Here is a 113,311-nt window from a genome sequence, read left to right as displayed (position 1 = left end):
GTTCCGCAGCCGCGGCATCGGCCGCATGTTGATGGAGCGGGCCCTGAAAGAAGCGAAGGACAAGGGCCATCGCATCGTGCTGCTGGTCGGCGACGAGCCCTATTACAGCCGCGTCGGCTTCAAGCTGGTCCCCAAGGGCCGTGTCACCATGCCGGGCCCGGTCGATGCCGCGCGGATCCTGGTGTTCGAGCTCGTCGACGGCGCCTTCGAGGGCGTCTCGGGCGCGGTTGCTCCGGACTGGAGCAAGGCGCGAGGGTAGCGCATCCGCTCGGAGCTCACATCTTCCGCGCCACCACCGAGACATTGCAGGCCTATCTCGATTTCGATCCCGCGCGAAGCGCGATCTGACCGGGTTGCACAGGGCTGACTGCCAGTACGCCGATGTCACTCCAGAGCTTTGAATGCGAAAGTCTGACCCGCTATACCGTCGGCGCGGTTTGTGCCAAAACGGCAGGCGAAGCTGACGAAGGATTGATGAAGTTTGGCCGCATCGAAGAAGGGCGCCTCGCCCGCGGAACGCCAGAACGGGATTGATCGGACCATCGATCTGCTCGAAGCGCTGCTGCATTTGCGCGCGCCCTCCAAGCTCAGCGACCTCGCCAAGCAGATGGGCGCGCCGCGATCGACGGTCTATGCCATCGCCAACCGCCTGATCGAGGCGGACCTGCTCGAGAGCGTCGGCGACGGCGGTCAGGTCTATTTCGGCAAGGCGGTGCATCTCTACGGGCGGGCCTATGCGGAGGCCAATCCGCTGCATCGCCGCTGCCGCGAGGCGCTCGATCGTCTCGCAACCCAGCACAGCGCCACCGCGCAACTCTGCGCGCTGCGCGGCCGCAAATATGTGGTGGTCGATACCCGCGACGGATCGGGCCTGTTCCGCATCACCACCGACGTCGGCATCGAGGTGCCGCTGCCCTGGACGGCATCGGGCCGGTTGCTGCTCGATCACATGAGCCCGGCGGAGATTCGCGCGTTCGTTCCGAAGGAGGATTTCCGCCTTCCTGATGGCCGCGTGCTCGACGTCGATGATTTCATCAAGGACGTCGCACGGGCGCGGCGCGACGGCAAATGCGTGACCACGGCGCTGTCCGATCGCTTCACGTCGTGCCTTGCCGCGCCGATCCGCGACAAGAAGGGTGTCGCGGTCGCGACGCTTTGCTTCGTCGTTCCCGCTGATTCGGTGAAGGAGCGCAGGACCGCGCTGCTCGACGATCTCGTCGCCACCGCAACGGAACTCTCGGATCGTTCCTGAACCGAACCGACCGTCAACGTCGCTGACCGATGTTCCCGCATCGTTGTGCGTTATCGCGGCACGATGTTCGCGCAGAACGCGACGCGCGCGAACGCGCGTCGCGGCCGGAATGTCCGCTCTTGACATCACGACGCTGTCATCTCTAACGTGTCGCTATAAGATAATATTGTCCACTATAAGAGACAATGCAGTTGCGGGCGCGATGAGGTTCTCCCGGTCCCATGTCGGGATTGGAGACGCGATCCTGCGTGTCCAAGCGAGGATTCAACATGACGAAGGCAACCCAACAGGTACCCGGACGACGCTGGCTGATCGGTTGTCTCCTCGGCGTTGGAATTCTCATCAACTACATCGATCGCGTCGGCCTCTCGGCCGCGACGCCGGAGCTCACCAGGGAGCTCGGCCTCACCGCCACCGACATCGGCCTGCTTGGCAGCGCATTCTTCTGGACCTATTCGCTGCTGCAAGTCCCCGGCGGCATGGTGCTCGACCGCTTCGGCGTCACCACGGTCGGCCGCGTCTCGAGCTTCCTCTGGGCGGTCGCCGCCACCATCACCGCGCTTGCCAGCGGTCTCTGGGGCATCGCCGGCGCGCGTCTGTTGCTCGGTGTCGCGGAAGCGCCGGCGTTTCCGGCCAGCCAGAAGGCGACCGGCCACTGGTTCCCGCTCGACGAACGCGCGCGCTCGACCGCGATCTTCGATTCCGCCGCAAAATTCTCCAACGTGATCGGCGTGCCGCTGGTCGCCTATGTGATCTTTCTCTACGGCTGGCGCTGGGGCTTTGGCGTCACCGCGCTGCTCAGCTTTGCCTATTTCATCGCCTACTACCTGATCTATCGAAATCCGAGCGAGGATCCGAAGCTCTCCAAGGCGGAGCATGACTACATCATCGCCGGCGGCGGTACGCCGGAAGGCCCGGCCGCAACGGGGCAGAGCCGCATGCTCGGCTACCTCCTGCGCAACCGCAAGGTCTGGGGCCTGACCATCGGCTTCTCCGCCTATGGCTACACCTTCTATCTCTTCCTCACCTGGCTGCCGGGCTATCTCGCCCAGACCATGCACATGAACCTGATGTCGGCCGCAGGCTATTCGACCATCCCGTGGATCTTCGCGACACTGTCGGACCTGTTGATCGGCGGCTTTCTGGTCGATCATCTGATCGCGCGCGGCTACGACTCGACGCGGGTGCGCCAGTCGGTGATCATCGTCGGCATGCTGATGGGGCTCGCCGTGATCGGCGCCGCCTTCACCGTGAAACCGGGTTGGGCGCTGCTGTGGTTGTCGATCGCGATCTCGGGCCTGTCGGCCGCCGCACCCGTCGGTTCCTCGATCGTGTCGCTGATCGCGCCCAAGGGTGGCGCGGGCACGGTCGGCGGCATCCTGAATTTCACCAACAACATGATGGGCGTGCTCGCGCCGATCGTGACAGGCATCGTGGTCGACTGGACCCAATCCTTTGCCGGTGCTTTCATGATCGCCGGTGTGGCGCTGCTGATCGGCATCTTCTTTTATGTCGTGGTGCTCGGCCGGATCGAATCGATCCCCGACTACGAAGAGGTCGCACCATCAGGCGCCGTGGCTGTTCATTGAGGAGAGGGGCATGCCCCAGACCACCAGCGGCAAGGACACGCTGATCCGCAACGCCAGGCTGATCGACGGCACCGGCGCGCCGTGGTTCGAGGCGGACTTGCGCATCAACGGCAGCCGCATCGCGGCGATCGGTGCCGCGCTGCCGGCGGAGGGTGCCGACATCATCGACGCGCGCGGATGCTATCTCGCGCCGGGATTCATCGACGCCCATTGCCATGACGATCTGATCTGCCTGCGCGAGCCCGACCGGCCCGAAAAGGTGTTGCAGGGTGTGACCACGCTCGTGGTCGGCAATTGCTGCTTCTCGCTCTATCCCGCGACCGCAGGCTCCGCCGAGATGCTGCGGCTGCATTTCTCGGGGCTCGCCGGCGAAACCCGACCCGACGAAGTCTTCGACAGCTTCGACGGCTACAAGCAGGCCCTGGAAGGGCCGGGCGTCGCGCTCAACCTCGTCTCCCTGGTCGGGCACGCCGCGATCAGGCTGGCCGTGCTCGGTTACGAGCGCCGTGCGGCGAGCCGCGAAGAGATCGCGGCGATGCAGGCGCTGCTGGCGCAGCAACTCACGCAAGGAGCTGCCGGCCTGTCGCTCGGCCTCGTCTATCCCCCGAGCGCCTATGCCGACACCAGCGAGCTCAACGCGCTGGCAGAGACCGTCAGAGCGCATGGCAAGCTGCTCACCGCGCATGTCCGCAGCTATGAAGCGGGCCTCCTGCCCTCCATCGACGAGTTCATCGCGATCCTGCGCGCCTCCGGTGCGGCCGGGTTGCTGTCGCATCTGCAATCGGCTGGCAAGCCGAACTGGGGCGCGATCCCGAAGGCGCTCGACCGGCTCGAGGCGGCGCGCGCGGAGGGCATCGACATCTCCTTCGACATGTATCCCTATCCCGCCGGCAGCTCCTACATGCTGCAATTGCTGCCGCCGGCAGCCCTCGAAGGCGGCATCGACGGGTTGCTGGCGCGGCTGCGCGATCCCGGCCAGCGAGAAGCGCTGCGCGTGCTGGTCGAGGAGGGCGATCCCGATCCGCATGCCGCACAGTCCAAGATCGTGCTGATCGGCTGGCACAATGTGCGCATCTCCGCCACCGCCAACCCCGCGCTGAAGCCGCTCGAGGGCAAATCGATGGTCGATGCCGCGCGCGAGCTCGGCATCTCCCCGTTCGATCTCATGGTCCGCTGCATCGAGGAAGACCAGGGCCAGACCGGCATCATCATGTTCCAGCTCGATGAGGCCGATTTGCGCGCCGCCTTCACCCATCGCCTGCACATGGTCGGCTCCGACGGCATTCCGCGCCCGGGCACCAAGCCGCATCCGCGCGCCTATGGCAGTTTCCCGCGCGTCGCCGGCCGCCTGACGCGCGAGCAAGGCTGGCTGACTCTGGAAGACGCCGTGCGGCGGATGACCGCGATGCCCGCGCAGCGCTTCGGACTGTCCGACCGCGGCATCCTGCGGCCCGGCATGATCGCCGATCTCACCCTGTTCGACGAGACCATCAAGGACAGAGCGACGTTCGAGACGCCGACGGAAATGCCCGCAGGCATTCGTGCAGTGTTCGTCGCCGGCGAGGCCGTGGTCGCGGACGGACGCAGCACTTTCGCGCGGCCGGGCCGGGCCCTGACTTGAACCATCACACCCAGGACATGATGCAATGACGCTGAAACGATACGGCGCGGCCGGCGGCACCGGCACCGGCGGCCAGCACCTTCCGTTCGCCCGCGCGGTGGAGGCCGACGGCTGGCTCTACGTCTCCGGCCAGACGCCGATGGAGAACGGCGAGGTGATCGAGGGCGGCATCATTCCGCAGTCTCACAAGGCGATCCGCAACATGCTCGCGATCCTGGCTGAGGCCGGCTATGAGCCCAAGGACGTCGTCCGCTGCGGCGTCTGGCTCGACGATGCCAGGGACTTCCCAAGCTTCAACAAGGTCTTCGCCGAATATTTCGGCGCCAATCCACCGGCCCGGGCCTGCGTCGTCTCGAGCATGGTGGTGGACTGCAAGGTGGAAATCGACTGCGTCGCCTATCGCAGGTGAGGCGACGATTGCGCGCACGCCTCGTCCTTCGAGACGACCGCTTCCAGCGGTCTCCTCAGGATGAGGCAAAGTGCCATCGGCGCTCGCTGCAAATCCCGCCACGCACACCGTCCTCATCCTGAGGGCCCGCCGAAGGCGGGCGTCTCGAAGGATGCGCCACAAGGAAACGGCTCAGCTAGAACCGCTGCGACATGCCGACATAGAACCCGCGCCGCGGGCCGTATTGCGGGGCGAACACGCCGATGCCGGAGCCGTCGCGGATCTGGTAGATCGTGTCGAACACATTGACCACGTCGAACCGCACGGTCGTCGGCTTGTTCGGCGCGACGATATTGAAATCATGCGACAGGCCGAGATTCACCTGCGTGTAGCCGGGCAGGTGATCGGTGTTGGCAAAGCCGGACCGAAGTCCGCTGCCATAGATCATGGACACGCTGTAGCGCGTGCCCTCCCAGAGATAGGATGCGCCCGCCGACGCCGACAGCATCTGCGCGTGGTCGGTGTAGATGTAATGGCCGTCGATATAGGCGAGCTCGTCCGCGCCGAACAGATACTGGTTCGAGACCACATTGGTCGCGATCTGCTTGGCCCAGGCGAGGTTGGCATAGGCGCTGAAATTGCCGCTTCTGTAGGTCGATTTCAGCTCGACGCCGACATTCTCGCCGCGATCATAGTTGAAGCCGCTCAGCACATAGGCCGCGCCGAACTGGCCGTCGTCGAGCAAATCACGCGCCTTCTTGTAATAGGCATCGACGCCGACCTCGAGGCCGGGGATTGCATAGATCTTCTGCGTCACGCCGACGTCGAACACGTGCGAGCGCTCGGGCAGCACCGGGCTGTTCAGCCCGACCTCCGGCGTCTGGGTGTTGGCGGGCGCGCCGGGCGGGGTCACCAGCGCGAGATTGACGGGCGACGCGATCACCTGCGAGGGCGGGGTGAAGTTGCGCGCATAGCCGGCATGGAACGTCGTGCCGTCGAACGGCTTCCAGGTCAGGCTGACGCGCGGGCTGAGCTGGTTGGCATCGACAAATTGATACATCTGGTCGAAGCGCAGGCCGGCGTTCAGCGTCAGCTTGTCGGTGATCTTCCACTCGTCCTGGACGTAGGTTCCGATCAGCCAGCCGGTCTTGGCGTTGGAATCGAACACCGAGAACGGCGCGTCGATCGTGCCTGCGTTCGGGTCGGTGGGATCGGCCAGCGGCAGCACCGTGGTCCCGCTGTTGACCAGCGTTCGCTCGGCGCTCACCGACAGGCCGAACCGCAGCGTGTGCGCGTAACCGATGCGCCAGGCGGTGTCCTGCTGGATGCCGTTGACCACGCTCTGGCGGTAGACGTCCGAGGACACGCCCTTGAAGGCGAGATCGCCGATCGGATCAGGATAGAAGTGCAGCAGGCTGGTGCGGTTGAAGTAGGAGGTCTGGGTGTCGAACGCGCCGTTCGAGGTCTGGTAGGACACGACGTTGAACTGGTTGAACTCGTTCTGGTGCTCGTTGAGCCGTGACGAGTCGAAATTCGAAACGCCGAATGCCGTGTTCGCAGGCGTCTGGCCGGGATTGTTCGGAATCTGGAACGTCGCGTTCGACACGCCGCTCATGAAGGTGAGGCGGCTCGTTGGGTCGATCATCGTCGAGAGATAGAGAAATCCCTTCTCCTGGTTGGTGCGGTCGTGGATCGCGTTGACCGACGGTGTCGGGTTCTCGATGCCGAGATTGTTCTGCAAGAAACGTCCCGACAGGAAATACTGCGTCTGCCCGGCCGTCCCGCCATGTTCGATGTTGGTCGAGATCGTGCCATTGCTGCCGCCATAGACGCCGACGACGCCCGAATTGTTGAAGGCGTCAGCCTTGGTCTGGATGTCGAGCACACCGGCCGTGCGCTGGCCGTATTGCGCGGGCAGCGCGCCGGTGAGCAGGCTGAGGCTGCCGACGATGCCGGTGTCGAGGATCTGCCCGAACGCGCCGACGCCGTCGGGAAGCATCACGCCGTTGATGCGGTATTGCAGATTGGCGTGCTCGTTGCGGACATGCAGGTCGCCGCTCGCCGCCGAATCCTGGGTGACGCCGGGGAATTGCAGCAGCACCTTGTCGAGCGAGGCGTTGCTGCCCTGTGGCAGCGCCTCGATCGCCTGGCGCGTGAGCGTGTGGGTCGTAGCGCCGCCCGGTGGAAGCACCGATTGGCGCGCCGCGTCCAGCCGTTCGCTCTGGCCCTCGACGGTGGCCGGCGCCTCGGTCTGCGGCCGCGCCTGCGACGTTGAACGTCGCCTGTCGACCGCGACGCGAACCTTTGGCCGGCGCGGTGCCTGCATCTGCTTCGGCGCCTCGACTTCGACGGTGGGCAGCGTCGTCATGGGGGCCGTCGTCTGCGCCATGGCTCTGCCGGTGGGATAAGAAAGCGTGAGTGCGGCGAGGCTCGCGCCCGCCAATATTGCTCTTGAAGACACCATAGTCCTGATTTCCGATCGCGCACCACTGCGGCTCTTCAGAGCACCTGCAGGCAGCGCGCGCCGTCGACATGCGACGGATCATCCTCGATGGCCCAGCGCAATCGGCGCGCATGCGCGGCCGATGCCGAAGGCAGCTCAATCGATTGACATCAGGAGGCGGGAGGGGCGCGCGGCTGGAACGCGTGGCGTGCCGATTCGAGATGGTTGAACTCGGCATCCGTGGTGCGGTAGAGCAGCTCGACCGCCTGCGGCAAATGCAGCAGAGGCGGCGTCGCTGATAGGACCGTGCCGGCCATTGCGACGAGCGCGCAGATCGCGCAATTGTCCTCGCCCGGCTGTTCGCGATCGGGATTTGCAGGCGACTGCTTCTGGACCGCAGCGCCGTCGGTCGGCGTGATGGTCTTGGTGCTGTCAGTGAGCCGCGACTGCGCGAGCGGCGCGGCCTGCGCGAACCAGTGGCTATGGCCGAAGGTCAGCGCGAACTGCACCAGCATCGCGAATATCGCGAGCCGGGCACCGTGCCTGATATTTGACCGGAACCACTTCATCTGGAAACGCCATCCCACATCGCGAGGCACCGACCTGATGTCACGATGTTATATTGTAACATCGCAAGAAGCTGGATCGAATGTCAATCGGACGCAGACCGGCACACGCAAGCGGCCGATGCGTTGTGTCGTTCAGGCAACTAGGCAGCTTGCCCGTGGCCCATCCTTCGAGACGCCCGCCTACGGCGGGCCCTCAGTCTATCTCACCGCCCCTCACGCACCCAGGTCGCGGCGAACGCGCCGAGCAGCAGCAGGAGCCCGATCAGGCCGGCGAAGATCGGCAGCACGCCGACGCCCTTGACGACGCTGGCATCGCGCATCCGCACGCCCATCCAGCCGTCACCGGCAAAGACGCTCGCTGAGCGCACCGGGACGATGCGCGGCAGCTCGACGCTGCCGCCATCGGCGATTCGCAACGAGTTGCCACCGGTCGCCTGCGTCAGCGGCTTCAGGGTCTCGGTGGTAGAGGTGACTTCCGAGAATTCCTTCGGATTGGTCGGGCCGACATTGATCAGCGCCTTCAGCGTGCCGTCGGTTGCCTGCCACAGGCCGAGCTCGTTCGCGGGCAGGCTGGCGCGCCACTCGCCGGGATCGCCGGCGCTGAGCGTCAGATCATGCGAGACGCCGGAGGGCGAGGTCACGCTCACCGGCTGCACGCTATCAGCCATGGTCTGGCGCACCACGACGAGATCCTTGCCCTGCACCTGCAAGCGCAGCGCTTCCTCGTCGAGATCAGGCTGCTTCATCAGCCAATGCGACATCCGCCTGAGCAGATCGAGGTGCGGGCCACCACCCTCATAGCCGCGCGCCCACAGCCAGATGTGGTCGGACAGCAAGAGCGCAACGCGGCCTTCGCCGAAGCGCGACAGGAACAGCAGCGGCTTGCCGTCCGCGCCCGTCATCACCGGCGGGTTGACCGCATTGCGGGTCTCGACCGTGCGGAAGAAGCGGCTCCAATGCGGCGGTTCGAACGCCGAGCCCTCGAGCCCGCGCGTCACGGGATGGCGTTTGCCGATGTCGGAGAGATGCGCATAAAACGGCTTCTCCGTGACGCCAACCGGCTCGGCCGGCAGCACCGTGTCCAGCGGTGTGCGCCAGATGCTGCTGGTCGAGGCATAGTCGGGGCCTGCCGAGACCAGCACGGCGCCGCCCGCGCGCACATAGCGTGCCATGTTCTCGAAATAGGGGATCGGCAGCACGCCCTGGCGGGCGTAGCGGTCGAAGATGATCAGTTGGAATTCGTTGATGTGCTGCTGGAACAGCTCGCGGGTCGGAAACGCGATCAGCGACAATTCGTTGATCGGCGTGCCGTCCTGCTTCTCCGGCGGACGCAGAATGGTGAAATGCACGAGGTCGACGCTGGCGTCGGACTTCAAGAGGTTGCGCCAGGTGCGCTCGCCGGAATGCGGCTCGCCCGAGACCAGCAGCACGCGCAGCTTGTCGCGCACCCCGTCGATGGCGACGACGGCGCGGTTGTTGACCGGGGTCAATTCTCTTTCGAGCGGCGAGGCCTCGATCTCGACGATATTGGGGCCGGCATGCTTGATCTCGACATCGACGCTCGCGCTCTGGCCGCTCGAAAGCGTGCGCTCGTTGACGACCTCGCCGTCGCGGCGCACCGTGACCTTGGCGCGCTCGCCGGTGACGCCCTGGTCGTCGAGTTTATAGGAGATCGTCTGGTTCTGGCCGACGATGCCGAAGCGCGGCGCCGCGGTGATCGCGATGCGGCGATCACGCTCGTCCTTCTGTCCGGTGATGAGGGCCTGCACCGGCGCCTGGAAGCCGAGCGCGGCGGCGCTCGCCGGGATGTCGTGGACGCGGCCGTCGGTGATCAGGAAGGCGCCGGCGACGCGGTCGACCGGAACGTCCGACAGGGCGGAGGCCAGCGCGCCGAACAGCTTGGTGCCGTCGGTCTCGCCGTCGGCCTGGCCGGCCTCGACGACGCGCACCTCCAGCCCCTTGATCTTCTTCAGGCTGTCGACCAGCGCCTCCTGCGCCTTGGCGGCTTCCTGGTTGCGCTTGCCGAAATTCTGGCTCGGGCTCTTGTCGACGACGACCGCGGCGACCGAGGTGAGGGGATCGCGGTCCTCGCGCGTGAAGGAGGGATTGGAGAGCGCCAGCAGGAACAGCGCCAGCGCCGCCACGCGCACCGCCGCGCCGCGCGCCCGCGCCAGCAGCAGCACGATGGCGATGAGGACGATCGCAGCCAGCGCGATCCAGAGGACGATCGCTGGGACAAGCGGCGTGAACGCGATGCCGTAGTTCATATTGATCCTATTGCCCCAGCCGTTCGATCAGGGCCGGCGCGTGCACCTGGTCGGCCTTGTAGTTGCCGGTCAGCGTGTACATCACGATGTTGACGCCGGCGCGGTAGGCGAATTCGCGCTGGCGCGGCTCGCCCGGCGTCAGCGGCAGCATCGGCTGGCCGTCGGGCCGGAGCGCCCAGGCGCCGGCGAGGTCGTTGGAGGTGATGATGATCGGCGAGACGCCGTCGCCGCCGCGGGCGGGCCGCTGCGCGCTCTCGTCGTCATCCTCGCGCGGCAGCGTCTCGACCCAGGTCTGGCCTGAATTGAAGCGGCCGGGGAAGTCGCGCAACAGATAAAACGTCTTGGTCAGCACGTGCTCGCGCGGCACCGGCTCGAGCTCGGGCACGTCGAGCGAGGACAGGATCTCGCGCAGGGCCTGCATGCCCGGCGTCTGCGCGGCGCCGTTATCGCCGGGCGGCGCTTCGACCGCATCGCGGGTGTCGAAGATCACGGTGCCGCCCTGCTTCATATAGGCCTCGATCTTGTTGATGGCGTCCTGCGGCGGCTTCGGCTGGCCCGGCACGATCGGCCAGTAGATCAGCGGGAAGAAGGCGAGCTCGTCGCGCGCGGGATCGACGCCGACGGGATCGCCGGCCTCGAGCGCGGTGCGCTGGGCCAGGAACAGCGTCAGGCCGGACATGCCGGCCTTGACGATGGAATCGACGTCGGCATTGCCGGTGACCACATAAGCAAGGCGGGTCTGCGACGTCGACTTCATCGCGAACTCGTCCGAGACGCCGTCGGCGCGCGAGGGCGTCGGCGACAGCACCGCGACACCTGCGAGCAAGACGCCAAGCAGGATCATGGCGGGCGCGGCGCGGCGGCGCAGCAGCGCGGCAAGGCCGCCACCGAGCAGCGCGACGATGAGGGCGTCGATCAGGAACAGCGCCAGCGAAGTCGACAGCAGCCAGCCGCGCAGGTCGCGCGGCTCGGCATTGGTGTAGGTGGCGCGCCTTGCGTGCAGCGGCGCGGTGTTGAGGGCTGCGATGCGATCGGCGGCGGCGAGCGTGTTCACGGCGAGCGGTCCTTCTGCCGGACCGTAGTAGCCGGGCGGATGGTCCGGCGTGGCGCGGTCGCGATAATCAGCCGTCAGCGGCTTGGCGGTGGCGGGCGGCGGGCCGAAGGCGCCGAAGCCGTCGAGCATGTGCAGCGGCGCCAGCGTCTCGGCGGTCGCTTCAGTGGCGACGCCGGGGCCGGGCTTGGCGGTGTAGCCGGACATGTCGACGACCCGCCGGAGCATTTCGACGAAGGTGCCGGACATCGGCAGATCCGACCAGCGCATGTCGGCGCTGACGTGGAACAGGCTGACGATGCCCTTGCCGCGATGCTCGCCTGTGACGAGCGGCGTGCCGTCCTCGAGCGAGGCCCAGCTCTTGGTGGCGAGCACGGCGTCTGGCTCAGCCAGCACCTGCCGGCTGACGGTGACGTCCTTGGGGACGGCGACGCCGGCAAACGGGCCGTCAGGGGTGAAGCTGGCGAGATGCTGCGGCTTCTCCCAGGTCAGGCTGCCGCCGAGCGTGCGGCCGCCCTTGCGCAGCTTGACCGGCACGAGATCGTCTTCGGCCTGCGCCAGGCGGGGCCCGGCAAACCGCACCAGCACGCCGCCCTGGGCGATCCAGGCGTTGAGGCGCTCGCGCAAGTCAGGCGCGACGGTGCCGACATCGGCGAGGATGATCATCGGCAGCTTCTGGTCCAAAAACTGGGTGATGCCCTGCTGTGGGGCGCCCTTGTCGGCGAGCCGCACGTCGGCGAACGGCGCCAGCGCGCGCGTCAGGTAGAAGGTCGGCGCGAGCAGCGGCTGCGAGGTCTCGCTGGTCGAGCCCGAGACGATGCCGATGGCGCGGCGGCGCCAGCGCTTGTCGAGCAGCTGCACCGCGCCCGCCGAACGCTCGCCGGAGATCTCGAGCCTGGAGATGTCGTTGCGCAGCTCGACCGGCAGGTCGAACGCGGCATCGACCTCCTTGTCCTGTGGTCCGAAGGTGAAGCGCGCCTCGCCGATCGGCGAGGCTTTCTGGTCCAGCGCCCGCACGGTGCCGGCGAGAATGCCGCTGTCGGTGCGCAGCACCTTCACCGTCATCTTCGCCGCCGCGTTTTCCGCCGCGACCAGCGCCAGCGGGGAAGAGGTGCCGCCTTCGAACAGCGTCAAGCTGCGATCCCCTATGGTCCTGCCGAGCCCGGCCACGAACTCTTCGCCGCGGCCGGTGTCGACGCCGTCGGACAGCCAGGCGATCTCGCAATCGCCGGTTGCTTTCAGGAAACGATCGATTGCGGTGAGGGTTTCAACGCGCTCGATCGAATAGGGCTTTGGCACGAACTGCCGCAGCGCAACGCGCGCCGCGCCCGCCGGCATCAGCGTGATGTCGCGGTTCGGCTCCGACAGCGGCACCAGCGCAATGCCGCGGCGGTCGTTCTCGGCATTCGCGATCAGCTCGTCGGCGGCCCGGATCCTGGTGTCCCAGTTCGAGGCGGCGCTCCAGCCGTCGTCCAGCATGATCATCAGCGGCGCCTTGCTGGCGGCAAGGCCCACTTGCGGATTCCAGATCGGGCCGGCGGCGGCGAAGATCACCAGCGCGGCGGCCAGCAGCCGCAGCGCCGTCAGCCACCATGGCGTCCGCGAAGGCGTCTCCTCGCGCGGTGCGATGTCGAACAAGAGACGGGTCGGCGGAAATTCGATGCGGCGCGGCCGCGGCGGCATCACGCGGAGCAGCCACCACAACACCGGGAGGCTGACGAGGCCGATCAGGAGCAGCGGTTCGGTGAAGGCGAGCGGCAATCCCATCATGCGGCCGGCCCCGCCTTGATCGAGGTGACGCGGGCGCCCGACTTGCTCACCTGCATGCCGGCATGCAGGAACAGCAGCAATTCGGCGGCCGAGCGGTCGGTCGCGTGCGTCGTGAACAGCCAGTCGAGCTTGGCCGTCTCGGCGCGGATCTGGTCGCGGTGCAGCGCCAGCCGCGTGGTGTAATCCTCCGCCCAGCTCTCGGCGCGGCCGGCGGTGATGACGCCAAAGCCCTCGGGCTCGACGAACTCGACGCGGCCGGAATAGGGGAAGCTCTCTTCGGCGGGATCGACGATCTGCACCAGGGTGCCATGCGCGCCGGAGCCGGACAGTCCTGCGAGCGTCGTCCTGATCTCTGATATCGGCGACCAGAAATCCGACAGCACGATGGTTTCGGCCAGCGCCGCGGGCACGAAGGAGGGCGGCAGGCTCAGCCTGATGGCATCGTCATGCAGCATCGCCTGCGCCATCTTGTCGATGACGCTGCGGCTTGCGGTCGGCGCCATCAATCCGGGAATGCCGACGCGCTCGCCGCCCGCGACCAGCAGCTCGGCCAGCGCAAAGGCGACGATCAGGGTGCGCTCCAGCTTGGACTCGCGCGCGGTCCTCGAGGCGAACGCCATCGAGGGCGAGCGATCAGGCCAGATCCACACCGTGTGCGAGGCCTCCCATTCGAGCTCGCGGACATAGAGATGGTCGTCACGCGCCGATCTGCGCCAGTCGACATTCTGCGACGGCTCGCCGGAGACGAAGCGGCGATATTGCCAGAAATTTTCGCCGGAGCCGGCGCGGCGCCTGCCGTGCAAGCCGTGGATGACGTTGGCGGCGATGCGGCGGGCCTCGAGCACCAGGCGTGGCAAGGAAGCTGCAAGCGTGCGGCTTTCGCCATCGGCACGTCGGATTGCGATGATCTCCTTCGCCGTGTGCCCGGTCTCTGCAGCCATCAACCGATCCGTGTCTTCAATTGCCGGATCACGTCCGGAATCGTGCGTCCTTCAGCGCGCGCCTGGAACGTCAGCGCCATGCGGTGCTTCAGCACCGGCTCGGCGAGGTCGAGCACGTCGTCGATCGAGGGCGCCAGGCGCCCGTCGATCAGCGCGCGCGCACGCACCGCGAGCATCAAGGATTGACTGGCGCGCGGGCCGGGGCCCCAGGCGATGAACTTGCCGGCCTCGCCGCTGTCAGGACCCGGACGCGCCGAGCGCACCAGCGAGAGGATGGCCTCCACCACGGAATCGCCGACCGGCAGGCGGCGCACCAGCCGCTGCGCCGTGATCAGCGCATCCGCATTCATCGATCCCTTCGCCAGCGTCTCCTCGGCGCCTGTGGTTTCGAACAGGATGCGGCGCTCGGCGTCGCGATCGGGATAGTCGACGTCGATCTCCATCAGGAAGCGGTCGAGTTGCGCCTCGGGCAGTGGATAGGTGCCCTCCTGCTCCAGCGGGTTTTGCGTGGCCAGCACGTGGAACGGCTTCGGCAGATCATGGCGCGCGCCGGCAACGGTGATGTGCTGCTCCTGCATCGCCTGCAGCAGCGCCGATTGCGTGCGCGGTGAGGCGCGGTTGATCTCGTCGGCCATCAACAGCTGCGCGAACACAGGCCCGGAGATGAAGCGGAACGAGCGCTTGCCCGCGGTGCTCTCGTCCAGCACTTCGGCGCCGAGAATGTCCGAGGGCATCAGGTCGGGCGTGAACTGGATGCGCTTGGCATCGAGACCGAGCGTGACGCCGAGCGTCTCGACCAGTTTTGTCTTGGCAAGGCCGGGAACGCCGATCAGAAGCGCGTGGCCCCCGGAGAGGATGGTGACCAGCGTGTTCTCGACCACGCGATCCTGGCCGAAGATCACCGACCCGATCGCATCCTTCGCTGCGCGAATCTGTGCAGACACCTGCTCGGCCGAACGAACGATGCCGTCTTCGAGCTTCTCGACACTCTCTGCCATCCGTTAGCTCCTCAAGCCTGCCACGCGGCTCTGCTGCGTCGTCGAATTTATCGTCGTCGAATTTATCGCATCAATCTGCGTCATGGCCCCTATGCTAGACTTGCAGGAACGCCATGTATTCGTTGAATTAACCTATCCCCACCTTATCGGCTTCGGGGTATGTACGGCATCACGAAGTGGAGACCTCCACACCGGGGGAAACCGGGGTGGAACCGTAGACTTACGTACAACGTAGACTTCTAAGTCAGGCCTGCACCAATCGTGCCAACGGACAAAGTCAGGGCAAACCATGGCGAACCAAGGGCAGAGCGGCGATCGCGGTCTTGAGGGGCTGACTGCCGCCGCCAAAAGTGCTGCCAATGCCGAAGGTGCCAAAAAGGGCCTGCCTCCGGTGCATCTGTGGAATCCGCCGTTTTGCGGCGATCTCGATATCCGAATCGCTTCCGATGGTACTTGGTTCTACATGGGCACGCCAATCGGCCGTCACGCGCTGGTCCGCCTGTTCTCCACCATCCTCAAGCGCGAGGGCGACAAGCATTTCCTCGTCACGCCGGTGGAGAAGGTCGGCATCGTCGTCGATGACGCGCCGTTCATGGCGGTGGAGATGCTGAAGCGCGACGAGGACAACCATCCCGTGCTGAGCTTCCGCACCAATGTCGACGACTGGGTCACCTGCGATGCCGCGCACCGGCTGCGCTTCGAGCAGGCGGCCGATGGCGGCCTGACGCCCTACCTGCATGTCCGCGCCGATCTCTGGGCCAAGGTCACGCGCGCGCTCTATTACGATCTGGTTGACATGGGCGAGGAGCGGATGGTCGATGGCCAGCCGATGTTTGGCGTCGAGTCGGCCGGCGAGTTCTTCGCCATGGCCGACGCGGAGCAGGTGAGGGCCGCGCTTTGAACAAGCCTATCTCCAAGAGCGATTCCAAGTACGCGATGGGAGCCGCGGATTTCTTCGCCCGCTCCAAGGCGAGGCTCAGCTTCGACGTGCCGGCCGGACTTTTTGATCCGAACATCATCCCCGCCTCCGGCGATCCCGGCACCGACAAGATGCTGGAGATCGTCGCGCGCGAGCAGCCGGTGCGCCCTGCGGCGGTGCTGATCGCGGTGGTCGACCATCCCGAGCCGACCATCCTGCTGACGCAGCGCTCGGCGCATCTCAACGACCACGCCGGCCAGATCGCCTTTCCCGGCGGCAAGATCGACGCGATCGATTCCTCGCCGCTCGACGCCGCGCTGCGCGAGGCCGAGGAGGAGGTCGGATTATCCCGGGATTTCATCGAGCCGATCGGCTATCTCGATCTCTACGGCACCGCGTTCGGCTTCCGCATCCTGCCCACGGTCGCCCGTGTCAGGCCCGGTTTTCAGCTCAACATCAACCATTCCGAGGTTGATGACGCATTCGAAGTACCGCTATCCTTCCTGATGAATCCGGCCAATCACCAGGTCCACAGCAAGGAATTCCGCGGCATGGAGCGGTTTTACTATGCGATGCCGTTCGCGGAGCGCTACATCTGGGGCGCCACGGCCGGAATGCTGCGTGTGCTGTATGAGCGGATCTATTCATCATGATCCGGCCGGTTCTGACCGAGATCGGAATCTTCCTCATCCCCTTTGCCGTCTATGCGCTGTTCCTGGCCGCCACGCGGTCCGGCCTGTTCGTGCAATCGTCCTGGCCTGTTACCATCGTCGCGCGCCTCATCCTGGTGGCGCTCGTGCTCGTCATTGCCGGGCTGGTCGGCCTTGCGCATTTCTCCGGCGCTGCGCCGAACTCGACCTACGTTCCCGCCCATATCGAGAACGGCAGGCTCGTGCCGGGCACCGAAAGATAAGGGCCGGACGATGAGCGCGGAGCCGATCCTTGCGGGTGCGCCCTGGCTGACTGCAGGCGGGACCGCGCGCGTCCTGCAACTGCTGGGCGCGGGCGGCGAGCAGGCGCGCGTGGTCGGCGGCACCGTCCGCAACGCGCTGCTCGGCCTGCCGCCGGGCGATATGGATATCGCCACCACGGCGCTGCCGGAGGAGGTGGTGCGGCGCGCGAAGGCCGCCGGCATCAAGTGCGTGCCGACCGGCATCGACCACGGCACCGTCACGCTGGTCATCGACGGCGCGCCCTATGAGGTCACGACGCTGCGCGAGGACACCGAGACCTTCGGCCGCAAGGCCAAGGTTGCCTTCGGCCGCGACTGGGTGAAGGACGCCGAGCGGCGCGACTTCACCATGAACGGCCTGTCGGTCGACGCTAGCGGCGTCGTCTACGACTATGTCGGCGGCATCGCCGATGCCAAGGCGCGCCGCGTGCGATTCATCGGCGATCCCGATCAGCGCATCGCGGAAGATTACTTGCGCATCCTGCGCTTCTTCCGCATCCACGCCGCCTTCGGCGCCGGCGAGCCCGACCGCGAGGCCACTCTCGCCTGCATCCGCGGCCGCGCCGGCCTTGCCACGCTCTCGGCCGAGCGGCTGCGCATGGAGATGCTCAAATTGCTGGTGGCGCAAGGCGCATCCGCCGCCGCGCTGGCCATGGTCGATGCCGGCCTGCTGCAGGCCATGATCGGCGGCGTCGCCTATGCCGGGCCGCTGACGGCGATGATCGCGATCGAGCGCACGCTGGGCCTGACAGCCAGCCCCACGCGCCGTCTCGCGGCGCTGACTGTTGCGGTCACCGAAGACGCCAAGCGTGTTGCGACGCGCCTTCGGCTCTCCAACGCCGAAGCCAAGGCGCTGGATTCGATGGGCCATCGCTGGTGGCGCTTTGCCGCCATGGACGAGGCGCGTGCGCGGCGGCTGCTCTATCGGCTCGGGCCCGAGCGCTATCACGATCGCGTGTTGCTGGCCTGGGCACGCAGCGGCAGCGATGCCAATTCGTCGCGCTGGCGCGAGCTCGCCGAGCTGCCGCAGCGCTGGACCGCGCCGAAATTCCCGCTGAAGGCTGCCGACTTCATCGCTCGCGGCATGGCGGAAGGACCTGCGCTCGGACATGTGTTGACACTCGCCGAGGACGCTTGGCTTGCAGCCGATTTTCCACTAGAGCAAGCCGCACTCGCTGCCATCGCCGATCAAGCCGCAGCACGCGTCACTCGCGAGAAACATTGACCATCGTCGCAGGCTTCGCCGACATCTCGATTTTCCAGCTGCTGCTGGTTGCAATGATGGCGTTGTTTGCTTCCATCATCGGTGGTCTCGCCGGCTACGGCACCGGCGCCTTGATGCCCCTTGTGCTGGTACCTCTGGTCGGCGCCGAGCCTGTGGTGCCGATCATCGCGATCTCGGCGCTCTTCACCAATTCCAGCCGCACTATGGCTTATCTCCGCTACGTCGACCGACGCCGCGCGGCGATCGTGCTCGCCTGCGCCGCGCTGACCACCGCGCTCGGCGCCTACGGCTACACCCGCCTCACCAACGCCGGCGCCGCGATCGTGATCGGCACCATGCTGATCCTGAGCGTGCCGCTGCGCCGCGCGCTCCGTCGCCGCGAGGTCAGGATCGGCGACACGGGATTGGCCGCGGGCTCGGTCGGTTACGGCGTCCTCGTCGGCGGCACGTCAGGCTCCGGCGTGATCCTGCTCTCGCTGCTGATGGCCGCCGGCCTCGAAGGCGCCGCCGTGATCGCAACCGACGCGATGATCTCGCTCGGCACCGGCCTCATCAAGATCTCGGTGTTCGGCCTCGCCGGCGCCGTCACCGCGCAAGTGCTCGCCTTCGCGCTTTTGATCGGCGGCATCGCCATCCCCGGCGCGTTCCTGGCCAAAGCCTTCGTCGAGCGGATGCCGGTGCACATCCACACCGCGATCCTGGATGTTGCCGTGATCGCCGGTGGCCTTGTGATGATCTCGGCGGCGGCGAAGCAGTTGATCGGTTAGAGCATGATCCGGAAAAGTGTGCAGCGGTTTTCCGAAAAGATCATGCTCAAACAAAGAGCTAAAGCGCGATGACAAACAATCCTGATCGCATCGCGCTTGAGACGGCCTTGCTCAGCGCGCGGTCGCAGCGGGCGCGGCGTTCAGCGGCGCTCCTCCGACCGAGATCGGACCCGTCGGGGTCGCTGCGCGCGGCGGCTTCTTCGGCCGTGGGACGACGCGTGCTGCCGGAGCAGGTGCGACGGCAGGCGCAGAAGCCGGCGGCGTCGACGTAACGGCCCCAGGCGACGGAGACGGTGCGGCCGGTGGCTGCGGGCCGGGGCCCTTCAGTGCGTCGATTTTCGAACTGAGGTTGGCAAGCTGACCCATGATCGCCTTCAGCTGCTCTTGCTGATCGGCCACCGTCCTTTCGACCGCGGCCACATCGTCAGCCGTCTTCTGCTGCGCGGCAAGCAGGTCCGTCATGAAAGCCTTGTCATTGGCATTGGGTTCGGCATCCGCAGCCTCGCGCCCCGCCGTTTGAACGAGCAATCCGGGATTCAGCCAGACATAACAGGCCCCTGCGCCTGCGAGCGCGAGGACAACGCCGGTGACGAGTGCAAGCGGCCACCGGCGGCGGGGCGCGGGAAGGAAAGGCGGTGGCTCCACGACTGGCCAACTAGGGGACGATTCGGAATTCATCCGAATTTCCTAGTCAGCCTTGTCGCTCGGCGCAATCGGCCTTACGCGGCGGCGGCCAGCACGCGCAGGCGATGACCGTCGGGATCGAGCGCAACGAAGGTAAGTCCGAACGGCATTGCGGTCGGAGGCTGCGCAATCCGCACCCCGCGGCTCGTCCATGTTTCAAAGGTCGCGCGCACGGCTTCCTCGTTCGCGGCCGCCCATGAGATCTCGCTGCTACCGGCCTCCGCAACAGACGGCGGCACGACGGCATCCCGCTGCCACAGGCCCAGCATGACGCCGCTCCCGAGCGGAAGCACCACGAATTTGGGGGATGATTGCGCGACGGGGCACCCCAGCAGGGTCTGATAGAAAGTGGAGCTCGCTTGCGCATCGTTGACATAGAGCACCACGAGGTTGAAGTCGGCCATTTGCATCTCCTGTTCAGCTGGCGATGGCCGACGCTTAACTGAAGGTACTGCCAGTTTCTGTCAGCATGGTCAGTGCTCACCAATGCATTCCCGCTGCCGCCATTCCCGCAGCAAATCGGTGCGGCGGCGTGGATAGCGGCGCTCTGTCAGCGTGATCGACACGATCCGGTCGGTGCGAAAATGGCGGTAGTCGCTGCGGCTCTCGCACCAGGCCGCCACCATGCGGACCCGGTCGAAGAACCCGAGCGCGATCGGCCAGATGGTGCGATTGGTGCGGTTGTCCCGTTCGTCGCTGTAGACGATGCGCAATTTGCGCTCGTTGCGGATGGCGGCCCGGATGACCGGCAATTCGGCGTCGCCTGCCGCCGGATCGCGGCGCGCGACCATCAGGCCCGAGGTTTCCAGGCTCCGCTGCAGATCGTCCGGCAGCACGGCGGCGATCTTCGCAAGCACGTTCTTGGCCGCCTTGCCGAGCGGCTCATCCGGCTGTGCCGCAACCCACCGGCCGCCCAGCACCAAGGCTTCGATCTCCTCTTCCGAGAACATCAGCGGCGGCAACATGAACCCCGGCCGCAGCACATAGCCGATGCCGGCCTCGCCATCGATGTGGGCCCCCTGGCCCTTCAGCGTCTCGATGTCCCGATAGATCGTCCGCAGCGAGACACCCAGCTCCTCGGCCAGCCGGCCTGCCGCGACCGGCCGGCGGTGACTGCGCAAGAGCTGGATCACATCAAGAAGGCGTTGAGCGCGCGACATGCCGGCTGATATCACGCGCTGCTGCCAGATCCTGTCAGCATCGAACACCCAAGGCGTCATCCGAGATGTCGCCGAGGGCTGCGGCAGCTAACGGGATGCGGCGGGGTAAACAGGAAGCGACCGCCCGGCATTCCGGACGGCGCTCCTGACGGCGGCGTGGACTAGCGGCGGCTTTCGGCGACCTGCCTTTCGCCGGCCAGCTTGCCTCCGGCCAGCAGGCTGGTGCAAAGCCACCTGGTCTCTCGGGGCGATGCGCCGAGGAAGGCCTTGGTTTCGACGCACTGGGCGTAGGTATTGTAGGTCAGCGTGTCTCGGCACGTTGCCGAGAAATGACTGGTGTAAGGCTCAGAGCCGCCACTCAAGCTGCATCCGACCCAGGGCGCGTTGCCGACTCGATAGCTGGTTTCGCAGCCACCGTTGCAGCTGCTGGCGGATCGCTCCAGCTTGGCAAGCCTCGCCAATGGTGTGCCCGGCGCGAACGCCGGATCTTGGGCGGATGATGAGCCGCTGGCGCGGTGGTGAGAGGTCACGGTCGCTGGCCCCTGCCGTGGCGCAACAGTCGGTCTGGGCTTCGGCGCTTCGACCGAAACGGCGGGCAGCAAGGAGTTTGGTGTGGGTTGCGACAGTGCCGTGCCTGATGTGCTGCACAGCAAGACAGCTGACAAAGTAAGGACGACGGACGGCACGGCGAAGCCAAACGACGATCGCATGGGTACCTCCAGAAAATAGTCGGAAATGCTTTCCCGACAGCCAGGGGTTGTATCACAATATTCCGGTACCAGCTATTCGCGCGGTGCAGAACCGCATGTCGATGCGTCGAATCGATCCGGCGGCCAGGGTGAGGCCGGCGGCAACCGCGGCAAAGATTGCAGAGTCTAATAGAGGGTCGGCTGGAGAGCGGCGGAGGTGCAATGAACGTCTACAGAATTCGAGCGGCCAGGCTGGACGAGCAGCGTGAGCTCACGCGCCTCTGCGTCCGCGCGACGATGCATGCAGGGCACGACGAAGCGTTCATCGATCGTGTGATGCCAGCGCTGACGATCACGGTGCCGCTCATCAATTCGGGACATGTTCGAGTCGCGGAAGATTCCGGCGATGCCGTTGGCGTCGTCTGGGCACTGCCGGCGCTTCAGGGAATTGCGCTGCTTCACGGCCTGTATGTCGATCCACCGTGTTGGAAACGCGGAATCGGTCGGGCTCTGTTCGAGGCAGCCGTAACGAGCACGCTCGGGATGAAAGCCGGCGCCCTGATGATCAACGCCGAACCTTCCGCGGAAGGGTTTTACACGCGCATGGGGGCCATCAGGATCGGCGAAGGGCCGTTCTACTTCTCGCCGGAAACCATTCTGCCGCAGCTCCTGTACATCATTCCTCGCGACCGCGAGCCCGCCTCTCCGGCGACGGGCCAGTAGCGGCAGGGGAATGTTCACTTTGGAACGTGGAAGAAGGGGTAAGATGACAGGGCAAATGACCGTCGAACTCTACGGCTACCAGTACAGCGTATATTCCTGGATCGCTCGGTTGGCTCTCCATGAAAAGGGCGTGGTCTACAATTGGCTCGAAGTCGATCCGTTCTCCGAAAATGTGCCGGCAAGCTATCTTGCCATCCATCCGTTCAAGCGCGTGCCCGCGCTGGTTCACGACGGCTTCGCTGTTTACGAGACGGGCGCCATCACGCGATACGTCGATGAGGCCTTTGAAGGTCCGAAGCTCCAGCCAACCGAGCCAAGAGAACGCGCGCGCTGCAGTCAGATCATGTCGATCGTGGACAGCTACGCTTATTGGCCCCTGGTGAGACAGGTCTTTTCGCACAGGGTTTTCAGGCCCGCCTTGGGGCGACCGGTTGACGAGAGCGAGGTTAAACGGGGCCTCGAAGCAGCGCCGAAGGTACTTGCGGCTCTGGAGACAATGGCTGGCCAGGGCCAATACCTCACGGGCAAGGATTTGTCGTTAGCCGACATCCACCTCGCGCCGATGATCGGCTACTTTGTGTTGACCCCCGAGGGGCTGGCACTCTTGCAGAAGCACACCAGGCTCAGTCGCTGGTGGTCGGCGCTCTCCCGGAGAACCGGGCTCCTGGCCGCGATGCCGCGATTGCCCCAAGCACCACAATAACGACGGCGGCCCGCGAAGTGCGCGCCGGGTCGAAAATTGCCCACGATGGCATCATACGCCTGTTTTGCCCGACGGGGCAACGAATTTTCGCAAAATCCGTAATCGCGTTGCCTCTCTTGCGGCAAGCTGCTGATTCTGCAGCAGCCGCCTACTGTGCATGGGGTTGTTTTCGAAGATCTAGCCCGGCACCAGCTCGGTCAGCGAGCGGATGATGCGGTCGGGCTTGACGGTCGAGCCCTCGGGCAGGCCCTCGCCATGCGCGTCGAGCCAGACCGCATAGATGCCGAGGCGCTGCGGCGTCACCACTTCCCATTCCAGATTGTCGCCGATCATCCAGGTGTCCTCGGCGGTGACGCCGAGCGCTTCCATCGCATGCAGATAGGCGCGCTCCTCGGGCTTGCCGAAACCATGCTCGCCCTCGATCTGGATGTGATCGAAGCGATGGGTCAGCTCGAAGCGCTCAACCTTGGCGCGCTGCATGTCGGCGGCGCCATTGGTGACCAGCGCGAGCTTGACGCCGTGGGCCTTGAAGGCGTCGATCGCATCATGCGCGCCGGGGAAGACGAAGATCGCCTCCTCGCGATAGGTTGTGAAGCGGTCGGCGAGGCGATCGGCGAGATCGTCCGAGAGCGCCCGATGGCCGCTCGCGGCGAGCGCGGCAAAACCGCCGCGCACCGTCAGCCGGCGGGCCTCGCCGAGCTTCATGCGCCACTCCGCTCCCGCGGTCGACCAGAACTGCCGGGCAGAGGCCAGCACGGCGGTGGCGACCTGCGGCGGCGGCAGCGGCGCGAGCTCTTCGGCGAATTCCTCCGCGATCGTGTTCCAGGCAATCTCGGGCCGGCCATAGGCCGACAGGATGGTGTCGTCCATGTCGATCAGCATGGCGCGGGGCAGCGGCTTGATCACGCTGTTTGTCGTGGTCATGGCCATTTCACCTCCGGCGGCAGCGACGACAGGATCGACTCCACATTGCCGCCGGTCTTGAGCCCGAAGATGGTGCCGCGGTCGTAGAGCAGGTTGAACTCGACATAGCGCCCGCGCCGGATCAACTGCTCCTCGCGGTCTTCAGCGGTCCAGCTTGTCGCGAAATTGCGCCTGACGATGTCAGGGTAGATCTTGAGAAAGGCGCGGCCGACATCCTGCGTGAACGCGAGGTCGGCGTCCCAATCGCCGCTGTCGTGCCAGTCGTAGAAGATGCCGCCGACGCCGCGCGCCTCTTTCCGGTGCGGCAGATAGAAATACTCGTCGCACCATTTCTTGTACTTGTCGTAATCGGCAACGCCGCCCGGCTGGTCGCAGGCCTGCTTCATCGCGGCGTGGAAGGCGAGGGTATCAGCATCCTCCTGCGTGCGCCTGCGATCCAGCACCGGTGTGAGATCGGCGCCGCCGCCGAACCACGCCTTGGTGGTGACGACGAAGCGCGTGTTCATGTGCACGGCCGGCACGTGCGGATTGCGCATATGCGCGATCAGCGAAATGCCGGAGGCCCAGAACCGCGGATCTTCCGCCGCGCCCGGAATCTGCGCACGAAACTCGGGTGCGAACTCGCCATGCACGGTCGAGCAGTGCACGCCGACCTTCTCGAACAGCCGGCCATGCATCATCGACATCACGCCGCCGCCACCCTTGGCCCCGCTGTGGTCAGTGCGCTGCCAGGGCGTACGATTGAAGCGGCCGGCCGCGCCGGGATAGAGGCTGTGCGGCGCGTCGTCCTCGAGCCGCTCGAAGCTGTCGCAGATGTCGTCGCGCAAGCGCTCGAACCAGGCGCGGGCGCGGGCCTTGCGGTCTTCGATTATCGAAACGTCCATCTCCATTCCACCGCTCTCGTAGCGTGGGCAAAGGCGCCCTTGCGCCGTGCCCACCATCTCTCACCCTCGTCTCGATTGGTGGGCATGCTCCGCTTTGCCCGCCCTGCGAGATATCACGTCTGCGGACCGTAATAGGTGCAGCTTTCGTTGCAACTGTCGCGGTGGATGCTGACGCGGGTCAGCTTGCCGATATGCGCCAGCCGCTCCCAGACGAAGCGCGAGAGGTTTTCCAGCGTCGGTGTGCCGAGCGCCTCGATCTTGTTGAGGAACTTGTGGTCGAGCATCAAGCGCACCTCTTCGATCGCGCGCTGGAGCAGGCCGAGATCGACCACCATGCCGGTCGCAGGATCCGGCGTGCCGCGCACGGTCACCTCGGCGCGGAAGGAGTGGCCGTGGATCTCTTCGCTCGCTTCACCAAAGGTCGTCCCCTTCAGCGTATGCGCCGCCTCGAAGCGGAACTGTTTCGTCAATTCCCACATCTGTCCGTTCAGTCCTATCTGATGCCGAGCGATTTATGCGTCTGCACGCTCAGCCGCCATTGCGGATGGCGCAGGCAATAATCGATCGCGCGCGCGGTGTTCTCGGCGACCTCGGGCCCGTCCATCGGCTGCAGCGAGAAGCGCTCGAAGGCGAGGCCCTCGAATGCTTCGGGCGCGGCGAGGGCCTGCGGATAGACCAGCTTCAACTCATGGCCGCGCTTTAGCACGAGTTCGCTGCCACCCTTGGGGCTGACGCAAATCCAGTCGAGGCCTGCGGGGGCTTCGACCGTGCCGTTGGTCTCGACACCGATCTCGAAGCCTTTGGCATGGAGCGCCGCGACCAGGGCGTCGTCGACCTGAAGCAGCGGCTCGCCGCCGGTCAGCACCACATAGCGGTTGGTGGCCGGGCCGGTCCATTGCCCGGCGATGATATCGGCGAGTTCCGCGGCCGTGGCGTAGCGGCCGCCGAGCGTGCCGTCGGTGCCGACGAAATCGGTGTCGCAGAACTGGCATGTAGCCTGGCTGCGGTCCGCCTCGCGGCCGCTCCAGAGGTTGCAGCCGGCAAAACGGCAGAACACCGACGCGCGGCCGGCGTGGGCGCCTTCGCCTTGCAGGGTCAGGAAGATTTCCTTGACCGCGTAACTCAACTCGCTCTCCTCGTCATATCAAATCGTGCGGGTTCCGGACCTGCCGGAGCGCTTCGCCTGCGGCCATCGCCGCGGTCATGGCGACATTGAGCGATCGCAACCCTTCGGTGATCGGGATCACCAGCCGCGCATCCGCGGCCTCGACCACCGCGTCGGTGACGCCGGCGCTCTCGCGCCCGAATAGCAGGATGTCCGACGTGTGGTAACGGAAATCGCGGTAGTCGGTGGCGCCTTTGGTGGTGAACAGCAGCAGGCGGTAGCTTTGTGCCATCCGCCATTCCTCGAATTTGGTCCAGGAGTCATGCCTGGTGATGCTGACATGGTCGAGGTAATCCATTCCCGCTCGGCGGAAATGCCGGTCGGAGACCGGGAAGCCGGCCGGTTCGATGATATGGGCGGCGATGCCGAGGCAGGCGCACAGGCGGAGAATCGTGCCAGTGTTCTGGGGAATGTCGGGCTGGAAAAGTGCGATCTGCATGGGCGTTACAGGGCTTCGGGCGGGGCGGAATTGTCTCAATAAAACATCGCTAGCGCGGGAATTCGTGCATTGCACGCTCCCGCGCCGTTAGCGGGCTTGCGCTCGCCTTGCAAGGGTGCCAATAGAACGATTCTGGACTGCTGTTTTCGCCTTGTTTTGGCGAGGACAAGCCAAGTTCTGCCGCCGCGGGGGGTCGCGGGCGCCGGCAGCGCTGTTCCGGGGACCTTGGGGGCTCCTGGAGCGGTTCCACCGGCAGCATAAGAAGAAAGGGTTGGAATCGTGACGACAGCGTCTTCGGCGGACCATCCGACACGCCGTGATTTCTTATTCGTTGCAACGGGGGCAGCTGCCGCAGTAGGGGGCGCGGCCGCGCTCTGGCCCTTTATTTCCCAGATGAATCCGGACGCCTCGACCATCGCCGCGGGTGCGCCGATCGAGGTCGATCTGAGCCCGGTTGCCGAGGGGCAGGACATCAAGGTGTTCTGGCGCGGCAAGCCGATCTACATCAGCCATCGTACCAAGAAGCAGATCGACGAGGCGCGCGCCGTCAACGTGGCGAGCCTGCCCGATCCGCAGTCCGACGAGGCCCGGGTCAAGTCCGGCCATGATCAGTGGCTGGTCGTGATCGGCATCTGCACCCATCTCGGCTGCATCCCGATCGCCCATGAAGGCAATTACGACGGGTTCTTCTGCCCCTGCCATGGTTCGCAGTACGATTCGTCCGGCCGCATCCGCCAGGGGCCCGCGCCCGCGAACCTGGCCGTGCCGCCGTACACTTTCGTTTCCGACACCAAAATCCAGATCGGCTGAGCTTCGGACCTGCGTCCGAAGCCTCGAACCGTCACGTCGTAATATTTCCTCAGGATCGCATCATGAGCGGACCATCCGACTACCAGCCGAGCAATCCGGCCCTGCAATGGATCGAGCGGCGCCTGCCGATCTTGGGTCTCGTCCATTCCTCCTTCGTCGTCTATCCCACCCCGCGCAACCTGAACTACTGGTGGACCTTCGGCGCCATCCTCTCCTTCATGCTGGGGATGCAGATCCTGACCGGCGTGATCCTGGCGATGCACTATACGCCGCATGCCGATCTCGCCTTCAAGTCGGTCGAGCTGATCGTTCGTGACGTCAACTACGGCTGGCTGCTGCGCAATATGCATGCCTGCGGCGCGTCGATGTTCTTCTTCGCGGTCTATGTCCACATGCTGCGCGGCCTCTATTACGGTTCCTACAAGGAGCCGCGCGAGGTGCTCTGGATTCTCGGCGTCATCATTTACCTCTTGATGATGGCAACGGGCTTCATGGGCTACGTGCTTCCCTGGGGCCAGATGAGCTTCTGGGGCGCCACGGTCATCACCAATTTGTTCTCCGCCATCCCCTATTTCGGCGAGAGCATCGTGACGCTGCTGTGGGGCGGCTATTCGGTCGGCAACCCGACGCTGAACCGCTTCTTCTCGTTGCACTATCTGCTGCCGTTCCTGATCGCGGGCGTCGTCGTGCTCCACGTCTGGGCACTGCATGTCGCCGGCCAGAACAATCCTGATGGCGTCGAGCCGAAGACCGAAAAGGACACGGTGCCGTTCACGCCGCATGCGACCATCAAGGATGGCTTCGGCGTCGCCTGCTTCCTGCTGCTCTACGCCTGGTTCATCTTCTACATGCCGAACTATCTCGGCGATGCCGACAACTACATCCCGGCGAACCCGGGCGTGACGCCGCCGCACATCGTGCCGGAATGGTACTACCTGCCGTTCTACGCGATCCTGCGCTCGATCCCGAACAAGCTCGCGGGCGTCATCGCGATGTTCTCGGCGATCATCATCCTGTGCTTCCTGCCCTGGCTTGACAGCGCCAGGACGCGTTCGTCGAAGTACCGCCCGCTGGCCAAGCAGTTCTTCTGGATCTTCGTCGCGGTCTGCATCCTGCTCGGCTATCTCGGCGCGCAGCCGCCGGAAGGCATCTACGTGATCGCCGGCCGGGTTCTGACGGTCTGCTACTTCGCCTACTTCCTGATCGTGCTGCCGCTGTTGTCAAAAATCGAGAAGCCGCGGCCGGTGCCGAACTCGATCTCGGAAGCGATCCTCGCCAAGACCGGCGGCAAGTCGACGCCAATGGTCTCGACCGCGATCGTGCTCGCCCTGTCAGGCGCGCTGTTCGCCGCGTCGGCCGACAAGGCCCGCGCCGAGGAAGGCGGCACCAAGCCGCCGGGCAACAGCTGGTCGTTCGCCGGCCCTTTCGGCAAGTATGACCGCGGTGCGCTCCAGCGCGGTTTGAAGGTCTACAAGGAAGTGTGCTCCAACTGCCACGGCCTGTCCCTGATCGCGTTCCGTAATCTCGGCGATCCCGGTGGCCCCGGCTATTCGGCAGCGCAGGTGGCGGCGTTCGCGTCCGAGTACAAGATCAAGGACGGCCCGAACGACCAGGGCGAGATGTTCGAGCGCCCAGGCCGGGCGGCCGACTACTTCCCCTCGCCATTCCCGAACGAGCAGGCGGCTCGCGCGGCGAACGGCGGCGCGGCGCCTCCCGACCTGTCGCTGATCACCAAGGCGCGTTCCTACGGCCGTGGCTTCCCGATGTTCCTGATCGATTTCTTCAGCCAGTACCAGGAGCAGGGTCCGGACTATGTCGCCGCCGTGCTGCAAGGCTTCGAGGAGAAGGTCCCTGAAGGCGTGACCATCCCGGAAGGCTCGTACTACAACAGATACTTCCCGGGCCACGCCATCAAGATGCCGAAGCCGCTCAGCGACGGCCAGGTGACCTTCGACGACGGCTCGCCGACGACGGTCGCGCAATACTCCAAGGACGTCACCACATTCCTGATGTGGACCGCAGAACCGCACATGGAAGCGCGCAAGCGCCTCGGCTTCCAGGTCTTCATCTTCCTGATCATCTTCGCGTTCCTGATGTACTTCACCAAGAAGAAGGTCTGGGCCGACTCGCATTGAGCGGCACGCGCGACACGAGAACGAAGAAGCCCCCGCAAGGGGGCTTTTTTGTTGTCGTCATTCCGGGGCGATGCGCAGCATCGAGCCTGGAATCCGTCATCGACCCACTCGGAGGCCCGATGGATTCCGGGGCGCGCGCTATCGCGCGCCCCGGAATGACGAGAGTGTGGATTGCCTCGCGCCCGCTTACCCGCCAAAATGCCGCCAACCTCTCCCACAGAAACGCCTCGGAGGACACCATGGGAACCGCCATCACCTTCAAGCGCCCGGACGGCAAGGACGCCTCGGGCTATCTCGCCAATGCCGCGCGCGGCAATGCGCCGGGCGTGGTCGTGATCCAGGAATGGTGGGGCCTGTCGGACCAGATCAAGGGCCTGTGCGATCGCTTTGCACTCGCCGGCTTCGATGCGCTGGCCCCCGATCTCTACAAGGGCAAGGTGGTGCCGTATCACGACACGGATTCGGCCAACAAGGAGATGAACTCGCTCGACTTCATGGACGCGACCACGCAGACCGTGCGCGGCGCCGCGCAATATCTGTCGCGCAACGGCGCCAAGGTCGGGCTGACCGGCTTCTGCCTCGGCGGCGCCGTCACCATCATCGGTGCGGTGCATGTGCCCGAGCTTGCGGCCGGCGTCGTGTTCTATGGCATCCCGCCGGAGCAGGCGGCCAAGCCCGCCGACGTCAAGATCCCGCTCCAGGCCCATTTCGCCAACAAGGACGATTGGTGCACGCCGGAGCTGGTCAGTGGCTTCGAGAAGGCGATGAAGGCCGCCGGCAAGTCGCTCGAGCTGTTCCGCTATGACGCCGAGCACGCCTTCGTCAACGAGCAGCGCCAGGCCGTGCACGACCGCGAAGCCGCCGAGCTCGCCTGGGGACGGGCGACGGAGTTTTTCAAACAGCATCTCGGGTGATTTCGGAGCGATCGATTGGGAAACGGAGCATGTCGACGTCGTCTTTCGCGCGCCATGTCCTGGGCTTGATCGTTCGCTCGATCATCGGCGTTGGCCTCGTCGTTGCGGTGGCGACGGCTCAGGCAGCGGCACAGCGGGCATTTGTGACGCTGAACGGGGACCCCAAGAACGAGGCCTGGTGGGTCATCGCCGAATTCCATCCTTTCACGACCGAGGTTCGCGGCATCCCCGCGAACCGGATCCGCAAGAGCTGGTGCAAGGCGACCGAATTCCGCAAGGATCTCATTCCAAGCGAATTGCTCTTTGATGGCAGCACGGATGCAATGGCTGCCGGCGATATGTCCTTCGCCATCGAGGGGCGCTTCGATGGTGCTGCCGCCAAGCAGGTCGCGTTGGTGGGCGCCTTCGAAGAATGCGATGGTCCAAGGGGCAGGTTTATTTTGATCCTCGACCAGCCGGGCGACGGGACGCCAAAGATCCGATTTGTCAATGCCGTGCGCACGGACCGTCAATTCGGTGCTTTGCGAAAGGGACAGGACAACAGCATCGTGGCTTGGGCGTGTATGGAGTGCGACAACTTCTCAGTCCTGAAATGGGACCGGAAGAAGCGCAAATTCGACTGGCAGCCTGACCCGGTCGAGCAATAGCCCAAAGCCGGCGACCGAGGGCGGCGGCCCTTGACGCCGCCCCCTCGCCATGGTGAGTATCCGCCCCATGAGCACCGCAGCCCGCCCATCCCGTCGTTGGTGGCGCACCTCCTAAGAGGTGGCCGGTGCGATTTATTCTCCCAAAATCGTCTGAGGTCGCCAGCACAGCGCGGCGGCCTGATCGTTTGTCCTGTGTGGCGTTCCCTCGGCAAGTTTCGTAAGAGGACGACATGAACAGGACAGTCTTTGCCCTCCCTCCCAGAAGCGATTACGTCACCCGCGGCGGTCTTGCGATCGCACGCGTGGCCGAACAATTTACCGGCGGCGCCAACAGGCTTGACGATCTCGTCAGCCTGCTCGACCGCCGCCGCGGCGTGGTGCTGTCCTCGGGCACGACCGTGCCGGGCCGCTACGAGAGCTTTGACCTCGGCTTCTCCGACCCGCCGCTCAAGCTCGAGACCGTTGGCGTCAATTTCAAGCTGGAAGCGATCAACGCGCGTGGCGAGGTGCTGATCGCCTTCGTCGCTGACGTCCTGCACGAACCTTGCGTCGTGATCTCCGAGAAATCATCGACGCGGCTTGCCGGTCACATCATCCGGGGCGATGCGCCAGTCGAGGAAGACCAGCGCACCCGTCGCGCCAGCGTGATGTCGCTGGTGCGCGACATCATTGCCGCTTTCTCCGCCAATGATGACGGGCTGCTCGGCCTGTTCGGTGCTTTCGCCTACGACCTCGTCTTCCAGATCGAGGACCTCGTGCAGAAGCGTCCGCGCGAGCAGGACCAGCGCGACATCGTGCTCTATGTCCCGGATCGCCTGCTCGCCTATGACCGCGCCACCGGGCGCGGCGTCGTGCTTTCCTACGATTTCGCCTGGAAGGGCAAATCGACCGAAGGCCTGCCGCGCGAGACGGCCGAGAGCCCTTATGTGAAGACCGATCGCCAGGGCTTTGCCGATCACGCGCCCGGCGAATATCAGGCGACCGTCGAGACCGCGCGCGCGGCCTTCGCCCGCGGCGATCTTTTCGAAGCGGTGCCGGGCCAGCTCTTCGCCGAGCCCTGCGAGCGCTCGCCGGCCGAGGTGTTTCAGCGCCTCTGCGTCATCAACCCGTCGCCCTATGGCGCGCTGATGAATCTCGGTGAGGGCGAATTCCTGGTCTCGGCCTCGCCGGAAATGTTCGTGCGCTCCGACGGACGCCGGGTCGAGACCTGCCCGATCTCAGGCACGATCGCGCGCGGTACCGATGCGATCGGTGACGCCGAGCAGATCCGCCAGCTCCTGAATTCCGAGAAGGACGAGTTCGAGCTCAACATGTGCACCGACGTCGACCGCAACGACAAGGCGCGCGTCTGCGTGCCCGGCACGATCAAGGTGCTCGCACGCCGTCAGATCGAGACTTATTCCAAGCTGTTCCACACCGTCGATCATGTCGAGGGCATGCTGCGTCCCGGCTTCGACGCGCTTGATGCCTTCCTCACCCACGCCTGGGCTGTCACCGTGACAGGCGCGCCAAAACTGTGGGCGATGCAGTTCGTCGAGGACCATGAGCGCTCGCCGCGGCGTTGGTATGCCGGCGCGATCGGCGCTGTGAATTTCGACGGCAGCATCAACACCGGCCTCACCATCCGCACTATCAGGATGAAGGACGGTCTTGCCGAGGTGCGCGTCGGCGCCACCTGTCTGTTCGATTCCGATCCGGCCGCGGAAGACCGCGAATGCCAAGTGAAAGCCGCAGCCTTGTTCCAGGCGCTGCGCGGCGATCCGCCGAAGCCGTTGTCGAGCTTCGCGCCTGACGCGACCGGCTCGGGCAAGCGGGTGCTGCTAATCGACCACGACGACAGCTTTGTACACATGCTCGCCGATTATTTCCGTCAGGTCGGCGCCGAGGTCACCGTGGTCCGCTATGTGCATGCGCTCGACATGCTCAAGCAGAAGAGGTGGGATTTGCTGGTGTTGTCGCCCGGTCCTGGCAGGCCTGAGGATTTCGGGATCAAGAAGACCATCGATGCGGCGCTGGCGAACAAGCTGCCGGTGTTCGGCGTCTGCCTCGGCGTGCAGGCGATCGGCGAATATTTCGGCGGCGAGCTCGGCCAGCTCACCCATCCGGCGCACGGAAGGCCCTCGCGGGTGCAGGTGCGCGGCGGGCGCTTGATGCGCAATCTGCCGAACGAGATCGTCATCGGCCGCTATCATTCGCTCTTTGTCGAGCGCGACAGCATGCCGGATGTCCTATCCGTCACTGCCAGCACCGAGGACGGCGTCGCCATGGCGCTGGAGCACAAGACCCTGCCGGTCGCCGGCGTGCAATTCCACCCGGAATCGCTGATGTCGCTCGGCGGCGAGGTGGGCTTGCGTATTGTTGAGAATGCGTTCCGGCTGGATGCGCCGGTCAATTGAGAGGCACCAATGACCTTTGACCACGATTTGAAGGCGAGCGTCCGCACCATCCCCGACTATCCCAAGCCGGGGATCATGTTCCGCGACATCACGACCTTGCTCGCGGATGCGCGTGCCTTTCGCCGCGCGGTCGACGAGCTGGTCAATCCCTGGGCCGGCAACAAGATCGACAAGGTCGCCGGCATGGAGGCGCGCGGTTTCATCATCGGCGGCGCCGTGGCGCATCAGCTTTCGGCCGGTTTTGTGCCGATCCGCAAGAAGGGCAAGCTGCCGCACACCACCGTGCGCATCGCCTATTCGCTCGAATACGGCATCGACGAGATGGAGATGCATGTCGACGCCATCCAGCCCGGGGAGCGCGTCATCCTGGTCGACGATCTCATCGCCACCGGCGGCACCGCAGAAGGCGCCGTGAAGCTGCTCCGCCAGATCGGCGCCAACGTCGTCGCCGCCTGCTTCATCATCGACCTGCCAGAGCTCGGCGGCGCCGCCAAGCTGCGCGCCATGGACGTGCCGGTGCGCACGCTGATGACGTTCGAGGGGCATTGAGGCGGTTTAGATCGCCTCGGCCTTCAGCTCTGCCTGCCAGTGCAGCGCGCGCTCCTTCAGCCGCGCGTTCCTGACGTAAGCGCTCTCCTCATCCTCCAACCGCTCGCATTCGCTGAACGCCAGGCCGGCCTCGCCATGCGCGTTCCAGGCGGCCTGGAGGCTGTGGCAGGGGTGGCCGCCCTGGCGCAGCGTGAACCAGATGCGGTTCTGGATGGTCTCGAGGTTCGGGGCCTGGCCGACCCAGACCTCGCTGGAGGCCGCACAGCGGACGACGAAAATGCCCGCAACGGTCTTCCGCTCCTTGTAGGCGGCGATGGCTGCTTTCCGGTCGATGCTCACGGGAATCCTCGCTGAGGGATGCTGTTGTGCAGCCTCAGTAACGGTCGATGCCTTCGTCGTCAATATTACCCGGATAAAATAATCTGAGGGACGAGCCTCGTCCTTTTCTCGCCCCGGAATGACGCCCCTCAGGACCGCTGCAGGATCAGGCTGAGCTCGAGCTCGCGGAAGGCGAGGTAGTTGCGCCGGATCCACTGGTGCAGCTCGGTCGAGGAATCCTTCTCCTGACGCAGATACCCGGTGAAGGAGAAGCTCAGCCGGTCGATATAAGTTTTGAGGAAGCCGGGCAGTGCGGGAAGACGGAACAGTCTGCCGCCTTCCATCGCGGGCGGCAGCTCGCCGCGGATGACGAACTCATTGTCGACGGTGATCAGGTTCATCCGCGGGATTTGCTGGCGCAGCATCTCATGGGCACGGGCCGAGACGCGGTCGGTGTCGGCGACGAAGAGGATCTGTGGTGCGACATGCCGGCGCGCCGCTTCCTTGAGCAGGCCGATCTCGTCGGTCATCTTGAAGAATTCGTCGAAGGCGTGGAAGCCGAGATCGATGACCTTGGCAAGACCGTCGTCGATGATGACGCGGTCCATCAGCTGCATCTTGCCGAAGGTGTCGATCACGTCGGCGGTCTCGGTCACCTTCGGCAGGTAGTCGAGCAGCGACGGCTCCTTCAGATTGACGTCGAAGGCCGCGACATTACCGTTCTTGAGCAGCAAAAATTCGCTCAACAGCCGCGCCAGCAGCGTCTTGCCGACCTGCGGGCGGGGCGAGCAGATGATGTAGAGCGGCGTCGCGGGCATCACGCTATTATCTGAGCGAACTCACCGCCCAATCCAGCCGTATCGGCTCTGCTAGCGCAACTATTTTTCGCTGTTGCGGGTGACAGGTTTCGAACCGACGATGTCGGTCAGGCGGATCCGGTCGAACTCGCTCCAGACATTCGCCAGCCAATGCCGGACATAGCCGCGCAGCACGAACGAATAGTTCGCGGCCTCGTCGTGGATGCCTTTATTGGCGACGAATTTCAGGAACGGGACCGAGGACACCTCGACCTGCTCATAGGCCATTTCGTTGAGCTTCGGGATGGTCAGCTCGGTCGCGTCCTTGATGCGGTGGAAGTAGGAATTATAGGTCGCCTGGTCCCACTGGAAGAATTGGGTGTCGTTGATGAAGTTCTTCACCAGGAAGTATTTTGCACCACCCATGAAGCTGGCGGTCTCAGCGATCTCCTCCAGCGAGGCGATCGAAGGTCCGAGAATGTGGAACACGGCAAAGGTGATCTGCCCGGCCTTGGCGGCGTCGAGGAAGCCGATGTCGCGCAGTGAGGCCAGCGCAGGCGAGAGCAGGCCGGCGCGAACGTCGATGACGGTGACCGAAGGGCTGACGGCGTTGAGCGTGTCGAAGATCTTCATCTGGTCGGCCGTCGTCGTCATGTCGACGATCTCGGTGATCTCGGGGTGGAAGCGCTTCAGCGTTCCCCGCGGCGACTCCGTATCGAAGGCGCGCGTCGGCACGTTGTTGGCTGAGAAATAATCGAGCAAGGTGCGCGATACCGTGGTCTTGCCGACCCCGCCCTTGTCCGCGCCCACCACAACTACCGCCGGCTTTGCCATTGCTGTCCCCTAACGCGCGCCCCCGATCGCGAGGTCGCAATCGGCCGGGCCCCAAATCAATGTCCCGAGTCTGCTGTTGGGCGCGAACATGGCAGAAACAAGGGAGAATTCAAATCTCTGGCGCAGGCCAGCTGCAATTCCTGGAGTTTTTCCCAAGGGCCGTGAAACCGGCTGCAAGGCGTGACGAATTGCTCGCTCAATGGCGGCCCCAGGGACCCATGGGATTGCCCATAGAATTAGCCATGGGATTACCCGGAGGGCCCAGCGGATCGGCTGCAGCGGTTCCGGCGGAGCTCGGCGTGGGCACAGGCGGCGGACCGGGCGGGTTGGCTGCATCGTTCCACGGGCCATGCGGGATTGGAGGAGGGGCACTCTGCGGATCGGCCTGTGCCTCGGGCTCGTCGGTCTCGGGCTGCTCGGTCTCGTCAGCGGGCGGCGGCAGCGGACCCGGATCATGGCCGCCGGCAAACTTGACCAGCGCGTCGACGCGGGACTGCACCGAGGGGTGAGTCGCGAACAGATCGGCAAAGCCTTCGCGCGGATTGTCCAGGCACAGCTCCATCACCGCGGAGGTCGCGCCCGGTAATTCGCCACGGCCTTCGATCTTGCGCAGCGCCGAGATCATGGCATCAGGGTTTTTGGTCAGCTCGACCGAGCCGGCATCGGCGAGATATTCGCGCGAGCGCGACAGTGCGAGCTTGACCACCTGCGACACCAGCCAGGCCACCACGATCAGCACGACCGCGATGATGATGACGATGATTGCGCCGCCGCCGGAATTCTTGTTGTCGCTCGACGATGAGGATGAGCGGGACGACGAGGAGGAGCCCGACGACCAAGATCCGCCACCGGAGCTCCAGCTCAGATTGGTGAACAGGCGGAAGAACAATTCGCCGAAGAATCCGACCACGCCGGCGATGATCACGGCGACCACCATCAGCTGCACGTCGCCGTTCTTGATGTGGGTCAGCTCGTGGCCGAGCACCGCCTCGATCTCCTGGTCGTTCAGCGCCTTGAGCAGACCCGTGGTGACGGTGACGGCATATTGCCGCGGATTGAGGCCGGTCGCGAACGCGTTCAGCGCCGGAGAATCCATGATCTTCAGCTTCGGCATGGTGATGCCGCGCGAGATGCAGAGATTTTCCAGGAGATTGTAGAGCCGCGGCTCCTCCTGCCTGGTGACGTCGCGGCCGCCGGTGACCGCGTCGATCATCGACTGGTGGAAGAAATAGGCGATGGCGATCCAGGCAATCGCCGCGGCCGTCGCAAAGGGGAAGGCGACAATGAGGTCGTGGAAGCCCCGGTTCAGATAATAGGCGACGGTGCCGTTGCCGTTGGTGACGACCTCGGCGACCAGCGCGCCGGCAAAGACCAGCACATAGACCAGCGCGAACAGGCCGGCGAGCAGCAGCATCGAACGAAACTTGTTCGAGGCGATGTGCGTGTAGAGACCATACGCGGCCATGACTGCTTCCGTTAGCTTCGGTCATTCCGGGGCACGCCAACGGCGTGAACCCGGAAACCAGAGCTTAGTGTCGCGGTCGAGGTTCCGGGTTCGCGTCTTCGACGCGCCCCGGAACGACGAAGGTGAGGATCATGCTGCAATCAGAACTTCACCTGAGGGGCGGCCTCGACCTCGGTGCGGCTGGTGCCGAGATCGAAGAAGTCCTTCTTGGTGAAGCCGAACATGCCGGCGAACAAAGCGGCGGGCATCTGCTGGATGCCGGTGTTGTACTCCTGGACCGCGTTGTTGAAGAAGCGGCGGCTCGCGGCAATCTTGTTTTCGAGGTCGGAGAGCTCGCTCGCGAGCTGCTGGAAATTGGCGTTGGCCTTGAGGTCCGGGTAGGCCTCCGACAGCGCGATCAGCCGGCCGAGCGCGCCGGAGAGCTGGTTTTCGGCCGCGGACACCTGCGCCGGTCCCTGCGCCGACATCGCCGAATTGCGCGCCTTGATGACGTCGTCGAGCGTGCCGCGCTCGTGCGAGGCATAGCCCTTCACCGTCTCGACCAGGTTCGGGATCAAATCGTGACGCTGCTTGAGCTGCACGTCGACATCGGCAAAGGCCTGGCCGACGCGCTGGCCCAGCGCCACCAGCCGGTTGTAGGCGCTGAACGCCAGGAACACGAGGACGACGATGACGCCGAGAACGATCCAGCCGGTCGACATGGAGGACTCCTGAAGAGGGAAGAAGGCGGGCGCTAGGGTAGACCAAATTGGCGCAGGGCGAGAGCCCCGGCGCAGAGGGAAGGTAAGGCTTGGTCGGAACAGGAACCATCCAAGTTCAAGGAGAAAGCCCTGAACGAGGTTAACTTTCGGCAATAACGGCCTCGCCCCAGCGCCAGCGCCGGGCGCTTGCGTAGGCCGCTTTGTCGCGCCGCGGGACTTTCGCGAGGTCGACACCGTCCCCGGTGCAAAGCTTTGCCGTGACCTCGACCTTGCCGACCTCAGGTGGCGCCAGCACGCGTGCGGCGCGGATTGCCGGCGGCGTGCGGGTCAATGCGACATAGATGAAGCGTTCGTCCTCGAACGGCACCTCGGCGCCCTTGATCTGGCGGTGCGCCTGGGAGCGCGGCAGACGCTGGTTGAAATGGCACCAGTCGGGTGCGATGAGCGGGCACGGTTTTTCGTGCGGGCAGGGCGCGGCGACGAAGGCGCCTTGCGCGATCAACTGCGCGCGCAGCGCGAGGATGCGGTCGTAGCCGGCAGGCGTGCCGGGCTCGATCACAACAAGCGCGTGGCGCGCTTTGGCCCACATCGTCTCCGCGAGCTTGCGCTGGTCGCCCTCGCTGAGTTCGCCGACGATGTAGCTCGCGACGACGAGATCGGCTTGTGCGACCTCGGCGAGGTTGGTGGCGGCATCACCGGGCAAATAGCGGCAATCGGCGAGGCGCGTGCTGTCGCGAGCGAGCTCGAGCGCGAGCCGGCTGAGCGTAGCGTTGGCGTCGAGCAGGGTGAAGTCCTGCAGGGACGGAAACGCTTCCGCGGCGGCCCAACTCGCGGTGCCAGGACCTGCGCCAACATCGAGCAGCGTTTCTGGTGCGAAGTCGGGCGCGATCTCAGCCAGCGCACTCAGGCTCGCAGCGACGGCCGCGTAGGTGGCCGGCATCCGCGCCAGCGCATAGGCAAGTGCATCGGCCTCCGACTTGATCGTGCCGGACCCGCCGCCGGCGCGATAGGTGGTCGAGATTTTCTGTGACCGCCATGCCGCGTCGGTGCGGGAAAAGCCCTGAAGCCTGGCGTCGAGCGCGACCTTGAGCTCAGCGGGAAGCGTGGGCGGGACCATTTTCATTCGCCGTCATCCCGGGGCGCGACGAAGTCGTGAACCCGGGATCTCGAGATGATGGCGCGAGATTCCGGGTTCTCGCTTCGCGAGCCCCGGAATGACGGCAGAGATATCACGCCACGTTCTGGTCGAGAATGTCCACGGCTTCGGCGAGGCTCACAGACACCAGCTGCGACACGCCGCGCTCGGCCATGGTGACGCCGAACAGGCGGTTCATCCGCGCCATCGTGATCGGGTTGTGCGTGATGATGATGAAGCGCGTGTCGGTCGAGCCGGTCATCTCGTGCAGGAGGTTGCAGTACCGTTCGACGTTGTGGTCGTCGAGCGGCGCGTCGACTTCGTCCAGCACGCAGATCGGGGACGGGTTGGTGAGGAATACCGCGAAGATCAGCGCCATTGCGGTCAGCGCCTGCTCGCCGCCCGACAGCAGCGACAGCGTCTGCGGCTTCTTGCCCGGCGGTTTTGCGATGATTTCGAGACCGGCCTCCAGAGGATCGTCGCTCTCGATCAGATGCAGCGCGGCCTCGCCGCCGCCGAACAGCTCGACGAACAGGCGCTTGAAGTGGTTGTTGACGACCTCGAACGAGGTCAGAAGCCGCTCGCGCGCCTCCTTGTTGAGGCTCTGGATGCCCTGGCGCAGCCGCTTGATGGCCTCGACCAAATCGTCGCGTTCGGTGACGAGGCCCGTGTGCTGGGTCTCGACCTCGCGCAGCTCTTCCTCCGCGCGCAAATTGACGGCGCCGAGGCGCTCGCGGTCGCGGCGCATCTTTTCGAGGTCTTCCTCGATGTCGTGCAGCGGCGGCAGCTCGGCGCCGGGCTCGATCTCGGCAAGGCCGGCGACGGCCTGCGGCTCGACTTCCAGCATGTCGCGGATCTCGCGCTCGATGTCCTCGAGCCGGCGCCGCGCGCCTTCCATGCGCTCCTCGGCCCGGGCGGTGGCCTCGCGGGCGCTCGACAAGGCTTCAAGCGTCAGCTTGGCAACGCGATCGGTCTCGGCCATCGCGGTCTCGGCGGTGGCGAGCGCGTCGGCGGCCATGCGGCGGTCGTTCTCGGCGTATTCGATCTCGGTGATCAGCGCGCTGCGCTTCTCGGCGAACAATGCGGGCGCGTTTTCGAGTTCGCTGCGCTCGATCGTGAGCTCGGCAATACGGGCCTGGATGGTGTCGATATGGGAGGCCGCGCTTTCCTTGCGGTTCGCCCACTCGGTACGTTCGGCGAGGATCGCCTGGACGCGGCGATCGGCCAGCTCAGCCTCGCGCGCCAGGGCCTGCGCCTCGGCGCGGACCTGAGCGGCGATGCGGCGATGGTTTTCGATGTCGCTCCGCACCGCGGCGAGACGCGTCTCGGTGTCCTCGCTCGACGGCAGCTCGCTGATGCCGGCTTCGGCGTATTCGTAGGCAGCCTCGGCCTCGGCGCGGTCGGCGGCAAGACGGCTATGCGCTTCCGACAGCGTCGCCTTGCGCGCGGCATGGCGGCTGATCTCGCGCTCGGCGGCGGCATGGCGCTCGCGCGCGACGTTCAGCTCGCGCTGCGCGGCACGCATGGCTTCGCGGCTGGCGCCTTCGGTGCTCGCCGCCATCTGAAGCTCGGACTCGGCATTCTCCAGCGCCTGGCGCTTGATCTGCGCGTCGATGCGGGCCTGCTCCAGCTCGTTCTCGATGTCGACGAGGCGGGCACGCTCGGCGAGGCGCCGTGCCGCGCCAGTCGGAGCGTGCGCGGCGGCGACAAAACCATCCCAGCGCCAGACATCGCCCTCGGGCGAGACCAGTCGCTGGCCGGTCTTGAGCTGGGCGACCAGTTCGGCCCCGCGCTCGCGCGGCACCACGCCGATCTGCGCCAGGCGGCGCGTCAGCTCGGCCGGCGCCTGCACATGGCTCGCGAGCGGGGTGACGCCCTCGGGCAGCTCCGGATCGCCGTCGGTGACGCCGACATTGGTCCAGCGCATCGGCGCGGAAGGGTCGATCGGCGCATCGAGATCGTCGCCGAGCGCGGCGCCGATGGCCTTTTCAAAGCCCTTGTCGACGGTGATGCCGTCGATGATCGGCGGCCACAGATTCTTGGTCTCGCCGTTGACGATTTTCGAGATCGTGCGCGCCTCGGTGTCGAGCCGCTGCACGCGCTTGTCGGCTTCGACCAGCGGCGAGCGCGAGGCTTCCAGCGTCTGTCTTGCGGCGACATGCGCGGCTTCGCTCGCTTGAGCTGCAGCTTCCGAAGCCGCCAGCGTCTGCTCGGCGCTCTCGACCGCGGCGGTCAGCTCGTCGAGGTCGCCGAAACCGCCGGTCTCCGCAGCGAGCTTCTGCTCCTCGGCGGCAACATTGGCGATTTCCTGGTCGAGGCGGGCGAGCTTGTCGCGGTGGGTGCGGACGTTGGCCTCGAGCTGGTTGCGCTTGGCGGTGAGGTCGGCGAGCGCGGTGGTGAGCTCGGCGAACTGCTGCTCGGTCTCGGTCAGCACCGCCTCGGCTTCGGCGACACGCTCGTCGACGCCGGAACGCTTCTCGACGCGCGACTTGATTTCTTCCTTCAGCTCGGCGTCTTCGGTGTCGAGCCGCTGCAGCGCGACGTCGGCATCCATGGTTTGTTGCTGAGCGCGGGAAATATCGCCTTCGAACTGGGCGAGACGACGCTCGAGTTCGGCGACGCGCTCCTTGGCGCGCTCTTCCTCGCGGTCGAGCTGCTCGCGGGCATTGGTCAGGCGCTGCAGGCCTGCGGCGGCGCGCGCCTCGGCATCGCGCAGCGCCGGCATTTCGGCGGCGCGGATCGCCTGGATACGCGCGGCCTCGGCCTGATGCTGGGTGCGCTCGGCCATCTCGCGCACGGCAAGGTCATGCGTCTGGCCCGATTCGTTGACGTCGGCATGGGCGCCGATCCAGCGTAGATGGAATAGCGTCGCTTCCGCCTTGCGGACCTTGGCCGCGACTTCGCGATAGCGCACCGCCTGGCGGGCCTGCTTCTTCAGGCCTTCCATTTGCCCTGCGAGCTGGCCGATCACGTCCTCGACGCGGGTAAGGTTGGTCTCGGCTGCCTTCAGCCGCAGCTCGGCTTCGTGGCGGCGGGCGTGCAGACCGGCAACGCCCGCGGCGTCTTCCAGCACGCGGCGGCGCTGCTCGGGCTTGGCCTGGATGATCTCGCCGATCTTGCCCTGGTGGACGAGGGCCGGCGAGCGAGCGCCGGTGGCGGCATCTGCGAACAGGATCTGCACGTCGCGGGCGCGCACGTCGCGGCCGTTGATGCGATAGACCGAGCCCGCCTCGCGCTCGATGCGGCGGGAGATTTCGAGAATCTGGCTGTCGTTCATCGCCGCCGGCGCGGTGCGATCGGCATTGTCGATCGTCATCGTCACTTCGGCGTGGTTGCGCGCCGGACGGTTGCCGGAACCGGCGAAGATCACCGCGTCCATGTCGGCGGCGCGCAAGCTCTTGTAGGAGGTTTCACCCATCGCCCAGCGCAGCGCCTCGACGAGGTTCGACTTGCCGCAACCGTTGGGTCCGACCACGCCGGTGAGGCCAGGCTCGATGACGAAGTCCGTGGGCTCAACGAAAGACTTGAAGCCGTGAAGGCGCAGGCGGGTGATTTTCATAAGCACGCATCTCTGTTGGCAGGCGCGAATCCCCCTGCCCGGACAATACCATGGAAGGCAATGTCGCTGTCTGGGCGAGTCGCGCGGGGCGCCTCATGCGGCGGACAATGGCCGCGGTGCGCCGCGAGGGCAACCAGCGAAAGCCGCTTTTCCCAAGGGATTTATGCCGGGAAAGATACGGCTTTCGAGATGCGAATCAGGATCTTGACGAGCGAATCAGCTCTTCAGCAGCGGATTGATCTTCTTGGCGAACTCCTCGAACGAAGCCTCGCCCTTGATCTTCTCGCCGTTGATGAAGAAGGTCGGCGTCGAATCCACCTTCAGAACGTCGCTGGCGTATTTCTGGTCGGCGGCGATCTTGTCGAGCAGCGCCTGGTCCTTCAGGCAAGCTTCCACCTGCTGCTGGGTGAGGCCGGCCTGCTTGCCGATCCGCGTCAGGGTCTCCGTGGTGTTCTTCGCCACCCAGTCGTTCTGCTGGCGGAACAGCATGTCGGTGACGGCGAAGTATTTCGCGGCGTCGCCATTGGCGATGCAGCGCGACAGCATCGAGCCCGCAGCGGCCTTGATGTCGAGCGGGAACTCGCGGAAGACGTAGCGGATCTTGCCGGTGTCGATGTACTCCGACTTGATCTTGGGGAACACCTGCTCGTTGAAGGCCGCGCAGTGTGGGCAGGTCATCGAGGCGAATTCGGTGATGGTCACAGCGGCGTCCTTCGGGCCGAGCGCCATGTCGGGCAGCGATACGGGCTTGGCCACAGCAGCGGCGTCCTGCGCCATGGCTTCAGGGATCAAGGCTTCGGAGATGAACCGCAGCGGCGAGAGCCCGGCGAGCGCGGCAAGACCGGTCAGCGACAACATCGTGGTGAAGGCGCGGCGGGTGATGATCAAGGTCGGCTCCCGAATTGGCGTGGTCTTGCCCGAGGTGCGTATCGAGGTTCCCGGGCGGCCTGTCGCTAGCTTGAAACGTGGTTTGAGGCAATGGCGAGCGGTAGCAACGGGTCCAGAATAGCCCGGGAATGAGGCTCAATTTCGCTTGATGGCGGCTCCGAGCCGCGCCAGCGCCGTCTTCAATTCCTCGTCCTCGATGTCGCCCAGGCTCTCCGCCACCTTGGCGACGGCCTTGGGGTCCGGCGGGCCGGGTCGCTTGCGGACCCGGGGTCGCGACAGGGGGGCCTGGCGGAAGGCGAGCTTGCCGACCGCGCTCCAGCCCAAGAAGCGGTTCACCCGTTCCAGGATCACGTCGGCCGAGTGCTGGATTTCCAGCGCCATCGGCCCCTCGACCCGCAGCACCAGCGTCGCCGGCTCCTGCGGCTGGCCCTCCACGGGCCGCGGCCACTGCATCTTCAGCGGCTCGGCATGGGCCGCGATCTCGGGTCCCGCGATCTGCGCCCACCGCGTCACCAGCTCGCGCGCCGCAAATCCCTGCTTGGCATAGGCCTCGGCAAAGACGTCGTTGAGCAGGATCCCGAGCGGCTTGGCGCTGATGGGCCCGGGTTTGGGAGGGAATTTGGCCATGGGGCCTTATAGCACTCCGGCGTGGGCCGGCAGACTCTCCGCAGCGAAGAAAGACGTGGATGCCCGCGACGAGCGCGGGCATGACGTGGAGAGGCCGGTGCGTTGTCGCTACTGTGAGAGTATGAGCACCAAATCCGCCCGGATGGCGACATCGGAACCCAGACCGTCAGAGACCGTGTCGCGCCCAGTCGCGTTGCTCGCCTGGTACGACCGCCACCGCCGCAGGCTGCCCTGGCGCGCGGCGCCCGGCGAGACGTCGGATCCCTATCGCGTCTGGCTCTCGGAGATCATGCTGCAGCAGACCACAGTGAAGGCGGTCGGGCCCTATTTCGAGAAATTCGTCGCGCGCTGGCCTGACGTCACGGCCTTGGGAACCGCCTCGCTTGATGACGTGCTGCGGATGTGGGCCGGGCTCGGCTATTATTCGCGTGCGCGCAATCTTCATGCCTGTGCGGTCGCTGTGACGCGCGAGCATCGCGGTGTCTTCCCCGATACGGAGGAGGGGCTGCGGGCGCTCCCGGGAATTGGGCCCTACACAGCGGCGGCGATTGCCGCGATCGCGTTCGACCGCCACACCATGCCTGTCGACGGCAATATCGAGCGCGTGGTGTCGCGCCTGTATGCGGTCGAGGAGGAGCTGCCGCAGGCCAAGCCGTTGATCCAGCGGATGGCGGCGACGCTGCTGGCCAACGCGCGTGCCGGCGACAGTGCCCAGGCCCTGATGGATCTGGGCGCCTCGATCTGCACGCCGAAGAAACCGGCCTGTTCACTATGCCCATTGAACGAGGATTGTGTGGCGCGCGCGCAGGGCACGCAGGAGACGTTTCCGCGCAAGGCGCCGAAGAAGAGTGGGACGCTGCGGCGCGGCGCTGCCTTCGTCGTCACGCGTGGCGATGAGCTGCTGGTCCGCTCGAGGCCCGAAAAGGGCCTGCTCGGCGGCATGACCGAGGTGCCGGGCTCGAACTGGCTCGCCGGACAGGAAGACGCAGCGGCGAAGCGGCAGGCGCCTGAGTTGAAAGGGCTGTCGCGCTGGCAGCGCAAGGTCGGCGTGGTCAGCCACGTCTTCACGCATTTTCCGCTGGAGCTCGTGGTCTACACCGCGAAGGCCGAAGCCCGCACCCGGGCACCAGCGGGCATGCGTTGGGTGCCGATCGCGACGCTGGCCGATGAGGCGCTGCCGAACGTGATGCGCAAGGTGATCGCGCACGCGCTGGACCTTTCATCGGGGCCAGCTTCCTGACAGCACGCTGGCAGCAGCGCTGCGCTATCAGCATGCGATACGGAGGCTGCCAATGGTCAAGACCGCGCTCGACAACTTCAAGAGGCCGCCCTGCGCCGAGCTGCTCGGCTGGCGCCTGCTCGATGCTCGTCCCGACGAGGGGTGGATCAAGCTCGGCTTCGAGGGCAGACCCGAGTTCTGCAATCCGGCCGGCTTCATCCAGGGCGGCATGCTCTCGGCGATGCTCGATGACACGATGGGACCGGCGGTGCTGGTGATGAGCGAGGGCCGCCTCTACACCACCACCATCAGCATGACCGTGAATTTCCTCAGCCCCGCAAAGCCTGGCCCGATCATCGGCGAAGCCAGGGTGACGCAGCTCGGCAAGACCATCGCGTTCGTCGAGGCCAAGCTGATGGCGGAGGATGGCACGGTGCTGGCGACGGCCAGCGCGAGCGAGCGATTGCTGGAGGCGGCAAGGGTGGTGAAGTGAGGCGGGTGCCTGCGATTCGCCTCCGCCAAATTTCCGGGTCGTCATGCCCGGGCTTGTCCCGGGCATCCACGTCCTTGGTTGGCCTGAGCAAGTCGTGGATGGCCGGGACAAGCCCGGCCATGACGAATTCTGGAAATCCCAGCGACGCCCGAATGAAGCTCACACCCGCGCGCGCGCGTCCTTGCTCACGATCGGCGGCTTGGCGTTCAGCGCCTCGACCTGGAAGCCCGCGACGCGCTTGTAGTTCGCGGCGATGTCTTCCAGCTCTTTTTGTGACAGCACGTCGGTGACGACCTTGTAGCCGTCAGGCGCGCGTTCTTCGACGAGCTGCATCACCTGCTCGGGGCCGTTCTTGCGGTTGAGCAGCACGAGATCGGTGGTCGCAGGCCGCCGCTCGGCCTCATAGGCGAGCAGAGCTGCGGTCGTCGGGCCATGCGCCAGGATCTCGCGGGTGATGGTGCGGGCATCGAGGATCGCCTGCGAGGCGCCGTTCGAGCCGATCGGGTACATCGGATGCGCGGCATCGCCCATCAGCGTCACCTTGCCGAAGGTCCATTGCGAGACCGGATCGCGGTCGACCAGCGGATATTCATAGGCGTGCGGACAATTCCTGATCAGGCCGGGCACGTCGAGCCAGTCGAATGTCCAGCTCTCGAACCAGGGCAGGAACTCCTCCAGCCGCGCGGTGCGGTTATAGTCCTCGCGGCGCCATTGATAGGTCGGCGGCATGTGCCGCTCGGCGACCCAATTGATCAGGTGGTTGCCTGCAGCGTCCGGCTCCTTCGAGATCGGATAGCAGACGAATTTCAGGATCTCGTGACCGGCCATGATCATGGTGCGGCCGGTGAGGAAGGCTTTCGCCGGCGTGACGCCGCGCCAGAGGATGCGGCCGTTCCAGATCGGTGGGCCTTCGTTCGGATAGAGCTTTTCGCGCGCGGCGGAATGGATGCCGTCGGCGGCGATCAGGATCGCGCCTTCATATGTGCCTGCGGGCTTGCCGGTCGCCTTGTCGATGAAGTCGGCACGCACGCCGCTGGCCGTCTCGGTCCAGCCGGTCAGATGATGGCTGGTCAAAATGTTCTCGCGGCCGAGCCGCTCGATTGCGACATCGAGCAGGATCTGCTGCAGCGTGCCACGATGGATCGAGAACTGCGGCCATTTGTAGCCGGCTTCCAGCCCGCGCGGCTCGCTCCAGATCGGCTTGCCGTGCTTGGAGAAATAGGCGAGCTCGCGGGTCCGCACGCCGCTGGCGTCCAGCCTGTCCAGCAGCCCGAGCTCGATCAGCTCGCGCACCGCATGCGGCAGCACGTTGATGCCGACGCCCAGCGGCTTCAGCTCCGCGACGCTCTCGAACACTTTTACCGGCACGCCGATTTGATGCAGGCTGAGCGCGAGCGTCAGCCCGCCGATGCCGCCGCCGGCGATGAGGACCGTCATGACAAACCCCTCCGATTGCAGGCGTCTTGGCACAGGCGGGCGGATGTGGGCAACTGCGAAGAGGATGTCGTGCTCTAGACCTCGGGGGCAACAGCCGTTAACGTCCGGCTTTCCCATGAGGTCCGACATGCTCAAGCTCTACTACGCCCCCGGCACCTGCGCGCTCGCCACCTACATGACCCTCGAGGAGGCCGGCGCCGACTACACGGCTGAACGGCTGAGCCTCAAGGACAATCAGCAGAACAGCCCGGAATATCTCGCCATCAACCCGAAGGGGCGTGTCCCGGCCCTGGTGACCGACCGCGGCGTCCTCACCGAGACGCCGGCGATGCTGGCCTATATCGCGCAAACCTTCCCGAAGGCGAAACTCGCGCCGCTCGACGATCCCTTCGACTTCGCCCAGGTGCAGTCGTTCAACTCCTATCTGTGCTCGACCGTGCACATCAATCACGCCCACAAGCTGCGCGGCGCGCGCTGGGCGACGCAGGAGAGCTCGTTCGCCGACATGAAGGCGATGGTGCCGCAGACCATGGGCGCCTGCTTCAAGCTGATCGAGCAGAGGATGTTCAAAGGCCCCTGGGTGATGGGCGATCAGTTCACGGTCTGCGATCCCTATCTCCACACGCTCTCGCACTGGCTCGAAGGCGACAGCGTCGACATCAACGCCACGCCGAAGATCGCCGACCATTTCAAGCGCATGTCGGACCGCCCCGCCGTGCGCAAGGTGATGGACGCGCAGAAGGCGTGAAGCGATCTTGTAGGGTGGGTTAGCCCTGCAGATGCGCGAAGCGCATCTGCTCGGCGTAACCCACCTCTTGACTATCAGCGGAAACAGAAGTGGTGGGTTACGCCTTCGGCTAACCCACCCTACAAAGCTTTCTTCTCCAACTCCCGCCCCGTCTCCAGCATCAGCCGCCGCAGCCAGATCGAGCCCGGGTCCATCTGCGCCCGGGTCGGATAGAACATGAACTGCTCGTCGATCCCGGGATCGAGCGGCGGCGCGACGGTGACGAGGCCGAGCTGCTTCGACAGCGCGGCGATCAGCCGCCGCGGCACGAAGGCGACGAGGTCGGTCCGGGCGGCGACGTGCAGGGCCTCGAGATAGCCCGAGACCACCAGCGAAATGTGCCGCTCGATGCCTTTGCTGCGCAGCCAGGTGTCGATCAGGTCCTCGGGCTGGCCGCGGATGATCACGCCGACATGGCGCGCGGCGAGGAACGCCTCGCGCCGCTTCAGCTTCGGCGCAAGCGGGTGGCCGCGCCGCACGGCGAGCGCATCGCCGTCGGTGTAGAGCAGCTGGCGATGAAAACCCTTGAAGGCGTTGCCGATCGAGATCACGAGGTCGATGGTGCGGGCGAACTCGGCGTGAAAGATCGCCGGTCCCCGCCACGGCACGACGTCGATGCGGACATTGGGCGCAAGGCGCGTGACCTTCTCCATTAAGGGCGGCATCAATAGCTCGACCGCGAGATCAGGCATCATCAGGCGGAACTGCCGCTCGCTGCGCGCGGCGTCGAATTCGTCGGGCACGAACAGCCCGCGCACCTGGTCCAGCGCCTGCGCCAGCGGCCCGCGCAGGGCTTGCGCCCGCGGCGTCAGCTCCATCCGTGCGCCGGTTCGCACCAGCAGCGGGTCGCCGAAGATATCGCGCAGCCGCTGCAGGGCGTGGCTGGTGGCCGGCTGTGACAGCCCGATGCGCATGGCGGCGCGGCTGACATTGGCCTCGCGCAGCAGCGCGTCGAGCGCAGTCAGGAGGTTGAGATCGAGCGAATTCAAATTCATGAGGCGAATAGATATCATATTCGCTATCGATTTGAAGAATTCCAATCAAGCGGCGATGTTCTCCCGTGTTGCCATGAAAAGGAGATGCCGCCATGAGCGCTGCCGCCAACAAGAAACTGATGCAGGATATTTTCGCCGCCGCCGCCAGCCCCGATCCTGATGTCCGCGACCGGTCGCTGTTCGGCGCAAGCCTTGCCGACGACGCCAAATGGATCGTCACCGGCCAGTATTCCTGGTCGCGCACCTTCACTGGCAAGGACGCGATCCTCAAGGATCTGCACGGCTATGTGCGCTCCCGCCTGCGCGACCGCGCGCGCACGGTCGCCGAGCGCTTCATCGCCGATGGCGACATCGTCGTGGTCGAGGCCAAGGGCGACAACGTCACACTGGAGGGCGTGCGCTACGACAACGACTATTGCCTGGTGTTTCGGTTCGAGGACGGCAAGATCAAGGAGATCCGCGAGTACTGCGACTCCGTGCTGACCGAGAAGGTGCTGGGCCGGTTCCCGCAAGCAGCAATCAGGGCCGCTGGCTGATCCGGCTGCGGCGGGCGGTTGCTTGGCAGGCGCCCGCCCGCCTGCGTCTCCGCCCGAGCAGGAAGGACACAATTAACAAGTGTGCTTCATGGTGTCGCCGCGCAGCGAGAAACGCCGTGAGGACGTTCGGCTGCTCGAATCCGGGGGGCGGCATCATGCGGGGCATTCGTTTGAGAATCCGGGGACGTCTTTACGCCGGGTTCACGGCTCTTGCCGCCGTGGGCCTGATCATGACCGTGGTTGCCGTCTGGAACCTGTGGACGGTCCAGGACCAGGTCGCGAAAATGTCCGCCTTCTCGGACAATGCAGCGCGCGTTCGGGAAATATCGGTCCATCTCCAGGCGCTGCAACGGGCCAATCTGGGCTACATCTATGACGCCAACGAACCCGCCTTCAAGGAGGCCGCGGAGCGGGAGGCGGCGGCGGTCGAGTTGCTGAAAGCGGCCTCGGCGGCGTCCTTCACCGAGGAGCGGCGCAAGATCTACGACGGCCTCATCGGCGATATCGACAAGCTGCAGGCGCTGCGCGAGCGCATGGGCGCGGCGGTCAAGGAGACCACGAAGGGCAAGGCCGCCCTGCTGCCCGGTGGCGAGGAACTGAACACCTATGCCGGCAAGCTGGTCATTGCGGCGCATGGCACCCACGATCCCGAGATCACCGCGCCCGTCGCCGACCTCGAGTCCAAGATCCTGCAGGCGCGTCTGGCGAGCTGGCGCTTCCTCGCCATGCGCGATTCCAAGGCGTCCTCGACCTTCAGAGCCAATACCGAGAGGGCGCAGCAACGGATCACGGCGCTCCAGGACGGCACCCTGCCGGAGCAGGTCAAGTCTGCGCTCGCGCCCGTCAGGACCTCGCTGTCGTCCTACCAGGCGGCGTTCGAGGCGACGTCCGCCGCAATCCTCGTGGCGGAGGAGACCTACCGCAACAACATTGCGCCCCTGATCGCCGGAAGCATCGACAAGCTCAAGGTCGCGGATGCCGAGCTCACGGCCGACTCCCAGAAGACGCGAACGATCGCCGCAGGCGTCATCGCCAGCACGACGTGGATTCAGGCGGCCGCAGGTGGCCTCGCAGTCGTATTCAGCGTGATCGTCGCCTTCCTGATCGCCCGCAGCATCGTCGGTCCGCTGACCTCGATGACGCGCGCGATGGGTCGGCTCGCCGGCGGCGACCTCGCGGTCGAGATCCCCTCGCGCGGCAAGACCGACGAGATCGGCGACATGGCCAAGGCGATCCAGGTGTTCAAGGACAGCATGATCGACACCGAGCGCCTGCGCCACGAGCAGGCCGAGAGCGAGGCGCGGCAGGCCGAGGATCGCAAGAAGGACATGGTCCTCCTCGCCGACCAGTTCGAGCAGGCGATCGGCGAGATCGTCGACACCGTGTCGTCGGCCTCCAGCGAGCTCGAGGCCTCGGCCGGCACGCTGACGACGACGGCGACGCGCGCCCAGGACCTGTCGACGGAAGTCGCCTCCGCATCGCAGGAAGCCTCGGCCAACGTCCAGGCCGTCGCATCGGCGACCGAGGAGCTCTCGTCCTCGGTGAGCGAGATCGCCCGTCAGGTCCAGGACTCCGCCCGCATCGCCGGCGAGGCGGTGGAGCAGGCAAGCAAGACCAATGCCCGCGTCAGCGAGCTCTCCAAGGCGGCTGCCCGCATCGGCGACGTGGTCGAGCTGATCAGCACCATCGCCGGCCAGACCAATCTGCTGGCGCTCAACGCCACCATCGAGGCCGCGCGCGCGGGCGAGGCCGGCCGCGGCTTTGCCGTGGTCGCCTCCGAGGTCAAGGCGCTGGCCGAGCAGACCGCAAAGGCGACCGGCGAGATCGCCCAGCAGGTCTCCGGCATCCAGACCGCGACCGAAGAGTCGGTCGGCTCCATCAGGGAGATCAGCGGCACCATCGAGCGGCTGTCGGAAATCTCCTCGGTGGTCGCCGCGGCGGTGGAAGAGCAGGGCGCAGCGACGCAGGAGATCTCCCGCAACGTCCAGCAGGCCGCGCACGGCACCCGGCGCGTCTCGACCAATATCGGCGACGTCCAGCGCGGCGCGGCCGAGACCGGCTCGGCCTCGTCGCAGGTCCTGTCGGCGGCGCGCTCGTTGTCGACAGACAGCAACCGATTGAAGACCGAGGTCGCAAAGTTCATCGCGTCGGTCAACGCTGCCTGAGGTGCCTGAGCATGGCCGGGGAGCGACCGCGGGTTTGCCGGGCGGTGTCCGTGGTGCGCAGATCAGCCGGCGTAGACGAAGCCGATGCCGGCCGCGACGATCATCGCGGCGCCGACCGCTTCCAGGCGAAGCCCGAGCTTGGCCGCGAGATGCATGTCGAAGGCCCGCGCCTTGCGCTCCGAGCCGCGCGCGTAGCCGTGCACGATGACATCGTGATTGAAATTGTCGTGCGCCTCGTTGCTGCTCGCGAGCCCGACGCAGATCACGAGCACGCCGAACAAAGCGAGGCCGAAAAAGCCGAGCAGGGCGATCAGGAACATCGGAAACATGCCGACCAGGAAGATCGGCAGCAGCGGCACCAGCAGCAATGTCTCGGACTGTCGTCGCATGGGAGCCGGACCGTCAGGACGGTTTGATGGTTCAAAGGTAGTCCTGATGGCGACAGCGTCCAATCAACACTATGTCATTCCGGGGCGCGCCGCTTGGCGCGAGCCCGGAATCCACTGGGCCGCAGTGCCGTAGGGTGGGCAAAGGCGCAAAGCGCCATGCCCACGTCTTCGCATCATTCGGGCAGGACGTGGGCACGCTTCCGCCTTCGCTCTACGAGCTACGGCGGACAAGTCGCTTTGCCCACCCTACCCGCTACGAGATCGTGATCGGATCTACTCCGCCGCCATGCCGGCGCGGATCTCGGCGCGGAGCTCGTCGATCAGCTTGAGACCCTTGTTGGTCTCGACATGCCAGAAGGTCCAGCCGTTGCAGGCCTGCGCGCCTTGCGCCACCGCGCCGATGCGGTGGATCGAGCCGACCTTGTCGCCGAACATGATGGCGCCGTCGGCACGCACCAGCGCACCGAGCTTCTTCTTGGCGTCGAACAGTTTTGTGCCGGGCATGATCATGCCGCGCTCGATCAATTCGGAGAACGCCACGCGCGGCGCCTCGCGCGCGGTCATGAACGGGGCGAGGCTCTCTTCCGGCAGCGGCTCGACCGCGGCGATGCGCGCCTCTGCCGCCTTGGCATAGGTCTTGTCGCGCTCGAAGCCGATATAGGAACGGCCGAGGCGTTTGGCGACCGCACCGGTGGTGCCGGTGCCGTTGAAGGGATCGATCACGAGGTCGCCGGGCTTGGACGAGGACAGCAGCACGCGCGCCAGCAGGCCTTCCGGCTTCTGCGTCGGGTGCACCTTCTTGCCGTCGGCGCCCTTGAGGCGCTCCTCGCCGGTGCAGAGCGGGATCAGCCAGTCGGAGCGTGCCTGCACGTCCTCATTGGCCGCCTTCAGCGCCTCGTAGTTGAAGGTGTAGCCCTTGGCCTTTTCGTCACGCGCGGCCCAGATCATGGTCTCGTGCGCGTTGGTGAAGCGGCGGCCGCGGAAATTCGGCATCGGATTGGTCTTGCGCCAGACGATGTCGTTCAGCAGCCAGAAGCCGAGGTCCTGCATGATCGCGCCGACGCGGAAGATGTTGTGATAGGAGCCGATCACCCAGATCGTCGCCGACGGCTTCATCGCAGCCCGCGCGGCGAGCAGCCAGGCGCGGGTGAAATCGTCATAGGCGGAGAATGAATCGAACTTGTCCCAGTCGTCGTTGACGGCATCGACATGGGATTCGTCGGGGCGTTTGAGATCGCCCTTGAGCTGCAGATTGTAGGGCGGATCGGCGAACACGAGATCGACCGAACCTGGCTTGAGCTTCGACATCTCGGCGACGCAATCGCCGACAATGATGCTGTGCGAAGCAGACTCAAAGTTTGTGCGGGGCGCCTTTGCAGACGCCCCGCGACGCGACACTACCATGACTCAAGAACTCTGACTCAGGCGACGCTGTCGGCGACGCGGGACCAAACAACCGACTGGCCGTTACAATGGAGCGGCAAAGTAAAAATCGACTTAACCCGCCACTTTCGTGAGCAGGCCCCACATCGCCCGTTGTACGCGAGAAGCTGCGCGCAATTGCCGTGTTTTATAGTGTGTTTCGCGTTTCTTCGCGTTGCGGGGGTGGCTGGATCTGCAAAAGACTCTCAAATTTCTCTCGGAAAAAATTGCTTGGCCCTCGGAAAAAATTGCTGGCGTCGCAGGTTGTCGCACTAGGCAATAATTGCCGAGCGGGATATTGATTAACGCAATGGAAATTTTAGGTATGTGGCGCGTTAAGGTTTTCGCATTTCCGCGTGCCCGCGCCGTATGATCGCCGACCTAAGGGAAGCCCGCCATGCGTTACGATGATTTCCGCCGCAGCGACGATATCGAGGATCGTCGCGACGACGGTGGTGGAGGATTCGGCGGCGGAGGCGGCGGCTTCGGTCTGCCGATGGGCGGTGGCGGCCTCGGCATCGGCACCATCATCGTGCTTGGTCTGGTCGGCTACGCCTTCGGCATCGACCCGCGCATCCTGATCGGCGGCGCCGAGATCCTCACCGGTGGCGGCCAGGCGCCGAGCTACCAGAGCGACCGTCCCTCCAGTCAGGCCAAGCGCGGCGCGCCGACCGACGAGATGGGCAGCATGATCTCCGGCATCCTCGGCGAGATCGACGATCGCTGGAGCGAGATCTTCCAGGCGAGCGGCCAGTCCTACACCGGTCCGAAGGTCGTGCTGTTCCGCAACGCCACCAATGGCGGCCGCTGCGGCCGGGCGGAATCGGCGATGGGGCCGTTCTACTGCCCGCCGGACCGCACCATCTTCCTCGACACCTCTTTCTTCCGCGAGGTCGAGACGCGCTTCCGCGGCTGCTCCGGCAAGTCGGCGTGCAATTTCACCTCCGCCTACATCATCGCGCATGAGGCCGGACATCACATCCAGAACCTGCTCGGCATCATCCCCAAGGTGACGCGGCTGCAGCAGCAGGCGAGCAGCAAGGCCGAGTCGAACGCGCTCCAGGTGAAGGTCGAACTGCAGGCCGATTGTCTGTCCGGCATCTGGGTCAATCGCGAAGCGAAGAAGCGCCCGAACTTCCTCGAGGCCGGCGACATCGACGCCGCGCTGACCACGGCGAGCGCGATCGGCGACGACACGCTGCAGCGCCAGGCGACGGGGCGTGTGGTGCCCGACTCCTTCACCCACGGCTCGGCCGCGCAGCGCAAGCAATGGTTCATGACCGGCTATCAGCAGGGCACGCTGCAGGCATGCAACACGTTCGGCGGCGGCGGGCCGTAGCAAGGCTATTAGTGGCGTCATCCTGAGGTGCTCGCCTCTTCGGCGAGCCCTAGAGGATGGCGAGCCCGCGGCCCATCCTTCGAGGCGCGCTTGCGCGCGCACCTCGAGGGCGAACGCAAGTGCGTTCGTCCCGGGATGACGGGTAGGAGAGAAGGTGCAACGAAATGGCCTCCATCGACGAATCCAAGCAGTTCATCCCGCTCAACATCGCGGTGCTCACCGTCTCCGACACGCGCGCGCTGGCCGATGACAAATCCGGCCAGACGCTCGTCGACCGGCTTACAGCAGCCGGCCATCATCTCGCCGCGCGCGAGATCGTCACCGACGATGTCGAGGCCATCCGCGCCGTCATCCGCCGCTGGATCGCAGATAGCAGCGTCGATGTCGTCATCACCACCGGCGGCACCGGCTTCACCGGGCGCGACGTCACGCCGGAGGCGATCGAGCCGCTGTTCGAGAAGCGCATGGACGGTTTCTCGATCGCCTTCCACATGCTGAGCCATGCCAAGATCGGCACCTCGACGATCCAGAGCCGCGCCACCGCTGGCGTTGCGGGTGCGACCTACATCTTCTGCTTACCCGGATCGCCCGGCGCCTGCCGCGATGGCTGGGACGGCATCCTCGCCAGCCAGCTCGACTACCGCACACGCCCCTGCAATTTCGTCGAGATCATGCCGCGCCTGGACGAGCACCTGCGCCGGCCGAAAGCGCAGGGCGCGACGGTGTAGGTGCGGAAGATCCCTCGGAAGTCGCTCCGCATCATCGGTGTCGTAGCGTCGTAGGGTGGGCAAAGCGACAGCGTGCCCACGGCTTTTGTTCGATCGAGAAAGATCGTGGGCACGGCGCAAGTGCGCCTTTGCCCACCCTACGAGACCAGACTCGCCGGAGATTCTTTTCCCAGTTTCGTAGGGTGGGTCAGCTCAGCGGCTGCGCAAAGCGCAGGCGTTGAGCGTAACCCACCATCTTCGATCGGCATCTTCGGAAAGCGTGGTGGGTTACGGCTTCGCCTAACCCACCCTACGAGACCGCGCTCGTGGCGACATCGCTACAGATCCATCTCCCAGGTCTCGCCCACAAGATCATGCCCAAAACTGTGATGCGGCTTGGTTGCGACCAGCTCGAAGCCGGCGCTCTTGTAGATGCCGCGAGCGGCTACCAGGATGCTCTGCGTCCACAGCGTCATCCTTTTGTAGCCCCGCTCGCGCGCGCCCCGGATGCATTGCTCGACCAGCGCGCGGCCGACACCGAGGCCGCGCGCCTTCTTCTCCACCTGCAGCAGGCGCAGCTTGGCGAGCTCGTCGGTGGCCTTGACCAGGAAGACCGAGCCGACCGGCTCGCCATCCAATTCGGCGATCCAGCAATGCTCGCGTGCGGCGTCGTAGGACTTGATGAACTGTGCGCAGATCTCGGCGACCAGCGCCTCGTAGCTGATGTCCCAGCCGTAGTCCGCGGCATAGGCGGCGCCTTGCTTGGAGATGACCCAGCCCATGTCACCGACGCGGTGGCTGCGCAGCACGACGGATGCGGGCTGGCTCTGGCGTTGCTCGAGCACGGCCTGGACGGTCGCCATCGCCTGGGTAAGCCGCGCTGCATCGCCGGCCGAGAGCCGGGCCAGCATGGCGGCAACCTCGTTTTGCGAGCCCAGGTTCAGCTTGGCAAAGGCCTGGCGGCCCTTGGTGGTGAGGCTGAGCTGGTACTGCCTGCGATCCGCGGGCAGGGGCGTGCGCGTGATCAGCCCCTGTTCGTCGAAGCTCTGGACGATGCGGCTGAGATAGCCGGGGTCGAGGCCGAGCTCATTGCCAATCTCCTTCGCCGAAGCGTCGTCGCGATGCGCGAGCTCATAGAGCACGCGGGCCTCGCTCAGCGAGAACGGGCTCTTGCCGAGGTGCTGGTCGAGCACGCCGAGCTTGCGGGTATAGAAGCGGTTGAAGGCGCGCACCGCTGCGATCTGGTCGTCGACACCGCTGATAGCCATGGAACTGATTGGCATGGGACACCTCAATAATTGCCATTGTCAAATAATTATTTGACTTTGGCAAGTATGTGGTGGCCTCACCCGACCATGACGATCCGGCTGCGCAGCAACGTCCGGGAGGAACGGCCGAGCCGCCGCAGCAGCCGGGCCTCGGAACGGCGGGCCTGGGGGGGATAGCCGCCGATCCGGTCGTAATGGTCTCGCGCGATCAAAAGCCCCTGATCGCCGAGCGGGCCGACCAGCTTGCGCGCCACGAACCACAGCAGGTCGCGGAAACCGGTATTTGCGTAGGGCGAACGCGCGTAGCGAAACACGGCCGCGCGGTCCCGGCCACTGGCCGCGACGGCCTGGATGAATTGGGTTGTTTCCTCGATCCAGCCGGTGTCCAGCACCGCGCCGGCCGGGAGGAACATCAGCCACGGCGAACGGGCCTGGAGTGCGCCGGCGGCCAGCGCTGCGCCCTGCGAAGTTCCCTCATAGCCGATGAAACGGCAGCCGGCGACGTCGGCAACGCGCTCGATGACGCCGTTGCGGGTGCCGTCGACCAGCAAAACTTCCTTGATGATGCCCGCTGCGGCGCCGGGGACCAGCGCGGCCAGAGTTGCGACCGCCGTCTGCTCGACGCCTTCAGTCGCTATGATGACGCTCAGCATGATTGAGGCTTCGATATCAGCACTTCGGGAGAAGCGTAACTCGTTATGATATTGTCATAAACACGCAGCGATGCCGAGTGCAACTTTCGGCGGCGTTTGGTCGGGCCATGGTAAACCACCGCCGGTCCATCGCAGTCGAATGTGTCGCGCGCAGGGTGGTCATATTGCCGAATATTTCGGCGAGTGACGGGCTCGTGAACTTCAACGCGGGTTTTCTCCGTCGATGTCGTCGCGCGAGCCATGCTGCATCGGTAGTCTGCCACGGACCTTGCTGATGAGAAAAAAAGTTCAAGTGGGAAAAAAGTTCAAGCGCCGCCGCGCAGAGCGAGATGTCCAATGACCGTCGATCAACTTCCCGCTGGTGCGCTGTCAACATCGCCGAAGCCGGACCCCGCGCCGACCTTGCGGATCCGCGCCGTGATGCTCGGCGAACGCATCAACGCCTCGAACCTCGAACTCGGCACCCTCGTGTCCTCGACGCCGGCGGCGTTTCGCGTCCATGGCGGCCTCGCCGTGATCTTCCGCTACGGTGTCGTGGTGCTGATCGGCCTCCTCCCTTCGGAGGAGAAGGTGCTGCTCGACAGCCTGAAGTCCCGCGTGACCGGCGAGCTCAGCCCGATCGAGGAGGAGACCGCCCAGGCGCAGCTGTGCAAGGACGAAAGTGCCGAGGCGATCCAGCCAGGCGGGCCGATCTGCCTCTCCAAGTTCTCCGACGAGCGACTGCTGCTGATCGCGGACGCGCTCGCCAAGAGCACGTCACTGGCGCGCGACGAGCGGCGTGTCGCTGCGGTCTTCGATGTCATCGAGCCCTTTGCGCGGGAGCTTGCCGAGAAGGGCCGGACGTCGCGGCGCCGCAGGGGCATCCTGCAATTGATCGGCAATGCGCTGCTGGTGCAGCAGCGCGTCGCCGGCCGCGTCGCGGTCGCCGAGAAGCCCGATGCGCTCTGGGAAAAACCCCAGCTCGACCGGCTCTATGCGCGTCTCGAAGACGAGTACGAGCTGAAGGAGCGCCTCGACACGCTGGAGCGGAAGCTCACGGTTATTTCCGAGACCGCCGATGCGCTGACCGACATCATCGACACGCAACGCTCACTGCGGCTCGAAATCGCGGTGGTGGTGCTGATCGTGATCGAAGTCGTGATCGGGTGTGTCCAGATCTTCGCGGGGGGTCACTGAGCGTTGAGCCTGCGCGTTGTCGTGCCGGATGTCTCGGCGAGCGAAGTCTCGTAGGGTGGGCAAAGGCGCACTTGCGCCGTGCCACCACCTGTCCCGTATCATAAAAAGTGGTGGGCACGCTCCGCTTTGCCCACCCTACGATACTGTCCCCGCAGCTTGCAGCACCGCGACACAATGCCGTGCGATTGTCAGCTCCTCGTTGGTCGGGATGACGAACAGATCGACAGCACTGTCCTCCGCATTGATCCGCTCGCGCCCCTTCTCATTCGCCGCTGCATCGATGCGCACGCCGAGCCAGGCGAGCCGCTCGCCGATGGCGCTGCGGATCTCTTTCGCATGCTCGCCAATTCCGCCGGTGAAGACGAGGCCGTCGAGCCCTCCCAGCGTGTTCGCCATGACCGCGATCTCCTGCGCTGCGCGGAAGACGAAGAGATCGACCGCCTCGCGCGCCGAAGCCTCGCTGCTCGCCAGCAGCGTCCGCATGTCCGCGGAGAGGCCGGAGACGCCCAGCAGCCCTGACTCGTGATAGAGCAGATGCTGTAGATCTTCGCTCGTCATCTTCTCATGCTGGAGAAAATAAAGCAGCACGCCTGGATCGATCGCCCCGCAGCGGGTGCCCATCACGAGACCATCGAGCGGTGTCAGTCCCATTGTGGTGTCGACGCTGCGGCCCTCGCGCATGGCGCAAAGGCTCGCGCCATTGCCGAGATGGGCGATGACGACGCGCTTCGTGGCGAGTTGCGGCGCGATCTCGGCGAGCTGGCCTGCGACATATTCGAATGAGAGCCCGTGGAAGCCGTAGCGCCGCAGGCCCTGCACCTCGTAGCGCTTCGGGATCGCGAAGCGATTCATCGGCGGCATCATGCCGTGATGAAACGCGGTGTCGAAACAGGCGATCTGCGTCAGCGCAGGCCGGATCGTTCTGACCGGGTGGACCGGTGCGAGGCACCGCGGCTGATGCAGCGGCGCCAGCGGCGTCAGCGCCTCCAGCTTGGCGTAGACCTCGTCAGTCAATTCCACCGGGCCTGAATATTCCGGGCCACCATGAACGATGCGGTGACCCACAGCGCGCAAGCGGTGATCACCGAAGCGGTCCTCGACGAAAGCGAGCACGTCGGCGAACAGATGGCCGCCGTCGGCATCCGACGCCTCCCGCTGCGTCTCGAACAGGGCCTCGCCCGATGGGGTCTTGGCCACCAGCCGCGGCTTCGCCTCGTGCTCGTCAAGCAGGCCCTTGCAGAGCAGGGCAGGTTCGGTGCCCGAGATCTCGAACAAGCCGAACTTGATGCTCGACGAGCCCGCATTGAGGACGAGGACCGCGTCCGCCATGGCGCCGTCAATCGCCGGCTTCGGCCGGCGTGGTGCCGCCGGCACTGTTCTGCCAGACCCATTCCTGAATGTCCGGCATGTCCTCGCCATGCTCGCGTATGTAACGCGAATGCTCGATCAGCTTGTCGCGAAACCGCTGTTTGACCTGTGCGGCCTTGGTCGACAGGCCTGGCACGCGCTCGATCGCCTCGATCGCGAGGTGGTAGCGGTCGAGCTCGTTGAGCACGACCATGTCGAACGGAGTCGTGGTGGTGCCTTCCTCGGCAAAGCCGCGCACATGCAGGCCGGCATGGTTGGTGCGGTTATAGGTGAGGCGGTGGATCAGGTGGGGATAGCCGTGATAGGCGAAGATCACCGGCTTGTCCTTCGTGAACAGGCTGTCGAAATCGCGATCGGACAGGCCATGAGGGTGCTGCTCCCGGGGTTGCAGCGTCATGAGGTCGACGACGTTGACGACGCGGATCCTTAACTCCGGCAGCGCCTTGCGCAGCAGGTCGACGGCGGCGAGCGTCTCCAAGGTCGGCACATCGCCGGCGCAGGCCATCACCACGTCGGGTTCGCTGTTCGCGTCCTCGTTGCTGGCCCAGGTCCAGATGCCGATGCCGGCATCGCAATGCGTCGCGGCCTCCTGCATCGACAGCCATTGTGGCGCCGGCTGCTTGCCGGCGACGATGACGTTGACGCGGTTGTAGGTGCGCAGGCAATGATCGGCGATCCAAAGCAGCGTGTTGGCGTCGGGCGGGAAATAGATGCGGACGATGTCGGCTTTCTTGTTGGCGACGAGATCGACGAAACCCGGGTCCTGGTGGCTGAAGCCGTTGTGGTCCTGGCGCCAGACATGCGAGGTCAGGAGATAGTTCAGCGAGGCGATCGGCCGTCGCCATGGCAGGTGCCGCGTCACCTTCAGCCATTTGGCGTGCTGGTTGAACATGGAATCCACGATGTGGATGAAGGCCTCGTAGCAGGAGAAGAAGCCGTGCCGTCCGGTCAGCAGATAGCCTTCGAGCCAGCCCTGGCAGAGGTGCTCGCTCAAGACCTCCATCACGCGGCCGTCCTGTGCCAGATGCACGTCGTAAGGTTCGATCGGCTCCATCCAGACCCGTTCGGTCGCATCGAACACGGCATCGAGCCGGTTTGATGCGGTCTCATCAGGACCCACGATGCGGAAATTACGCTCCCCGGCGTTGAGGCGGATGACGTCGCGCAGGAACTTGCCGAGCTCGCGTGTGGCTTCGCTTGTCACGCCGCCGGGCTGCGGCACCTCGACGGCAAAGCTGCGGAAGTCGGGCAGCTTCAGCTCCTTCTTGAGCAGCCCGCCATTGGCGTGCGGGTTGGCGCCCATGCGTCTGTTACCTTGGGGCGCGAGGGCCTGAAGCTCGGGAACGAGCGCGCCGCTCGCGTCGAACAGCTGGTCCGGCTCGTAGCTGCGCATCCAGTCTTCGAGAATCTTCAAGTGAGCCGGGTTCTCGCGGCAGTTCGCGACGGGCACCTGATGCGCGCGCCAAAAGCCTTCAACCTTTTTCCCGTCAACCTCCTTCGGGCCGGTCCAGCCCTTCGGGCTGCGCAGCACGATCATCGGCCAGCGCGGCCGCTCCACGCTCGCACGCCCGTCGCGGGCGTGCAGCTGGATCGAGCGGATGCTGGCGATCGCGACGTCGAGCGCATCGGCCATCGCCCGGTGCATCAGCTTGGGATCGTCGCCTGCGACGAACAGCGGCTCGTGGCCGAATCCGCGGAACAGATCGCGGATCTCGCTGTCGGGCATCCGGCCGAGCACGGTTGGACCCGCGATCTTGTAGCCGTTGAGGTGCAGGATCGGCAGCACGGCGCCATCATGTGTGGGATTGAGGAACTTGTTCGAATGCCAGGACGCTGCCAGCGGGCCGGTCTCGGCCTCACCGTCGCCGACGACGCAGGCAACGATCAGGTCAGGATTGTCGAAGGCCGCGCCATAGGCGTGCACCAGCGCGTAGCCGAGCTCGCCGCCTTCGTGGATCGAGCCCGGCGTTTCCGGCGCTGCATGGCTCGGGATGCCGCCGGGGAAGGAGAATTGCCTGAACAGTTTTCGTAGCCCGTCCGCATCGCGCGGGATGTCAGGATAGACCTCGCTGTAGCTGCCTTCCAGATAAGTGTTCGCCACCATGCCCGGGCCGCCATGGCCGGGACCGCAGACATAGAGCACGCTCAGGTCCAGCGCGCGGATGACGCGGTTGAGATGCGCATAGATGAAGTTCAGCCCCGGCGTCGTGCCCCAATGGCCGAGCAGGCGCGGCTTGATGTGCTCGGGCCGGAGCGGCTCGCGCAGCAGGGGATTATCCAACAGGTAGATTTGCCCGACGGAGAGATAGTTGGCCGCACGCCAGTAGCGATCGAGGAGATCGAGGTCGCTGCTTGCAGCGGACGATTGTTGTTGAAATGTCATGATCATGCCGACCTTCGCCCGGGATCGTCATCAACCGGGTTCCGGCGAGAACGATCCTTCCGCCGCATCAAACGGGATCGAGGTCACGCGGTGTTGCGTGAGGTCAAAGGACCGCGCGCGAAGTTTGGGCAGCGCTACTGTGCATGGGGTTGTTTTCGCGTTTTCGATTCTTGTTCTTGATTTGTTCCTTTGGCGTGCTATCTTGAATGCATGAGTCCAGCTTCTTCTTCTGCTCTCAAGCACCCGCCGGTCACGGCGCCCTCCGAGCCGGCGGGTGCGCCTTCTGACTTCCCTGAACTGGCGGTCGCCATCGACCGCCAGCGCAGGCGGGGGCGGGGCGCCCAGTCCAACGCCAGTGGCCGCTATGAGGCCGAGGCGCGCGTCGCCTTCGACGATGGCTGGCAGAGCCTGGACGATCTGCCGCCGTTCAAGACCATTGTCGGCGTCGACACCTCGCGCAAGGTGATCACCCGCAACGACTCGCCCGACATCGGCTTCGACCGTTCGATCAATCCCTATCGCGGCTGCGAGCATGGCTGCGTCTATTGCTTCGCGCGGCCGACGCACGCCTATCTCGGCCTGTCGCCGGGGCTCGACTTTGAGTCAAAGCTGTTCGCCAAGCCCGAGGCGCCTGCTCTGCTCGAGAAGGAGCTCGCGGCGGCAGGCTACGAGCCGCGGATGATCGCGATCGGCACCAACACCGATCCCTACCAGCCGATCGAGCGCGAGCGCAAAATCATGCGCGGCATTCTGGAGGTGCTGGAGCGCACCGGCCATCCCGTCGGCATCGTCACCAAATCCGCGCTGGTCGTGCGCGACATCGACATTCTCGCCCGCATGGCCAAGCGCAACCTTGCCAAGGTCGCGATCTCGGTAACCTCGCTCGACCCGAAGCTCGCACGGACCATGGAGCCGCGCGCCTCGACGCCGCCGAAGCGGCTGGAGGCGCTGAAGCAGCTCTCGGAGGCCGGCATCCCCACCACGGTGATGGTCGCGCCCGTGATCCCCGCCCTGAACGATTCCGAGATCGAGCGCATCCTCGATGCCGCGGCGCATGCCGGTGTCAAGGAAGCCTCTTACGTTTTGCTGCGGCTGCCGCTGGAGGTGCGCGATCTCTTCCGCGAATGGCTGATGGCGAATTATCCGGACCGCTATCGCCACGTCTTCACCCTGATCCGCGACATGCGCGGCGGCCGCGACTACGATTCGAAATGGGGCGAGCGGATGAAGGGCACAGGCCCGATGGCCTGGACCATCGGCCGCCGCTTCGAGCTCGCCTGCGACCGGCTTGGGCTGAACAAGCGCCGCTCGAAGCTGACGACGGATCATTTTACCAGGCCGGAGCAGAACGGCGAGCAGCTCAGCCTGTTCTGAGGCGCGAGGGGCGGGCGCTGAATAACGGGAATTGCGCGGAGTTCCCGGTTGCGCCGGCGAGCCGGCTTGCGCACGATCCCGGCCATGATTCGGGACAAGTCCGCCAAGAAGCCAGTCAAGGATGCGCCAGAAAAGGCTCCTGAGAAGAAGGCTGCGCCCGTCAAGGCAAGCTTCCGCCGCGAGCGCGCGCTGATCAAGCGGGGCATCTGGCCGGTCGCGGGCTGCGACGAGGCCGGCCGCGGGCCGCTCGCCGGCCCCGTGGTGGCGGCTGCGGTGATTTTGGATCCGGACCGCATCCCGCGCGGCATCGACGATTCCAAGCGCCTGACGGCGGAAGAGCGCGAAAGGTTGTTCGACAGGATCTGCGCCACCGCGCAGGTCTCCGTCGCCGTCGCTTCGCCCGCGCGGATCGACCGCGACAACATTCTGCGCGCCTCGCTGTGGGCGCTGAAGCGCGCGGTGGTCGCGTTGCCCGAGCCTCCGAAGCTCGTCTTCGTCGACGGCCGTGATCGCCTCGACACGGCTTGCGACTGCGAAGCGGTGATCGGCGGTGACGGCATCGTGCTCTCGATTGCGGCGGCCTCCATCGTCGCCAAGGTGACCCGCGACCGGCTGATGTGCGCGCTGGCGCAGGATTGCCCCGGCTACGGCTTCGAGCAGCACAAGGGCTATGCCGTGCCCGAGCATCTCGACGCGCTCGACCGTCTCGGCCCCACCATCCACCACCGCAGCTTCTTCGCCCCCGTCGTCGCCGCCCGCGCCAAGCACATGCCCTGGACGGTCGAGCCGGTGCAGGATCTGTTCTCCGTCACCGAGGTCGAGACCGCAGTTGAAATCGAGGCTTCAGCGGGCCTCTAGCGCAGACCGAAGTTGCCACGACGCGTGGCGCGCTTTATCAAAACAGCTGTGAGCGAATAGGGCCGGCTGGACGGGTTGGCTGCATCTTGCGGGCGTTGCATGCGGTTTACCTCCCTGGTCATCGAGCTCATTCGCGCCCGGCCGCGGTTGATCGTCTGGATTGCCGTGCTGCTGCAGGCCACGATGTGGCTGCTGGTGGCGCTGCTGTTCTACCGCAGCCCGCCCGGCAATCTCGCGACCCTGCTGGCCTTTGGCCGCGAATATCAGGTTGGCACTGATCTCGGCCCGCCGCTGTCGCTCTGGCTCGCCGATATCGCCTATCGCGCCGCAGGCGGCCATGTCTTCGGCGTCTACGTCCTTGCCGAGCTCTGCGAGATCGCGACCTTCATCGCGCTGTATCATCTGTCGCGGGCCGTGGTTGGCAGCCAGCAGGCGGTGCTCGCCGTGCTGCTGACCATGACGGTGCTGGCCTTCTCCTCGTCCGCGCTCGACTTCGGCCCCTTGGTCCTCGCCCGGCCGCTCTGGGCGCTGCTGCTGCTGCATTCCTGGCAGATCATCGGCCAGCGTCGCGGCAATGCCTGGTTCGCCTGGTCGATCGAGGCGGGGCTTCTGCTGCTGACCACGCCGGCTGCGATCTTCCTGCTCGCGCTGCTCGTCATCTTCGCGCTCTCGACCGTTGGCGGCCGCCGGACCTTGCGCGCGCTCGATCCGCTGTTCGCACTCGTCGTCGTCGCCGTGCTGGCGCTGCCCTATGCGGTCTGGCTGACGCGCGCCCAAACGCTGGCGCTGCCGGCCCTGCCGCAAACGGCCGACCTCGGCGCCCGTGCGATCCACGCCGCCTGGCTGCTCGGTGGGCTGGTGTTTGGCGCGATCGCGGTACCGGTGCTGAGCTTCCTCAACACACCCCTGTTCGCCGGCAAGAGCGAGGAGGCGCCGATCATCTACCGCCCGCCGGTCGAGCCGCTCGCTCGCAACTTCGTCTATTTCTTTGCACTCGCGCCGGCGCTGGGGGCGGTCCTGATCTCCGGCCTGTTCGGGTTCGAGACTGTCGTCGGCGGCGCCGGCGTCGTGCTGGTCATGTCGGGCCTCGCCATGGTCGTCAAGGCGGGCGATCTCATCGCCATGCGCCGCGCGCGGATGTTGCGCACGGTATGGGCGGCGGCCGTCATCGCCCCTGCCGCCGGCGTCGTGCTGGCCGTGCTGTTTCTGCCCTGGACCGGCACCGGCGAGATCGCGACCTCGATGCCGGCGCACGCGATCTCGGATTTCTTCGACGAGAGCTTTGCCCGCCGCACCAACCATCGCCTGCGCGCGGTCGCCGGCGAGACGCAGCTTGCGAGCCTGATCACGCTGCATTCCGGCCGGCCGCATCTCTTCATCGATGCCAATCCTGCGCGCACACCGTGGATGTCACAGGCAAAATTCAGCGAGAGCGGCGGCGTCGTGGTCTGGCGTGCGTCCGATACTGGCGGCACCCCGCCGCCCGAAATCCTCGCACGCTTCCCGGGCATCGTGCCCGAAGTGCCGCGTGCCTTTGAATGGCTGGTCAATGGCCGTCAGGGATTGCTGCGCATCGGCTGGGCGATCGTACGGCCGAAGGGGGCTTAGCGACAACCGCAGAAATCGTAGGGTGGGCAAAGGCGCAAAGCGCCGTGCCCCCGTCAGGCCCATCCGTTCTCACGATTTAGGTGGTGGGCACGCTTCGCTTTGCCCACCCTACGAGAGCTACGGAAGCTCACGCGCCAGCCAACGCCTTCGCAATCGCCCGCAGATCCTGCCAGGCCAGCCGCTTGTACGACGGCGAGCGCAACAGATAGGCCGGGTGGAAGGTCGGCAGCGCGCGGATGGTGCGTTGGCCGGTGTCGTAATCGAACCAGCGCCCGCGCGTGCGCATGATGCCCTCACGGGTCGAGAGCAGTGTCTGCGTCGAGGGATTGCCGAGCGTCACCAGCACATCCGGGTTCACCAGCTCGATATGGCGCTGGATGAAGGGCAGGCACACTTGCGTCTCCTGCGGTGTCGGCGTGCGATTGCCCGGCGGTCGCCAGGGGATGACGTTGGTGATGTAGGCCGTGCTGCGGTTCAGTCCTATCGCGCCGATCATCAGATCGAGCAGCTTGCCGCTGCGCCCCACGAACGGCAGTCCCTCGATGTCCTCGTCGCGGCCCGGCGCTTCGCCGACGAACATGATGCGCGCCTGCGGATTGCCGTCGGCGAATACCAGCCGCGTCGCGGTGTGTTTTAGCGCGCAGCCTTCGAAGTTTTGCATCAGCTCGCGCAGGGCCTCGAGCGTTGGCGCCGTGCGTGCCGCCTCGCGCGCCGAGGCGATCGCAACGTCGGGCGCCGGTGCGGCCTCGCCGCGCATCACCGCAGGCGCGGCGATGGGCCGCGGCGCTTCGATCGGTGCCGCGCGCGGGGCTGGCGGCGGGGCGTCTAATTCCGCCAGGCGGTCGACCGGTTCCTCTGCGAGCGCGCAATCGACACCGGCCTCCAGATAGAAGGCGAGCAGTTCACGGACGGTGGGTGCGGGCTCGGGGATCATTGGGAAAGTCAGACTATTAGTTCATCTTAAGGCGCCTTGCATCCCAGCGGAACGCATTTCCGTGGTTGTCCTACCCGGAAAAATCGGAAACAAGGGGGCGCAAATGATAAGGAACCGTCTCAAGGGCTGAGATCAGATGAGCATCGAAGAACTTCCCCCGCGCGAATCCATGGAATTCGACGTCGTCATCGTCGGCGCCGGCCCCTCAGGCCTGGCTGCAGCGATCCGGCTGAAGCAGCTCAACGCCGATCTCAACATCGTCATCGTGGAGAAGGGCTCCGAGGTCGGCGCGCATATTCTCTCCGGCGCCGTGATCGACCCGGCCGGGCTCGACAAGCTGATCCCCGACTGGCGCGAGGATTCGGATTGTCCGCTGAAGACGCAGGTGAAGGACGATCGCTTCTACTGGATGACGGCCGGCGGTGCGATCAAGCTGCCGAACTTCATGATGCCGCCGCTGATGGACAATCATCACTGCTATATCGGCTCGCTTGGCAACGTCTGCCGCTGGCTGGCGCGCAAGGCGGAGGCGCTCGGCGTCGAGATCTATCCGGGCTTTGCCGCCGCCGAAGTGCTCTACGACGACAAGGGCGCGGTGAAGGGCATCGCCACGGGCGACATGGGCATCGGCCGCGACGGCAAGCCAAAGGACTCCTTCACCCGCGGCATGGAACTGCTCGGCAAGTACACGCTGTTCGCCGAAGGCGCACGCGGCAGCCTGACCAAGCAGCTCATCAACAAGTTCGCGCTTGATGCCAAGAGTGAGCCGCCGAAATTCGGCATCGGCCTGAAGGAAGTCTGGCAGATCGATCCCGCCAAGCATCAGAAGGGCCTGATCCAGCATTCGTTCGGCTGGCCGCTCGACCTGAAGACCGGCGGCGGCTCCTTCCTCTATCATTACGACGACAATCTCGTCGCGGTCGGCTTCGTCGTGCATCTGAACTACGAAGATCCCTATCTGTCGCCGTTCGACGAATTCCAGCGCTTCAAGACTCATCCCTCGATCCGCGGCACGTTCGAGGGCGCCAAGCGTCTTGCCTATGGCGCGCGTGCCATCACCGAGGGCGGCTATCAGTCGGTGCCGAGGCTGACCTTCCCCGGCGGCGCGCTGGTCGGCTGCGCGGCCGGCTTCGTCAACGTGCCGCGCATCAAGGGCGTGCACAATGCGATGGGCACCGGCATGCTGGCGGCCGAACATGTTGCGGCGGCGCTCGCGGCGGATCGTGCCAATGACGAGGTCGTCGACTACGAGAACGCCTGGCGGTCCTCATCGGTCGGCAAGGACCTGTTCCTGGTCCGCAACGTCAAGCCGCTGTGGTCGAAGTTCGGCACCGTGCTGGGCGTCGCGCTGGGCGGCTTCGACATGTGGTGCAACACGCTGTTCGGCACCTCGCTGTTCGGCACGCAGTCCCATGCCAAGCCCGATCGCGCGACACTCGATCCGGCCAGGCAGCACGCGCCGAAGAACTATCCGAAGCCGGACGGCAAGATCTCGTTCGACAAGCTGTCCTCGGTGTTCCTGTCCAACACCAACCATGAAGAGGACCAGCCGGTCCATCTGAAGGTGGCCGACATGAACCTGCAGAAGACCTCCGAGCACGACGTCTTCGCCGGTCCCTCGAATCGCTATTGTCCGGCCGGCGTCTACGAGTGGGTCGAGGAGGGTTCGGGCCCGCGCTTCCAGATCAATGCCCAGAACTGCGTCCACTGCAAAACCTGCGACGTGAAGGACCCCAACGGCAACATCACCTGGGTTCCCCCGGAGGGCGGCGGCGGCCCGAACTACGAGGCGATGTAAGAGGGACGTCGGATCACAAAGCGTGATCCGGCGCAGGTTAGCCGTGAGGACCCGGCTGCGGCTCCCCGCCGCGGCCACGATAAGGCCATAGTACCGTCGTCTTGGGGCTCTCTTGACGGTCACTTGAACCGTCACTTGGCCGATTTGGGGCGTGCGGAGGGGATCGCCCGGTCCGAATCCTTGCGGTGAGGCGCCAAAAGCGGCATTGTCCCGACCCGACGGTTCCGGGTCACATGTCGCCGGCCGCGTTCGCGCGCGAGACGGCCTTTGCTTCAAACCCAGGCACTACCAACTCAAGGCGAGCCCTGATGTTTTCAAATCGTTTCAACCGCTGGACTGCTGCTGCCATCGTTCTTGCCGGCTCCGCGATCGTGGCGGTCCCCGGCGCGGTGCTGGCGCAGACGCCGGATCATCCGGCCGACACGGCGGCGCAGTTTCCGACCCGAAACGATCTGAAGTCGCTCACCACCGCCGGCAGCTATCTCGCCGCCCGCCACGCCAGCGTCGAGCGCGATGCGACCTCGGCCGCCGCCTTCTATCGCTCTGCGCTGCGGACCGACCCAAAGAACAACGAGCTGCTCGACCGCGCCTTCATCTCCTCGGTCGACGACGGCGACATCGACGAAGCGGTCAAGCTCGCCGAACGGATCCTCACCATCGACAAGACCAATCGCGTCGCGCGCCTCGTGGTCGGCGTGCATGACCTGAAGTTGAAGAAATATCCGAGCGCGCAGAGCAACATCAACCAGTCGATTCGCGGACCGATCACCGATCTCGTCGCGACGCTGCTATCGGGCTGGGCCGCCTATGGTGCAGGCGATGCCAAGGCGGCGGTCGCCACCATCGACAAGCTGGCGGGCCCGGAATGGTATCCGCTGTTCAAGGACCTGCACACCGGCATGATCCTCGAGAACGCCGGCAAGGAAAAGGAGGCGGGCGTCCGCTTCGAGCGCGCCTACAAGCTCGACGATTCCATGCTGCGCGTGACGGAAGCCTATGCGCGCTGGCTGTCGCGCAACAAGGACGCGGCCTCGGCGACCGCGATCTATGAGGCCTTCGACAAGAAGCTCGCCCGTCATCCGCTGATCGTGGAAGGTCTGCGCGAGACCAGGGCCGGCAAGAAGCTGCCGTCGCTGGTCGATTCCGCGCAGGCCGGCGCAGCTGAGGCGCTCTATGGCATAGGTGCCACCCTGACCCGCCGCGGCGGCGAGGATCTGGCCCTGGTCTATCTCCAGCTCGCGCTCTATCTGCAGCCCAGCCACCCGCTGGCCCTGCTCTCGCTCGCCGATCTCTATGAATCGGTGAAGCGGCCGCAGATGGCGATCAAGATCTATGAGCGGGTGCCGTCGTCCTCGCCGCTCAAGCGCAACGCGCAGATCCAGCTCGCCATTGACCTGGATTCCGCCGACCGCAGCGACGAGGCGATCAAGATCCTCAAGGGCGTGACCGCCGAGGACCCCAAGGATCTCGAAGCCATCATGGCGCTCGGCAATCTCCAGCGTGGCCGCAAGAAGTTCGGCGACTGCGGCGCGACCTATTCGCAAGGCATCGACGTGCTGCCGGCAGGCAACGACAAGGCCAACAGCGTCTGGTACTATTATCGCGGCATCTGCGAGGAGCGCTCCAAGCAGTGGGGCAAGGCCGAAGCCGACATGAAGAAGGCGCTCGAGCTGCAGCCTGACCAGCCGCATGTCCTCAACTATCTCGGCTATTCCTGGATCGACCAGGGCGTGAACCTCGACGAAGGCATGAAGATGATCAAGCGTGCCGTCGAGCAGCGTCCCGACGACGGCTACATCGTCGACTCCCTTGGCTGGGCCTATTACCGCATCGGCAACTACGAAGAGGCGGTGAAGAACCTCGAGCGCGCGATCGACCTCAAGCCCGAGGATCCCACCATCAACGACCATCTCGGCGACGCCTATTGGCGCGTCGGCCGCACGCTGGAAGCCAAATTCCAGTGGGCGCATGCCCGCGACCTCAAGCCCGAGCCGGACGATCTGCCGAGGATCGAAGCCAAGATCGCCAACGGCATGACCGAGGACAATTCGAACTCTTCAGCCGCGCAAGCGGACAAGAAGAAAGACGACGGCAAGGGCGGCTAAGCTGCGCATGATCCGGAAAAGTGTACTTGGGGTTTTCCGACCCAGATCATGCGCACAACGAATGATGTGATTGGGGGCGTATCGCCGATGCCGGCGTTGATTGAAGAAGGGCGCGCGAAGGTCAACTTGAGCCTTCGCGTGGTCGGCCGTCGCGCTGACGGCTATCATGATCTCGAAAGCGTGGTTGCGTTTGCGGATTGTGCCGACCGGCTGACTCTGGAGCCGGGCGACGAGCTCACGCTAGCCACCACAGGGCCGCTCGCGGCGGCCTGCGGCGAGACCTCAGACAATCTCGTGTTCAAGGCCGCCAAGCTGCTGGCCGATGCCGTGCCGAATTTGAAGCTCGGCGCCTTCGCGCTCGACAAGGTCTTGCCGGTTGCAGCCGGTATCGGCGGCGGCTCGGCGGATGCCGCGGCGGCGCTGCGCCTGCTCGCGCGTCTCAACAATCTGTCGCTCGACGATCCCCGCCTGCAGGCGGTCGCGCTGGCGACCGGCGCCGATGTGCCGGTGTGCCTGCTCTCGCGCGCCTGCGACATGACCGGCGTCGGCGAGCAGCTGCTGCCGCTGGCGTTGCCCAGCATGCCCTGCGTCATGGTCAATCCGCGCGTGCCGGTTGCGACCAAGGACGTGTTCAAGGAATTGGGACTGCGCAACGGCGAATTGCTGGTCGGGGCCACCTCGGTCCTCGGAGCTCCGGCCTGGCCGGACGAGGGCGGATCAATCTCGGACTGGGTTGAGGTTCTCGAGACAGTCCCCAACGATCTCGAGGCCCCTGCGCTCCGCATCGAGCCTGTCATCGGCGACGTGCTAGACGCTTTGCGCGCTTCCGCTGGCGTCAAGCTGGCTCGCATGTCCGGCTCGGGCGCGACGTGCTTTGCGATCTATGGCGCGGCAGCCGACGCGCATGCCGCCGCAGAGAAGATCCGCAGCGATCACCCCGCTTGGTGGGTGCATGCGGGCACGTTGAGCTAGGGATTTCCTCCGCGACGGTCGGCAGTCTCGTAGGGTGGGCAAAGGCGCGCAAGCGCCGTGCCCACGATCTCTCGCCAATTGCGACAGGTGGTGGGCACGCTGCGCTTTGCCCACCCTACGGCAGCTCGCCAAGCCCAAGAAATTTCCGAATCTCACCCAGCACCTCTTCCGGCTTGTCGTGCTGCAGCCAGTGCCCGGCCCCCGCGATGGTTTCGACGCGCGCCTGCTGGAAGTAGCGCTCCAGGCCCGCCGACCGCGCGCCGGCGAGAAAGCTTTCGCCGGCGTTCAGCAGCAGCGTCGGACAGGCGATGCGCGACCACAGCGCGATGTGATCGTCCGGCCAGAGCCGGTGCGGTGCGCTGGCCCGCTGATAGGGATCGAATTTCCAGCTATAGGTGCCGTCCTCGTTCTGTCGCGCGCCATGCGTTGCGAGATGCAGCGCGAGGTCGCGGGAGAGGCGCTTGTTGTGAAGCACCATCTGCGCGGCCGCGTCCTCGAGCGTCGCATAGCGGCGCGGGGTGCGGTCGTGCAGCCTGTCGAGCTGGCTGACCCATTTGCCAATGCGCTCATGCGTCGGAGCTTTCGGCGAATCCGGCAGCATCGTCACGCCGTCGAGCACGACGAGCTTGTCGACCAGTTCGGGGAACGATCCCGAGAAGATCAGGCTCACCATGCCGCCCATCGAATGGCCGATCAGTGTCACGCGAGGCGCTGCGATGCTGCGGACGAGCTGGACGAGATCGTAGACATATTCGGTCAGCGCGTAGCTGCCGCCTCTGGTCCAGTCGGAATCGCCGTGGCCACGTAAATCGGGCGCGATCACATGGAAGTGCGGATGCAGCGAGCGGGCGATGGCGTCCCAACTCCGGCAATGATCGCGGCCGCCATGAACCAGAATAAGCGTCGGCGCGCCTGCGTTGCCCCAATCGGCATAATGCAGCCGCAGGCCGTGAGATTCGTAGAAGCGGCTTTGCGGGTCGAGCATCGGGTCGCGATCCCCTGGACTGACGGCAGATGTCCTGAACTAGCCTGCTGCCGGGCATTCGACAAGCGATCGCTCACGTTCGCTTCGGAATCGTTCCGTCGCCAGGCATCGGCCGATGCGCCGAGCTCCCGCGCCCGCTAGCCCATGTGGCGGAAGATCGCGCTGGCGTTGACTCCACCAAAGCCAAACCCGTTCGTGATCGCGTGCTGCATCGGTAGCGGACGTGCAGCACCGGCAACGATATCGATCCCTTCCGCGCCCGCATCCGGGTTTTCGAAATTGAGCGTCGGCGGTGCGACCTGGTCGCGCAGGGCAAGCACGGTGAAGATTGCCTCCAGTCCGCCGGCGGCGCCGAGCAGATGGCCGGTGGCCGATTTGGTCGCGCTGACCGCGATGGATTTGTTGCGGCCGAACAGCGCGCCGATGGCACCGAGTTCGCTGTCGTCGCCGGCGGGCGTCGAGGTCGCATGCGCGTTGAGATGCTGCAGATCGCCGGGCGCAAGGTTCGCCTGCCGGAGCGCGATCTCCATGGCGCGGCGGGCGCCGTCGCCGTCCGGCGGACCCGACGTCATGTGATAGGCATCGGCGGTGGTGCCATATCCAACAAGCTCGGCGATCGGCGTCGCGCCGCGCGCCAGCGCATGTTCCAGCTCCTCGATTACCAGGATGCCGGCGCCTTCACCCATGACAAAACCGTCGCGGTCACGATCGAACGGACGCGAGGCGCGTGTGGGCTGGTCGTTGAAGGCGCTCGACAGCGCGCGAGCCGCCGCAAAGCCGCCGAGGCTGACGATATCGATGCAGGCTTCGGCGCCGCCGCAGATCGCGACATCGGCATCGCCCGCGCGGATCATGCGCGCTGCGTCGCCGATCGCCTGCACGCCGGCGGCACACGCCGTGACGGGCGTGCCCAGCGCGCCCTTGTAGCCGTATTTGATCGAAACGTGGCCGGCGGCAAGGTTGGCAAGGAAGGAGGGGATCGTGAACGGCGACAGCCGGCGCGGGCCGCGTTGCTCGGTGATGCGCACCGCTTCCGCCATCGCGGGAAAACCGCCGACTCCAGAGCCGATGATCGTTGCGGTCCGCTGCAGCGACGCCACATCCTGCGGCGCCCATTTGGCCTGCGCGACCGCTTCCGCGGCGGCGAGTAGCGCGAACAGGATGAAGCGATCCATCTTGCGCTGGTCCTTTGGCGCAGCGGCCTTCGCCGGATCGAAGCCGCCTTCGGGGTCATCGGCCTTGTCGGGCACGAGCCCGGCAATGCGCGCGGGCAATGCCTGCGACCATTGCGGCAGCGGGCGCAGCCCGCTTTGCCCCGCGAGCAGCCGGCGCCAGGATATCTCGACACCACAGCCAAGCGGCGACACCGCCCCCATTCCCGTCACGACGATACGAGGCATGTCAGTCTCCAGCCGGCGCGAGGTCCGGATTCATGGCTTTGAGCGAGGTAAGCCGCCGCCGCATCAGGCGGCTCGCGGCAGGACCCGCGATCACCACGGCATTGGCGAGCGTGATCGGCTGCCGATCGGTCGCATCGACCACGACCGGATCGAGCGGCCGACGATCGTCGCGGGTCGCCAGCAGGATGGATTCGCCCTTCGGCGCGAGATGCTTGTTGCCCCAGGCGAGCAGCGTCGCGATCACGGGAAAGAAATCCCGTGCCTTATCGGTGAGCACATATTCGTAACGTGGCGGCCGCTCCTGGTAGCGACGACGGACGAACATGCCGGTCTTGGTGAGATGGGCGAGGCGCCGCGACAGGATGTTCGGCGCAATGGAGAGATTGCGCTCGAACTCGTCGAACCGGCTCGAGCCCTGCAAGGCATCGCGCAGGATCAGGATGCTCCACCATTCGCCAACCGTCTCCACGGCGCGGCCGACCGGGCATTCCTGGAGGGAAGGGGATTTGGGCTGCATGGCGAGGAAGGTAGGGGAGTGACTTGCAAAATGCAAGTTACCGGTGAGATTAAGACTGCCAGTTATGTGGTGGGCGTTTGCTAGTCAATTGCGTGCCCCGGACGCGGCAACGCGAAGGGCGTTGCTGCGCGTCCGGGACACGAAAGTTGAGCGACGGCCGCGCGCCATACTCGGTCATTGCGAGCGCAGCGAAGCAATCCAGGCTCTTTCCGTGGAGGGATTCTGGATTGCTTCGCTGCGCTCGCAATGATGTGGAGAGAGCGATGCCAACAAATCTTTCCCGTCACCCTGAGGCGCGAGCGCAGCGAGCCTCGAAGGGCGAACGGCCAGGATGCATCTCGGCCGTGCATCCTTCGAGGCTCTCCATGGGACGCGTTGCGTCCCATGGAGAGCACCTCAGGGTGACGGAATTGATAGCGGAGGCGGAACGCGCGTCGCGCCTAATGCGACCGTGCCAAACAGAACGCCACCACCTGCTCCAGCGCGCTCTTCATCGGCGACGACGGGAACAGCGCGAGTGCGTCCACCGCCATGGCGCCGTAGTGCTGGGCGCGGCTCAGCGTGTCCTCGAGCGCGCGGTGCTTGTTCATCAGGCCGATGGCGTGATCGAGGTCGGAATCACTGATCTCGCCGCGCTCGAGCGCCTTGATCCAGAAAGCGCGCTCGGTGTCGTTGCCGCGGCGGAAGGCGAGCACGACGGGCAGGGTGATCTTGCCCTCGCGGAAATCGTCGCCGGTGTTCTTGCCGAGCTTGGCGCTCTTGCCGCCATAGTCGAGCACGTCGTCGACGAGCTGGAAGGCGATGCCGAGATTCATGCCGACCGAGCGGCAGGCGGTCTGCTCCGCCTTCGGGCGGTTGGCGATCACGGGGCCGACCTCGCAGGCCGCGGCGAACAGCTCGGCGGTCTTGCCGCGGATCACGGCGAGATATTCGTCCTCGGTGGTCGCGGTGTTCTTGGCGGCCGCAAGCTGCATCACCTCGCCCTCGGCGATGGTGGCCGCGGCAGCAGACAGGATGTCGAGCGCGCGCAGCGAACCGACCTCGACCATCATCCGGAAGGCCTGGCCGAGCAGAAAGTCGCCGACCAAGACGCTTGCCTCATTGCCCCAGAGCATGCGCGCCGACAGCTTGCCGCGGCGCATCTCGCTCTCGTCGACCACGTCGTCGTGGAGCAGCGTGGCGGTGTGCATGAACTCGACAGAGGCAGCGAGCTTGATGTGGCCGTCGCCGGTGTAGCCGGCGAGGTTAGCCATGGCGAGCGTCAGCATCGGCCGCAGCCGCTTGCCGCCGGAGGAGATCAGGTGGTTGGCGACTTCCGGGATCATGGTCACGTCAGATCCGGTCCGCGACAGGATGGTGGCGTTGACGCGCTCCATGTCAGGGGCGACAAGGGCAACCAGCTCTTCGATCGACGCGCCGGGGGTTTCGAAAGGTACGATGACGGCCACGCCGGTCTCCAATATTTGCCCCGGAAGGGCTATTCTGATGGAAAGACAATAGAAACTGGACGGGGATGCGGCAAGGCCTGTGGAACCATTGACATTTGCCGCTTTGACCCCTTTCAGCCCAGGAGGCTCGTCTTGCGTGAACTGGTTCGGACCAACGATATCGTGCTGGTGTCGGCGATCGGCGCGCTGCTCGACGGCGCCAACATCCATCATCTGGTGCTGGACCAGAACATGAGCATCATAGAGGGCTCGCTTGGCGTCCTGCCCAGGCGGATCCTGGTCCATGAGGACGATGCCAGCGAGGCCCGGCAATTGCTGACCGACGCCGGCCTCAGCCACGAACTGCGCGGCGATGATTGACGTCGTCACAGATCTCACCGAGGACGCCTTTCTCGGCGGCCAGCTGCTGCTCAAGCAGAAGCGGACCGGCCACCGGGCAGGGCATGATGCCGTTCTGCTCGCGGCTGCGACGGGGGCCCGGGAAGGCGACCGTGTGGTCGATCTCGGTGCCGGCATCGGTACGGCTGGCCTCGCGCTGGCCCGGCGCGTTGGCGGCATCGATCTTTGCCTCGTCGAGATCGATCCGGAACTCGCCGCGCTCGCGCGCGCCAATGCGGCCGCGAACGAGATTGCCGCTGAGGTGATCGTGCTCGACGTCACTGCTGACGCGCAGGCGTTTGCAGCACATGGGCTCACGCCTGACAGCGCCGATTGCGTGTTGATGAACCCGCCCTTCAACGATCCCGCGCGGCACCGCGGCTCGCCGGACCAGGCGCGTCACACGGCGCATGTCGCGACCGACGAGACGCTGCATGCCTGGGTGCATGCGGCGCGGCGTATCCTTCGATCGAACGGTGTGCTCACCCTGATCTGGCGCGCTGACGGAATCGCAGATGCCTTGGCAGCGCTGTCACGCGGTTTCGGCAGCCTGTCGATCCTGCCGGTTCATGGCGAAGCGGGACGTCCTGCGATCCGCGTCCTGGTGCGCGCAGTCAAGGGCGGCCGAGCGCCGACGCGATTGCTGCCGGGCCTCATGCTCAATGATGAGTCACGCGTGCCTAAAAAAGAGGTGCGGAATATTCTGGAAGGGAGAGCGGTCCTGCCGCTGGTGGAGCCGTGACGGCTTACTGGGGAAGCGATTCCGACTGCTGTTCCGGCTGGGACGTAAAGCGAATCGCCGTAAAGAGCGCGCCCATCAGCATCAACAGCAGATAAATCTTCATGTCGTTCCCTCCGCTGCCTCATTGCAGCTTCCCAACCGGGATTCTGCAAAACACGTTCCAGGCACTAGCAATGACAGTCACGTGATAAATAAAGGTTAACCAGAGGTGACGGCATGGCCGAACAATTGAACGATCCCGAGAATTCCGGCCTGGCCGACAAGCTCTTGCAATATCTGCCGGCGCGCTTCCGCCCCGGTGCTGCGGTCGTGCCGGTGGTGCGGCTGTCAGGTGTCATCGGCGCGGTGACGCCGCTGCGTCCGGGCATGACGCTGGCGGGCGTCGCCCGGGTGCTGGAGCGGGCGTTTTCATACCGGAACGCCAAGGCGGTCGCGCTTGTGATCAATTCGCCCGGCGGCTCGCCGGTGCAGTCGCGCCAGATCTATCTGCGCATCAAGCAGCTCGCGGCGGAGAAGAAACTGCCAGTGCTGGTGTTCGTCGAGGACGTCGCGGCTTCCGGCGGCTACATGATCGCCTGCGCCGGCGACGAGATCTTCTGTGATCCGTCCTCGATCCTGGGATCGATCGGCGTGGTCGGCGGCAGCTTTGGTTTTCAGGAGGCGATCAAGCGGCTCGGCATCGAGCGGCGTCTCTATACGGCCGGCGCCCACAAGGCGATGCTCGATCCATTTCTCCCCGAAAACCCTGATGACGTCGCCAAGCTGAAGGCACTCCAGCGCGAGATCCACCAGATCTTCATCGCACTGGTGAAGGAGAGCCGTGGCACCAGACTCAAGGGCGCGGACGACACCCTGTTCACCGGTGAGTACTGGGCCGGCGAGACGTCGATCGCGCTCGGGCTCGCTGACGGCATTGGCGATATCCGCTCAACTCTTCGTGCCCGCTATGGCGAGAAGGTTCTCACCCCCGTGATCGCGCAGCCGACCGGACTTCTGTCCGGCCTGTTGGGGCGGAAATCGCCCGGCGCGGGCCAGCTTTCGGCCATGGAATCAATGGCCGGGCTGCCGGACGAGCTGATCTCGGCGGTCGAGACCCGGGCGATTTGGGCGAAATTCGGGTTCTAGGTCCGGCTCCCCCGCGCCGTTTGGTCCGTGCTGAGCCAATTGCGGCGCAGCCCGGACTGCGCGAGAATGCGTGTGGGGGCTGAGCACGACACAAGGATCGACCGATGCCGCCGTTCGTCGCATTCGCGGGCGTCCTGGGTGGGCTTGCCGTGGTCCGCTGGGCCTACAAGACCGCACTCAGGATCAACGAAGAGCTGGAGGAGATGCGCCTGTCGCGCGTCACTGAAGCCGCCCAGATGGGGAATATCCAGACACTGAAGCGTGACCCCGTGACGGGAGCGTATCGGCCGGGATAGCTTTTTCCACGTAGGGTGGGCAAAGCGAAGCGTGCCCACCACCGCGCCGTAATCCGGGAAAGATGGTGGGCACGGCGCAAGCGCGCCTTTGCCCACCCTACGGCACCTTTCCTAGGGCAGTCGTTAAGCCCGAATCCGCTTCCCTTTGCCTTGATTCCCATCCCCGCCGTCGATACGGTCCCGCGCGATTCAAAACCCCCCGCGAGAGCCTGATCTGACGATGGACGCCTCATTGCCCGCCCATATGCGCCCGGACCGCTCGTTCCAGGGCCTGATCCTGGCCCTGCAGCGCTATTGGGCGGATTACGGCTGCGTGATCCTGCAGCCCTACGACATGGAAGTCGGCGCCGGCACCTTCCATCCCGGGACGACCCTGCGCGCGCTCGGGCCGCGGCCGTGGAATGCCGCCTATGTGCAGCCCTCGCGCCGGCCCAAGGATGGCCGTTACGGCGAGAACCCGAACCGGCTCCAGCACTATTACCAGTTCCAGGTGATCCTCAAGCCGTCGCCGCCGAACCTTCAGGAGCTGTACCTGAAGTCGCTCGCCGCCATCGGCATCGATTCCGCCATCCACGACATCCGTTTCGTCGAGGACGATTGGGAGAGCCCGACGCTGGGCGCCTGGGGCCTGGGTTGGGAGTGCTGGTGCGACGGCATGGAAGTCAGCCAGTTCACCTATTTCCAGCAGGTCGCGGGCGTCGAATGCGCGCCGGTCGCGGGCGAGCTGACCTACGGTCTCGAACGCCTCGCCTGTTATCTGCAGGGCGTCGACAGCATCATGGACCTGAACTTCAATGGCCGCGAAGGCGCCGAGAAGGTCAGCTATCGCGATGTGTTCTTCCAGGCCGAGCAGGAATATTCGCGGCACAATTTCGAACATGCCGACACCGCGATGCTGTTCGAGCAGTTCAAGATGGCCGAGGCGGCGTGCCGGAAGTACCTCGACGCCGGCTGGCAAAAAAACTCGGAGTCCGGCAAGCGCGAGGCGCATCTGATGGCGCTGCCGGCCTATGACCAGTGCATCAAGGCGAGCCATGTCTTCAACCTGCTCGACGCGCGTGGTGTGATTTCGGTGACGGAGCGACAGAGCTACATCTTCCGGGTGCGCGAGCTGGCGAAAGCCTGCGGCGAAGCCTGGGTGCACACCGAAGCCGGTGGAGCGGCCTGATGCCCGATCTTTTGCTTGAACTGTTCTCGGAAGAGATCCCCGCGCGCATGCAGGCCAAGGCGGCCGACGACCTGCGCCGTCTGGTCACCGACAAGCTCGTCGCCGAAGGCCTGGTCTACGAGGGCGCGAAAGCTTTCGCGACGCCGCGCCGGCTTGCGCTCACCGTGCACGGCATCCCCGCGCGCCAGCCTGACCTGAAGACCGAGCGCCGCGGCCCGAAAGTCGGCGCGCCCGATGCGGCCGTGCAGGGCTTTTTGAAGGCGACCGGCCTGAAATCGCTGGACGAAGCCAAGATCCAGCGCGACCCCAAGGGCGATTTCTACATCGGACTGATCGAGAAGCCCGGCCGCGACGCCATCGACGTGCTCGCGGAAATCCTGCCCGTCATCATCAGAACCTTCCCCTGGCCGAAATCGATGCGCTGGGGCGCGCGCTCGGCCAAGCCGGGCTCGCTGAGCTGGGTGCGTCCGCTGCACGCGATCACCGCCACCTTTGGCCTGGAGACCGAAGAGCCCGATGTCGTGAAGTTTTCCATCGACGGCATCGAGGCCGGCCAGACCACCTATGGCCATCGCTTCCTCGCGCCGTCGGCTATCTCCGTGCGCCGCTTCGAGGACTACGAAGCCAAGCTCCTCGATGCGAAGGTCGTGCTCGACCCCGACAGGCGCAAGGACGCGATCCTCACCGACGCCAAGCAGCTGGCCTTCGCCCAAGGCTTCGAACTGGTCGAGGACCAGACCCTGCTCGACGAGGTCTCGGGCCTGGTCGAATGGCCGGTCGTGCTGATGGGCTCGTTCGAGCCGGAGTTCCTGAAGACGCCCGACGAGGTGATCCGCGCCACCATCCGCAACAACCAGAAATGCTTCGTGGTTAGGGATCCCAAGACCGGGAGGCTGACCAACAAGTTCATCCTCACAGCGAATATCGAGGCCATCGACGGCGGCAAGGTCATCGTATCAGGCAACGAGCGCGTGATCCGCGCGCGGCTGAGCGATGCGAAGTTCTTCTACGAGACCGACCTGAGGACCAAGCTCGAGGATCGGCTGCCGAAATTCGAGCAGATCGTGTTCCACGAGAAGCTCGGGACGCAGGCGGAGCGCATCAAGCGCCTCGAGCGCCTCGCCGCCGAGATCGCGCCGCTGGTCGGCGCCGATGTTGCCAAGGCCACGCGTGCGGCGCATTTGGCGAAGGCGGATCTGCTGACGGAAGTCGTCGGCGAATTCCCCGAGGTGCAGGGCCTGATGGGCAAGTATTATGCGCTGGCGCAGGGCGAGGATGCCTCGGTCGCGGCGGCCTGCGAGGAGCACTACAAGCCACAAGGGCCGGCCGATCGCGTGCCGACGGATCCGGTCAGTATCGCAGTCGCGCTCGCTGACAAGCTCGATACGCTGGTCGGCTTCTGGGCGATCGATGAGAGGCCGACGGGATCGAAGGACCCCTATGCGCTGCGGAGAGCGGCGCTGGGTGTTATCAGGTTGATCGCCGAGAACGCGCTGCGCCTGTCGCTGCTGAAGGTGGCAGCGGCCGCGCTCGCGGGCTTGTCGGTGAAGCCCGCCGATGCGGAGAAGCTCCCGAGCGATCTGCTCGCCTTCTTCGCCGATCGCCTGAAGGTCCAGCTCCGTGAGCAGGGCGCGCGTCACGATCTCGTCGACGCCGTGTTCGCGCTCGGCGGCCAGGATGATCTCTTGATGATCGTTCGCCGCGTCGATGCGCTCGGCAAATTCCTCGACACCGACGACGGCAAGAACCTGCTCGCCGGCACCAAGCGCGCCAGCAACATCCTTTCGATCGAGGAGAAGAAGGACAAGCGCACCTTCCACGGCGCGCCGGATGCTGCGCTCTACAGCCTCGCAGAGGAGAAGGCGCTTGCGAAGGCGATCGGCGAGGTGACGACGGAAGCAAGTGCCGCCGTCGCCAAGGAGGACTTTGCCGCCGCGATGCGCGCGATGGCGAAGCTTCGCCCACCGGTCGATGCGTTCTTCGACAAGGTGCGCGTCAACGACGACGATCCGAAGGTCCGCGAGAACCGGCTAAAACTGCTGAACGAGATCCGCAGCGCCACGCGCGCAGTGGCGGATTTCTCGAAGATCCAGGATTGAGGCGCGCCACAATGACGGCGCGCGTAGCGCGAGCCCGGAATCCATCGTGCCGCACGTGACGTCCCGCACGTGACGTCGAGAATGGATTCCGAGCTCGCGCCAAGTGGCGCGCCCCGAAATGACGGGACAGAAAAATGCCCCGCCCGGCGGGGGGAAGACCGGGCGGGGCCTGATGTCCGATTACACTGCTCGCGCCAGCCTGATTGATGCGGCGCGCCGGACATCTAGTTGAACAGCAAGATTCCTAGTCCATCACCTCGACGATGCGCCGCGAGCGCGGCTCGACCAGCACGGTCTCGCCGTTCACGACGGTGTAGCGATACGTCGTCGCGCCGAAACGTTGCGGCACGTCATAATAAGTGATGCCGGTTTCGGGTAAGGTGGCACCGACCACGACGCGATCGGGAATATGGAAGGCTGGCACACGTTGCTCGACGACATAGTCACGGAACGCCGGCCGTTGCTCGACCGCAATCGTCGGGCTTTCCTCAACCGCCACGGGTGCGCGTCCCACTGTGATCCCGGTTTGCGCCTGCGCCGCGATGGGCGCGCTGAGCGCGGCGCCAAGCACTGCGAGAGCGAGAATCCTGTTTCGCATGGGCAACTCCTTCGAATTGACTTCAGCCCGCGCCAATGACGCGACCGCTTGCCAATGCTGCGCCGCGCGCGATGTTCCGGAAAAAGCCTGCCGCATCCGCGGCAATTTCGGGCAGTTTTTGCGAAGCCGGGAACCCGTATCGACCCCTCCGCGTCTCTACGGACGAAACCGGGTCCGCTATGATCCGCCGCGATTCGCCTCACCCCACGGAAAGATAATTCATGCACCTCACCGTCGCCCACATCTCGCCGCTCCTGTCGCTGCTTGCGGGCGTTCTCATCCTGGTCATGCCGCGCCTGCTCAACTTCATCGTGGCGATTTTTCTCATCCTCAATGGTGCGATCGGGCTCGGTTTGCTGAAATGGCTCCATCTCTAGGCCTTCATTTTCCGGAACTCTTCGACTTGCGCGGGCCTGCTCAAAGTGGTGTAAGGCGCGCGATTTCCCATTCCTCTCGAAGGTTGTGTGCAAGCTATGGCCAAAGCCGCCTCGAAGCCTAAGAAACTGCCAGCGAAATCAAAGCCTTCCGTCAAGGCGAAAGCCGCGCCGGCGGCCCGCAAGGCGCTCCCCAAGAGTTCTGTGAAGAGCGCCCCGAAGCCGGTCGCCAAGGTTGCCGCCAAGGCCGCGGCCAAGCCGGCCGCTAAGGCTGCGGCCAGGGCGGCCAAAAGCGCGCCGGCAAAGATCCCGGCCAACAAATGGGTCTTCACCTTCGGCGACGGCAAGGCCGAAGGCCGGACGGAGATGCGCGACCTGCTCGGTGGCAAGGGCGCGAACCTCGCCGAGATGGCCAATCTCGGCCTGCCGGTGCCTCCGGGCTTCACCATCCCGACCTCGGTCTGCACCTATTTCTACGCCCACGGCAAAACCTATCCGAAGGAGTTGCAGTCGCAGGTCGAGAAGGCGCTCGACTATGTCGGCAAGTTGACGGGCAAGGTGTTCGGCGACACCAAGAACCCGCTGCTGGTCTCCGTACGTTCAGGCGCGCGCGCCTCGATGCCGGGCATGATGGACACCGTGCTCAATCTCGGCCTCAACGACCAGACGGTCGAAGCGCTGGCGGAGCTCTCCGGCGACCGTCGCTTCGCCTACGACAGCTATCGCCGCTTCATCACCATGTATTCCGACGTGGTGCTCGGCTTCGAGCATCATCACTTCGAGGAAATCCTCGACACCTTCAAGGACAGCCAGGGCTATACGCTCGACACCGACCTCACCGCTGAGGACTGGGTCGAGCTGGTCGGCAAGTACAAGGACGCGGTCGCGCGCGAGACCGGCAAGGACTTTCCGCAGGATCCGCATGACCAGCTCTGGGGCGCGGTCGGCGCGGTGTTTTCGTCCTGGATGAATGCGCGCGCGGTGACCTACCGCAAGCTGCACGATATCCCTGAGTCGTGGGGCACCGCGGTCAATGTGCAGGCCATGGTGTTCGGCAACATGGGCGAGACCTCGGCAACCGGCGTTGCCTTCACCCGCAATCCCTCGACCGGCGAGAGCAAGCTCTACGGCGAGTTCCTGATCAACGCGCAAGGCGAGGACGTGGTGGCGGGCATCCGCACGCCGCAGGACATCACCGAGGAAGCGCGCAAAGAGTCAGGTTCCGACAAGGCGTCGATGGAAGCGGCGATGCCTGAGGCCTTCAAGGAGCTGACGCGGATCTACACGCTGCTCGAGAAGCACTACCGTGACATGCAGGACATGGAGTTCACGGTCGAGCAGGGCAAGCTGTGGATGCTGCAGACCCGCAGCGGCAAGCGCACGGCGAAGGCTGCGCTCCGCATCGCGGTCGAGCTTGCCAATGAGGGCCTGATCACAAAGAAGGAAGCGGTGACGCGGATCGATCCCGCCTCGCTCGACCAGCTCCTGCATCCGACCATCGATCCCAACGCCAAGCGCGACGTGATCGCGACCGGCCTGCCGGCTTCGCCAGGGGCTGCCTCCGGCGAGATCGTGTTCTCGTCGGATGAAGCGGCCAAGCTCCAGGGCGACGGGCGCAAGGTCATTCTGGTCCGTATCGAGACCAGCCCGGAAGATATCCACGGCATGCACGCCGCCGAAGGCATCTTGACCACGCGCGGCGGCATGACCTCGCACGCGGCGGTCGTCGCGCGCGGCATGGGCAAGCCCTGTGTCTCCGGCTGCGGCACCATCCGCGTCGATTACGGCCGCGGCACCATGAGCATCGGCTCGCGCACCTTCAAGGCCGGTGACGTCATCACCATCGACGGCTCGCTTGGCCAGGTGCTGGCCGGCCGCATGCCGATGATCGAGCCGGAACTGTCTGGCGAGTTCGGCACGCTGATGAACTGGGCCGACCAGGTCCGCAAGATCGGCGTCCGCGTCAACGGCGACACGCCCGACGATGCCCGCACCGCGATCAAGTTCGGCGCCGAAGGCATCGGCCTCTGCCGCACCGAGCACATGTTCTTCGAGGAGACCCGCATCCGCACCGTGCGCGAGATGATCCTCTCCGAGGACGAGCAGTCGCGCCGGGCCGCGCTGGCAAAGCTGTTGCCGATGCAGCGCGCCGACTTCGTCGAGCTGTTCGAGATCATGAAGGGCCTGCCCGTCACGATCCGTCTGCTGGACCCGCCGCTGCACGAATTCCTGCCGCACACCCATGCCGAGGTCGAGGAAGTGGCGCGTGCCATGAACACCGATCCGCGGCGTCTGGCCGACCGTGCGCGCGAGCTGTCGGAGTTCAATCCGATGCTCGGGTTCCGCGGCTGCCGCATCGCGATCGCCTATCCTGAGATCGCCGAGATGCAGGCCCGCGCGATCTTCGAGGCGGCGGTCGAGGCCGAGAAGCGCACCGGCAAGGCCGTCGGCCTCGAGGTGATGGTGCCGCTGATCGCGACCAAGGCCGAACTCGACCTGGTCAAGGCCCGCATCGATGCCACCGCGAAGTCGGTCATGCGTGAGACCAATACCAAGATCGGCTATCAGGTCGGCACCATGATCGAGCTGCCGCGCGCCTGTCTGCTCGCGGAAGAGATCGCCGAAAGCGCCGAGTTCTTCTCGTTTGGCACCAACGACCTGACGCAGACGACCTACGGCATCAGCCGCGACGACGCGGCGAGCTTCCTCGGTCCCTACGTCGCCAAGGGCATCCTTTCGATCGATCCCTTCATCTCGCTCGACCAGCAAGGCGTCGGCGAGCTCGTCAAGATCGGCGTCACGCGCGGCCGCAAGACGCGGGCGAAGCTCAAGGTGGGCATCTGCGGCGAGCACGGCGGCGATCCCGCCTCCGTCGCCTTCTGCCACAATGTCGGTCTCGACTACGTGTCCTGCTCGCCGTATCGCGTGCCGATCGCGCGGCTCGCGGCGGCCCAGGCCGCGCTCGGCAAGGCGATTGCGAGCCAGGCGTAAGGCGAAGCAACATACGTGATGCGAAAGAGGCGGAGCTTGCTCCGCCTCTTTTCATTTGGGGCGACGCCCTCTCGACTCGTCATTGCGAGGAGCCCTTGCGACGAAGCAATCCAGAGTCTTTCAGCGGAGACAGTCTGGATTGCTTCGCTGCGCTCGCAATGACAGCGGAGGAGGAACCAGGCGCGTCCCGAAATGATACGCGTGCGCAAGAGTTCCTTCACCATTCGCGTTGACCGATTGTTTACCGCTTCTCGCGACGCGGCCTTTACCGGCACATCGCATCGCCCCGTGAAAACACCTGACATCGCTTGCGTGTGTTTCGCGCGCAACGCGGATTAACGCCCCGGCAACCTAAATTAGATACTCACGATAAGGATCGAATTGCACGGATGTACTGAGTTCGATCAGGACGGGCGTAAGCGTAGCGTGAGCGTATCGATGTCAGTGTTGCGTAACCATCCGAAGGGTGCGCGGTTCGCATCCTTCGGACTCGGTCTCTGCATCTTCGCATTGATGCCGAGAGAGATCGGATATCAGGACATAGGCTCGCTGCTGGCGCGTCAGCCCGGCGTCGCCGAGCGCTGGCAGAAGCAGGTGTTCTCTGCGGCCTCCTCCATTCAGCTTGCCACTTACAGTTTCTCGCCCCCGATCGGCACGTCGGCGCCGCAGAGCGCGATGGTTCGTCTCGCCAGCCTCGACGGCCGCGATGTCACCGGTTCCATTTCGCGCAATCCGGTGCTGCAGGCGCCGGCGCGTTACCAGGCCTCCGACTTTCCCAAGGTTGATCGCGCGCTGAAAGGCGATCGTCTCGCCATCGTGACACCTGCGCCAGTACCTCAGCCGGCTGCTCCGGCCGTGACGCCCGCGCAGCAGGATCCCGCGACCTCGAACAGTTCCGTGTTCGGCGCCAAAACCGCCGAGCTGCCAGCCGTGCAGCCGCAGGCGATGTCGCCGGAGTCAGCGGCCGCGCTCGATCCCGAGCTTCAGGAGGCGATGCGTGCGCCGCCGTTGGCTCAATATACAAATCCGCCGAAGGCCGATGACAACGCGCTGTCCTTCGCGGCGCAGCCGCTCAACACGCTGAAGCAGGCGACATCAGCAGCTCCGCCGCGCGACCCCTTCAGCGTCAAGACCTCGAACCTGTTCTTCGGCAGCTCCTCGTTGGGCGGTAACCTCGAGAGCATCGAGAGCTGGCAGCCCGGCGCCGAGCCGCTGATCGTGATGCCCGACCCCGACATGAAGCTGGCCTCGCTGTCGCCGCCGAACGAGGACGCCGCCAGCATCACCGAGAGTGGCGAGAGCATCGCGCCGAAGGGTGAGGTCAACGCCGACAACCAGCGCGCCAAATCTCCGGCCGAGCGGCTGGCGCTCGACGAGAAATCGCGCGCGAAGTCGGAGAAGTGCCTCGCCGAAGCCGTTTATTTCGAATCCCGCGGGGAGGCCGTGCGCGGCCAGATCGCGGTCGCGCAAGTGGTGATGAACCGCGTATTCTCGGGCAAATATCCCGATACGGTGTGCGGCGTGGTCTATCAGAACAAGTACCGTCACTTCGCCTGTCAGTTCACCTTTGCCTGCGACAACAATCCCGATGTGATCCGCGAGCCCGAGATGTGGGAGCGCGCCAAGAAGATTTCGAAGGCCATGCTCGACGGCCAGATCTGGCTGCCTGAAGTGGGCAAATCGACGCATTACCACGCCTATTGGGTGCGTCCGTCCTGGGTCGCCGAGATGAAGAAGATGTACAAGACCGGCGTGCACACTTTCTATCGGCCGCGCAATTGGGGCGATGGAGCTGAGGAGCCGAGCTGGGGCACGCCGGCGCAGACCGCCGCGCTCTCGGCCGAGCTCGCGCTGGCGGCCAAGAGCTCCGCCGAGATGGGCGTCACCGAGCGAAGGTAGTTGTCGTCAGAAGCGGTCGTCACGCCCGGGCTTGTCCCGCCTGCGCGGCCGTAGCCGCTTCGGCGCGGCGAAGGCCCGGGCATCCACGTTCTTCGTACCGCGGGAAAGGCGTGGATGGCCGGGACAAGCCCGGCCATGACGTTGCGGAAGCTTTGGGTGCGCCGTCCTCACATCTCGATATCCAGCGCGCAGTCGAAATTCGGCGCCGAATGCGTCAGGGCGCCTGACGAGGCGTAGTCGACACCGGTCGCCGCGATCGCCGCAATCGAGTCCAGCGTGACACCGCCCGAGGCTTCCAGCTCCAGCCGGCCTTCCGTCATTCGCACAGCCTCGCGCAGCGTCGCGATGTCCATGTTGTCGAGCAGCACCGCATCGGCCAGATCAGTGGCGAGCACGTCGCGCAGCTGTGCGAGCGTATCCACCTCGATCTCGATCTTGACGAGATGGCCGGCATGCGCACGAGCGCGCTCCAGCACAGGCCGGATGCCGCCGGCAACCGCGATGTGGTTGTCCTTGATCAGGATGGCATCATCCAGGCCGAAACGGTGGTTGAAGCCGCCGCCGCAACGCACCGCGTATTTCTCCAGCGCCCGTAATCCGGGCGTGGTCTTTCGCGTGCAGCAGATGCGCATTTTCGTGCCCTCGGCCCGCGCGACGTAGTCGGCCGTGAGCGTCGCGACGCCGGACAGGCGGCCGACGAAGTTCAGTGCAGTCCGTTCCGCGGTGAGAACCGCGCGCGCCGGGCCGGAGATCGTCAACACCTGCTGCCCGCGCGCGACGCGCGCGGCGTCGCGGATATGCGCGCGGACCGCAATGTCGGTCGAGAGCTTTTGCAGCGTCGCCAGCGCCAGCGGCAGGCCGGCGATGACACCGGACTGGCGTGCAACCAGCACGGCCTGCGCCTTGGCCGCTTCCGGGATCGTCGCGAACGAAGTGATGTCGCCGGCGCGGCCGAGATCCTCGTCGAGTGCGCGATGCACGGCGTCATCGATGGCGAGCGGAGAGAGGAAGGCGTCGGGATGGAGCAGGGAGGTTGGGGTGATCATGACAAACTCCGTCAGGCGATCATGGATTGCGCGATGCGCGGCGTTGATTGCGCACTCAGCCCGTCCGCGACCTCATGCGCTTGGGCGAGTGTCATCATCGTTCTCTGCGCCAGCGCGGGCGCCTCCTCGGGATGGTCGCAGCGGAAATGCGCGCCGCGACTCTCGCGCCGGCTCCAGGCCGCGGACGCCACGAGCAGGGCCGCTGTCGCCATGTGGCGGACTGCGATGCTTGTTGCCGAGCGCTCGAGCCCGGCAAAACTGCGGACAGCTTCTGCCAGCCCGTCGCCTTCGCGGATCACACCGACATGCGTGGTCATCATCGCGCGCAACCGCTTCACGGCGCTTGCATCCGGCGCGCCGCCGCGTGGCGCCACCGGTGCTTCGGGGAGGCGGGCAGGTGAGGGGATCGCCCGGCCGGCGATGTCGTCGGCGATGCGCGCGGCATAGACCACGGCCTCCAGCAGCGAATTCGACGCAAGCCGGTTGGCGCCATGCATGCCGGTGGACGAGACTTCGCCGCCGGCCCAGAGCCCGTCGATCGAGCTACGGCCGCGTGCATCGACCGCGACGCCGCCCATGTGGTAGTGCACGGCCGGCGCGATCGGGACGACTTGCGTTGCCGGATCGATGCCGGCGGCGATGCAGCTTGCATGCACCGTCGGGAATTTGTCGGCGAAGCGGGGGCCCAGCGCTTGCCGCGCATCGAGGAAGGCGCCGCGCCCCGCCGCGATCTCGGCAAACACGCCGCGGGCCACGATGTCGCGCGGCGCGAGTTCGGCGAGAGGATGCTGCGCGAGCATGAAGCGATCGCCCTCGCTGTTGATCAAGGTCGCGCCTTCGCCGCGCAGAGCCTCGGTCGCGAGCGGTGCCGGGTCCCGGCCAACCATGATCGCCGTCGGGTGGAATTGCACGAATTCCGGATCGGCGATCACGGCGCCGGCGCGCGCCGCGATCGCAAGGCCCGATCCACTGGCCTCGGCCGGATTGGTGGTGACGGCATAGAGATGGCCGATGCCGCCGGTCGCGAGCACGACCGCGCGCGAGGCCATCATCACGGGCCTTGCCGCAAAGTTGCCCGCCTCGCGCAATTGAAGGCCGGTGACGGCGCCATCCTCGGTGAGCAGCGCTTCGGCGACAAAACCTTCGATCAGGCGGATCGACGGCGTGCGGCGCACGGCTTCGCTCAGTGCCGCGATGATCGCTGCGCCCGCGCCGTCGCCGCGCACGTGCACGATCCGCCGCGCCGAATGCGCGGCCTCGCGTCCCACCGCAAGCCGGCCTTCGAGATCGCGGTCGAACGGCACGCCATAGGCGAGCAGATCGTGTATCCGCAAGCCGGCCTCGCGGGCGATGCCGAGCGCGACCGTTTCATCGACGATGCCGCCGCCGACCGCGACCGTATCCGCAGCATGCGCTTCGGGAGTATCGCCGCCCGCGACGGCAGCTGCGATGCCGCCTTGCGCCCATGCGGACGATGCCCCTTGTCCGAGCGGCGCCGCCGAGATCAGCGTCACCGGCCGGGGCGCGAGTTTTAACGCGCAGAACAATCCGGCGAGGCCACCGCCGACGATGACGACGTCGTCGGTGGAGCGGGTGAGGTTGTGGATGTTGTGTGTCATAACTCTCTCCAAGTTCTCGGCTGTCGTCCCGGCCTAGCGCGCAATTGCGCGCGGGGGGGCCGGAACGACCCCGTGTGTGTTGCGGCGACTCGTGCTCAATTCCTCAGATTGATCATCCGCTCGACCGAGCGCCGTGCGCGTACCGCAAGTGCCGGATCGATCGTCACTTCCTCGCCGAGCGTCAGCAGGCTCTCCAGGATGTTGGACAGCGTGATACGCTTCATGTGCGGGCAGAGATTGCAGGGACGCAGCATCTCCACGTCAGGCAGCTCGGCGCGGACATTGTCAGCCATCGAGCATTCCGTGATCATCACGAGGCGCTTCGGTCGTCGCTCGCGCACCCAATTGATCATGTGCGCGGTCGAGCCGGTGAAGTCGGCTTCTGCCAACACATCCGGCGGACATTCGGGATGCGCGATGATCTGCACGGAGGGATCGGCGTCGCGGAAGGCGCGCAGTTCCTCGCCGGTGAAGCGCTCATGCACCTCGCATGCGCCCTTCCAGGCGATGATCTTCACATCCGTCTTCGAGGCGACGTAAGTTGCGAGATAGCGGTCGGGCAGGAAGATCACGCTCGGTGCGTTCAGGCTCTCGACCACCTGCACCGCGTTCGACGAGGTGCAGCAGATGTCGACCTCGGCCTTCACCTCCGCCGACGTGTTGACATAGGCAACGACAGGCACGCCGGGAAATTTTTCGCGGAGCAGGCGCACGTCGGCGCCGGTGATGCTGGCAGCGAGCGAGCAGCCGGCGCGTGCGTCAGGGATCAGCACTGTCTTGTCCGGATTGAGCAGCTTCGACGTCTCCGCCATGAAGTGCACGCCGCACTGGACGATGATGTCGGCCTTCACCTTGGTGGCCTCGACGGCGAGCTGCAGCGAATCGCCGCCGATGTCGGCGACGCCGTGAAAGATCTCCGGCGCTTGATAGTTGTGCGCGAGGATCACCGCGTTGCGTTCGCGCTTGAGCTGGTTGATCGCGTGGATCGTCGGCGCCATCAGCGGCCACTCGATCGGTGGGATCACATGCTTGACGCGCTCATAGATCGGCGCGGTGGCGCGCTCGACCTCGCTGGTCCATTGCAGCGACGGCCGCGGCAGCGTTGGCTCGGATCGTGCCGGCGCTGACGGCGTGGAGGTGGCTTGGCCCTGCGGCCGGTTGGCGAAATCATCTGGGCCGTAAATTTCAGCAATCGGCATCGAGGCCTCCCATGCGTGTCAATTATGCTCAATATGAGTATATATGAGATCTGAGAAATCCGGCCGAGGGGGGCCGGTGGGATTTCGTCAACCACATATACTCAATCTGAGTAAATCAGACATAGCACGGCCGGCGGCGGACCGCTAGGCCCAGCCGCACACATTCCCGTCAAGTCGGTCCTGTGCGGCGCCGGAGGAGGTCGCGACGAAACGCAATGCTCCCGCGAAAGCCCTCCGTGGAACGCAGCCCTTTTTGACTTTCGATTTTCATGCATCTGCATTAAACGGCGGACATGCGGTCGCCGATTTAGCGGATCGCCGACGCCGAATGAGGGAACAACCATGTCGACACAAGCGGGCGAACTCGCTCCCTCTCGTTCCTCTCACTGGCGCACCCCGGCCGTCATCATCCTCTGCGGCTGTGCGATCGGCATGCTCGGCTTCGGCCCACGCTCGGCGCTGGGCTTCTTCGTGCAGCCGATGAGCCACGAGTTCGCCTGGGGCCGCGACGTGTTCGGCCTTGCGATCGCCGTGCAGAATCTGTTGTGGGGATTGGGTCAGCCGTTCGCCGGCGCGGTCGCCGATCGCTTCGGCCTGTTCCGCGTGATGTGTGTGGGCGCGCTGCTCTATGCCGGTGGTCTCCTGCTGATGCGCTATTCGTCGACGCCGATGTCGCTCAACATCGGCGCGGGCGTGATGGTCGGCTTCGGCCTCGCCGGCTGCTCGTTCAATCTGGTGCTGTCGGCGTTCACGAAACTCTTGCCGGCTGAAAAGCGCGGCCTGGCGCTCGGCGCCGGCACCGCGGCGGGCTCGCTCGGCCAGTTCCTGTTCGCGCCTGTTGGCGTGGCGCTGATCGACAATTTCGGCTGGCAGCAGGCGCTCACCGTGTTCGGCTTCCTGATGCTGCTGATCATCCCGCTGTCGCTGGCGATCTCGACGCCGCCGGTCGCAACCACGGCCAGCTCAGCGCCTGCGGATGAGCAGACCATCACCCGCGCGCTCGCCGAAGCTTTCGGCCATCGCTCCTATGTGCTGCTGGTGCTCGGCTTCTTCACCTGCGGCTTCCAGCTTGCCTTCATCACCGTGCATCTGCCGGCGTTCCTGGTCGATCGCGGCGTTTCGACGCAAACCGGCGGCTGGGTGATTGCGGCGATCGGCCTGTTCAACATCATGGGCTCGCTCAGCGTCGGCTATCTCCAGAACAGTCTGCCCAAGCGCTACATCCTCTCGGCCATCTATTTCACCCGCGCGCTCGCGACGCTTGCCTTCATCTCGTTCCCGATCACGCCGTTCTCGGCGATCGCATTCGGTGCAATCTCCGGCCTCACCTGGCTGTCGACGGTGCCGCCGACCTCGGCGCTGGTGGCGCTGATGTTCGGCACGCGCTGGCTGGCCACGCTCTATGGCTTTGCCTTCGTCAGCCACCAGGTCGGCGGCTTCCTCGGCGTCTGGTTAGGCGGCATCGTGTTCGAGAAATTCGGGTCCTACACGCCGATCTGGTGGCTCTCGATCCTGTTCGGCGTGCTCTCGGCGCTGATCAATCTCCCGATCGTGGAGAAGCCGGTTCAGCGAGCGGTTGCGCAGCCTGCCTGATCGGCTAAACATCCCGGTCAAACAAGTCAGGGAGTTCAAGCCGTGGCCACATTCAAGGCAATCCGGATCGACAAGGCGGACAAGGGCACCACCGCGCAGCTCACGCAGTTCGACGAAGCCGAGCTGATGGAGGGCGACGTCACCGTCCGCGTCGAATACTCGACGCTGAACTACAAGGACGGCCTCGCGCTGACAGGCAAGGCACCGGTGGTGCGCCGTTTCCCGATGATCGCCGGGATCGATTTCGCCGGCACGGTCGAGTCCTCTTCCCATCCGCAATGGAAAGCGGGCGACAAGGTCGTTTGCACCGGCTGGGGCATGGGCGAGACCCATCTCGGCGCCTATGCCGAGAAGGCACGCGTGAAAGGTGACTGGCTGGTCGCCCTGCCGCAGGGCCTGTCGGCGCGCGATGCCATGGCGATCGGCACCGCCGGCTTCACCGCGATGCTGTCGGTGCTGGCGCTGGAGAAGCATGGTCTGTCGCCGAAGAGTGGCCCTGTGGTCGTGACCGGCGCGGCTGGGGGCGTTGGCTCGGTCGCCATCGCCGTGTTGTCCCGGCTCGGCTACCACGTCATCGCCTCGACCGGCCGCGCCTCCGAGGCCGATTACCTGAAGAGCCTCGGCGCAGCCGAGGTGATCGACCGCAATGAATTGTCGGGCCCGGCAAAGCCCCTTGCCAAGGAGCGCTGGGCGGGCGGCGTCGACAGCGTCGGCTCGACCACGCTGGCGAACCTGTTGTCGATGACCAAGTATGGCGGCGCCATCGCCGCCTGCGGTCTTGCAGCCGGCATGGACCTGCCGACTTCTGTTGCACCCTTCATTTTGCGCGGAGTGTGCCTTCTCGGCATCGATTCCGTGATGTGCCCGATTGAGCCGCGAAAAGCCGCCTGGCAGCGCCTCGCCTCCGACCTCGATCGGACAAAACTCTCTGAAATCACTACGGAAATTTCACTCGACGAAGTTCTGGAATGGGGCGCGAAAATCCTGGCCGGTCAGGTCCGCGGCCGCATCGTGGTAAAAATTGTCTAACGGCGTTCAGACTTTACCAACCAAGCTGCTTCAATGTCGCCATGGTTAGTATGGTAAGCAGCGGGTAAAGAGATAAAGGCATCGCCCGCTGCGGGGTTGGTTCGGAGTAGAGCATGCTTGCGCGTATTGTGTTGGGGGCTGTCACGGCAGTCGTGACGTTTGCGCCGGCCATCGCCTTGGCCGGGAGTATGAATGCCGACGAGGCGCGTCGCTTCGTCGCCGGCAAGGTCTTCGCCTTCACCTGTTTCGACGGCACCCGCGGTGCAGGCCGGATCCTCGACGATCTCGGCGCCGCCGGCGCGGTGCAGTTCTCGGGCTCGGGCCCGGTGCGCCATCTTCGCCTGCCGGGCAACACGCTCCAGATCCGCGGTCAGAACGTCTGCGCCTCGATCAAGGGCATTCCGTTCGAGCCTTGTTTCAACCTGGAAAAGACCGACGATCGCAGCTTCCGCGGCTCGGTCTCCGGCATGGGCTTCGCCTATTGCGACTTCCATCACCAGGGCGGCAACCAGATGCTGATGGCGCGCGCGGTTGCGCGTCCCCGCTCGCTGCGGGCGCCCGAGCAGACCGGTTCGATCAATGCTCCGGGCACCGAAGTCGCCGCGCGCGTCGAGACGCCGCGGGTCGAGAGCAGCCGGATCGAGCCTGTGAAGTCGGAAGCGAAGTCCGAGCCGAAGGCGGAATCGAAGAACGAAGGTCCGCTGGAGCTGCGCCGCTCGACCGAGTGATGTCGGGCGCAGCCTGCGCTCACTTTACCTGCCTTCGACGAAAGTATCGCACGCGAAGCCGTGGCGCCGTAATCATACGGCCCGCGGTCTTTATGCCTTGGTAGCGACTGTCGCCCCAGCCTGCGTAACGGCCGGGAGGCGGTCCTACGCAAGAGTTCATCAATGTCGCTGTATTTCTTTCGCATCAGCTCTGGCCGCTATTCCGGCGCCGCTGATCAGCCCTACGAGTTCGAGGATGATGCCGCGGCCTGGACCGAGATGACCGAAGTGTGCGCCAATCTGCTCGGCAGCATCGCCCGCAATCTGATGCCGAACGCGAAGTGGAGCATGGAGCTGCTCGACGAGAACAAGAAGCAGGTCTTTCGCGTCAGCCTGGTCAGCGAGGCCGTCTGCTGCAGCGATAAGAGTGCGGACAGGCGTTGACGAAATCTGCACCTGCAATTCCGGAAAGCGCCGGCGCGCCCTCTGTGTGCATCTCTCTTCGGAATGAGCCTTAGACGCCACAACTCCGACCAGCGTGTGATTAACGTGATAAGCACGCTTTACGTGCTTGTTTTGTCGGCCTTTTTGATCGAATTCCGGTATTTCCCCGGAGGCTGCTGTTAACCAAATCGGAACGACAGGCGCTCATATTTTAGGCAAAGGCGATCAACGCCAAGAGTGGCCGGCAAAGACTCGACCACACTTTTCCTGTCGGGAAACCTGCCCATGTTGAGCCTCGTTCGAAATTTGCGGATCGGGACCAAGCTGGCGATCGCATCGGCACTTGCCATCGTCCTGGTCGTTTCGATGATTGGAAGTCAGCTCCTGGGTAACGCGAGCGTACGCGACGCCAACGAGAGCGTGCTCACACAGCAGGAGATAGCGCGCGGCGCGGTCACGACCGAGGTCGCAGTTCGCGGGATGCAACTCGCGGCCCGAGACATTCGCCTGGCCAGTAGCGTGGCCGATCTGCAGAAGGCCACACAGGCCTTGGCCGACCAACAGAAGGCGATGAATTCGCACATCGAGACGATGCTGGGATTGTCTCATTCCGCCGAGAACCGCGCCAGGATGGAGCAACTGAGATCCCTTGCGGCGGACTACGCCAAGGGAGCCCAGCAGATCGCGGGGATGCGCAGCGAAGCCCTTGCTGCAGTGTCGAGCGGCTCAGACGGAGCGGCCCGCGCCACCAAACTCAACGAAGAGGCGGTTCGCTTCGCCCGCGACGTTACCCTGCCCATTGCCGGCAAGATCGATGCGCTAATCGAGCAGATCGCCGACTATGCAAGGCACAAGTCCGAGGCGGAGAGTGCCGCGGCCACAGCGCAAATGAAATCGAGCGAGCGGACTGGGATGGTCATCGGCGCAATCGCCATGATGATCCTGATCGGCTCCTGGCTGATGTCCTTCCTCTCCATCGCCCGGCCGATCCGCGCGCTCACGATCGCGATGGAGAGGCTCGCGGAGGGAGATTTCTCGGTGGTGCTGCCGGGCCTCGGCCGCAAGGACGAGGTCGGCGGCGTTGCAGCGGCTGTCGAGAAATTCAAGATCGTCTCCGAGCAGAAGGCTCGCGAAGAAGCCGAAGCCAGGATCAGGCAGGATCAGGCCGCAGCCGTTCAGCGCAAGGCCGAGATGCATAAGCTTGCAGATAGCTTCGAATCCGCGATTGGCGAGATCGTCGAGACCGTATCCTCGGCCGCGACCGAGCTCGAAGCGTCGGCCTCGACGCTGACCTCGACGGCCGAGCGCGGCCAAGGGCTCGCCACAATGGTCGCTGCCGCCTCCGAAGAGGCTTCCACCAACGTCCAGTCGGTGGCTTCCGCGACCGAGGAGCTGTCGTCCTCGATCACCGAGATCAGCCGCCAGGTGCAGGAATCGGCGCGGGTGGCGAGCGAGGCGGTCAGCCAAGCCCGCACCACGACCGATCGTGTCGGCGAGCTCTCCAAGGCCGCAACGCGCATCGGCGACGTGGTCGAGCTGATCAATACCATCGCGGGCCAAACCAACCTCCTGGCGCTCAATGCGACGATCGAGGCGGCACGCGCCGGCGAAGCCGGCCGCGGCTTTGCGGTGGTCGCGTCCGAGGTGAAGGCGCTGGCCGAGCAGACCGCGAAGGCGACCGGCGAGATCGGCCAGCAGATCGCCGGCATCCAGACGGCGACGGAATTCTCGGTTGGCGCCATCAAGGGCATCAGCGAGACCATCGAAAAGCTGTCGGAGATTTCCTCGACCATCGCGGCCGCCGTCGAGGAGCAGGGCGCCGCGACGCAGGAGATTTCCCGCAACGTGCAGCAGGCGGCTCAAGGCACCCATCAGGTATCGGCGAACATCACCCAGGTGCAGCGCGGCGCGAGCGAGACCGGATCGGCCTCCGCGCAGGTGCTGTCGGCCGCGCAGATGCTGTCGGGTGACAGCGATCGCCTCAAGCTCGAGGTCGGCAAGTTCTTAGGGACCGTTCGCGCGGCCTGAACAAGGTCGGCGCGGCCCTCTCGATCAACGACATAGCGGTCGCTGCGGTCGTTTGCATTCAGGGTTGCATCGGCCGCAGCGGCCTAAGTAGCACGACGGGATGTTCGCGTTGTTGCAACAAATGGTTGTAGAAGAAATAACGGCCACATTGTCACATCCGTAGTTCCACGTAGGCCTCTGTTAACGGCTGCTTGCAACTATGTGCGCAATCTTGCCGGGTAGGAACCAGCCAGCATTGATGGAATGACTCCGTCCTGCCGTCCGCCGTGACGGTTGTGGCGCAGATGACGTGTGGGTTTAGGTCTCATCGGGATTTGTCATGATGTCGAAATTGTCAATCGTCTTCAAGCTTCTGACCGTTCTGTCGGTCCTCGTGCTGTCGCTTGCCGGCGTCGGCGTCGTGGCGATCGGCACGATGCAGAACATCAACTCCCATACCGTCGAGATCGCAGAGAGCTGGCTGCCGAGCGTCCGTGCGCTGGGTTCGATGCGCGCCGACATCAACGAGTTGCGCGTCGCGCTGCGTCTGCACCTGATGCAGGATAGCGCAGAAGGCAAGGAAGCGGCTGAGAAGCGTCTCGCCTCGCTTCGTGAGCGCATCGAGAAGACCCGAAAGACCTATGAGCCGCTGATCACGTCAGCCGAAGAGCGCGCCATTTACGGGCAATGGACCACGGCGTGGGGCGAGTATCTGAACGGCGTGCAGGACGTGATGGCGCTGTCGCGCAAGAGCCCAGGCAAATTCCCGACAGAGGCCAACGAGATGTTGCAGACCAAGGTTGCGAAGATGGCCCAGGCGGCAGATCCGCTGCTCCAGAAAGGCATTGAGCTGAACAATCACGGCGCCGAGCTGGAAACGAAGCAGGCGGCCGACAGCTACGCCACCATCTTCCGCTTGCTGGTCGGCATCATCATCGCCTCGGTGGCGATCGCGATCGGTGCGGCCTATTATCTCGTGCGCGACGTGTCGCGTGGCATTGCCTCGATCATCAAGCCGATGCAGTCGCTCGGTGAGGGCGACCTCTCGGCCGAGGTGCCGCACCGCGGCGAGAAGACCGAGATCGGATCGATGGCGGATGCGCTGCAGATCTTCAAGGAGGCGCTGATCGCCAAGCGCGCGGCGGACGAGGCCGCGAGGGTCGACGCCGAGGCCAAGATCGAGCGTGGCCGCCGCGTCGACGCCATCACCCGCAAGTTCGAAGCCATGATCGGCGAGGTCGTTGGGACCGTGTCGTCGGCGTCGACCGAGCTCGAAGCCTCCGCTTCGACGCTGACCAACACCGCCCAGCGCGGGCAGGAGCTGGCGACCGTCGTCGCCGCGGCCTCCGAAGAAGCATCCACCAACGTGCAGGCTGTGGCATCCGCTTCCGAGGAGCTGTCGTCCTCCATCACCGAGATCAGCCGCCGCGTGCAGGACTCAGCGCGGATGGCGGCGGAGGCCGTCGAGCAGGCGTCGCGGACCAACGAGCGCGTCAACGAGCTGTCGCAGGCGGCCGCCCGCATCGGCGACGTGGTCGAGCTGATCAACACCATCGCGGGCCAGACCAATCTGCTGGCGCTGAACGCCACCATCGAGGCGGCGCGCGCCGGCGAAGCCGGCCGCGGCTTTGCCGTCGTCGCCTCCGAGGTGAAGGCGCTGGCCGAGCAAACCGCGAAGGCGACCGGCGAGATCGGGGCGCAGGTCGCAGGTATCCAGGCCGCAACGCAGGAATCCGTCAGCGCCATCCAGGAAATCGGCGGCACCATCGAGCGGCTGTCGGAAGTGTCGGCGGCGATTGCCGCCGCGATCGAGGAGCAGGGCGCGGCGACGCAGGAGATCTCGCGCAACGTCCAGCAGGCCTCGGTTGGCACCCAGGAGGTCTCCTCGAACATCACGGATGTGCAGCGCGGGGCGATCGAGACCGGCTCGGCCTCAGCCGAGGTTCTGTCGGCGGCGAAGTCGCTCGCGACCGACAGCACTCGTCTCAGGGTCGAGGTCGCGCAGTTCCTGGAGTCGGTCCGCGCGGCCTAAATAACGGGTCGAAGTTGCCTTCACCTCTCCCCGCCGGGGAAAGGTGAACACTCGACCTCCATTACGAGCTTGTCTGCGGAGCCGGCGGTGGCATTGCCTGTCGCCGGAACAGGATGCGCTGGTAGAGCCAGCCGATCGCGACCAGCACGATGCCGAGGCCCATGAACGACAGCGCACGATAGACGCCTGTCAGCGTCGACATGTCGATGACGAAGGCCTTCAGGATCGTCAGCGCGATGACGGCGGCGGACGCCAGCCGCGCCCGCTCGGAGTTCGCGAGAATGCCGATGCCGAGCAGCACCACGCCGAAGGCGAGCCAGCCGATCGAATAGGTGTATTGCTCGGCTCCCGTGGTCTCGCCGCCGGTGAGGAACGGGCCGTGATAGAAGCGGCGGATCTCCAGCGTCAGATAGACAAGCGCAAACACCAGCGCGGCCCCCGCGATCGTGTTCGCATAGACCTTGCCCCGCGCGCCGACGACCGCGTAGGCGAGCAGCAGCATCAGCACCGCGGGCAGGGCGTAACCGAGCAGCAGCAGGTTGAACACGGCGCCGCCGACATCAATGTGCCACAGCAGCGGATTCTCCAGGAACAGCAGGCCGAACACGCTGATGCAGCCGGCGATCGCCGTCAGCGCGATGGCGCCGACATTGTGCACGATAGAGTGGCTGCGCAGCCGCAACCGCTCCAGTCCGATCGCCATCGCCAGCGCCACGCAGACCTGAGGAGCGGCCTCTAGCAGCGAGGGCGATGCGATCATGTCGCCGCCGGTCGCGAAGTGGCGGACCTCCATGAAGGCGAGAAGCGCGGCGAACAGGATCGCGGCCGCTTCCACCATGCGCAGCGGCGCATCGTCGCCCCTGCGGCGCAGGAACCGGCTCGCCGCCCAGAACGAGGCGGCCGGCAGGCCATAGCCCCACAGCAGCCAGTTGAAGATCGGCGTGGTGCCGACGGCATCGCCAACGATGCGCGGATCATAGAGGATGCGCGCGGTGACGATGCCGGCGAAGATCGCGGCGAGCCAGCGCAGGAACGGGATCGGCCGCTGCAGCGCAATCCAGGCGGTGCCGAGCGACATCAACGCCAGCGCGATGGTGAGCCAGCCTTTCTCCAGCGCGAAGGTCAGCGCCAGGGCCAGCGCGCCGAGCGTGCCGGTCGCGAACAGCGCCGTCGAGATCGCAAGTCCCGGCCGGGTCTCGCGGCGGGTGAGTAGTTCGGTCGCAACGCCGAACGCAGCTGCCAGCAGCACGGCAAGGATCGCGAACGGGATCGAGCGGTCGAGATGGGCGATGCGGGCGTAGAGCGCGATGAGGATCGCGATTGGCGTCGCGACACCTGCTGCCGACCACACCACGGGAATGATCGCCGAATGCGAGCGACCCTGGGCGAAGAAGCCGGCGATGCCGAAGCCGGCGGCGAAGATCGCGGCCATCGCCAGATGCTGCGTCACCGCGCTGTCGATCGCGTTCGGCGTGATGCCTGGCATGGGGCCGCCCGGCAGCACCAGCATGTCAGGATTGGCGCGTACCGCCCATTCGGCGAACACGATGAACACCGTTGCCGCCGCCGCGCCCAGCGCGCCGACGGCAGCCTCTGCGCGCCAGGCGACGAACAGCGTGGCCGCAACGAGCAATGTGTAGGCGATGAGCGCGAGGTCAGCATGCGCGCTCGACAACACGATTAACATCGCGCCGAACAGATAGGCGCCGAGCGCGCTCGAGGAGACCGGCTCGATCTGTCCGCCTTCGATATCGGGGCCGAACATGAAGCCGCAGACCACGAGCAGTGCAGCGAGCACGAAGCCTGACATCACGTGGAACGCGTGCGGCGCGACGTGCAGGTCACCGGTATCGAGGCCCGGGAAAATCCAGAGCACGGCGAAGACGATCGTCGTCACCGCGAGCCAGCGCCATAGCCTGATGCGGGCGAGGCCGAAGCTCGCGGCGGTGACGATGGCAAGATAGATGTACAGCGCCCAATAGTCCGGCTTGCCGCTGGAGACCAGCACCGGCGTTGCGAAGGCGCCGACGACGCCGAGGCCCGCGAGCGCCGGCCCGTGCAGCAAAGCTGCCGCGAGCGTGGCCATCGCCACGATGCCGAGCAGCACGAAAGCGGTGGCCGGCACGAGGAAGCCATAGAGCGCATAGGCCGCATAGACGGTCGCGAACGCCACCGCCGTTCCAGCCGCGGTGAGGATCGCGGGGATGTTGGCGATCGGCAGCGCTGCAATGCTCGAGATGCTCTCCTTGCGCCGCGTCCATTCGCCGGCACCCAGCAGCGCGGCCGCGAACAATCCGCCCAGGAATACCCGCACGCCGGGGCCGACAAGGCCGGCCTCGATCGAATAGCGCACCATGAAGAAGCCGCCGAGCGCGAGCGCCAGGCCGCCGATCCACACCACCCAGCGGGTGCCGAGCCGTTCCTCCAAGCCGGGGGCGGGGGCGGGCGCGGGCAGCGGCGGCGGCGCGCCGGCTGCGGGGCTGGCTTCAGGACTTGCTTCAGGACTTGCTTCGAGCGGCGGCGGCGCAGCCTCTTCGGTGACGAGCGGCGGCGTGGTCTCGGCCTCCGGCGCAAGCGGCGGCGGCTCTGCTGCACTCGTCGCAGGCGCGTTTGCGGGCGCCTGCACGAGCACAAGTGGCGGAGGCTGAACCCGGCGCGCCTGCAGTTCGGCCTCCAGCGCGCCCAGGCGGCGGCGCAATTCGGTTGCCTGGTTCGACGCTTTCAGCGCGATCAGGAACGCGGCGATCGCAATCATCACGGCAAAGACGTCGAACGGGGCGTCGAACATGGGGTCTCCTGGCAATCGGCGGGCAGGGGCCGACAGCAATCCTTGATCTAGCGCCGGGAGCGTACGCGCAAGCCTGGCGCCGGCCGTTCCTGGAGCACGTCGCGGCGGAAGCGATAGAGCGCCGCCGGTCTCCCGCCCGTCTGTGTCGACATCACGCCGGTCGGTTCGACCAGCGCCTCGGTTTCGACCAGACGACGGAAATTCTGCTTGTGCAGGTGCCGGCCGGAGATCGCCTCCACCGTATACTGCAACTCCGTAAGTGTGAACTCGGCGGGCAAAAGTTCAAACACCACGGGGCGATACTTCAGCTTTGCCCGCAGCCTGGCGATCGCGGTGGCAAGGATCCGGCGGTGGTCGAAGCGCATGGACGTGCCGAGCGCGGGCAGGGACTTGCGCGCCAGCGCCGCGGGCCGGCCGTCGCGCCGCGCTTCCTCGACGAGGCCGGCCTCGTAGAGCAGCTCGTAGCGGTCGAGCACGCGCTCCTCGTCCCAGGCCGCGCCGTCGAGGCCGAAATAGAACCGCACGCGATCCTTGCGCGGCAATGCGCGCGTCGCCTCGGGCGTCTCCTCCTCGGCCCATGCCGTCAGCGCCGGGATGATGTCACGGGCGATGATCGCCGGCGGTGCCTCGCGCCGGTCTTCCCAAGGGAAGAAGCGATACCAGGGCTCGAAGCTCGCGGCATTCGCAGCTCCCTCGGCGGTGCGCGTCAGCGCGAGATAGCCGATCGACACCCTATGCGCGCCGGTGTGGCCGGCCTCGGCATGACGGCCGCGATCGCCAAACGTGTAGAGCTGCTCCACATAGCCGAGCCGCAATCCCACCTGTTCCTCGACCCACGCACGCAGGCCGATCTCGAAGGTGCGATGGCTCGGCGCATCGAACGGACCGAACGGCAGCCCGGCCAGGCCGTCACTGCTGTGCGCGGTGAGGACCAGCGGCTCATGATCTTCGATCGCGACGATCGCGGCGGTCAGGCCGATCTCGATCGGCGTCAGCAGCTTGTCGCTCATGCGATGACGATCGCTACTGTCATTCGAGCTCGATCACGAAGGGGCGGCCTTCAACCAGCATCTCGCCCGGGCCCATCTCGTCGAGCGCGCGCAGCATGCGGCCGTTGCGGCCGAGCGCGCGGTCGGCGAGGTCGACGATGCGGCGGTTCGGCGAGGCGATCGGGGAGGCCGCACGGATCTTCTTCGCAATCTCGATCTCGTCGCGATCAGGATTGAGCGCGCAGACGGCGGCGAACGCGCTCGCCGTGGAGCGGCTGATGCCGGCATAGCAATGCACCACCAGCGGCGCAGCCCGATCCCAGCCGCGCACGAAATTCAGCACCTGTTCGATATGCGCCTCCGACGGTGCGACAAAGCCGTCCATCTCCTCGGTGATGTCGTCCATCGACACCTTGAGATGATTGGCCGGAAGCACCGACACCGGCCGCGCCACCTGCTCGACATTGGCCATCACGGTCAGCACATGGCTGGCCCCGGTGCGGCGAACGGTTTCGGGAAGGGCGGCGAGGGAGCAGACGTGGATCATGGCGGACCTTTTTAATTGATTATAGCGAGCGCTCGCAGGTGGGCAAAGGCGCATCGCGCCGTGCCCACCACCTCGCAATTGCGCAACTGATTCGGTTTGGTGGGCACGCGGAGCCTGTCATCGGGCGCGCATTCGCGCGAGCCGGTGGCTTTCCCCACCCTACGAAAGGATGATGCTACGCGAACACCGCCCCGAACCGCTCCAGAAACTGCTTCTCGGCCCGCGCCGCCGTCCAGGGCGTCAGATAGTCGCGCCTGATATTGTCGGAAAGGCCGGGATCCTTGCCGAACAGCCGCTTCGCCTCGCTTTCGCTGAAGCCGGCAAGCTCGGTCGCCTCGAGGTAAGCCGCGCCGCGATCGGCGGCCTTGATCGCCAGCGTGATCTCCTCGGGTAGCACCGGCGGCAGGCCGAAGCGGATGTGGATGGCGCCGAGCAGGCGCTTCTCCACCGCCTTGTAATGGCCGTCGAGCACCGCCTTGAACGGCGAGATCATGTCGCCGATGACATATTCAGGGGCATCGTGCAGCAGCGCGGCGAGCCGGATGCGCTGGTCAGCGCGCGGCATCTCGTGCCGCAGCACGGTCTCCACCAGCAGCGTGTGCTGGGCGACCGAGAAGATGTGCGCGCCGATGGTCTGTCCGTTCCAGCGCGCCACGCGCGCCAGCCCATGGGCGATGTCGGCGATCTCGACATCGAGCGGGGAGGGATCGAGCAGGTCGAGCCGCCGACCCGACAGCATGCGCTGCCAGGCGCGGGATTCGGATGCGCGCGCGCTCTTCCTGGCCGTCATTTGGCCTTGAGGCGCGGCTTGCGCTGCAGCTTGCTGCAGGTCGCGTGGCAATGGCAGTCGACGAGATGGTCGTTGACCATGCCGGTCGCCTGCATGAAGGCATAGACAATGGTCGGGCCGACGAATTTGAAGCCGCGCGAGGACAGCTCCTTGGAGATCTGCATCGACAGCGGTGTCGACGCCGGGACGCTTGCCGTGGTCTTGAAATTATTGACCTTGGGCCGGCCGTCCATGAAGTCCCAAAGAAGTTTCGAAAAGCCCGGGCCCTTCTCCATGATGTCGAGGTACGCCTTCGCGCTCAGGATCGTGCCTTCGATCTTGGCCTTGTTCCGCACGATGCCGACATCGTTCATCAGCGCATGCACCTTCCTGTCGGTGTAGCGCGCGATCTTCTCCGGCTGGAAATCGTCGAAGGCTTTGCGGAAATTGTCGCGCTTGCGGAGGATCGTGATCCAGGACAGGCCGGCCTGAAAGCCGTCGAGGATCAGCTTTTCATAGAGCGCGCGGTCGTCATATTCAGGCACGCCCCATTCGGTGTCGTGATAGGCGACATAGAGCGGGTCTTCGCCCGGCCAGGGGCAGCGGGTCTTTCCGTCGGGATGCAGGCGGGGAGCGCGGCTCATGCAATGGGCTGCTTTGCGGGAATGCGAACGACGTCGGGTTCTGCCAACCTCACGGCGAGCCCGCCAGCGGTGAGCGGCTGGCCGGCATCGAGCGCATCGGCAACGCGGTCGATCCGCACCAACGCAATCCCCTTGCCCTTCGCCGATGAGCCCATGGTGCCGACGGATTTGTCGCCGGCCATGACACTGACGCCGACTTCCGGCGCGGAATCCTCGAGCAGCACCTTCACGCTGCGGGTCCGCGCAGTGCCGCGATGCTGCATGCGCGAGACGACCTCCTGGCCGACATAGCAGCCCTTGTCGAAATCGACGCCGGCGAGGCGATCCATGTTGGTCTCGTGCGGGAACGCATCGCTGTACATGAAATCGAGCCCGCCGCGCGGCACGCCGAGCGCGATCCGGTGCGCCTCGTACTCGGACGCATCGACTAGCTCGGCGCCGATCAATTCAGACAGCCTTTGCTTGAGATCCTCGGGGATCAGGATGCGGGTGCCGAGCTCGGCATTGCGGGGATCGGCGAAGGCGAGATCCGGCTGCGTCGCGGGCTGGCCGTCCCAGGCCGCGAGCACGCCGAGCTCGAGGATCTCCACGGTGACCTTGGCGCGCAGCTTGTAGAATTTCAGCTTGGTGGCAAGGCCATCGGCCAGCGGCTTCGGGCAGTCGATCAGGAACCCGCCGCCATGGCCGCCAGGGGCTTCCGTGATCAGGAAATCCACGATGATCTTGCCCTGCGGCGTCAGCAGCGCGCCGAATCGCCCCAGGCCCGGCTTGAGCCTGTCGACATCGGTGGTGATGAGGCCGTTGAGGAAGTTGCGTGCGTCCTCGCCGGCGACCTTGATCACGCCCCGGTCGGGAAGAAACGCTGATTTCATGTGAAAATCTCTTGCGACATGGTGCTCCGGAACGTAAGCCCGCAAGGCATAAACGACAAGACCTCGGGCCCTGCGCTTGGGGATGAGAGAGGCCCCATGACCCAGCGATTCGATGTGATCCTCAAGGACGGCACCGTCGTCAACCAGGACGGCGAAGGCGTTCGCGATATCGGTATCATCAATGGCCGCATCGCCGAGCTGGGTCCGCTGTCGCAGGGCTCGGCGGCGGAGGTGATCGACTGCAAGGGCCTGCACATCCTGCCCGGCGTGATGGACACGCAGGTGCATTTCCGTGAACCCGGGCTGGAGCACAAGGAAGATCTCGAATCGGGCTCGCGCAGCGCCGTGATGGGTGGCGTCACCGCCGTGTTCGAGATGCCGAACACCTCGCCGCTCACAGTGACCGAGGCCACCTTCTCCGACAAGGTGAAGCGTGCCCATCATCGCATGCATTGCGATTTCGCCTTCTTCATCGGCGGCACCCGCGAGAACGTGCAGGACCTGCCGGTGCTCGAGCGTGCCCCGGGCTGCGCCGGCGTGAAGGTGTTCATTGGCTCCTCGACCGGCGCGCTGCTGGTGGAGGATGACGAGAGCCTGCGCCGCATCTTCCAGGTGATCCGCCGCCGTGCGGCGTTCCATGCCGAGGACGAGTACCGCCTCAACGACCGCAAGTCGCTCCGCATCGAGGGCGATGCGCGCTCGCATCCGGTCTGGCGCGACGAGACTGCGGCGCTGATGGCGACGCAGCGCCTGGTCAAGCTCGCGCATGAGACGGGAAAGCGCATCCACGTGCTGCACATCTCGACCAAGGAAGAGATCGAGTTCCTGCGCGACCACAAGGATGTCGCCTCCTGTGAGGCGACGCCGCATCATCTGACGCTGGTCGCACCCGAATGCTACGAGCGGCTCGGCACGCTGGCGCAGATGAACCCGCCGGTGCGGTCAGCCGATCATCGCGCCGGCATCTGGCGCGGCATCGAGCAGGGCATCATCGACGTGCTCGGCTCCGACCACGCCCCGCATACACTGGAAGAAAAGCAGAAGACCTATCCGGCCTCGCCCTCCGGCATGACCGGCGTGCAGACGCTGGTGCCGCTGATGCTCGATCATGTCAATGCCGGCCGGCTTTCTCTCGCGCGCTTCGTCGATCTCACCAGCGCCGGCCCGGCGCGCCTTTACAACATGGCCTGCAAGGGCCGCATCGCCGCCGGCTACGACGCCGACTTCACCGTGGTGGACCTCAAGCGCAGCGAAACCATCACCAGCAAATGGGTGGCGTCCAAGGCCGGCTGGACCCCCTATGACGGCGTCCGCGTGACGGGTTGGCCCGTCGGCACCTTTGTGCGCGGCAGGCGCGTGATGTGGCAGGGCGAGCTGGTGACGCCGTCGCAAGGCGAGGCGGTGCGGTTTCTGGAGACGCTGAAGCAGTAGCAGCAAGATTAGCTTCCTGCACCGCTGTCATGCCCCGGCCTGTCCGGGGCATCCAGTACGCCGCGGCGATAGTTGTCTGACACGGCTGCGGCCTCTGGAATACCGGATTGCCCGCTTTCGCGGGCAATGACAGTGTGCCACGAAGCGCCAGTTTAGATTGGGAGAGCGCAATGTCCCAGCCCACCGCCCTCATCTCCACCGAGCAACTTGCCGCGATCCTCGCCGATCCCAATCTCCGCCTCTACGACTGCACGACCTACAACGAGCCGGTGCCGCCAGGCAGCGACGTGCCCTATCGCGCCGTCCCCGGCGACAAGACATTTGCCGCCGGACACATCCCGGGTGCCGATTATCTCGACCTGCAAGGCGAGTTCTCGGATACTTCCGCGCAGCAATTCTTCATGATGCCCGATGTGGCCCAGCTCGAGGCCGCTTTTGGCCGCCACGGGCTCGATGCCGGCAAGATCATCGTGCTCTACAGCATCGGCACCATGATGTGGTCGACGCGGTTCTGGTGGATGCTGCGTTCCCTCGGCGTCGATGCGCGCGTGCTCGACGGCGGCCTCGACAAATGGAAGGACGAGGGGCGGCCGGTCGAGACGGGTGCGCCGAAGGGTTATCCGGCGACAACCTTCAAAGCCTCGCCGCGCGCAGGCTTCTTCGTCGACAAAGATTTCGTGAAGGAGCGCATCGGCGATCCCGCGACTGTCATCGTCAATGCGCTCGGACCGCAATTTCATAGAGGACTCGAGCCGAGCCGCTACGGCCGGCCCGGCCGCGTGCCCGGCAGCGTCAACGTGTCGGCTGCAACCCTCGTCAATGCCGACAAGACGCTGACCTCGCTCGCCGATGCCGAAGCCAAATTCGCCGCGGCCGGCGTCACGCGCGACAAGAACGTGATCCTCTATTGCGGCGGCGGCATCTCGGCAACGGTCGACCTCTTGATGCTGACGCAGCTCGGCTACGACAAGCTGACGCTGTATGATGCCTCCATGGGCGAATGGGCGAGGGACGCGTCGCTGCCGATCGAGACGGATCAGGGGTGAATCTTGCCCTCCAGTAGAGGGTAATAAATCGGGAACCTTTGCTGCCCGCTTGCATCCAATATCCGGAAGCAACGGAGACAGGTGATCGCCATGCAACGGACCGCTGCCGGCCTGTCCGCCGGCCTCAGGCTATTGGAAGCCGAGCTGATCGACCGGGCGCGGGGCCGGGACGAGGCCGCGCTCCGCGAGATCATGCAGGCCAACAACCGCAGGCTTTACCGCCTCGCGCGCGGCATCCTGCGCAGCGACAGCGAAGCCGAGGACGTGGTGCAGGAAACCTATGTCCGCGCTTTCACCCATCTCGATCGCTTCAAGGGCGAGTCCGCGCTGTCGACCTGGCTGTCCCGCATCGCCATCAACGAAGCCCTTGGCCGGGCGCGTAGCGCCAGGCCGCATGTCGAGCTCGGCGCAGTGCCGGAAGAGGCGCTCGAGGCGCAGATCATCAAATTCCCCGTTTCTCCCGCAGGCGATCCGGAAAGGACCATGGCCCAACGTGAAATCCAGCGCGTCGTCGAGCGCGCCATCGACGAATTGCCTGACGTCTTCCGCATGGTCTTCGTCGCTCGCGTCATGGAGGGCATGAACATCGAGGAGACCGCCGATCTGCTCGGCGTGAAGCCCGAGACCGTGAAGACGCGACTGCACCGCGCCCGTACCATGCTGCGCGAGAATGTCGAAAAGGAGATCGGTCCTGTCATGATGGACGCGTTCCCGTTCGCCGGCTGGCGCTGCGAGCACCTGACGGAGGCAGTGCTCAAGCGCCTCGGAATCGGCAGCTGATTTTTTTGGGAACGTTTGCGCAGAACGCCCATCCAATTCCTGTGAAGCAACGCCGGCAAACCGGCCGCACAGGAGTGTCAGACCATGTTCATTCGTTGGAGCGCGGCGATCGCCGCCACCATTCTGTTGTCCAGCCCCGTGCTGATGCACGGTGTGCGAGCCGCCGAAAAGCTCACCGATCCGCAGATCGCCCATATCGCCTACACCGCGGGCGTGATCGACATCAACGCGGCCAAGCAGGCGCAGAAGAAGGCCAAGAATAAAGACGTCAAGGCATTTGCCGAGGACATGCTGCGCGACCACGAGGCGGTCAACAAGCAAGCGCTCGCGCTGGTCAAGAAGCTGAACGTCACGCCCGAAGATAACGACACCAGCAAGGCACTGTCGAAGCAGGCAAGCGACAAGCTGGCCGAGCTCGACAAGCTGGATGGCGCTGCCTTCGACAAGGCCTATGTCGCCAACGAGGTTGCCTATCACAAGACGGTCAATGGCGCGCTGGAGACGCAGCTCATTCCGTCCGCCAGCAATGCCGAATTGAAGAGCTTGCTACAGACCGGCCTGAAGATCTTTCAGGGCCATCAGCAGCACGCCGAGCACGTCGCGTCGGAACTGAAATAGGGAGCGTGCGACGATGTCGGGACGACTGTCTTCGATTTCCCTTGTTTTCGCGGTCATGGCCGTCCCTGCAAAGGCCGCAACGATCGAGATCACGATGGAGAATCTCGTGATCTCACCGGCTGAGGTGTCGGCGAAGGTCGGCGACACCATCACATGGATCAACAAGGACATCTTCGCCCACACCGCCACCGCGCAGAACGGCGATTTCGACGTGACACTGCCGCCGAACAAGTCGGCGACGTCAGTTCTGAAGAAGGCGGGAACGGTCGACTACTACTGCCGCTATCATCCCAACATGAAAGCGACGCTCAAGATCGAGCCTTGATGAAAACCCTGCCTTGAGGTCGGTTCCTGTTCGAACGGAAGCTTACTGCCGTGCCAGGCTGACGGAGAACTCGCCGTTGCGGATGCGGGCGGGAAAACCCTCGACGAATTTCGCCACCGCGTCCTCGCCATAGGTGCCGACGAGCTCGGCCAGCGCCGCGAACAGGCTCGCTTGCGCCAGGCAATCGCCATCGACGCCGTCATGGCGCGCTTCGGCCCAGGCCTCGTTCAGATAGCTCAGGGCGGCCTGTTTCTGCTCATGGTCGGGCAGCGGCGCGCGGGCGGGGGCGTAGGAAATCGGCTGGCTCATGAAACTCGATCAGGGCTGGGGCGCGATCCACGGCGATGCGCTGTGCGAGAGGTGTAGCACGCACATTAACGACCGCTAGGCCACATCTTTAAGAACGGTTAACGGCTGTGAACAAAGTCGATGACAGGGTTCCAGATCCTCGTCATTCCGGGGCGCGACGAAGTCGCGAACCCGGAATCCATCGGGCCACCAACTCTGAAGCTTGATGGATTCCGGGTTCGCGCCACGCGCGCCCCGGAATGACGAATCGAGGACTCAGTTCGCGTAGCGCGCCGTCAGATCCCGCGAGATCTTCGAGCCTTCGTCGATGTAACGACGAATCGCCACCGTCGCCGCCGGCGTGCAGCTTCGGTAGGTTTGCTGAAAGCCGTTATAGCCGCGGTTGAAGGCGGCGATCATGCGGGTGCGCCGCTCGCCGGCAGGGGTTTCGGCATCGATCAGCGCCTGCATCTCGCTCCGCCATTTGTTGCCCTCGTTGGCGCCGCAGATGCCGCGAAGATAATGCAGGCCGCCCAGGATCTCGGCCAGCCGCTGCAAATCGCCGTCGAACGGCGCTGCCACGTCCTGGGCCCGGGCGGGCACGGACGCGCAGGCGAGGATCAGGGCAAAAACGGCCAGAAATCGCGGGAACATCGCGGGCTGTATGCCCCCTCCGAGCTGATGACGCAAGGCGGGCCGGTCACGGGCCGATCAGGCGCGCGGCGGACTGGATGATCTCCTCCAGCCCCCCGGTCAGCTTGAGGTCGCCGAGGCTGCCAAGCGTATCAGGGGCGATCCACCTGAAATCGTCGAGTTCGTCGTTCAGGGTGGGTTCCCGCGCCAGCCAGCGGGCGGCAAAGGACAGGATCAGGTAATGGCCGGCACCGGGGGCGGCCGGCAGCACCTCGCGCCAGCCGGCAAGGCTGACGATCTCGATGGCGAGCCCGGTTTCCTCGTCGACCTCACGCTTCACGGCCTGATGCAGCGATTCGCCGAATTCGACCCGGCCGCCTGGCAGCGAATAGAAGCCCTTGGCGGGGGACCGGGCGCGTCGGGTCAGCAGCACCTTGCCGTCGCGGAAAATCGCGGCGCTGACGGCAATCTGTGGATGGGTGGGCTGGACGAGCGTGGCCATATCTTCAAGACTTGGCCTAGTTCGCCATGATGGTATCGACGTCGGCTTCCGCGCCGCCGTTGATGATGCCGCCGCAGGCCGCGATCAGCGGCTTGACCCAGGCCGTCGCCTGCTCGGCGAGGCGAACGCGGGTTGAGTCCTTCTCGACCTCGCGCATGGCCGAGCCGACCGCTGTGAGAATCGAGGTCATGGTGTCGGTGATGTGGTCGAACTGGGCGCGCACGGACGGTTCGGCTTTCTCATAGGCCTCAATGGCGAGATCCCGCGCCTTGAAATTCGACGCCGTGAAATGCTCGGCATAGGACAGCGGCGACCAGGTCAGAAAATCCTCGGCGCATTCAGGCATATCCGGGATCATCTCCAGGAGCATCACGGCTTCATTGAAATGGTTGAGATAGTCGGTGGCAAGCCCGGTCCGCGGGTTGATATTGGCCAGGCGCAGCCGCTCGGCCCAGGCCACGGCCTCGGGGCCCGTCTGTGCGCGCATCGCGGGTTGGGAGGCCATTGAGCTCATCGGCCGCAGTGTTAACGTTCGGGGTTAAAAGGACCTCAACGGACCCTATATTGGCGCAAGGATGTGTGGACGCTTTGTCATAACTTCGGCCCCCGCGGCCTTACGGCAACTGTTTGGCTATATCGAGCAGCCGAATTTCCCGCCCCGGTACAATGTCGCTCCGACGCAACCTGTTCCGGTCGTCCTGGTCGAGAATGGCGCACGCCATTTCCGCCTGATGCGTTGGGGCCTGCTGCCGGGCTGGGTCAAGGATCCCAAGGGCTTTACGCTCCTGATCAATGCCCGCTCGGAGACGGTGCTGGAAAAGCCCGCGTTCAAAAAGGCGATCCGCCGGCGGCGCGGCCTGATTCCGGCTGACGGCTATTACGAATGGAAAGCGGAGGGCGGCCGCAAGCAGCCGTTTTTCATCCATCACGCCGACGGTGCCCCGCTGGGTTTCGCCGCCGTGTTCGAAACCTGGATCGGGCCGAACGGCGAGGAGCTCGACACGGTCGCGATCGTGACGGCCGCCGCCGGCGAAGATTTGGCCGCGCTGCATGATCGCGTGCCCGTCACCATCAGCCCGCGCGATTTCGAGCGCTGGCTCGATTGCCGCGGTGACGAGATCGATGCGATCCTGCCGCTGATGACGGCGCCCCGCGTCGGCGAATTCGCCTGGCACCCGGTCTCCACCCGCGTCAACCGCGTTGCCAATGACGACGAGCAGCTGCTGTTGCCGATCAGCGCGGAGGAGATGGCGGCAGAAGCGGAGGCGGCGAAGCCGAAGAAGGTCGTGAGGAAGGTCGCTGCTGCGTCATCAGATGACGGGCAGGGCTCGTTGTTCTAGACGACGGTGCCGTAGGATGGGTTAGCGCAGCGTAACCCACCAACTTCGTTCGGCGTGCGCGGAAGCATGGTGGGTTACGCCTTCGGCTAACTTTGGTGTTTCAGGAGGTTGTCCATCTGGTCTGAACCGAGGAAGCTGAGGTTGCGAAGCTTCAACGTT

Annotated in this window: 104 protein-coding genes (1 of these 104 cut by a window edge); 53 read left to right on the top strand and 51 right to left on the bottom strand. The window is 65.3% G+C overall.

All coding sequences use genetic code 11. From position 1 onward, the window contains the following. From XH80_RS18115 to XH80_RS18095, 5 genes are all read left to right on the top strand, one after another. Positions 1 to 259, top strand: partial view of a GNAT family N-acetyltransferase gene (locus XH80_RS18115; protein ID WP_271599730.1) — the 3' portion only. It extends 257 nt beyond the left edge of the window; the window shows 259 of its 516 coding nt (coding positions 258–516); its start codon lies beyond the left edge, outside the window; it ends in the stop codon at positions 257 to 259. A gap of 222 nt (positions 260 to 481) precedes the next feature. Beyond that, positions 482 to 1,252 (top strand): IclR family transcriptional regulator, encoded by a 771-nt coding sequence (locus XH80_RS18110; protein WP_057757053.1) that lies wholly within the window; start codon positions 482 to 484, stop codon positions 1,250 to 1,252. A gap of 269 nt (positions 1,253 to 1,521) precedes the next feature. Continuing rightward, a complete protein-coding gene (locus tag XH80_RS18105; RefSeq protein ID WP_271599729.1) occupies positions 1,522 to 2,841 on the top strand; it encodes an MFS transporter in 1,320 nt (439 codons plus the stop codon). Positions 2,842 to 2,851: 10 nt separating this feature from the next. Further along, complete coding sequence (locus tag XH80_RS18100) at positions 2,852 to 4,462, top strand: N-acyl-D-amino-acid deacylase family protein (protein WP_271599728.1); 1,611 nt, start codon at positions 2,852 to 2,854, stop codon at positions 4,460 to 4,462. 25 nt (positions 4,463 to 4,487) lie between these two features. Continuing rightward, the gene (locus XH80_RS18095) at positions 4,488 to 4,871 is read left to right on the top strand and encodes a RidA family protein (RefSeq protein WP_271599727.1); all 384 of its coding nucleotides are present in this window, start codon (positions 4,488 to 4,490) and stop codon (positions 4,869 to 4,871) included. Positions 4,872 to 5,046: 175 nt separating this feature from the next. Here the strand turns inward: XH80_RS18095 and XH80_RS18090 are convergent, their stop codons facing one another. The 6 genes from XH80_RS18090 to XH80_RS18065 all read right to left on the bottom strand — a co-directional run bounded on the left by XH80_RS18090 (position 5,047) and on the right by XH80_RS18065 (position 14,889). Further along, positions 5,047 to 7,218: a TonB-dependent receptor gene (locus XH80_RS18090; protein WP_271599726.1), complete on the bottom strand. Its 2,172-nt coding sequence runs from the start codon at positions 7,216 to 7,218 to the stop codon at positions 5,047 to 5,049. Positions 7,219 to 7,463: 245 nt separating this feature from the next. Continuing rightward, positions 7,464 to 7,862 (bottom strand): DUF2946 family protein, encoded by a 399-nt coding sequence (locus XH80_RS18085; RefSeq protein ID WP_271599725.1) that lies wholly within the window; start codon positions 7,860 to 7,862, stop codon positions 7,464 to 7,466. Between the two features lie 203 nt (positions 7,863 to 8,065). Next, on the bottom strand, positions 8,066 to 10,129 hold the full coding sequence (locus XH80_RS18080; protein WP_271599724.1) for a hypothetical protein: 2,064 nt from the start codon (positions 10,127 to 10,129) through the stop codon (positions 8,066 to 8,068). A gap of 7 nt (positions 10,130 to 10,136) precedes the next feature. Next, entirely contained in the window at positions 10,137 to 12,950 is a 2,814-nt protein-coding gene (locus XH80_RS18075) for a DUF4159 domain-containing protein (RefSeq protein WP_271599723.1), read from the bottom strand. Continuing rightward, complete coding sequence (locus XH80_RS18070; RefSeq protein ID WP_057757070.1) at positions 12,947 to 13,891, bottom strand: DUF58 domain-containing protein; 945 nt, start codon at positions 13,889 to 13,891, stop codon at positions 12,947 to 12,949. Before XH80_RS18070 ends, XH80_RS18075 begins: the two co-directional genes overlap by 4 nt. Continuing rightward, on the bottom strand, positions 13,891 to 14,889 hold the full coding sequence (locus XH80_RS18065) for an AAA family ATPase (RefSeq protein ID WP_271599722.1): 999 nt from the start codon (positions 14,887 to 14,889) through the stop codon (positions 13,891 to 13,893). The genes XH80_RS18070 and XH80_RS18065 overlap by 1 nt, the downstream gene beginning before the upstream one ends. A 289-nt stretch (positions 14,890 to 15,178) precedes the next feature. Here XH80_RS18065 and XH80_RS18060 point away from each other — a divergent pair, with 289 nt between their 5' ends. From XH80_RS18060 to XH80_RS18040, 5 genes are read left to right on the top strand one after another with little or no spacing between them, the layout of a single operon-like run. Beyond that, entirely contained in the window at positions 15,179 to 15,790 is a 612-nt protein-coding gene (locus XH80_RS18060; protein WP_271599721.1) for a DUF1285 domain-containing protein, read from the top strand. After that, entirely contained in the window at positions 15,787 to 16,461 is a 675-nt protein-coding gene (locus XH80_RS18055) for a CoA pyrophosphatase (protein WP_271599720.1), read from the top strand. The genes XH80_RS18060 and XH80_RS18055 overlap by 4 nt, the downstream gene beginning before the upstream one ends. Further along, positions 16,458 to 16,721 carry a DUF6111 family protein gene (locus tag XH80_RS18050; RefSeq protein ID WP_271599719.1) on the top strand — a complete coding sequence of 88 codons (264 nt, stop codon included), beginning with the start codon at positions 16,458 to 16,460 and terminating at the stop codon, positions 16,719 to 16,721. Before XH80_RS18055 ends, XH80_RS18050 begins: the two co-directional genes overlap by 4 nt. 10 nt (positions 16,722 to 16,731) lie before the next feature. Further along, the gene (locus tag XH80_RS18045) at positions 16,732 to 17,985 is read left to right on the top strand and encodes a CCA tRNA nucleotidyltransferase (RefSeq protein ID WP_271599718.1); all 1,254 of its coding nucleotides are present in this window, start codon (positions 16,732 to 16,734) and stop codon (positions 17,983 to 17,985) included. Next, positions 17,982 to 18,752 (top strand): sulfite exporter TauE/SafE family protein, encoded by a 771-nt coding sequence (locus XH80_RS18040; RefSeq protein ID WP_271599717.1) that lies wholly within the window; start codon positions 17,982 to 17,984, stop codon positions 18,750 to 18,752. Before XH80_RS18045 ends, XH80_RS18040 begins: the two co-directional genes overlap by 4 nt. A gap of 111 nt (positions 18,753 to 18,863) precedes the next feature. On the opposite strand, the gene XH80_RS18035 is transcribed toward XH80_RS18040, so the two are convergent. The 4 genes from XH80_RS18035 to XH80_RS18020 form a co-directional block, all read right to left on the bottom strand. Beyond that, entirely contained in the window at positions 18,864 to 19,280 is a 417-nt protein-coding gene (locus XH80_RS18035; RefSeq protein WP_271599716.1) for a hypothetical protein, read from the bottom strand. Positions 19,281 to 19,471: 191 nt separating this feature from the next. Next, entirely contained in the window at positions 19,472 to 19,840 is a 369-nt protein-coding gene (locus XH80_RS18030; protein ID WP_271599715.1) for a VOC family protein, read from the bottom strand. Positions 19,841 to 19,909: 69 nt separating this feature from the next. Continuing rightward, positions 19,910 to 20,596, bottom strand: a complete 687-nt coding sequence (locus XH80_RS18025; protein WP_271599800.1) for a helix-turn-helix transcriptional regulator — start codon at positions 20,594 to 20,596, stop codon at positions 19,910 to 19,912. A 161-nt stretch (positions 20,597 to 20,757) separates the two neighbouring features. Beyond that, the gene (locus XH80_RS18020; RefSeq protein WP_271599714.1) at positions 20,758 to 21,306 is read right to left on the bottom strand and encodes a hypothetical protein; all 549 of its coding nucleotides are present in this window, start codon (positions 21,304 to 21,306) and stop codon (positions 20,758 to 20,760) included. 315 nt (positions 21,307 to 21,621) lie between these two features. Between XH80_RS18020 and XH80_RS18015 the strand changes: the two genes are divergently transcribed. After that, a complete protein-coding gene (locus tag XH80_RS18015; RefSeq protein ID WP_271599713.1) occupies positions 21,622 to 22,008 on the top strand; it encodes a GNAT family N-acetyltransferase in 387 nt (128 codons plus the stop codon). Positions 22,009 to 22,063: 55 nt separating this feature from the next. Further along, positions 22,064 to 22,711 (top strand): glutathione S-transferase family protein, encoded by a 648-nt coding sequence (locus XH80_RS18010; protein WP_271599712.1) that lies wholly within the window; start codon positions 22,064 to 22,066, stop codon positions 22,709 to 22,711. 177 nt (positions 22,712 to 22,888) lie between these two features. On the opposite strand, the gene XH80_RS18005 is transcribed toward XH80_RS18010, so the two are convergent. From XH80_RS18005 to XH80_RS17985, 5 genes are all read right to left on the bottom strand, one after another. Next, on the bottom strand, positions 22,889 to 23,641 hold the full coding sequence (locus tag XH80_RS18005) for an HAD family hydrolase (RefSeq protein WP_271599711.1): 753 nt from the start codon (positions 23,639 to 23,641) through the stop codon (positions 22,889 to 22,891). Then, positions 23,632 to 24,519, bottom strand: coding sequence for an oxygen-dependent coproporphyrinogen oxidase (hemF, locus tag XH80_RS18000; protein ID WP_271599710.1), 888 nt, complete (start codon positions 24,517 to 24,519; stop codon positions 23,632 to 23,634). The genes XH80_RS18005 and hemF overlap by 10 nt, the downstream gene beginning before the upstream one ends. A 113-nt stretch (positions 24,520 to 24,632) precedes the next feature. Beyond that, the gene (locus tag XH80_RS17995) at positions 24,633 to 24,998 is read right to left on the bottom strand and encodes a 6-pyruvoyl trahydropterin synthase family protein (protein WP_057757100.1); all 366 of its coding nucleotides are present in this window, start codon (positions 24,996 to 24,998) and stop codon (positions 24,633 to 24,635) included. 14 nt (positions 24,999 to 25,012) lie between these two features. Then, positions 25,013 to 25,645 carry a 7-carboxy-7-deazaguanine synthase gene (gene queE / locus XH80_RS17990; protein ID WP_271599709.1) on the bottom strand — a complete coding sequence of 211 codons (633 nt, stop codon included), beginning with the start codon at positions 25,643 to 25,645 and terminating at the stop codon, positions 25,013 to 25,015. A 13-nt stretch (positions 25,646 to 25,658) separates the two neighbouring features. Then, on the bottom strand, positions 25,659 to 26,123 hold the full coding sequence (locus XH80_RS17985; RefSeq protein WP_271599708.1) for a tRNA (cytidine(34)-2'-O)-methyltransferase: 465 nt from the start codon (positions 26,121 to 26,123) through the stop codon (positions 25,659 to 25,661). 279 nt (positions 26,124 to 26,402) lie between these two features. Between XH80_RS17985 and petA the strand changes: the two genes are divergently transcribed. The 6 genes from petA to XH80_RS17955 all read left to right on the top strand — a co-directional run bounded on the left by petA (position 26,403) and on the right by XH80_RS17955 (position 33,574). After that, entirely contained in the window at positions 26,403 to 26,933 is a 531-nt protein-coding gene (gene petA / locus XH80_RS17980; protein WP_057757105.1) for a ubiquinol-cytochrome c reductase iron-sulfur subunit, read from the top strand. A gap of 62 nt (positions 26,934 to 26,995) precedes the next feature. Continuing rightward, positions 26,996 to 29,068, top strand: coding sequence for a cytochrome b/c1 (gene fbcH / locus XH80_RS17975; RefSeq protein ID WP_271599707.1), 2,073 nt, complete (start codon positions 26,996 to 26,998; stop codon positions 29,066 to 29,068). A 239-nt stretch (positions 29,069 to 29,307) separates the two neighbouring features. Then, a complete protein-coding gene (locus XH80_RS17970) occupies positions 29,308 to 29,982 on the top strand; it encodes a dienelactone hydrolase family protein (protein WP_271599706.1) in 675 nt (224 codons plus the stop codon). 29 nt (positions 29,983 to 30,011) lie between these two features. Further along, positions 30,012 to 30,629, top strand: a complete 618-nt coding sequence (locus XH80_RS17965; protein WP_271599705.1) for a hypothetical protein — start codon at positions 30,012 to 30,014, stop codon at positions 30,627 to 30,629. Between the two features lie 230 nt (positions 30,630 to 30,859). Beyond that, complete coding sequence (locus tag XH80_RS17960; protein WP_271599704.1) at positions 30,860 to 33,025, top strand: anthranilate synthase component I; 2,166 nt, start codon at positions 30,860 to 30,862, stop codon at positions 33,023 to 33,025. A gap of 9 nt (positions 33,026 to 33,034) precedes the next feature. Next, positions 33,035 to 33,574, top strand: a complete 540-nt coding sequence (locus XH80_RS17955; protein WP_011085277.1) for an adenine phosphoribosyltransferase — start codon at positions 33,035 to 33,037, stop codon at positions 33,572 to 33,574. Between the two features lie 6 nt (positions 33,575 to 33,580). On the opposite strand, the gene XH80_RS17950 is transcribed toward XH80_RS17955, so the two are convergent. From XH80_RS17950 to XH80_RS17910, 9 genes are all read right to left on the bottom strand, one after another. Continuing rightward, positions 33,581 to 33,913, bottom strand: coding sequence for a GIY-YIG nuclease family protein (locus XH80_RS17950; protein WP_271599703.1), 333 nt, complete (start codon positions 33,911 to 33,913; stop codon positions 33,581 to 33,583). A gap of 128 nt (positions 33,914 to 34,041) precedes the next feature. Further along, positions 34,042 to 34,710, bottom strand: a complete 669-nt coding sequence (locus XH80_RS17945) for a hypothetical protein (RefSeq protein WP_271599702.1) — start codon at positions 34,708 to 34,710, stop codon at positions 34,042 to 34,044. A gap of 60 nt (positions 34,711 to 34,770) precedes the next feature. Continuing rightward, positions 34,771 to 35,523 (bottom strand): hypothetical protein, encoded by a 753-nt coding sequence (locus XH80_RS17940; RefSeq protein ID WP_271599701.1) that lies wholly within the window; start codon positions 35,521 to 35,523, stop codon positions 34,771 to 34,773. 196 nt (positions 35,524 to 35,719) lie between these two features. After that, positions 35,720 to 36,988 (bottom strand): M48 family metallopeptidase, encoded by a 1,269-nt coding sequence (locus XH80_RS17935; RefSeq protein ID WP_271599700.1) that lies wholly within the window; start codon positions 36,986 to 36,988, stop codon positions 35,720 to 35,722. Positions 36,989 to 37,128: 140 nt separating this feature from the next. After that, positions 37,129 to 37,689, bottom strand: coding sequence for a LemA family protein (locus XH80_RS17930; RefSeq protein WP_237870166.1), 561 nt, complete (start codon positions 37,687 to 37,689; stop codon positions 37,129 to 37,131). A gap of 139 nt (positions 37,690 to 37,828) precedes the next feature. Beyond that, on the bottom strand, positions 37,829 to 38,806 hold the full coding sequence (locus XH80_RS17925) for a small ribosomal subunit Rsm22 family protein (RefSeq protein WP_271599799.1): 978 nt from the start codon (positions 38,804 to 38,806) through the stop codon (positions 37,829 to 37,831). A gap of 112 nt (positions 38,807 to 38,918) precedes the next feature. Beyond that, positions 38,919 to 42,383, bottom strand: coding sequence for a chromosome segregation SMC family protein (locus XH80_RS17920; protein ID WP_271599699.1), 3,465 nt, complete (start codon positions 42,381 to 42,383; stop codon positions 38,919 to 38,921). A 216-nt stretch (positions 42,384 to 42,599) separates the two neighbouring features. Then, positions 42,600 to 43,271 carry a DsbA family protein gene (locus tag XH80_RS17915; RefSeq protein WP_220003882.1) on the bottom strand — a complete coding sequence of 224 codons (672 nt, stop codon included), beginning with the start codon at positions 43,269 to 43,271 and terminating at the stop codon, positions 42,600 to 42,602. A gap of 135 nt (positions 43,272 to 43,406) precedes the next feature. After that, positions 43,407 to 43,898, bottom strand: coding sequence for a DUF721 domain-containing protein (locus tag XH80_RS17910; protein ID WP_271599698.1), 492 nt, complete (start codon positions 43,896 to 43,898; stop codon positions 43,407 to 43,409). 121 nt (positions 43,899 to 44,019) lie between these two features. On the opposite strand from XH80_RS17910, the gene mutY reads away from it, so the two are divergent. Continuing rightward, a complete protein-coding gene (gene mutY / locus XH80_RS17905; RefSeq protein ID WP_442868685.1) occupies positions 44,020 to 45,138 on the top strand; it encodes an A/G-specific adenine glycosylase in 1,119 nt (372 codons plus the stop codon). 52 nt (positions 45,139 to 45,190) lie between these two features. After that, the gene (locus XH80_RS17900; protein WP_271599697.1) at positions 45,191 to 45,610 is read left to right on the top strand and encodes a PaaI family thioesterase; all 420 of its coding nucleotides are present in this window, start codon (positions 45,191 to 45,193) and stop codon (positions 45,608 to 45,610) included. 159 nt (positions 45,611 to 45,769) lie between these two features. Here XH80_RS17900 and XH80_RS17895 read toward each other — a convergent pair whose 3' ends face one another. Further along, positions 45,770 to 47,047 (bottom strand): flavin-dependent oxidoreductase, encoded by a 1,278-nt coding sequence (locus XH80_RS17895; RefSeq protein WP_271599696.1) that lies wholly within the window; start codon positions 47,045 to 47,047, stop codon positions 45,770 to 45,772. A gap of 127 nt (positions 47,048 to 47,174) precedes the next feature. On the opposite strand from XH80_RS17895, the gene XH80_RS17890 reads away from it, so the two are divergent. Next, positions 47,175 to 47,795, top strand: a complete 621-nt coding sequence (locus XH80_RS17890; RefSeq protein WP_220003877.1) for a glutathione S-transferase family protein — start codon at positions 47,175 to 47,177, stop codon at positions 47,793 to 47,795. A gap of 119 nt (positions 47,796 to 47,914) precedes the next feature. Here XH80_RS17890 and XH80_RS17885 read toward each other — a convergent pair whose 3' ends face one another. Next, positions 47,915 to 48,829 carry a LysR family transcriptional regulator gene (locus tag XH80_RS17885; protein ID WP_271599695.1) on the bottom strand — a complete coding sequence of 305 codons (915 nt, stop codon included), beginning with the start codon at positions 48,827 to 48,829 and terminating at the stop codon, positions 47,915 to 47,917. A 92-nt stretch (positions 48,830 to 48,921) separates the two neighbouring features. On the opposite strand from XH80_RS17885, the gene XH80_RS17880 reads away from it, so the two are divergent. Together XH80_RS17880 and XH80_RS17875 are read left to right on the top strand one after the other, a co-directional pair. Next, positions 48,922 to 49,365: a nuclear transport factor 2 family protein gene (locus tag XH80_RS17880; RefSeq protein WP_271599694.1), complete on the top strand. Its 444-nt coding sequence runs from the start codon at positions 48,922 to 48,924 to the stop codon at positions 49,363 to 49,365. Between the two features lie 155 nt (positions 49,366 to 49,520). Further along, the gene (locus tag XH80_RS17875; protein ID WP_271599693.1) at positions 49,521 to 51,530 is read left to right on the top strand and encodes a methyl-accepting chemotaxis protein; all 2,010 of its coding nucleotides are present in this window, start codon (positions 49,521 to 49,523) and stop codon (positions 51,528 to 51,530) included. 62 nt (positions 51,531 to 51,592) lie between these two features. On the opposite strand, the gene XH80_RS17870 is transcribed toward XH80_RS17875, so the two are convergent. Both XH80_RS17870 and XH80_RS17865 read right to left on the bottom strand, forming a co-directional pair. Continuing rightward, positions 51,593 to 51,919, bottom strand: coding sequence for a hypothetical protein (locus tag XH80_RS17870; RefSeq protein ID WP_271599692.1), 327 nt, complete (start codon positions 51,917 to 51,919; stop codon positions 51,593 to 51,595). 273 nt (positions 51,920 to 52,192) lie between these two features. After that, complete coding sequence (locus XH80_RS17865; RefSeq protein WP_057757145.1) at positions 52,193 to 53,323, bottom strand: site-specific DNA-methyltransferase; 1,131 nt, start codon at positions 53,321 to 53,323, stop codon at positions 52,193 to 52,195. A 415-nt stretch (positions 53,324 to 53,738) separates the two neighbouring features. Between XH80_RS17865 and ypfJ the strand changes: the two genes are divergently transcribed. Both ypfJ and moaB read left to right on the top strand, forming a co-directional pair. After that, a complete protein-coding gene (ypfJ, locus tag XH80_RS17860) occupies positions 53,739 to 54,680 on the top strand; it encodes a KPN_02809 family neutral zinc metallopeptidase (protein ID WP_271599691.1) in 942 nt (313 codons plus the stop codon). A 164-nt stretch (positions 54,681 to 54,844) separates the two neighbouring features. Beyond that, complete coding sequence (gene moaB / locus XH80_RS17855) at positions 54,845 to 55,408, top strand: molybdenum cofactor biosynthesis protein B (RefSeq protein ID WP_220003871.1); 564 nt, start codon at positions 54,845 to 54,847, stop codon at positions 55,406 to 55,408. A gap of 317 nt (positions 55,409 to 55,725) precedes the next feature. On the opposite strand, the gene XH80_RS17850 is transcribed toward moaB, so the two are convergent. Beyond that, positions 55,726 to 56,670: a bifunctional helix-turn-helix transcriptional regulator/GNAT family N-acetyltransferase gene (locus XH80_RS17850; protein WP_442868686.1), complete on the bottom strand. Its 945-nt coding sequence runs from the start codon at positions 56,668 to 56,670 to the stop codon at positions 55,726 to 55,728. A gap of 62 nt (positions 56,671 to 56,732) precedes the next feature. Further along, positions 56,733 to 57,308 (bottom strand): glycosyl transferase, encoded by a 576-nt coding sequence (locus tag XH80_RS17845; protein ID WP_271599690.1) that lies wholly within the window; start codon positions 57,306 to 57,308, stop codon positions 56,733 to 56,735. Positions 57,309 to 57,644: 336 nt separating this feature from the next. Between XH80_RS17845 and XH80_RS17840 the strand changes: the two genes are divergently transcribed. Then, positions 57,645 to 58,484: an RMD1 family protein gene (locus XH80_RS17840; RefSeq protein WP_057757157.1), complete on the top strand. Its 840-nt coding sequence runs from the start codon at positions 57,645 to 57,647 to the stop codon at positions 58,482 to 58,484. A gap of 135 nt (positions 58,485 to 58,619) precedes the next feature. Here XH80_RS17840 and XH80_RS17835 read toward each other — a convergent pair whose 3' ends face one another. Both XH80_RS17835 and XH80_RS17830 read right to left on the bottom strand, forming a co-directional pair. Next, on the bottom strand, positions 58,620 to 59,813 hold the full coding sequence (locus XH80_RS17835) for an acetate/propionate family kinase (protein ID WP_271599689.1): 1,194 nt from the start codon (positions 59,811 to 59,813) through the stop codon (positions 58,620 to 58,622). A gap of 7 nt (positions 59,814 to 59,820) precedes the next feature. Further along, entirely contained in the window at positions 59,821 to 62,235 is a 2,415-nt protein-coding gene (locus tag XH80_RS17830; protein ID WP_271599796.1) for a phosphoketolase family protein, read from the bottom strand. Between the two features lie 210 nt (positions 62,236 to 62,445). Between XH80_RS17830 and XH80_RS17825 the strand changes: the two genes are divergently transcribed. The 3 genes from XH80_RS17825 (at position 62,446) to XH80_RS17815 (ending at position 66,075) form a co-directional block, all read left to right on the top strand. Then, on the top strand, positions 62,446 to 63,609 hold the full coding sequence (locus XH80_RS17825) for a PA0069 family radical SAM protein (RefSeq protein ID WP_271599688.1): 1,164 nt from the start codon (positions 62,446 to 62,448) through the stop codon (positions 63,607 to 63,609). An 84-nt stretch (positions 63,610 to 63,693) separates the two neighbouring features. Continuing rightward, entirely contained in the window at positions 63,694 to 64,467 is a 774-nt protein-coding gene (locus XH80_RS17820) for a ribonuclease HII (protein WP_271599687.1), read from the top strand. A gap of 99 nt (positions 64,468 to 64,566) precedes the next feature. Further along, the gene (locus tag XH80_RS17815) at positions 64,567 to 66,075 is read left to right on the top strand and encodes a glycosyltransferase family 39 protein (protein WP_271599686.1); all 1,509 of its coding nucleotides are present in this window, start codon (positions 64,567 to 64,569) and stop codon (positions 66,073 to 66,075) included. Between the two features lie 127 nt (positions 66,076 to 66,202). On the opposite strand, the gene XH80_RS17810 is transcribed toward XH80_RS17815, so the two are convergent. Continuing rightward, a complete protein-coding gene (locus XH80_RS17810) occupies positions 66,203 to 67,009 on the bottom strand; it encodes a uracil-DNA glycosylase (RefSeq protein ID WP_271599685.1) in 807 nt (268 codons plus the stop codon). 136 nt (positions 67,010 to 67,145) lie between these two features. On the opposite strand from XH80_RS17810, the gene XH80_RS17805 reads away from it, so the two are divergent. The 3 genes from XH80_RS17805 (at position 67,146) to XH80_RS17795 (ending at position 71,884) form a co-directional block, all read left to right on the top strand. Continuing rightward, a complete protein-coding gene (locus XH80_RS17805; protein ID WP_271599684.1) occupies positions 67,146 to 68,807 on the top strand; it encodes an electron transfer flavoprotein-ubiquinone oxidoreductase in 1,662 nt (553 codons plus the stop codon). 308 nt (positions 68,808 to 69,115) lie between these two features. Further along, the gene (locus XH80_RS17800) at positions 69,116 to 70,912 is read left to right on the top strand and encodes a tetratricopeptide repeat protein (RefSeq protein ID WP_271599683.1); all 1,797 of its coding nucleotides are present in this window, start codon (positions 69,116 to 69,118) and stop codon (positions 70,910 to 70,912) included. An 87-nt stretch (positions 70,913 to 70,999) separates the two neighbouring features. Continuing rightward, positions 71,000 to 71,884: a 4-(cytidine 5'-diphospho)-2-C-methyl-D-erythritol kinase gene (locus XH80_RS17795; RefSeq protein WP_271599682.1), complete on the top strand. Its 885-nt coding sequence runs from the start codon at positions 71,000 to 71,002 to the stop codon at positions 71,882 to 71,884. Positions 71,885 to 71,999: 115 nt separating this feature from the next. Here the strand turns inward: XH80_RS17795 and XH80_RS17790 are convergent, their stop codons facing one another. From XH80_RS17790 to XH80_RS17775, 4 genes are all read right to left on the bottom strand, one after another. Beyond that, positions 72,000 to 72,869, bottom strand: a complete 870-nt coding sequence (locus tag XH80_RS17790) for an alpha/beta fold hydrolase (RefSeq protein ID WP_271599681.1) — start codon at positions 72,867 to 72,869, stop codon at positions 72,000 to 72,002. A 137-nt stretch (positions 72,870 to 73,006) separates the two neighbouring features. Continuing rightward, positions 73,007 to 74,269 (bottom strand): beta-ketoacyl-ACP synthase II, encoded by a 1,263-nt coding sequence (gene fabF, locus XH80_RS17785; protein WP_271599680.1) that lies wholly within the window; start codon positions 74,267 to 74,269, stop codon positions 73,007 to 73,009. 1 nt (position 74,270) lies between these two features. Beyond that, on the bottom strand, positions 74,271 to 74,786 hold the full coding sequence (locus XH80_RS17780; RefSeq protein WP_271599679.1) for a winged helix-turn-helix transcriptional regulator: 516 nt from the start codon (positions 74,784 to 74,786) through the stop codon (positions 74,271 to 74,273). Positions 74,787 to 75,226: 440 nt separating this feature from the next. Further along, positions 75,227 to 76,234, bottom strand: coding sequence for a polyprenyl synthetase family protein (locus tag XH80_RS17775; protein WP_220000532.1), 1,008 nt, complete (start codon positions 76,232 to 76,234; stop codon positions 75,227 to 75,229). A gap of 132 nt (positions 76,235 to 76,366) precedes the next feature. Between XH80_RS17775 and XH80_RS17770 the strand changes: the two genes are divergently transcribed. The 6 genes from XH80_RS17770 to glyS all read left to right on the top strand — a co-directional run bounded on the left by XH80_RS17770 (position 76,367) and on the right by glyS (position 82,042). Beyond that, positions 76,367 to 76,594: a putative signal transducing protein gene (locus XH80_RS17770; RefSeq protein WP_057757173.1), complete on the top strand. Its 228-nt coding sequence runs from the start codon at positions 76,367 to 76,369 to the stop codon at positions 76,592 to 76,594. Further along, entirely contained in the window at positions 76,587 to 77,354 is a 768-nt protein-coding gene (locus tag XH80_RS17765) for a tRNA1(Val) (adenine(37)-N6)-methyltransferase (protein WP_271599678.1), read from the top strand. The genes XH80_RS17770 and XH80_RS17765 overlap by 8 nt, the downstream gene beginning before the upstream one ends. Before the next feature lie 216 nt (positions 77,355 to 77,570). Continuing rightward, positions 77,571 to 78,479, top strand: a complete 909-nt coding sequence (locus XH80_RS17760) for a S49 family peptidase (protein ID WP_057757177.1) — start codon at positions 77,571 to 77,573, stop codon at positions 78,477 to 78,479. Between the two features lie 104 nt (positions 78,480 to 78,583). Next, on the top strand, positions 78,584 to 78,775 hold the full coding sequence (locus XH80_RS17755; RefSeq protein ID WP_057757179.1) for a hypothetical protein: 192 nt from the start codon (positions 78,584 to 78,586) through the stop codon (positions 78,773 to 78,775). 220 nt (positions 78,776 to 78,995) lie between these two features. Further along, positions 78,996 to 79,943 (top strand): glycine--tRNA ligase subunit alpha, encoded by a 948-nt coding sequence (locus XH80_RS17750; protein ID WP_271599677.1) that lies wholly within the window; start codon positions 78,996 to 78,998, stop codon positions 79,941 to 79,943. Further along, positions 79,943 to 82,042 (top strand): glycine--tRNA ligase subunit beta, encoded by a 2,100-nt coding sequence (glyS, locus tag XH80_RS17745; protein ID WP_271599676.1) that lies wholly within the window; start codon positions 79,943 to 79,945, stop codon positions 82,040 to 82,042. The genes XH80_RS17750 and glyS overlap by 1 nt, the downstream gene beginning before the upstream one ends. A gap of 244 nt (positions 82,043 to 82,286) precedes the next feature. On the opposite strand, the gene XH80_RS17740 is transcribed toward glyS, so the two are convergent. After that, the gene (locus XH80_RS17740; RefSeq protein WP_271599675.1) at positions 82,287 to 82,640 is read right to left on the bottom strand and encodes a DUF1236 domain-containing protein; all 354 of its coding nucleotides are present in this window, start codon (positions 82,638 to 82,640) and stop codon (positions 82,287 to 82,289) included. A 221-nt stretch (positions 82,641 to 82,861) separates the two neighbouring features. Between XH80_RS17740 and XH80_RS17735 the strand changes: the two genes are divergently transcribed. The 3 genes from XH80_RS17735 to XH80_RS17725 all read left to right on the top strand — a co-directional run bounded on the left by XH80_RS17735 (position 82,862) and on the right by XH80_RS17725 (position 87,904). Further along, entirely contained in the window at positions 82,862 to 83,017 is a 156-nt protein-coding gene (locus XH80_RS17735; protein ID WP_083514732.1) for a DUF3096 domain-containing protein, read from the top strand. Between the two features lie 96 nt (positions 83,018 to 83,113). Beyond that, on the top strand, positions 83,114 to 86,005 hold the full coding sequence (gene ppdK / locus XH80_RS17730) for a pyruvate, phosphate dikinase (protein WP_271599674.1): 2,892 nt from the start codon (positions 83,114 to 83,116) through the stop codon (positions 86,003 to 86,005). Positions 86,006 to 86,443: 438 nt separating this feature from the next. Further along, positions 86,444 to 87,904 carry a cell wall hydrolase gene (locus XH80_RS17725; protein ID WP_271599673.1) on the top strand — a complete coding sequence of 487 codons (1,461 nt, stop codon included), beginning with the start codon at positions 86,444 to 86,446 and terminating at the stop codon, positions 87,902 to 87,904. Positions 87,905 to 88,071: 167 nt separating this feature from the next. Here XH80_RS17725 and nadC read toward each other — a convergent pair whose 3' ends face one another. The 3 genes from nadC to nadA form a co-directional block, all read right to left on the bottom strand. Beyond that, a complete protein-coding gene (gene nadC, locus XH80_RS17720) occupies positions 88,072 to 88,950 on the bottom strand; it encodes a carboxylating nicotinate-nucleotide diphosphorylase (protein WP_271599672.1) in 879 nt (292 codons plus the stop codon). Between the two features lie 11 nt (positions 88,951 to 88,961). After that, entirely contained in the window at positions 88,962 to 90,569 is a 1,608-nt protein-coding gene (locus XH80_RS17715) for an L-aspartate oxidase (RefSeq protein WP_271599671.1), read from the bottom strand. A gap of 95 nt (positions 90,570 to 90,664) precedes the next feature. After that, a complete protein-coding gene (gene nadA, locus XH80_RS17710) occupies positions 90,665 to 91,768 on the bottom strand; it encodes a quinolinate synthase NadA (RefSeq protein ID WP_271599670.1) in 1,104 nt (367 codons plus the stop codon). A 342-nt stretch (positions 91,769 to 92,110) separates the two neighbouring features. On the opposite strand from nadA, the gene XH80_RS17705 reads away from it, so the two are divergent. The 6 genes from XH80_RS17705 (at position 92,111) to XH80_RS17680 (ending at position 99,580) form a co-directional block, all read left to right on the top strand. Beyond that, on the top strand, positions 92,111 to 93,361 hold the full coding sequence (locus XH80_RS17705; RefSeq protein WP_271599669.1) for an MFS transporter: 1,251 nt from the start codon (positions 92,111 to 92,113) through the stop codon (positions 93,359 to 93,361). 42 nt (positions 93,362 to 93,403) lie between these two features. After that, positions 93,404 to 94,390, top strand: coding sequence for an acrylyl-CoA reductase (NADPH) (gene acuI / locus XH80_RS17700; RefSeq protein WP_271599668.1), 987 nt, complete (start codon positions 93,404 to 93,406; stop codon positions 94,388 to 94,390). A gap of 113 nt (positions 94,391 to 94,503) precedes the next feature. Next, positions 94,504 to 95,118: a hypothetical protein gene (locus tag XH80_RS17695; protein ID WP_271599667.1), complete on the top strand. Its 615-nt coding sequence runs from the start codon at positions 94,504 to 94,506 to the stop codon at positions 95,116 to 95,118. Positions 95,119 to 95,280: 162 nt separating this feature from the next. After that, positions 95,281 to 95,541 (top strand): DUF6894 family protein, encoded by a 261-nt coding sequence (locus tag XH80_RS17690; RefSeq protein ID WP_057757201.1) that lies wholly within the window; start codon positions 95,281 to 95,283, stop codon positions 95,539 to 95,541. Positions 95,542 to 95,826: 285 nt separating this feature from the next. After that, positions 95,827 to 97,569 (top strand): methyl-accepting chemotaxis protein, encoded by a 1,743-nt coding sequence (locus tag XH80_RS17685; protein ID WP_271599666.1) that lies wholly within the window; start codon positions 95,827 to 95,829, stop codon positions 97,567 to 97,569. A gap of 322 nt (positions 97,570 to 97,891) precedes the next feature. Then, on the top strand, positions 97,892 to 99,580 hold the full coding sequence (locus XH80_RS17680; protein ID WP_271599665.1) for a methyl-accepting chemotaxis protein: 1,689 nt from the start codon (positions 97,892 to 97,894) through the stop codon (positions 99,578 to 99,580). A 61-nt stretch (positions 99,581 to 99,641) separates the two neighbouring features. On the opposite strand, the gene XH80_RS17675 is transcribed toward XH80_RS17680, so the two are convergent. The 6 genes from XH80_RS17675 to ygfZ all read right to left on the bottom strand — a co-directional run bounded on the left by XH80_RS17675 (position 99,642) and on the right by ygfZ (position 106,189). After that, complete coding sequence (locus XH80_RS17675; protein ID WP_271599664.1) at positions 99,642 to 102,368, bottom strand: DUF2339 domain-containing protein; 2,727 nt, start codon at positions 102,366 to 102,368, stop codon at positions 99,642 to 99,644. A 47-nt stretch (positions 102,369 to 102,415) separates the two neighbouring features. After that, entirely contained in the window at positions 102,416 to 103,378 is a 963-nt protein-coding gene (locus XH80_RS17670; RefSeq protein WP_271599663.1) for an NUDIX hydrolase, read from the bottom strand. A gap of 19 nt (positions 103,379 to 103,397) precedes the next feature. Then, positions 103,398 to 103,904, bottom strand: coding sequence for a tyrosine phosphatase family protein (locus tag XH80_RS17665; RefSeq protein WP_057757206.1), 507 nt, complete (start codon positions 103,902 to 103,904; stop codon positions 103,398 to 103,400). Between the two features lie 175 nt (positions 103,905 to 104,079). Next, positions 104,080 to 104,694, bottom strand: a complete 615-nt coding sequence (locus XH80_RS17660) for an HD family hydrolase (protein ID WP_271599662.1) — start codon at positions 104,692 to 104,694, stop codon at positions 104,080 to 104,082. After that, entirely contained in the window at positions 104,691 to 105,317 is a 627-nt protein-coding gene (locus XH80_RS17655) for a DNA-3-methyladenine glycosylase I (protein WP_271599661.1), read from the bottom strand. The genes XH80_RS17660 and XH80_RS17655 overlap by 4 nt, the downstream gene beginning before the upstream one ends. Beyond that, positions 105,314 to 106,189 carry a CAF17-like 4Fe-4S cluster assembly/insertion protein YgfZ gene (gene ygfZ / locus XH80_RS17650; protein WP_271599660.1) on the bottom strand — a complete coding sequence of 292 codons (876 nt, stop codon included), beginning with the start codon at positions 106,187 to 106,189 and terminating at the stop codon, positions 105,314 to 105,316. The genes XH80_RS17655 and ygfZ overlap by 4 nt, the downstream gene beginning before the upstream one ends. A 96-nt stretch (positions 106,190 to 106,285) precedes the next feature. Here ygfZ and XH80_RS17645 point away from each other — a divergent pair, with 96 nt between their 5' ends. The 5 genes from XH80_RS17645 (at position 106,286) to XH80_RS17625 (ending at position 110,389) form a co-directional block, all read left to right on the top strand. After that, complete coding sequence (locus XH80_RS17645) at positions 106,286 to 107,620, top strand: dihydroorotase (protein WP_271599659.1); 1,335 nt, start codon at positions 106,286 to 106,288, stop codon at positions 107,618 to 107,620. A gap of 170 nt (positions 107,621 to 107,790) precedes the next feature. Next, positions 107,791 to 108,666 carry a sulfurtransferase gene (locus tag XH80_RS17640; protein WP_271599658.1) on the top strand — a complete coding sequence of 292 codons (876 nt, stop codon included), beginning with the start codon at positions 107,791 to 107,793 and terminating at the stop codon, positions 108,664 to 108,666. 90 nt (positions 108,667 to 108,756) lie between these two features. Beyond that, complete coding sequence (locus XH80_RS17635; protein ID WP_271599657.1) at positions 108,757 to 109,446, top strand: RNA polymerase sigma factor; 690 nt, start codon at positions 108,757 to 108,759, stop codon at positions 109,444 to 109,446. An 84-nt stretch (positions 109,447 to 109,530) separates the two neighbouring features. Next, positions 109,531 to 110,064, top strand: a complete 534-nt coding sequence (locus XH80_RS17630; RefSeq protein WP_271599656.1) for a DUF4142 domain-containing protein — start codon at positions 109,531 to 109,533, stop codon at positions 110,062 to 110,064. A 13-nt stretch (positions 110,065 to 110,077) separates the two neighbouring features. Further along, positions 110,078 to 110,389: a cupredoxin domain-containing protein gene (locus tag XH80_RS17625; RefSeq protein ID WP_271599655.1), complete on the top strand. Its 312-nt coding sequence runs from the start codon at positions 110,078 to 110,080 to the stop codon at positions 110,387 to 110,389. Between the two features lie 42 nt (positions 110,390 to 110,431). On the opposite strand, the gene XH80_RS17620 is transcribed toward XH80_RS17625, so the two are convergent. The 4 genes from XH80_RS17620 to XH80_RS17605 form a co-directional block, all read right to left on the bottom strand. Beyond that, on the bottom strand, positions 110,432 to 110,698 hold the full coding sequence (locus XH80_RS17620) for a hypothetical protein (RefSeq protein ID WP_057757219.1): 267 nt from the start codon (positions 110,696 to 110,698) through the stop codon (positions 110,432 to 110,434). A 255-nt stretch (positions 110,699 to 110,953) separates the two neighbouring features. Continuing rightward, positions 110,954 to 111,331 carry a TIGR02301 family protein gene (locus XH80_RS17615; RefSeq protein ID WP_271599795.1) on the bottom strand — a complete coding sequence of 126 codons (378 nt, stop codon included), beginning with the start codon at positions 111,329 to 111,331 and terminating at the stop codon, positions 110,954 to 110,956. Between the two features lie 46 nt (positions 111,332 to 111,377). Next, positions 111,378 to 111,812: an NUDIX hydrolase gene (locus tag XH80_RS17610; RefSeq protein ID WP_271599654.1), complete on the bottom strand. Its 435-nt coding sequence runs from the start codon at positions 111,810 to 111,812 to the stop codon at positions 111,378 to 111,380. A gap of 16 nt (positions 111,813 to 111,828) precedes the next feature. Continuing rightward, the gene (locus tag XH80_RS17605; protein WP_057757225.1) at positions 111,829 to 112,326 is read right to left on the bottom strand and encodes a hypothetical protein; all 498 of its coding nucleotides are present in this window, start codon (positions 112,324 to 112,326) and stop codon (positions 111,829 to 111,831) included. Between the two features lie 61 nt (positions 112,327 to 112,387). Here XH80_RS17605 and XH80_RS17600 point away from each other — a divergent pair, with 61 nt between their 5' ends. Further along, complete coding sequence (locus XH80_RS17600; RefSeq protein WP_271599653.1) at positions 112,388 to 113,152, top strand: SOS response-associated peptidase; 765 nt, start codon at positions 112,388 to 112,390, stop codon at positions 113,150 to 113,152. The last annotated feature ends 159 nt before the right edge of the window (positions 113,153 to 113,311 follow it).

Source organism: Bradyrhizobium sp. CCBAU 45384 (assembly GCF_028128665.1).
Classification (GTDB): domain Bacteria; phylum Pseudomonadota; class Alphaproteobacteria; order Rhizobiales; family Xanthobacteraceae; genus Bradyrhizobium; species Bradyrhizobium manausense.
The sequence above is the reverse complement of the archived record's forward strand: the minus strand, read 5'-3'. Positions and strand labels throughout refer to the sequence as shown.

Bases quoted from the DNA above. Each gene is read 5' to 3' on its own strand.
- XH80_RS18105 (WP_271599729.1), top strand. From the start codon at position 1,522: ATGACGAAGGCAACCCAACAGGTACCCGGACGACGCTGGCTGATCGGT.
- XH80_RS18100 (WP_271599728.1), top strand. From the start codon at position 2,852: ATGCCCCAGACCACCAGCGGCAAGGACACGCTGATCCGCAACGCCAGG.
- XH80_RS18095 (WP_271599727.1), top strand. From the start codon at position 4,488: ATGACGCTGAAACGATACGGCGCGGCCGGCGGCACCGGCACCGGCGGC.
- XH80_RS18090 (WP_271599726.1), bottom strand. From the start codon at position 7,218: ATGACGACGCTGCCCACCGTCGAAGTCGAGGCGCCGAAGCAGATGCAG.
- XH80_RS18085 (WP_271599725.1), bottom strand. From the start codon at position 7,862: ATGAAGTGGTTCCGGTCAAATATCAGGCACGGTGCCCGGCTCGCGATA.
- XH80_RS18080 (WP_271599724.1), bottom strand. From the start codon at position 10,129: ATGAACTACGGCATCGCGTTCACGCCGCTTGTCCCAGCGATCGTCCTC.
- XH80_RS18075 (WP_271599723.1), bottom strand. From the start codon at position 12,950: ATGATGGGATTGCCGCTCGCCTTCACCGAACCGCTGCTCCTGATCGGC.
- XH80_RS18070 (WP_057757070.1), bottom strand. From the start codon at position 13,891: ATGGCTGCAGAGACCGGGCACACGGCGAAGGAGATCATCGCAATCCGA.
- XH80_RS18065 (WP_271599722.1), bottom strand. From the start codon at position 14,889: ATGGCAGAGAGTGTCGAGAAGCTCGAAGACGGCATCGTTCGTTCGGCC.
- XH80_RS18060 (WP_271599721.1), top strand. From the start codon at position 15,179: ATGGCGAACCAAGGGCAGAGCGGCGATCGCGGTCTTGAGGGGCTGACT.
- XH80_RS18050 (WP_271599719.1), top strand. From the start codon at position 16,458: ATGATCCGGCCGGTTCTGACCGAGATCGGAATCTTCCTCATCCCCTTT.
- XH80_RS18045 (WP_271599718.1), top strand. From the start codon at position 16,732: ATGAGCGCGGAGCCGATCCTTGCGGGTGCGCCCTGGCTGACTGCAGGC.
- XH80_RS18030 (WP_271599715.1), bottom strand. From the start codon at position 19,840: ATGGCCGACTTCAACCTCGTGGTGCTCTATGTCAACGATGCGCAAGCG.
- XH80_RS18025 (WP_271599800.1), bottom strand. From the start codon at position 20,596: ATGTCGCGCGCTCAACGCCTTCTTGATGTGATCCAGCTCTTGCGCAGT.
- XH80_RS18020 (WP_271599714.1), bottom strand. From the start codon at position 21,306: ATGCGATCGTCGTTTGGCTTCGCCGTGCCGTCCGTCGTCCTTACTTTG.
- XH80_RS18015 (WP_271599713.1), top strand. From the start codon at position 21,622: ATGCCAGCGCTGACGATCACGGTGCCGCTCATCAATTCGGGACATGTT.
- XH80_RS18010 (WP_271599712.1), top strand. From the start codon at position 22,064: ATGACCGTCGAACTCTACGGCTACCAGTACAGCGTATATTCCTGGATC.
- XH80_RS18005 (WP_271599711.1), bottom strand. From the start codon at position 23,641: ATGGCCATGACCACGACAAACAGCGTGATCAAGCCGCTGCCCCGCGCC.
- hemF (WP_271599710.1), bottom strand. From the start codon at position 24,519: ATGGACGTTTCGATAATCGAAGACCGCAAGGCCCGCGCCCGCGCCTGG.
- XH80_RS17995 (WP_057757100.1), bottom strand. From the start codon at position 24,998: ATGTGGGAATTGACGAAACAGTTCCGCTTCGAGGCGGCGCATACGCTG.
- XH80_RS17985 (WP_271599708.1), bottom strand. From the start codon at position 26,123: ATGCAGATCGCACTTTTCCAGCCCGACATTCCCCAGAACACTGGCACG.
- fbcH (WP_271599707.1), top strand. From the start codon at position 26,996: ATGAGCGGACCATCCGACTACCAGCCGAGCAATCCGGCCCTGCAATGG.
- XH80_RS17970 (WP_271599706.1), top strand. From the start codon at position 29,308: ATGGGAACCGCCATCACCTTCAAGCGCCCGGACGGCAAGGACGCCTCG.
- XH80_RS17965 (WP_271599705.1), top strand. From the start codon at position 30,012: ATGTCGACGTCGTCTTTCGCGCGCCATGTCCTGGGCTTGATCGTTCGC.
- XH80_RS17960 (WP_271599704.1), top strand. From the start codon at position 30,860: ATGAACAGGACAGTCTTTGCCCTCCCTCCCAGAAGCGATTACGTCACC.
- XH80_RS17955 (WP_011085277.1), top strand. From the start codon at position 33,035: ATGACCTTTGACCACGATTTGAAGGCGAGCGTCCGCACCATCCCCGAC.
- XH80_RS17945 (WP_271599702.1), bottom strand. From the start codon at position 34,710: ATGCCCGCGACGCCGCTCTACATCATCTGCTCGCCCCGCCCGCAGGTC.
- XH80_RS17940 (WP_271599701.1), bottom strand. From the start codon at position 35,523: ATGGCAAAGCCGGCGGTAGTTGTGGTGGGCGCGGACAAGGGCGGGGTC.
- XH80_RS17935 (WP_271599700.1), bottom strand. From the start codon at position 36,988: ATGGCCGCGTATGGTCTCTACACGCACATCGCCTCGAACAAGTTTCGT.
- XH80_RS17930 (WP_237870166.1), bottom strand. From the start codon at position 37,689: ATGTCGACCGGCTGGATCGTTCTCGGCGTCATCGTCGTCCTCGTGTTC.
- XH80_RS17925 (WP_271599799.1), bottom strand. From the start codon at position 38,806: ATGGTCCCGCCCACGCTTCCCGCTGAGCTCAAGGTCGCGCTCGACGCC.
- XH80_RS17920 (WP_271599699.1), bottom strand. From the start codon at position 42,383: ATGAAAATCACCCGCCTGCGCCTTCACGGCTTCAAGTCTTTCGTTGAG.
- XH80_RS17910 (WP_271599698.1), bottom strand. From the start codon at position 43,898: ATGGCCAAATTCCCTCCCAAACCCGGGCCCATCAGCGCCAAGCCGCTC.
- mutY (WP_442868685.1), top strand. From the start codon at position 44,020: ATGAGCACCAAATCCGCCCGGATGGCGACATCGGAACCCAGACCGTCA.
- XH80_RS17900 (WP_271599697.1), top strand. From the start codon at position 45,191: ATGGTCAAGACCGCGCTCGACAACTTCAAGAGGCCGCCCTGCGCCGAG.
- XH80_RS17895 (WP_271599696.1), bottom strand. From the start codon at position 47,047: ATGACGGTCCTCATCGCCGGCGGCGGCATCGGCGGGCTGACGCTCGCG.
- XH80_RS17890 (WP_220003877.1), top strand. From the start codon at position 47,175: ATGCTCAAGCTCTACTACGCCCCCGGCACCTGCGCGCTCGCCACCTAC.
- XH80_RS17885 (WP_271599695.1), bottom strand. From the start codon at position 48,829: ATGAATTTGAATTCGCTCGATCTCAACCTCCTGACTGCGCTCGACGCG.
- XH80_RS17880 (WP_271599694.1), top strand. From the start codon at position 48,922: ATGAGCGCTGCCGCCAACAAGAAACTGATGCAGGATATTTTCGCCGCC.
- XH80_RS17875 (WP_271599693.1), top strand. From the start codon at position 49,521: ATGCGGGGCATTCGTTTGAGAATCCGGGGACGTCTTTACGCCGGGTTC.
- XH80_RS17870 (WP_271599692.1), bottom strand. From the start codon at position 51,919: ATGCGACGACAGTCCGAGACATTGCTGCTGGTGCCGCTGCTGCCGATC.
- XH80_RS17865 (WP_057757145.1), bottom strand. From the start codon at position 53,323: ATGGTAGTGTCGCGTCGCGGGGCGTCTGCAAAGGCGCCCCGCACAAAC.
- ypfJ (WP_271599691.1), top strand. From the start codon at position 53,739: ATGCGTTACGATGATTTCCGCCGCAGCGACGATATCGAGGATCGTCGC.
- moaB (WP_220003871.1), top strand. From the start codon at position 54,845: ATGGCCTCCATCGACGAATCCAAGCAGTTCATCCCGCTCAACATCGCG.
- XH80_RS17850 (WP_442868686.1), bottom strand. From the start codon at position 56,670: ATGCCAATCAGTTCCATGGCTATCAGCGGTGTCGACGACCAGATCGCA.
- XH80_RS17845 (WP_271599690.1), bottom strand. From the start codon at position 57,308: ATGCTGAGCGTCATCATAGCGACTGAAGGCGTCGAGCAGACGGCGGTC.
- XH80_RS17840 (WP_057757157.1), top strand. From the start codon at position 57,645: ATGACCGTCGATCAACTTCCCGCTGGTGCGCTGTCAACATCGCCGAAG.
- XH80_RS17835 (WP_271599689.1), bottom strand. From the start codon at position 59,813: ATGGCGGACGCGGTCCTCGTCCTCAATGCGGGCTCGTCGAGCATCAAG.
- XH80_RS17830 (WP_271599796.1), bottom strand. From the start codon at position 62,235: ATGACATTTCAACAACAATCGTCCGCTGCAAGCAGCGACCTCGATCTC.
- XH80_RS17825 (WP_271599688.1), top strand. From the start codon at position 62,446: ATGAGTCCAGCTTCTTCTTCTGCTCTCAAGCACCCGCCGGTCACGGCG.
- XH80_RS17820 (WP_271599687.1), top strand. From the start codon at position 63,694: ATGATTCGGGACAAGTCCGCCAAGAAGCCAGTCAAGGATGCGCCAGAA.
- XH80_RS17815 (WP_271599686.1), top strand. From the start codon at position 64,567: ATGCGGTTTACCTCCCTGGTCATCGAGCTCATTCGCGCCCGGCCGCGG.
- XH80_RS17810 (WP_271599685.1), bottom strand. From the start codon at position 67,009: ATGATCCCCGAGCCCGCACCCACCGTCCGTGAACTGCTCGCCTTCTAT.
- XH80_RS17805 (WP_271599684.1), top strand. From the start codon at position 67,146: ATGAGCATCGAAGAACTTCCCCCGCGCGAATCCATGGAATTCGACGTC.
- XH80_RS17800 (WP_271599683.1), top strand. From the start codon at position 69,116: ATGTTTTCAAATCGTTTCAACCGCTGGACTGCTGCTGCCATCGTTCTT.
- XH80_RS17795 (WP_271599682.1), top strand. From the start codon at position 71,000: ATGCCGGCGTTGATTGAAGAAGGGCGCGCGAAGGTCAACTTGAGCCTT.
- XH80_RS17790 (WP_271599681.1), bottom strand. From the start codon at position 72,869: ATGCTCGACCCGCAAAGCCGCTTCTACGAATCTCACGGCCTGCGGCTG.
- fabF (WP_271599680.1), bottom strand. From the start codon at position 74,269: ATGCCTCGTATCGTCGTGACGGGAATGGGGGCGGTGTCGCCGCTTGGC.
- XH80_RS17780 (WP_271599679.1), bottom strand. From the start codon at position 74,786: ATGCAGCCCAAATCCCCTTCCCTCCAGGAATGCCCGGTCGGCCGCGCC.
- XH80_RS17765 (WP_271599678.1), top strand. From the start codon at position 76,587: ATGATTGACGTCGTCACAGATCTCACCGAGGACGCCTTTCTCGGCGGC.
- XH80_RS17760 (WP_057757177.1), top strand. From the start codon at position 77,571: ATGGCCGAACAATTGAACGATCCCGAGAATTCCGGCCTGGCCGACAAG.
- XH80_RS17755 (WP_057757179.1), top strand. From the start codon at position 78,584: ATGCCGCCGTTCGTCGCATTCGCGGGCGTCCTGGGTGGGCTTGCCGTG.
- XH80_RS17750 (WP_271599677.1), top strand. From the start codon at position 78,996: ATGGACGCCTCATTGCCCGCCCATATGCGCCCGGACCGCTCGTTCCAG.
- glyS (WP_271599676.1), top strand. From the start codon at position 79,943: ATGCCCGATCTTTTGCTTGAACTGTTCTCGGAAGAGATCCCCGCGCGC.
- XH80_RS17740 (WP_271599675.1), bottom strand. From the start codon at position 82,640: ATGCGAAACAGGATTCTCGCTCTCGCAGTGCTTGGCGCCGCGCTCAGC.
- XH80_RS17735 (WP_083514732.1), top strand. From the start codon at position 82,862: ATGCACCTCACCGTCGCCCACATCTCGCCGCTCCTGTCGCTGCTTGCG.
- ppdK (WP_271599674.1), top strand. From the start codon at position 83,114: ATGGCCAAAGCCGCCTCGAAGCCTAAGAAACTGCCAGCGAAATCAAAG.
- XH80_RS17725 (WP_271599673.1), top strand. From the start codon at position 86,444: ATGTCAGTGTTGCGTAACCATCCGAAGGGTGCGCGGTTCGCATCCTTC.
- nadC (WP_271599672.1), bottom strand. From the start codon at position 88,950: ATGATCACCCCAACCTCCCTGCTCCATCCCGACGCCTTCCTCTCTCCG.
- XH80_RS17715 (WP_271599671.1), bottom strand. From the start codon at position 90,569: ATGACACACAACATCCACAACCTCACCCGCTCCACCGACGACGTCGTC.
- nadA (WP_271599670.1), bottom strand. From the start codon at position 91,768: ATGCCGATTGCTGAAATTTACGGCCCAGATGATTTCGCCAACCGGCCG.
- XH80_RS17705 (WP_271599669.1), top strand. From the start codon at position 92,111: ATGTCGACACAAGCGGGCGAACTCGCTCCCTCTCGTTCCTCTCACTGG.
- XH80_RS17695 (WP_271599667.1), top strand. From the start codon at position 94,504: ATGCTTGCGCGTATTGTGTTGGGGGCTGTCACGGCAGTCGTGACGTTT.
- XH80_RS17690 (WP_057757201.1), top strand. From the start codon at position 95,281: ATGTCGCTGTATTTCTTTCGCATCAGCTCTGGCCGCTATTCCGGCGCC.
- XH80_RS17685 (WP_271599666.1), top strand. From the start codon at position 95,827: ATGTTGAGCCTCGTTCGAAATTTGCGGATCGGGACCAAGCTGGCGATC.
- XH80_RS17680 (WP_271599665.1), top strand. From the start codon at position 97,892: ATGTCGAAATTGTCAATCGTCTTCAAGCTTCTGACCGTTCTGTCGGTC.
- XH80_RS17675 (WP_271599664.1), bottom strand. From the start codon at position 102,368: ATGTTCGACGCCCCGTTCGACGTCTTTGCCGTGATGATTGCGATCGCC.
- XH80_RS17670 (WP_271599663.1), bottom strand. From the start codon at position 103,378: ATGAGCGACAAGCTGCTGACGCCGATCGAGATCGGCCTGACCGCCGCG.
- XH80_RS17665 (WP_057757206.1), bottom strand. From the start codon at position 103,904: ATGATCCACGTCTGCTCCCTCGCCGCCCTTCCCGAAACCGTTCGCCGC.
- XH80_RS17660 (WP_271599662.1), bottom strand. From the start codon at position 104,694: ATGACGGCCAGGAAGAGCGCGCGCGCATCCGAATCCCGCGCCTGGCAG.
- XH80_RS17655 (WP_271599661.1), bottom strand. From the start codon at position 105,317: ATGAGCCGCGCTCCCCGCCTGCATCCCGACGGAAAGACCCGCTGCCCC.
- ygfZ (WP_271599660.1), bottom strand. From the start codon at position 106,189: ATGAAATCAGCGTTTCTTCCCGACCGGGGCGTGATCAAGGTCGCCGGC.
- XH80_RS17645 (WP_271599659.1), top strand. From the start codon at position 106,286: ATGACCCAGCGATTCGATGTGATCCTCAAGGACGGCACCGTCGTCAAC.
- XH80_RS17640 (WP_271599658.1), top strand. From the start codon at position 107,791: ATGTCCCAGCCCACCGCCCTCATCTCCACCGAGCAACTTGCCGCGATC.
- XH80_RS17635 (WP_271599657.1), top strand. From the start codon at position 108,757: ATGCAACGGACCGCTGCCGGCCTGTCCGCCGGCCTCAGGCTATTGGAA.
- XH80_RS17630 (WP_271599656.1), top strand. From the start codon at position 109,531: ATGTTCATTCGTTGGAGCGCGGCGATCGCCGCCACCATTCTGTTGTCC.
- XH80_RS17625 (WP_271599655.1), top strand. From the start codon at position 110,078: ATGTCGGGACGACTGTCTTCGATTTCCCTTGTTTTCGCGGTCATGGCC.
- XH80_RS17620 (WP_057757219.1), bottom strand. From the start codon at position 110,698: ATGAGCCAGCCGATTTCCTACGCCCCCGCCCGCGCGCCGCTGCCCGAC.
- XH80_RS17615 (WP_271599795.1), bottom strand. From the start codon at position 111,331: ATGTTCCCGCGATTTCTGGCCGTTTTTGCCCTGATCCTCGCCTGCGCG.
- XH80_RS17610 (WP_271599654.1), bottom strand. From the start codon at position 111,812: ATGGCCACGCTCGTCCAGCCCACCCATCCACAGATTGCCGTCAGCGCC.
- XH80_RS17605 (WP_057757225.1), bottom strand. From the start codon at position 112,326: ATGAGCTCAATGGCCTCCCAACCCGCGATGCGCGCACAGACGGGCCCC.
- XH80_RS17600 (WP_271599653.1), top strand. From the start codon at position 112,388: ATGTGTGGACGCTTTGTCATAACTTCGGCCCCCGCGGCCTTACGGCAA.